This is a genomic window from Mycobacterium sp. 852002-30065_SCH5024008 (assembly GCF_001665645.1).
Classification (GTDB): domain Bacteria; phylum Actinomycetota; class Actinomycetes; order Mycobacteriales; family Mycobacteriaceae; genus Mycobacterium; species Mycobacterium paraffinicum.
The window spans coordinates 1-103,283 of the sequence record NZ_LZSZ01000140.1; the positions used below are offsets into that span (position 1 = coordinate 1).

Consider the following 103,283-nt stretch of genomic DNA (forward strand, 5'->3'; position numbering starts at 1 on the left):
GCCGCACCCGCTGGAAGAAGCCCCGGTGCCGGTACTGCGGCGAATCATGCAGGTCCGCGGCGCCGTTCACCGGCACCAGCGGCACACCCAGGCGCTGGGCTCGATCGGACGCTTCTTCCTTGGCAAGGTCCCGGATCCAACCGGCGAAGCCCCGCTGGAACACGGCCACCTTCTCCGGGGTGACGGAAAACTCCAGCCAGTCGTCGTCGAACGCATCCAGCCACTCCGGGTGGCCCATGAGTTCTTTCAGGCCGAGCCAGTGGGCGCGGCTGGTCATGTACAGGTAGACGAAACCGTCGGCGCATGCGAAAAACGCTGCCGGACCCGCCTGGTCGTAGTCGCTGCGGCGGCCTTCGGCGGTCACCTCACCGGTGATGAACCGGCCGATGATGCAGTCGGCGCGGGAGGCCAGCACGGCGTGTTCGGAGATGTCGATGGAATCGCCGTGGCCGCTGTGCAGACGCCCGAAGAGCGCCGACGCCACGCACAGCGCGGCATCCAGTCCCGCTTCGTAGTCGGCCAGGAACCGGCCGGGTCCCTGCAGTGGCGGCTTGGCGGGGTCGGGGTGGCTGGGCGTGTGGTATCCCCAACCGCTGGCGTGGAACACGTTGATGCTCTTGGCATTGCCGAACTCGGCGGGCGCGTTCTGGCCGAACGGTGTGATCGAACACAACACCACGTCCGGGTGCAGCCGCGCCCAGCCGGTGTCGCCGTCGTCGATGACCGCGTCCGCGGTGCCGATGAGCCGGTGGACGGCCTCGACGCCGTCATCCGAACCGAGATCCAGCACGACGGACTGCTTGTTGGTGTTGAGGTACGCGAACAGCCCGCTGCCGTCGGGGCCGTCGGCGACGATGGGAGCCATCGCCCGCGTCGGGCTGCCGGACTCCGGCGCCTCGACCTTGAGGATCTCGGCGCCGAAGTCGGCCAACAACTTTCCGCAGTACTCCCCCGCCACAGACCCGGCCAGCTCGACGACCCGGAAACCCGTCAGCGCCGACATGCGAGCTCTCCCAAAGCGGTCAGGGCTTCGCGCGTCCCGAGCGGCTCAGGCGCCACTCCGGCGGGAAGTTCAGGTCATTGTCCTTCACCACGTTGTTGAGGCCCTTCTCGAAGGTGCCCGCGGTCAGGTCCACTTCCTCCGCGTCGTTTTGAATCATCGGCAGCATCCCCTCGACCATGCCGGTGAGCAGGCTGCCGAAGTATTCACCCTTGTGCTGCTTGTAGAGCTCCAGGAAGGTCTTCTGCACCGCGACGGTGTCGGTCGGGCGGGAACGCGAGCAAGCCATCGCGTACTTCAGCGTCTCTTCTTCCAGCTTCTCGCGCGGCACCACGCTGTTGACGAAGCCGCACTCGTACATCTCCTTGGCGCTGAACGGCCTTCCGGTGAAGAGCATTTCGGAGAACTTGCGCAGGCCCATCGTCTCGGCCCACCACCACAGGCGCGGTCCCCAACCCACGTAGCGAAACGCCGGGTGGCCGAAGAGGGCGTCGTCGGAAGAGACCACCAGGTCGGCGTCGCCGGCCTGGTAGAAGTGCCAGCCGTAGCAGTAGCCCTTGGCCTCGATGATGCTGATCTTGCGCAGCTCCTGCAGCGGGCGGTTTCCCGCGCGGGCCTTGGCGTAGAAGTCGGTGACGGTCGACAGGTAGCGATACGATCCGCCGGGCGGGTACTTGACGTCGTCATCGTTGATGGCCAGCTCGTGCAGCAGCGGCATGCCGGGGTTCTCCAGCATTCCCCGCTGCTCGGGCAGGTCGCCACCACTTCCGAAATCATCTCCCTCGCCACGGATCACGACGACCTTGACGTCGTCGTCCACGTTGCACTTGTGGATCAGGTCGGCGTAGTTCTGCCGCATACCCAAGGTGGTGGAGTTGAGCTCCTCGGGGCGGTTGAAGGTGATGTAGGCGATCCGATTCTTCTTGTCCTTCTCGAACTTGATGTACTGCTCGGCTTCCTTTTTCATTTCTTCGTAGTCGTATTCAGGCATAATCTTCTCCAACTTCTCTTGAACTAGCGCCTATTTGAGCAAGCTGCCCGCGTCGACGGGAAGCGAAACGCCGGTGACATAACGAGATTCGTCAGAGGCGAGGAACAGGACCGCGTTGCTGATGTCCACGGCGTCCACCCAGGGCACCGGCAGGGTGTGCATCATCTGGGATATGGGGGCGAAGTCGTCGGGGCCCGGATTTTCCAGGTCCGGGCGAAACAGCCGGAATGTGTTGTCGTTCATCACCATCGTGGTGCTCACCTGGGTGGGTAGCACGGCGTTGACGCGGATCATGTGCTGGCCCAGCTCGACGGCGAATGCACGCATCAGGCCGATGACGCCGTGCTTGGCGGCGATGTAGTGGCCGGTGTTCGGGTAGGCTTTGCGCCCGCCGACCGAGCTGGTGAGCACGATCGATCCGCCGCGACCACCCGCAAGTAGGTGTGGGACGCCCGCTTTGACCGTATGCCAGACGCCGCTCAGGTTGATGTCGATCATGTCCTGCCAGACGTTCTCCCGGATCTTGTGCAGCTTCCGGCCGTCGGTACCCACGCCCGCGTTCGCGACGATGATGTCGAGCCGCCCGAGTTGTTCCACACCGGCGTCCACGGCGGATTTCAGCGCGTCGTAGTCGCGGACGTCTACCTGCGCGGTGACGATGCGACGATCCTGAGCTTTGACCAAGTCGGCCGTCTCGGCGAGGTCCTCCGGCGTCGAGTGCGGATAAGCCAGGTTCTCGATCGGTCCGCAGACGTCGATCGCGACGATGTCGGCGCCCTCTTGCGCCAAGCGCACCGCGTGGCTGCGGCCCTGACCGCGGGCGGCGCCGCTGACGAACGCGACTTTTCCCTCTACCCGGCCCTCGACGCGGCCGGTCATTAGGGCACCACGGTGGGCAGGGTTTCCCAGCCCCGCACCGACGACGTCGGGCTGAGCGTGGCGTTGGCCAGATCAGGCTCCCACTCCGGGAACCGCTTGAGGATCTCCTCGAGGGCGACACGGCCTTCCAGCCGGGCCAGCGCCGAACCCAAGCAGAAGTGGGCGCCGACGCTGAACGTGAGGTGCGGCCGGGCGGCGCGATGAATGTTGAATTCGCCGGCGTCGGGCCCAAACTGTCGCTCGTCGCGGCAGGCCGCCCCAATCAGCATCAGCATCACGCTGCCTTCCGGCACCGTCTGGCCATAGAGGCTGACGTCGCGAGTCACATAGCGTGCCATGTGCGGCGCGGGAGGCTCGAAGCGCAGCAGCTCCTCGATTGCCTGCGGGATGAGTCCGGGGTTCTCGACGAGCTCGCGACGCTGGTCGGGGTGCTCCGCGAGAACTTTGCCCGCCCAACCGATAAGCCGCGTTGTCGTTTCGTTTCCCGCGCCGGCCACCACGTTGAGGTAGACCAGGATCTCCTCGCGCCTCAGTCGCCGCGTCGTGCCGGTCTCGTCGACGAACTCGGCGTTCAGCAGCTCGGTCATGATGTCGTCGGACGGATTGTCGGCACGCCAGTCGATATAGGCCTCGAACTGCTCGCCTACTGACAAGCCGTGCTCGGCGGCACTCATCGGCTTGCCGGGCTCGGTGCGTAGTTGGGCATTGCCGCGATCGCGGATGTACTCCTGATCTTCTTCGGGAATCCCGAGCAGTGCGCTGATGACCTTCATCGGCATGATCGCGCCCAGGTCGGAGACGAAGTCGAACCGCCCCGACCCCACCAGTGGGTCCAGCGATTGCGCGCAGAACTCGCGGATCATCGGCTCCAACGCCGCGATCTTGCGGGGGGTGAACATGCGCGACAGCAGCTTGCGGTGCACGTCGTGGATCGGCGGGTCTTCGAAGATCAACATGCCTGAGGGGATCTCGAGGTTGGCCTTGATCAGTTCCATGATCACGCCCCGAGCGGAGCTGTAAGTGCCGTAGTCGATGATTGCCTTGTTTACATCGGCGAATCGGCTCAGCGCGTAGAAGTCGTATTCGGAGTTGTAGTAAAGCGGCGCCTCGTCACGAAGGCGCTTGAACATGGGATATGGGTCGGCAATCAGCTCGACGTCATATGGGTCGAAACGAACATGGCTATCCGTGCTCGCCGTCACGAAATCCCTCCTACTGCAGACATTTCCGGGTACCCATACCCCCTGCAACAGAGCCGGCGCGGCCGGTCTGTCAACGCCGGATCGGGCTCGGCCAATTTATACACTCCGCTTAATTGCATTGTTCGCAGTTGCTCACGGGTTTTGGCTGAAGCGACCCGCGAACGTGGCCCTACTCTATTCTCGTAGAGAACCATACAGCGGGTGCCCTGGCAAGAGCCAGAGCCACGCACGCCGTGTCCGGCCCCGCACGCTCACCCGGATCCGCCGCGGCGCGCTGGTGGCACGCCGTCGCTCCGTGTCAGGCGCCCCTTGTTCGGACTCTTGAGAATCCCCGCCGCAATCGCGGACAAGATCCCATCCAACTGCTCCGCGGTATCGATGAGCCGGTCGCCATGGGCGAGCCGCTGCAACAGGCCGTTGATGAACGTCAGAGTGACGTTGCTGAGATCCTCGACCACCGCCGGTTCCAGGTCTGCGCCGTGCGGCATCAGTTGCACGAGGATCTCCCGGTGCAGCTTGGTGAACTCGTCTGTGGCCTGCTGCAAGATCGCGGCGAGCGACGGGTCGCGAGTGGCTTGCATCGTCAGCTCGTATCGGGCTTTGGTCCGCGACAACTGCGGGTCGCTTGCGGCCTGAATGACCACCTGCGACAACCGTGAGGGTGAGGCATCGTTTTTCCGATCGGCCGAGCTGTCCGCCACCGATTGCAGCTCGGCGAGGTCGAGCTCGGCCAACCGCTCGGCCACGGCGCGCAGCAGCGCCGAGCGGGTGCGGAAGTAGAACGACGTGGTGCCGTCGGGCACGCCGGCTTTGCGGTCGACTTTGAGGTGGCTCAATCCCTTGGCCCCGTCGTCGGCCAACAACTGAATCGCCACATCGCACAAGTCGCGGCGGCGCTCCCCGGGATTAGGTTTTCGGCGTTTGTCCATGGCGATCCGTCTCGGACCGAGACCTTACTCTATATTCGTAGTGTCGGTAAAGGGCCGATGTGATCGCCCATGACGGCGGGCCGGTGGGCCACCAAGCGGGGTCTTTCCCCGCCCCGCACGAAAACGTCCGCGACGCAACGACTATCAGACAACGGCGTGACGGCGTGTGTTCGACTGGAACAATGGGTCGGATGATTGGACGTCGGAGTGATCAGACAGAGGGCGTGGTGAGGCATCGCTGCGCGCGCCGCCGCGGGCGCGTCATGGCCGCCTGGCTCGCGTGCGCCGGCCTGTTCGGGGCGCTGCTCTGCGGCTGCCACCCGACGCGGCATCAGGCCGCACCCACCACGTCGACCACCACTGCCCCGGCGCCCACCACAACCGCATTGCCCGCGCCGATTGTGAAGATTGCGCCGCTGCCCGTCCGGCCGGTGACGAAGTCTCAGCCGACCACCCCGGAGAAGTGCCCGGCCACCGATCACGTGGTGGCACCGACCGATGCGCTCACCACCTGTGATGTCGGGCGGACCACCTTGTACATGCTGGGTCCGGAGAGCATGCAGCTCGGATTGATACACGTCGACCCACCGAAGTCACTGGCCGCGGGTTTCTACGACGTGACCCTGACCCTGGACCCGCCGTCGGCAACCGCATGGGCGTCCTACACCGCCTCGCACCTGAAGGACCACGTGGCCTTCATCCGCGACAATCTCGTTCTGGAGGCCCCGATCATCGAGGACCAGGTCGGCTCCGGGCGGATCGCACTGACCACCCAAACGGCCGAGGGGGCAGCACAATTGGCCCAGCTGGCCAGCCGGTCCTCATGACATGAGCACGAGGCTGGACTGGTTCGGCATCGGCATGCTCAGCGTATTCGGGCTTCGCCAGTAGAACTCGTCGGAATCACGGCGACGCCGCGCGGCAAGCGTGCATCAAATTGTGCGCAGATCAGGTGCAGGGAACACCGTGCGGGCCACCAACCCAATGCCCGGGCGGCGCCTGCCAGGGACAAATCTGCTTGACCTGCCCAGGCGGCAGCGGATTCCAGTGACCATTGTCGACCACGTGCGGACCCGGCGGAACTGGCGGCGGCCACGGTCCGGGGTGGGCCTGTGCCATCCCGGTTCCGAGGCCCAGTGCCGCCGCGCTCAATGCACCGGTGACGATGGCCTTACCTGCGAGTTTCTTGAGATTCATGACTGGCCTCCTGTCGGTCCATGGCTCGCCAGAGGCGGCGTCCGCACTGCGGAGACAGAACCAATTTCACGACCTTCGAAAAATTTTCACAAGTAGGTTACCCTCGCCCGCGAAATATCAAACCGCCTCCCGCGGCGTACGGCGCGCGAATGCCGGCGCATGCTCGGGCCGCACGCCGACGCCGACAAAGTAGGCCGGCACGGCCGACAGCCACGGCAGCCGCTTCATCAGGCCGAGCAGCGCCGCGGGCGGCGTGGGGTCCGCGCCGCGCAACAACGGCCCGAGCAACATGTGGTGCAGCACCTGCTGCACGAGTTGGGTCACCACCGTCGGGAACACGCGGCGGCGGTGCACCGCGGCGAGCTCGCGGTCACCGACCCGGTGTTGTCGCAGCGGTTCGGCCAGTACGGTCGCGGCCGCGACCGCATCCTGGATCGCCAGGTTGATGCCGACCCCGCCCAGCGGCGACATCGCGTGCGCCGCATCCCCGATGCACAGCAGCCCGTCGGTATGCCAGCGCCGCAGCCGATTCACGTGCACGTCCAGATGTTTGACGTCGTCCATGGATTGCAGCGCCGCGACCGACTCGGGCATGTCCGGTAGCAACTCTTCCACGTCGCGCCGGAACGCCTCTATGCCGCGCGCCCGCAGCTGGGCGTCGGTGCCCTTCGGCCCGAGGTAGGCGATCTGGAAGTAACCCTCCCGCGGGATCACGGCGAGCCCCTTGCCCGGACCGAGGCGGGGCAAAAAGGAGTATTCGGTGTCTTCCTTGTGCGGCAACCGAAACCACCACACGTCAAACCTCACCGGGTATTCGCGCGCCTTCAGTCCGGCCTCGTGCCGAACGACCGACCAGCGGCCGTCGCAGGCAACGGTCAACTCGGCCCGCAATTCACCCGGACCCTCGGGCCCGCGGTAGCGCACACCGGCAACCCTGCTGCCCTCCCACAGGAGCCCGGTGACTTCGGTGTTCATCCGCAGCGAGAAGCTCGGCTCCTCCTGTGCCGCACCGGCGAGGAGCTTGAGCAAGTCCCACTGCGGCACCATCGCGACAAAGGGGTGGGGCTGGCGCAACCGCTCGAAGTCGACGTAGGTCACCGACTGCCCGTTAGATTCGAGTTTCGCGGTGCGGACCTCGGTAAAAGGCAAGGCCGCGAACGGTTCCCACAGGCCCAGTTCGTCGAGCAACCGCATGGTGGTCGGGTGGACCGTGTCGCCGCGGAAGTCCCGCAGGAAGTCACCGTGCTTCTCCATCAGGGTGACTTGGACACCCGCCCGCGCCAGGAGCAGCCCCAGGACCATTCCGGCCGGGCCGCCACCGACGATCGCACACGAGGTTGTCTCAGCCATCAGACTCAGCCTCAAACTCCACGTCGAACACCGAGACGGGATCGAGGATCACGCCGTTTTCCTCGACGTAGCGGTCCCACAACGTCAGCAGTTCGGCCAGCTTGTCTGGGTGCGAGCCGGCGAGGTCGTGAATCTCACCCGGATCGGTAGCGAGGTCGTAGAGCTGCCAGCTGCCCGGACCGTATGGTGCGGGCAGGTACAGCGCCTTCCAGTCCCCCTGGCGAATCGCGCGACGGCCGAACAACTCCCAGCCCGTGCCGGTCTCGGCGGCATGCACGGCCTCCGCGCCGCCCGACAGATACGGCACCATGGAGCGGCCGCGCATCGGTGCCACCTCACGCCCGCGATAGGCGGCGCCGGGATGCGCCGCCCCCGCCAGTTCCAGCACCGTCGGGGCGATGTCCATGACGGTGCTGAACGCGGTCCCGACCTCTCGTTGCCGGTGAAAACCGGGCCAGGTGACGAAGCCGACCACCCGGATGCCGCCCTCGGTGGTGAACGCCTTGTGCAGCCGCGACGGCGCGGTGGCCGCTTGCGCCCACCGCGGTCCGTACCAGATGAACGAGGAGGGCCGGCCGAGGTTGTCGACGCTATTGTCGCAATGCTTTTCGATCTGCGCGGCGATACGCGCACCGTGCAGCGGCATCGCTTCAACGATGGCACCTTCGGCACCGTTGTCGGACAGGAAGATAACGACGGTGTCGTCGAGTTCCCCGCTGTCCGAAAGGTATTCGATCACCCTGCCGATATTCCAGTCCATCCGGTCAACCATCCCGGCGTAGACCTCCATGCTGCGGGCAGACACCGCACGCTGTTCGTCGGTCATGTCGGCCCACTCCGGGGCGTCGTCGGCGACGACCGGATGCGCCTCGACGTCCGGCGGGCACAAGCCCAGCCGCTTGAGGGCCGCCAGTCGCTCCTCGCGGAGCGCGTCCGGACCGCCGTCGTAGCGGCCACGGTATTTCGCGATGGATTCGTCCGGCGCCTGCAGCGGCCAGTGCGGTGCCTGGAAGGGCAGATACGCGAAGAAGGGCCGGTCCTCGCCGGGTGCCCGTTCGCGCAGGTACTGCAACAGCTTGTCGGTGTAGAAGTCCGACGAGTAGAAGTCGTCCCCGACCGTGACGAACTGGTCATCCTCGGTGTAAAGCGTTGGAATGGGCGAGAAGCCGCCGGCCGCTCGACCCCCGTAATGGCTGGCCCCCGCCGGCAGCAAGGCAAACGAGCGCTCGAACCCGCGCGCCCACGGCGATGTCTCGATGGTCGCGCCCAGGTGCCACTTGCCCGACATGAGCGTCAGGTATCCGGCGTCGCGCAGCAGCTCGGGCAACGCCACGACCCGATCGTTCAGATAACCCTCATAGCCGGGTGCGCCGCGGAACGCCGGCCCGGCGACCTCCAGCATGGTGCCGATTCCGGCGACGTGGTGGTCCGTTCCCGTCAGCAGCATCGCCCGGGTGGGCGAGCAGGCGGGCGCGGAGTGGAAATCGGTGAACCGGATCCCCGCGTGGGCGAGCCGATCGATATTGGGTGTCTCGATTTCGCCGCCGAACGCGCCGATATCGGAAAACCCGAGGTCGTCCGCCACGATCACGAGGAAGTTGGGCCTGTTCACGCTGAAGCATCCTGCCAGGTCCCGCTCCAGGGCGGAATGCCGCCGCGACGGCAGTCGTTATTGTCGAGGCGGCGATCTCCGCGCCTGCGACACTGCGACACCGGAAGGGCTTTGAGATGCTGCCACAGTTCGGAATGTCCATTCCGCTGGTCGCCGCCCCGATGGCGGGCGGCCCGACCACCCCCGCGATGGTGTCGGCCGCGACTCGCGCGGGCGGCCTGGGCATCCTCGCCGCCGGCTACAAGACCGTGGAGGCCGTCGAGGCCGAGCTCAAACAGGTCCGCTCCGAGGGAATCCCGTTCGGTATCAACGTATTTGCGCCCAATCCCCTACCGGTTGACCCCGAGGCCTACCGGGCCTATGCCGCTATCGTTCAGCGCGACGCCGACCAGTTCGGAGTGACGCTGCCCCCGGAGCCCGTCGAGGACACCGACAAGTTCGACGAGAAGATCGCGCTGCTGCTCGACGACCCGGTTCCGATGGTGTCGTTCACCTTCGGCATCCCGTCGGACAGCGTGATCGCGGCGCTGCGCAAGGCGGGCAGCGTCGTGGTGCAGACGGTGACCACGCCCGAGGAGGCGGCGCAGGCGCGCGACGCCGGGGTGGACATGCTCGCCGTTCAGGGGGTGGCCGCCGGCGGTCACTCGGGCACGCTCTCGCCGCGGAAGCCACTGATGCCGGTGCCGATCGCCGAGCTGGTCGAACTGATCGTCGCGACGGTGCCGCTGCCGGTGATCGCCGCCGGCGGGCTCGCCACCCCAGGCGCGGTTGCCGAGGTGATCCACGCGGGGGCCGCCGCGGCCGCGGTCGGGACGGTCCTGCTGCGCGCCGACGAAAGCGGCGCCTCGGCCACGCACACGGCCGCCCTGACCGATCCCGCCTACAGCGAAACGGTGCTCACACACGCCTTCACCGGCCGCCCCGCCCGCGGGCTGCGCAACTCGTTCATCGATGCCCACGAGGCCCAGGCGCCGCTGGGCTATCCCGCCATCCACTACCTCACCAGCCCGCTGCGCAAAGCCGCAGCCGCGGCGGGCAAGCCCGACTACGTCCACCTGTGGGCGGGCACCGGATACCGCAGCGCCACCGCCGAACCGACATCCGACATCTTGCGGCGGCTGTCTTCCGACCTGTGACGCCATTAGAACTCGAAGCGGCTCAGCACGTCATAATTGCCACCGGGCGATGCGCAGGTCAGCTTGTACATCCACCGCACCGCCGTCGATTCGATTTCCCGGTAGCCCGCCAGCGCGGGCGCCTGCTCGACCAACCGCAGCCTCGGGTTCCACGTCTGTAGCACCCGCGCGTCGCGGATGCCCCACTTGATGATCCCCCTGGTGAAAAGCTTCGACAGCAGCGGCGCCAGAGCGGAGAGCGTGTCGAATTGCATTTCGCCGCAATCGAATCGATCGGTGAGCCGCTGCAGCAACACGCGGACCTGCTGCTCGGTCAGATACATCAGCAGGCCCTCGGCGACCACCAACGTGGGCCGCCCGGTCGGGATCTGCTCCAGCCACTTCGCATCGGTCACCGACGAGCCGATCATCCGGTAGGACTCCGTGTCGTCGTAGAGTCGCCGCCGCAGCTCGATGACACCGGGTTGGTCGATGTCGAACCACGAAACCGAATGCGGCACGGCGAGCCGGAAGGCGCGCCCATCGAGGCCGCAACCCAGGTGCAGGACCACCGCGTCGGGGTGACGCCGCAAGAAGTCCGCGCACCAGTCATCGAGCGCTTTTGCCCGCAACGCGACCAGGTATTGGTTCGACACCGGCAGCGAGCTGCGATGGATCCTCTTGAAGTCGTAGTCGATCCGGTCCACCGCCTCCGCGGCCGCCTTGTCACCCAAAATTGGTCGGCGGGAACGGCTTTCGTAGGCGCGCAGGTACAGCGTGACGAGGTTCGTCCACTCCACCGAGCCCCAGCGGACAGAGCTGAAGTCGGCTTTGGCCGTAGTCATGGCTCAGAACGCCTCGGGATCGCGCTGCACTTCTTCCGGAACCGGGTGGCGGTACAGGCGGGATGCGTTCTCCCAACTGAACTTGCGGATCACATCCTGAGGCAGGTCGCCGATTTGCTCGTGGATGGTCTGCTGGGTGTGGGGCCAGGTGGAGTCGCAATGCGGGTAGTCGGCTTCCAGCATGATGTTGTCCACGCCGATCCGGTCGCGCTGCACGAACGACGATTTGTCCTCCACCGCGCAGAACCAGAAATTTCGCGTAAAAACCTCGGCGGGAGTCAGGCTTTCGCCCAGCGCCTGCCACGTGCCGTACATCGCGTGATAGCTGAGCATGTGGTCGAGGCGGTCCAGCAGGCCGGCGACCCAGCCTATTCCGCCTTCCGACAAACAGATCTTCAGGTTGGGGAATCTGCTGGGCAGCCCGGAATACAGCCAGTCGACCGCCGCCGAGATGGCGTAGGCGAAAAACAACACGCCCTGCACGTCCGGCGGCGCGTCCTCGGTGGTGGACGGCGAAGACCCCGACGAGCCGATGTGCAGGTTCACCACGGTCTCCGTCTCGGCGCACGCCGCCATCATCGGGTCCCAATGCCCGGAGTGAATGCTCGGCAATCCCAGCATCGCCGGGTTCTCGCTGAACGTGACGGCGTGGAACCCACGCTCGGCGTTCTCGTAGATCATCCGCGCGCCGAGCTCGGGGTCCAGCAACCACGGCAACTGGCACGCAATGATGCGCTCGGGATACGAGCCCGCCCACACCTCGAGGTGCCAATCGTTCCATGCGCGCACCGAGGCCAGCGCCAGGTCGCGGTCGTTGGTCACCTGCTGCAACCGCTGGCCGGCGAACCCCGGCAAGAAGGACGGGAAATTGAGCGAGGCGTAGATGCCGTTGAGGTCCATGTCCTTGACGCGCTCGTGGATATCCCAGGCGCCCCTGCGCATTTCGTCGAATCGGACCGGCTCGAAGCCGTACTCCGCCACCGGTCGGCCGACCACCGCGTTGAACCCGACGTTGGGCAGTTCCCGGCCGTCGTAAACCCAGGACTGTCCCCCGCTCCCGGTCTCCACGACCCTGGGTGCGCGGTCGGCAAATTTGCGTGGCAGCCGTCCGGTGAAGGTGTCCGGCGGCTCGACGATGTGGTCGTCGACCGAGATCACCGTGTAGCGCCGGGGCGCCCGCGGTGGGTCCGGCAGGAAGGTGACCGAGCGTTGCTCGCCCGTTTTCGCGGTGGTGAAGCTCAGGTCCCCGGCCAGCTCGTCGATCGATTTCACTCGTAATCTCCTTGCGGGACGGCGCGGTTGAGTGTGCGGTGGCGGCTTTCAGTGTGCGGTGGCGGCGGTGGCTGTCGGCGTGTCGCCGCCATGGGTGCACACTCGCCGGTGCGGTTCACGTGAGCACATCGGCATCGGCCTTGATGGTCATCCTGGCCGCTCCCGCCCAGTACACGTCGGCCGCGCGCTCGACGAGCGACCGCTGCATGCCCGCCATGTCCGCCCAGTTCATGGCCACCGGCTGGATGCCGGTGAGCAGCACGTCGTAGGCCAGCTTGCATACCCGCTCGATCGACGCCGCTCGGTAGACGGCCTCGGGCAGGTTGCGGCCGGTGGCGATGACGCCGTGGTTGGCCAGGATGGTCAGGTTCGCGGGCCCGATGCGGGCCGCCAGTTCGGCCGCGCGGGCGGGGCTGTCGATCTCGCCGTCGTAGGTGTCCACCAGGCACATGTCATCGAGGAACAGCGAACCGGTCTGGTGCACCAATTCGGGCAGCCTGCCCAGCGCGGCGAGCACGCACACGTAGTAGGGGTGATTGTGGATGACCACCCGGGCGTCGTCGCGAACGCGGTGCAGCTCGGTGTGGATGTGGATGGCGGGAGTGACATCCCAACGGCCGCGCAACACTTGCGCGTCGGCGTCGACCACGCAGATGTCGGACGCGGTGATCTCCTGCCACCACAGGCCCCACGGATTGACGAGCATCTCGGTCTGTCCGTCCGGCTGCCAGGTGATGTGTCCCGCCATGTTCTCGGCGAATCCGATGCCGGCCAGGTGGCGGAAGGCCACGGCGAGCGCCTGCTCGTCGGACAGCTCGACCCCGATCGGGGGAACCACCGACGGCGCCCAGACCTCGAGGCCGCCCCGACGCGCGTTAGGAGCATTCATCATCAAGTCTCCGTTCTGGCTCGAATATCCTCGCGGAGCCGGCCTTTGGCAACCTTCCCGCCGGACGATCGTGGCAGCTCGTCGACCACGATGAGCCGTTCGGGCAGTAGCTCCTTGGATACCCCCAGCGCCAACAGGTGTTCGACGAGCTCGGGCAGGTCCAGGGTGGCGGCGTCGACGAGTTCGGCGTAGAGGCAGACCTTTTCGCCGAAGACCGGATCGGGCATCGCGACGGCCGCCGCCACCCCGATGGCGGGGTGGGTCGTGACGGCGTCCTCGACCTGGGTCGCGCTGATATTCTTGCCGCCGCGCAGGATGAAGTCGGAGGTTCGCCCGGTGACGGTCAGATAGCCGTCCGCGTCGATTTCGCAGATGTCGCCCATGCGCATCCAGCCGTCGCGGGTGAACAGTTTGTCGTGGTCGGTCCCGCCGAGGTAGCCGAGGCTGGTCGCCGGGCCGCGGCATGCGGGCTGGCCCCGTCCCGTCGCGGTGACGTCCCGTTCCCCGTCGAAGAGCCGGACGGCCATCTCGGGGACGATCCGGCCTCCGGTGCGCAGCCGGCGTTCGCGTGAGTCGTCCATCGTGGTCGCGCTGAGCATCCCGGTTTCGTTCGAGCCGTAGAACTGCAGAATCGTGGCGCCGGTGAGCTCCTCGAACTCGACGGCCGGCCGGTATGGCAGCGCCTCGCCGCCGGTGAACACGACGCGCAGCGAACTCAGGTCGTAGCCGCGGGTGGCGGGATCCGCCATCAGCATGGTCAATTGCGTGCTGACACAACACAACACGCTGACCTTGTGCCGGGATATCGCCTCGCAGGTCGCCCTCGCACCGAACCGTTCCAGGATCACCGCGGTGGCGCCGAGATAGATCGGCGTGGTGTGGCTGGTCCATAGCCCGAAGCCGAACGGCGTCGGTATGACGGGCAGGATCGTGTCCTCCGGCGTCAACCGCCCGTTGGCGACGGCCTTCTGGTGGAAGTAGTACCAACGATTCTGGGTGTGCACCACGCACTTGGGCAGGCCGGTGGTCCCTGAGGTGGAGTTGATGAGGAAGACATCGTCGGGGCCGAGTCGGGACTCGCCGGTCAGCACCTTGGGCGGTACCGGAACGTTCAGTCGAGGCCTGCCGGCGTCAACGGTCAAGACCAGGGTGGGCAGCGAAAGCTCGTCGGCGACAGTCGCGGATTCCCTGCCGCGCTGCTGATCGCTGATCAGGATCTGCGGCTGCGAGCTGCGCAGGATCGCCGTGACCTCACGGCTGCCGGCGCGCGCGCCGACGCCGACGACGACGGCCCCGCACCGCTCGATCGCCACGAACAGCACGTGGAGGGCGGCGGAGTCGCCGTGCCACACCGCCACCCGATCGCCGGGTGCCACTCCCGCACCGGCCAGCTGTTCGGCAACATCGGTTGCGGCACTGTCGAATTGGCTCCAGGTCAGCGACGTCCCCGGATGATCGACGTAGGCGAGACGATCCGGCGACTGTTCGGCGTTGCGGCGCACCGCGTCCGACAGTGTCGTGTCAGACCAGAAGCCGGCGGCACGAAACCGGGCCGAGTCCTCGTCGGTGAACGCCGGCGAGGACTCGGACTCCATGGCCAGATCATAGGAAAGCCGCGAACGGCGCTGTCAGCAAGTCGGGTCGTTGCCTTCGCGGCCCCGGCTGCTAGGGATTCTGTGGGCCCAGACCTGGAGCGGGGCGCTGTGGATCGACGGCGATGGCGGGAGGGCGGGGACGCGGCGGCGGGTGGCAGTGCTGAACACATCCGCAGTTCAAGCCGATGATGCAGCCACCCCCGCCAACAGGCTGAACGGGCAAGGCGCCCCCACCCGGCGCCGGCGCCGGCGTCGCGCTGGAAGAAGGAGGGCTCGCAGCCTTAGCGTTCGTGTCCCCGGGCGACCACGCGAACGCCACGACGAGTGCCGCAACGACACCACACAACCCCGCCACGGGCCGGGCTTGTCGCTTGTTCACAATTCCGCAGTGTAGTTACTCGCCGCGGGCCACGCATTTGCGCGGCCGGACTGGGGATTCGACGGCGCCGAGGCGGGAGGTGCGTGCTGGGGATCGCCGGCGCCGTCCGGAGGACGTGGGTGCGGCGGCGATTGGCAGTGTTGAACACATCCGCAGTTGAGTCCGATGAAGCAGGGAGAGCTGGGCGGTCCGCCCCGGAAGGCACTGTCGTGGGTCGATGAGGATGGGGACGGCGCAACGGTTTTGGTCATTGCAGTCGTTGCGGTGACGTCGAACGGCGTGAAAACCAGTGCGGCCAGGCAGGCGCTCACCGCCGCCGTCCGGGCTTGTCCATTCCCCACGCCTCCCCATCGTAGTTATTCGCTGCGCGATGCGCAGGACACGCGCGGACTTGAAAGAACAATCCAAGAAGTCGCCAAGAATCCTCCAAGGACGGCCACCGACGGTGAAGTCGCCCGGCGCGCTTTGGGATCGGTAGCGCCACGGGTGATTTGCACTTGCCCCACCACCGCTGCGACCCGCAGCGACCTATACGGAGGTTATAGCGGATGAAAAGCAAGGTCGTCGTGCTACTGGCCGGCGGGATGCTCGCGCTAGTGCTGCTGACGCGCTACTTCGCGCTGAGCCGGGCCGGCGTGCCGTTGGGGTGGATGCTCTACCTCGGCCTGCCGATCACCGGCGCCGGCGTGCTGTTCGCCCTGCGGCTCATCGGCCTGGGCGAGGGGTGGAGCACCAAGGGCGCCACACTGCAGCACAACGGCGGCATCCACGCTCACCCGGCCGCGCTCCCGCTCTCCGAACCGCCGCTTTCCGAGCGCCTCAAGCAGCTGGAGGACCTGCACGCCAGGGGCGCGATCTCCGACACCGAGTACAGCGCCCGGCGCCTACACATCATCGCCAGCATGTAGGTCGGCCGCGTCGGTCCGCCGGCGCGCCGTTGCCGCGCGGACCGCGTAGATCGCGGCGCTGACCCCGAACATCGCCGCCGTCAGCAACAGCCAGCGCCCCAGAAAGGGGTCCTGCGTCTGACCGGTCGCGGCCGAATAGGTGGCGCCGCCCTGCTTGATGATGCCCGGAAGGAACACCAGCAGCGCCAGGCCCGCGCCCAGCGCTGGCACCCGGATGTAATTGATCACCCGCACGGGCGGTGCTGCGAGCCGGCCGACGGTCCCCGACAGCAGCCGGTCGAGAAACGCATAGATGGGGAACAACACCAGGTCGTGGGCGACGATGGCCGCGGCGAACCACACGATGATCGACTGCCACCACACCTGTGGGTTCCACAGCGTGACCGGTTTGATCATGACCACCACGTAGCCCAGGAGCGCAAACCCGGCGATCAGGGTCAGCAGATGCCACGGGTAGGACCCGTAGACCCTTGCGAAACCCCTTCGGGCACTACGCATTTGCGGCCGCCTGGAAGGCTATCGACTCCACCCATTTGGTGTTGTGCACCCCGGGCATCGCCGGCACGATGATGCGCGCCGGGAAGCCATGGTCCGGCGACAGGTCGGCGCCGTTGACGCGCAACGCCAGCAGCGCATCGGGGTGCAGCACCTGGCTCCCTTGCAGTGTCGCGCGGCCGAATGCGCCGGAGCGCTCCAGCGACGCGACATGCGCCGAGGCCGGCGCGGGAACGCCGGCGAGCCGGGCCAGGTCCGCCAACCGCACCCCGGCCCAGGTTTGGGTGGTCGACCAGCCTTCCACGCAGGCGATCGGCAGGACGGCGGTGCGCTGCGGCATGGCCAGCAGCGCGGTGCGGTCCAGTACCACGGGGCGAGGACCGCCGGTCACGGTGAGCCGCCAGCGCTCGCCGGTGTTCTCGGCGGAAATTCCGGCGACTACCGCGGTTCGGTTGATCTCGAAGTCGTTGGGCCCATCGCCACGGGTGCGCCCCCGCGGCAGCAGCAGCGCGGCGGGCCGCGTGTAGCCGCCCAGCGTCTGGCCCGCGGTGATGACCGCCAGGAACAGCGCGCCGCCGCCCACCAGCGCCAGGGCGCCGCGGCGGCTCACCGTCGCGGGGTGCGGGTCCGCGGCGACCAGCCCGTCCGGCTCCCACGCCTGGGCGGTGGTGTCCGCAGGCCCGGTGCGCAGGACGTCGCGCGGTGAGATCGAGCGCAGGCCGGACCACATGGCCGGGATCTTGATCGTGATATGCACGACGAACCCGGCGATGAACACCCACGCGCCGAAGTAATGCGCGGTGTAGAAACTGAACCCGAAGATATAGTCGTACTGGATGTTCAGCACGCCCGTCACGATCTCGAACAGGACGCCCCCGACCAGCATCAGCAGCGAAACCCGTTCCAGCAGTTGAGCTATCGATCGGGCCGGCGGCCATGCGAACAGCCTCGGTATCACCGACCACAGCTTGGCCAGCACCACCGGGATCAGGATCAGCCCGAGCCCGACGTGCAGTCCTTGGGTCAGCCGATACAGCCATGAGGGGTTGGTAGGCCAATCGAACGTCGGCAGCTTCAGCCACCCGACGTCCCCCGGGATGGCTTGGCCGAACCGCGGCCCATAGGCGACATACGACAGCAGGCCGGTGATGATGACGATGGGCAGCGTGACCAGCAGCACCGAACCGAACACGGACGTCAGCCAAGGACCCCGGAGCGGGCTGCGCCACCGTTGTGCCTGCCTGACACCCGGCGGCGGGTGCTCGTCCAGCAGGCGCCACAACCGCGCGGGAAACCCGTAACCTCCGGCATCGGCCGTCGGCCCGGTGTCATCGATATCGGATCTGCGGATGCGGGGCATCATCGATGATCATCCACGACCGGCGGACGGAAATGGTTCAGATTCGGAGTCTGTTCACACTCGGCGGCCGGGTCAGTCCTTGCCCCGCGGCGGTGGCTCAACCTCGACGCCCGTGGAGTCGTGTTCGGGTCCCGCGGCCGGGTGTTCGGCCGGGACGCGATCGCGGAACCGGGCGCTTTCGCTGGGCCGCTCGGGATCGGGCCGATGCACGTTGCCGTGGTAGGGCCCCGGCTTCGGTCGGGGCTTTCCACCCGGGAAAGCCAGGCGGAATATGCTGCGGTGCACCGTCCCCCACTGCTTCGAGAAACGGCCGGAGTTGTACGGCAGCTCGTAGCGCTCGCAGATGTCTTTGACCTGCGGCGCGATCTCCGAGTATCGACTACTCGGCATGTCCGGGTAGAGGTGGTGCTCGACCTGGTAACCGAGATTGCCGCTGATGAGGTGGAACAGCGGGCCGCCATCGATGTTCGCGGCGCCGAGCAATTGGCGTACATACCAACCACCGCGGGTTTCGTTCTCGACTTCTTCCTGCGTGAACGTGTACGTCTGGTCCGGGAAGTGGCCGCAGAAGATGATGGCGTGCGCCCAGACGTTGCGGATGACGTTGGCCAGCGCGTCGGCGGTCAGGGTGCGCAGGTAGGTGCTTTCGACGCCGGGCGCGACTTTGTCGAGGAAGTTCGCCGCCTTGGCGGCCCTGCCCTTGTTGGAAACCCGACGGATCCTCCTGCCGATGCGGGACTGCGCCGGCTGTTCGAGCCGGCCGCGCAACGCCAGTTGGGTGAGGGCGAACGCCCCGGCACTGATGGCCGGCCACCCGAGGTAGTCCTTATAGATCTGCGCGCGCGCCTTCACGCCGATGCCCCGCAGGTCCTTGCGCACCTCCGACCACGGCTTCTCGCGTTTGCGTATCGCGTCTATGTCCAGGTCGTGGACGGCCACACCCCACTCGAACAGCAGCGTCAGCAGCAGGTTGTAGATCGGTTGGCCCAGGTAGCGCGGAGCCCACTTCTGGTTGGGGTCGATTCGCATGATCTCGTAGCCGAGATCCTTGTCCTTGCCGAGAATGTTCGTGAACGTGTGGTGGATGTAGTTGTGGGAGTGCTTCCACGACTCGGCGGTCGACGCCGTGTCCCAGTCCCAGACCGAGGAGTGGATGTCGGGATCGTTCATCCAATCCCATTGACCGTGCATCACGTTGTGGCCGATCTCCATGTTCTCCAGAATCTTGGCCATGGAGAGACAGGCGGTGCCCAGCAGCCACGCGGTCTTCGATCGCGAAGCCAGCAACAGCACCCGGCCGGCCACGACGATCTGACGTTGTGCCGAGATGACGTTCTTGATGTAGCGCCGGTCGCGGTCGCCGAGATCGGCGAACACGTCGTCGTGGATCGCGTCGAATTCCTTCGCGAGTTTTTCGAGTTCTTGTTCCCCAAGTCGGGACAGCGGGCTCTCCCCGGCCCTCTTCACGGCAGTTGTCACAAGCCGCTCCTTTCGATCAGAGTTCGAGTTCGACGTCGCCCTCGGCGGTATTGATGCAGATTCGGACGTCCTGTCCGGTCGGTTCGATCACGTCGCCCGAGCGCAGGTCGCGGAGCTTGCCTGACTTCAACGTGCCGACACAGGTGTGGCAGATGCCGATCCGGCAGCCGAATGCGAGGTTGAGACCGGCCTTCTCACCCGCCTCGAGAATCGATGTGCCGCCGTCACATTCGACTTCCTTGTCGCTGTCGAGGAAGCACACCGTGCCGCCCTCGCCGGCGTTCGCGTCGCCGCCTATCTTCGGTTGGAACCGCTCGAAGTGCAGGCGTTCGCGATCCCCGTTTTCTTCCCAGTGCTCGATCAGGGCGTCGAGCATTTCGCCGGGACCCGAACAGAACGCCTCGCGCTCTCGCCAGTCGGGGCACAGGTCATTGAGGTCCTCGGGTGTCAGCCGCCCCTGCTCGGAGGTGAGGCGCAGATCCAGCCGCATCCCGTCGTGGCGGCCGGCGAGCTCGTCGAGCGCGTCGGCGAACATGGTCTGCTCGCGGGTGCGCGCGGAGTGAATGACCACCACGTCGCCCAACTCGTTGCTGCTATCGAGGCTGCGCAGCATGCTGATGATCGGCGTGATGCCGCTGCCGGCGCTGATGAACAGCATCTTGTCCGGCACGGGCTCGGGCAGCGTGAAGACCCCCTCGATCTCGCCGAGCCGCACCAGATCGCCGGGCTGAATTTTGTGCACGAGATACGGCGACACCGCGCCGCCGTCGACCCTCTTGGGCGTGACGCTGATGAGTCCGTCTTTGGGCGAGGGATCCGACGTCAGCGAGTACGCGCGCCAGTGGTAGACGCCGTCGATGACGACGCCGAGGCGCACATACTGACCGGGCTTGTGGCCCGGCCACTCGTATCCCGGGCGGATCAGAATGCTGGCCGCTTCCGAGCCCTGCTGCTCGATGGCTTCGACCTTCCCGCGCAGCTCTTTGGTGGTCCACAGCGGATTGATCATCTCGAGGTAGTCGTCCGGCTGGAGCGGGCTGAACAAGCGCCGCACCGCCCGCAGGAACAATCGTCGTCCCCGTGGGACCTGGGGCTCGGCGCCTCGTTCAGCCATGCCGATAGAGTACACAGTTGTACACTCACTTTAAACGTCCGTATTGAATTGCCTTGTAGCGCATTGTTCAACAGGCACTCAATGGCAATAGAAAGAACGCATAGCTGTTCACTGCTCGTGATCGCGGCCCGGCCGGGGCTGACGCCATGCGTAAGTGTGACGTGCCCGGACTGCGCCCTGCCCAAACATTTGTTCAGAGAATTCTCAGCCGGCCGCCCGCCCCGCACAGCTCGGTGCTGACGCCTATTGTTCGAGGTGTGCTGATCGGCTTCCTTCTCGCGTTGGGCTGCTCGGTTTGTTACGGCACCGCGTCGGTGTTGCAGGCGGCGGCGACGCGATCGGTGGAAGCCGGCAGCGGCTCGGGCGTCGATACCGTGCTGTTGATGCGCGCCGCCCGGCAGTGGCGGTACCTCGTCGGCGTCGGCCTGGACGGCGTCGGATTCCTCCTGCAAGTGGCGGCGCTGCGCCTGGTGCCGATCTATGTGGTCGCCGCGGCGTTGGCCGCCTCGATCGCCGTCACCGGCATCGCATCCGCCTGGCTGCTGTCGGCGCGATTGTCTCCCTCCGAATGGACCGCGGTGGGCGTGGTCTGCGCGAGTCTGGTCGTCCTCGCACTCGCGGCCGGGCCCGGGCACTTCCGGCACGCCCCGGCCGGTCTCGGGTGGGCTCTGCTGGGCGTGGTGGCCGCGATCTTCATTGCCGGTGCGGTGACGGGCCGACTCCCGGACCGGCCGCGCGCGCTGGCGCTGGGGCTGGCGGCCGGGACCGGTTTCGGGGTAATCGAGGTCGGCGTGCGGCTGATCGAGGTGATCGATCCGACCAAACGCGCCTTCTACACCAATCCGGCGCTGTACGCGGCGGCCGCGGGCGGGGCCGCCGGCTTCCTGCTGCTGACCTCCGCCCTGCACCGTGGGTCCGTGACCACGGCCGTCGCCGGGATGGTCATCGGTGAAACCATCGCGCCCGCGTTCGTCGGCGCGGTATGGCTGGGCGACAGCGCGCGTGACGGGCTCGGCTGGCTGGTCATCGCGGGCTTCGTGGTGGCGGTCTCGGCGACACTCGTGCTGGCGCGGTTCGGGGAAGCGCCGCAGGAGGTTCCCGAATCGGCTCAGGCCGACGAAGCCGTCAGCTGACGGTAGGCCGTCCCGCGCGCCGGGCGCGTCCACAACACGCCGCCCTCGGCGCTGACGCCCGCGGCCGTCAGCGCGCGCTTGAGGATCTTGTTGGTCGCCGTCGTCGGCAGCTCGGCGTTGATGCGCACATACCGCGGCCAGGCCTTGGGCGACAGGTCCGGTTGTGCGGCGAGGAAGCTCGCGAAGCCTTCTGGCCCCAACCGCGCCCCGTCTCGCAACACCAGCGCGGCCATCACCTGGTCGCCGACCCGCTCGTCGGGCACCGCGTAGACCGCGACCTGGCTCACCTCCGGCAGGCGTTCCAGAATCCGCTCGATCGGCCCCGCCGCCAGGTTCTCGCCGTCCACCCGCATCCAATCCGCGGTGCGGCCGGCCAGGTAGATCCAGCCGTCGGCGTCGCGGTAGGCCAGATCGCCCGACCAGTACATGCCGTGCCGCATCCGCTGCGCGGTCGCGGCCGGGTCGTTGTAGTAGCCCACGAACGGGCCCGCGCCCTGGGTGTTGACGAGCTCGCCGACCGCGTCGTCGAAGTTCGTCAGCGCCCCGTGTTCGTCGAATTCCGCGACCGCGCACTCGGTGAGCGTCAACGGGTTGTAGATGCTGACTCCCGCATATGGTTTCCCGATCGATCCGGGCGGGGTGCCGTCCTCGCGGACGACGATCACCGCGAACTCGCTGGAACCGAAGCTGTCCACCACGCGGCAACCGAAACGCCTTGCAAATTCGGCGATGTCGCGGTCGGTCGCCTCGTTGCCGAACGCCACCCGCAGCGTGTTGTCGGCGTCGTCCGGCCGCTCGGGGGTGGACAGGATCAACGCGAGGGGCTTGCCGACGTAGTTGAGGTACGTCACGCGGTGACGGCGCACGTCGTCGAGGAAACGTGACGGCGAGAACCGGGCCGGGACCATGGTGGCGCCGGCACCGATCGCGACCGCCCATCCGGCGGCGATGCCGTTGGAGTGAAAGAGCGGCATCGACAGGTAGCAGACGTCCTCGGCGGTGACGTCGTACTGGAAGATCAGGCTGGCACCGCACATGACCGCCATCGCGTGCGCGAGCCGGACGACCTTCGGGTCACCACTGGTCCCGGAGGTGAAGATCATCATCAGCGTGTCCCCGCCGGTGACCTCGCGGTGCGGAACCAGGGGCGGCGCGGCGGCCACCAGTTCGGCGTAGCGCCGATCCGTCACGTCCAGCACCTGAATCCCGTTGAGGTCCAAGCCATCCAACAGTTCGCGGTGTTCCGGGTCGACGAGTAGCAGCTGGCAGTCGGACCGCCGGATGTCGGCCAGCAGCCCGGCCCCGCGCCGCGTGGTGTTGATCCCGCACAGCACGTAGCCGCCCAGCGCGGCGGCGGCCATGGCGCGCAGCATCGCCGGGGAGTTGGGCAGCAGGGCCCCGACGTGCAGCGGATGCGCCGGGTCGGCAATCCCGATCAGCGCGGCGGCCTCCGCCTCGGCCTCGGCGAGGTGTTCGCGCCACGTCCAGGTGTGCTCGCCGGAGGAGAGGGCCGGGGTGTTGTCGCCACGACGTTGCCGCAGCAGCTGCTGGACCGTCTCGATCATCGGGTGGTCAGCACCAGCCCGGCGTAGTGGCGACGCGCCACATCATCGCAGTGGCGCCGATACGTGCCGAACCCACCGGCGTACGGCATGAAAATCCGTTTCTTGCCTTCGATATTGGCGCCCAGGTACCACGACGAGGCCGCTTTCGGGAAGAGCGTCCGCTCGGCCGCCTGCCCGACGTGGTCGGTCCAGGCCTCGGCGGCGTCGCGGCGCGGCTCCACCTCCGTCACCCCAAGGCGGCGGGCGGTCAACACCAGCTCGACGACCCAGTCGACCTGCACCTCGGCGTGCAGCACCATGTTGGCGAGCACCGACGGGCTGCCGGGGCCGCTGATGGTGAACAGATTCGGCAGGCCCGGCACCATCAGGCCGAGGAACGTCAGGGGTCCGTCGGCCCACAAGTCGCGCAGTCGCACTCCCCCGGGCCCCTCCGGGTCGATGCGGGTCAGCGCGCCGGTCAGCGCGTCGAAGCCGGTGGCGAAGATCAGCACATCGCAGGGATAGGTCGCGGCGCTGGTTCGCACGCCGTCGGCGGTGATCGCCTCGATTGGCTCGCGGCGCAGGTTCACCAGCGCGACGTTTTCGCGGTTGAACGCGGCGTAGTAACCGCCGTCGGTGCAGATCCGCTTCGTCCCTATCGGGTGGTCGACGGGTATGAGGTCGGTGGCCACGCCCGGATCCGCGACGATTTCGCGGATCCGCTCCTCGGCGAACTCCCGGGCGATGTGGTTGGCGGCGAGGTCGGAGTTCTGATCGGGAAACGTCTTTGCGAACAGCACCCCACCCTCGCGCCAGCGGCGCCACAGTGCCTCGGCGCGTTCCTGTGGGTCGGTGTCGACCGCGTTCTTGTGGTACGTGCCGTGCGGGGTGCCCGCAGCCGCGTAGGCCGCGGCGCGGCGGCGCTCGGGATACTGCTCCCGGATCTGTTGCTGCTCCTCCGGCGTCCAGGGGCGGTTGGGCATCGGAATGCTGTAGTTCGCGGACCGCTGGAATATCACCAGTCGATCCGCCTGCGCGGCGACGATCGGAACCGCTTGGATGCCAGAGGATCCCGTGCCGATCAGGCCCACCCGCTTACCGTGCAGGTCGGGGTCTTCGCGTGGCCACGCGGCGGTGAAGTACACCTCGCCCGCGAAATCGTCGACGCCGGGGATGTCGGGGCGGTTGACCGCCGACAGGCAGCCCGTCGCGCAGATCAGGAACTGCGCGGCGTAGGCCTGACCGTCGCGGGCGCGGACCCGCCATTGGCCATGCTCGAAGGCCGCGCCGACGACGTCGACGCCGAAACGGTAGTGGCGGCGCAGATCGAACCGGTCGGCGACGTGGCGCAGGTAGGCCAGGATCTCCGATTGGGCGGCGAAGCGTTCGGTCCACGTCCAGCTCTGCTGCAGTTCCTCGTCGAATGAGTAGGAATAGTCGACACTTTCTACGTCACACCGGGCGCCCGGGTACCGGTTCCAATACCACGTGCCACCCACGTCGGGCGCCGCCTCGAGGCCGATCACCGACAGGCCCGCCGACGCGGCCCGGTGCACGGCGTAGAGCCCGGCGAACCCCGCGCCGATCACGATCACGTCGGCTTGCGTCATGCCGACTCGCAGAGGGTGGGCTGGAGTAGCTCCCGCAGGTCGGAACAGATCAGGTCACGCGCCGAGGCCGCCGGTGGAAACGACGGAATGGTCAGAAAGCCGTGGAACAGGTCCGGAAAGTCGCGGTGCACCACGCGCACCCCCGCCTCGCGCAACCGGCGCGCATAGCCGCAACCCTCGCTGTGCAACGGATCGAGGCCGGCGGTGACGATCACCGCGGGCGGCAGGTCGGCGTGCGACCCCGCGCGCGCCGGTGCCACCAGGTGGTCCTGGCCCAAAAGCGTTTGGGCGCCCAGATATTGGCGCCAATACCACTGCATGGCGGCGCTGGTGAGGAAGTGGCCGGTGGCGCAGCGTTGATAGCTGTCGGTATCGAAAGACGGATCGATGACCGGATAGATCAGGAGCTGCGCGGCCGGCGCGGCGACGGCACGTTCGCGGCACAGGATGGCGGTGACCGCGGCGAGGTTGCCGCCGGCGCTGTCACCGGCGATGGCGGTCCGCGTCGGGTCGGTGCCGAGTTCGGACGCGTGGTCGACGACCCAGCAGAACGCCGCAAAGGCGTCCATGGCGGCCGCGGGGGCCGGGTGTTCGGGCGCGAGGCGGTAGCCGACCGACACGACGACGGCCTGGGTCCCGCGGGCCAGGGCGCGGCAGAAGCCATCGTGGGACTCGATGTCGCACAACACGAATCCGCCGCCATGGCAGAACACGACCGCGGCGCGGTCTTCCTGCGGCCCGCCGTGCGGGTAGTAGACCCGCGCGGGGATGGCGCCGGCGGGGCCCGGGATCGAGCGGTCCTCGGTGCGGTGCACGTCGTCGATGTTGTCGACGGGCTGGCGCCGCTGGGCGACGGCGGCTCGGGCCTGCGCGGCGGTCATGGTCTCGACGCGCGGGAATCCCGCGTCCAAATCGCGCAGCATCGCCTGGACGCCGTCAAAGGGATCGTCCATGTACACCTCCCGAACTCCTCGTTGAGTCGGTCACGCCGGCCGGTATTTCAATAGGGTGATTCCGTCTTCGGGCAGATCGTAGAACACCGGCTCGACCCGCATGCCGATATGGACCTCGCCAGGGTCGACGTCCACCAGCTCGGTGCTGAATTTCGGTCCCGCGTCCCACTGAACCACGGCCGGCAGCTGCGGTAGCGAACCGGCCCAGGGTGGACCGGTGGGCCTCCGGGCGATCGTGAACGTGTACAGCGTTCCCGCGCCGTCGATTTCGCGCCATTCCAGATCATCGGCCAATGTTCCCGGGGCAAGAGTGCGCGGGTAGAACACGTAGCGCCCCAGCGAGGGTGAGTACTGCACCAGGATGCGGTGCTGGGCCAGGGCGTCCCAGAAGGGCCGCGACACCGGCGTCGGCTCGGGAACGGGGATGCTCATCGCTAGTCCCCCCGCATCAGCAGGGCGACCTGCTCGCTCATGATGCCGCCGTTGCCGGTGACGAAAGCGGTGTGGCAGTCGCGCACCTGCGCATCGCCGGCCCGGCCCATCACCTGCCGGGCACCGTCGACGACGTGGTGCATGCCGCCGGCCATGCCGGCCTGCCCAAACGACAGTTGGCCGCCCGCGGTGTTGAGTGGAAAGTCGCCGCGGTAGGTCAGGTCGTGGTCGGCGATCCACGACATCCCTTCGCCCTTCGCGCAGAAGCCGGCGTCCTCGAGGCTCATCAGGACGGTGATGGTGTAGCAGTCGTAGATCGACGCCATGTCTACCTCGGGCCGGGTCAGGCCGGCCATCGCGAACGCCCGGTCGGCGGCGCGGGCGATCGGGGTGCGCAGCAAGTCCTCGGCGTAGGTCGGGGTCTTGAAGGCGATGTGTTCGCCAAAGCCCTTGATCCACGCCGGGCGGTGGCGGCCGCGCCGGGCGATGTCGGCGTTGGCGATCAGCACGCCCGCTCCCCCGTGCACCCGCATCACGGTCTCCAGCATGTGGATGGGGTCGGCGATCATCGGGCTGGCAAGAACGTCGTCGACAGTGATCGGGTTTCCGTGGAAGACCGCGCCCGGGTGGGCGCACGCGTTGGTGCGCTGGTCGACGGCGATCTTGGCCACCGCCGCAGGGTCGTAGCCGAACTCGGCCGCATAGCGCTGGGCGATCTGCGCGTAGGGCGCGTTCTGGCCGACGTTGCCGTACGGGATCTCGAATTCCGCTTGCGGCGACCCATAGTTGTTCGACGACGCCCCATACCAATTTCCGGCCGGCGGTGGCCGCTTCTCGGACTGCGGCTGGGAAGCCGATCCGGGAACCACGGCAAGGGCCGCGTCGCAGATGCCAAGCTCCACGGCGGCCGCGGCCCGCCAGATCATGCCCGCCGCCGTTGCGCCGCCCAGGTCGACGCGTTCACCGAAATCGAGTGACAGGCCGAGGTATTCGCACAGGGTGGCAGGTGCGAACATCGCCGACTCGGCGATGCCGTGGGTCAGCAGGCCGTTGACGCACGCGGCATCCACGCCGGCGTCCTCGATCACCATCCGCGCGAGCATCGCGTACTGGTCGAGGGTGAACAGCGGCGGGCTGGTGGGACGCCGTTCCCCCGGCAGCTCGGCGATGCCGACGATCGCGGCCTCGCCCCGCAGCCCGGTCACTGATCGGCTCCCCGAGGCGTTCCGCGGCGGGGCAGTTCGACCGTCGCCGTGCCGGGCATCAGCACCGTCGCCTCGCGGCGGCCGGCGATGTCGAGGTCCACCAGCCCGGCGCCCCGGTCGGAGAGGCGTTTGCCGGTGACCGTGCCACCGAAGCTCAGTGGCTGGCCGGGGTGGGCGACCGCGCGGTTCTGGACGGAGAATGACACCAGCCGGCCATGCCCGCCGATCCAGTCCCCGATGGCCCTGCCGAGCAGCGCGGCCTGCAGCGGGCCGTGGACCAGCACGTCGTCGTAGCCCTCGACCGTGCGCGCCCAGTCCTTGTCGTAATGGATGCGGTGGCCGTTGTAGGTGGCGGCGCTGAAGAAGAACAACTGCGTCTCGTCGACGGTGGCGGTGAGTTCGGGCATCGCGTCACCCACCTCGACGTCCTCATAAAAGACTTGGTCGGCCATGACGCTCCTAGGGACGGGCGATCATCGAAGTCGATGCTTCGGCGAGCAGCTCTCGGTGCTGGTTGCGGTATACCGTGTGCCAGGTGACTAACACGAATCTGCCGGAGCGGCCCTGCTTTTCGACGATCGATTCGATGCTGCGCACCATTTCGATGTCGTCGCGGTGATAGGCCGGCAGGTGGAAGGTGAAGCTCTCGCCGCCGGCCATCCGCTTGGGAGCGCGCGGAAAGGCGAGGCTGCCCGAGATCGCGCCGGAGGAACCGTCGGGCCGCAGTGCCTCCAGGTGCGTAACACCGAGCACCGCGTACTGCAGAAACAGCGGAGGGCAGATGATGTCACGAAAGCCGTTGGCCCTGGCGTAGTCCGGGTCGAACCATAACGGATTGTGGTCACCGATCGCCGCCGCCCAGCGTTGCCAGTCACGCCGGTTCATTTCGCCCGTCGCCGTGGCGGCGACGGTGCCGACGCGCGACGCGGATTCGGCATCGATCAAGCTGTCGTGTTCATTCGAGCTCATCCAGGCTCCTCCGAGTGCAAGGTCTCCTCCAGCCACGATGCGGCGACGTCCGCCCCGCCGCCCCACGTCGAGCCCCGCCGTGCCCGCTCGGTCCACAGATGCAGGTCGGTTTCGGTGACATATCCCATGCCGCCGTGCAATTGGTGGGCGTCCAATGTGATCAGCCTGGCCGCGCCGGCCGCGTGCATGCGCGCGATGGCGGTCTCCCGGGTCGCCGTGCGACCGCGTGCGATCCAGAAGACCGCCGCGTGCGCGGCCAGCCGCGCCGCCGCCACGGCGATGTGCATGTCCGCGACCAGGTGCTGGGCGGCCTGGAACGACGCGATGGGCCGGCCGAACTGGTGACGCAGCGTGGTGTATTCGACGGTGCGGTCGATGACCGCCTGCCCGACTCCCACCAGGTCCAGCGATCCCAGTGCCACCGCCGCATTGGCCAACCGCCGCAGTTTCACGGCGGAGACGTCGCCGAGCAGCGCGTCGGCGGGGACCATGACGTCGTCGAAGCGCACGGTGAACGCCCGGTTCCCGCCGGCCATGGCGAGCGGTTTCGTGACCACCCCGGTTGCGTTGGTGTCGACGATGAAAGCGAACGTATGTTCTTGCGCCGCAGCCGAAATCACGATGATGTCGGCGACGTCGGCGTCGGCGACGTAGTCCGCGGTGCCGTTCAGCCGCCATTGCCCCGACACGGGGTCGGCGCGGAGGGCAGCCGACACCACGGCCGCGTCGCGGGCGCTCCACAGCGCCGTGGTGCCGCGAACGGTGCCGCGGGCCAGGGGCGGCAGCCAGGTGCCCTTGGCATTCGGGGAGCCGAGCTGGTCGACCGCGAGCGCCGCTTGAATGCTGCTGTGGATCGTCGTCGGGCACAGCGCGCGTCCGGCCTCGGTGTAGAAGACGGCGAGATCGTCGAGCGAGCCGCCGGAGCCGCCGTATTCCTCGGCGATGGCCAGCCCGAGGACGCCCGCGTCGTTCAGCGCCTTCCACAGCGCCGGGGTGCGACGGTCCGCGCCCGGTTCGTTCAGCGCGCGCACCAACGGCACTGGGCTCTCGGCCGCCAGCAGGGCGCGCAACGCCGAGGCGAACTCGCGCTGCTCAGCGGTGGGTATCGCCTTCATCTGATTACTGTGCGTTCCCGTCAGCGCCCATAGCTGGGCATCTTGTGCCCGCGCTGGGCGACGATGTCGCGGAGCACCTCGTTGGTGCCGCCGCCGAAACGCATCAAGGGCGCGGCCCGATAGAGCCGCTCGAACTTGCCGCCCAGCGGCGCCTCTTGGCTGCGGTGCGCCAACAAACCGTCCGGGCCGAGCAGGTCGAGCGCGAGCACCGCGATGCGCTGGCGCAGTTCACTGGTGAAGATCTTCTCGACGCTGACCTCCACCGAAGGGATGACGCCGCTGTCGAGGATCGACGCGGCCTCGTAGCCCATCAGGGTGGCCACCGCCACGTCGGCTTCCGTCTGCGCGAGCCGGCGCCGCAGCGACGGGCTGTCGGAGGGCACCGTCCCATCTCGGCGCGGCACCCGCGCCAGCTCACGCAGCTCCTCAACGGCGCGATTCAGGTCGCCCGCGTTGGTCAGCGCGCCGCGTTCCAGGTCGAGCGCGCCGGTGATGTACGTCCAGCCGCGGTTGACCTCGCCGACCAGGTTGGTGACCGGCACCCGCACGTCACGGAAGTGCACCTCGTTGGTGCGATAGCCCGACCACGCGTACAGCGGCCTGATCGTCACGCCGGGACTGTCGATCGGCACGATGATGACGGAGATGCCCCGATGGCGACCGGCATTCGGATCGGTACGCACGCAGAGCCACTCGTGGGTGGCGCGCTGGGCGCCGCTGTTCCAGATCTTGGTGCCGTTGATCACCCATTCGTCGCCGTCGCGGACGGCGCTGGTGCGCAAATTGGCCAGGTCGGTTCCGGCCTCGGGCTCGGAATATCCGACGGCACAGACCATTTCGCCCCTGGCGATGAGCGGCAGCCATTCGGTTTTGTTCCGTTCGGTGCCGTGGCGCATGATCATCGGCGCGACGGAGGTGACAGTCAGGTCGGGCCCGGGGACGCCCCAGTACTCGAATTCGCTCATCAACAGGTGCAGGTGGATGGCGCCCAGCCCCAGCCCGCCGTACTCGCGGGGCCAGTTCAGCCCGAACCAGCCCTTCCCCCCGATCTTGCGACGAAACCGCGCCACCTCGCCGCCGGGGAACTCCAGGTCGTGCTCGGCGAGCTCGGCTCGCAACTCCGGGGTGACGTTGTCGTGCAGGAACTCGCGGACCTCGGCCAGCCAGGCGCGCTGCCCGGCGTCGAGTTCGAAATCCATTCCGGCGCCACTGCCTTTCTGCAGCCTTTCTGAAAGGCTTTCCACCAAGCAGCGCCAGCGTAACGCCAAGGCGAGATCGCGCCAGGGATTTCGTCGTGACGTCGCCCTCGGCGCGCGGAGGAGATCGTCTGCGCGTCCCGACTGTAAATACGCTGTCAAACTCCCGTTAATTCGTATCGGCGCTCTCGCAGATCCGCGGCATCGCTGCCAAGCTTTTTACATCGGCCGGTCGATGCTGACCAGGCACTCTGCCCAGCCGCAGCCTGAGGGAGAAGTCATGCCCACTGTTGAGACCCGCCTCCGCGAAGACATGCGCAACTATGCCGTCGAATTGCGCCAACTGGCGTACACCCTGCCGCTGGGCGTCGGCGAGCATGCACTCCTGGAATTGTCCGACCGCATGCGGACGGCCGCGGAGCAGGCAATCCGCAAGGGAGCCTGACCGAGCGCCGCCTCAGCCGCCCTTGAGCCGGATCTTCCAGCGGACGAAGCTCAGGTAGAACACGCTGATAACCACCAGCATCGCGATGTCGAACCACCAAGCGCCCGGCGTGTGATGCCAGTGGGCGTCCTTCGGGCTGAGCGGGCCGGGCACCAATTTGGTCAGGTCGGCGGTCGAGGCCGACGCCGCGAACCCCCAGCGCGCCGGGGTCGCCCAGGACATCTGGTCCAGCCCGAGCCGCCCGGTTACCGGGATCATGCCGCCGGAGAACACCAGCTGCGACATGACCGCCACCACCAGGAGCGGCATGATCTGTTCGTTCGACTTGGCGATGGCCGACAGTGCCAGCCCGAGCATCGCCGAGGCCACGCACGTCAACGCGACGTCGGCGAACAGTTCGAGACCCGGCCGGCCGAGCGCCACGGCACCCTGGGTCGGACCGCCCTTGCCGAGCAGCACGATGATGGTCACGATCGCCGATTGGATGACCGCGAAAATCGTGTAGACGCAGACCTTCGCCATCAGGTACGCGCTGGTCGACAGGCCGACCGCCTGTTCGCGCAGGAAGATCGGGCGTTCGCCGATCAGGTCGCGGATGGTCAGCGCGGTCCCCATGAACACCGCGCCGACGTTGAGCAACACCAGGATCTGCCCGGGCTCGTTGGGTGCAGCGCCCATGGGATTGGGGATGCCGAATCCGACGTTGCCGGGCACCGACATGGACAGCGAACCCATGATGAACGGCAGCACCGCCAGGAAGACGAAGTAGCCGCGGTCGGAGAAGATCAACCGGACCTGGCGCCTGGCGATCGTGGAGAACTGCCGGAAGAGGCTCGTGTGCGACGGGTCGCCCAGGTCGGCGGGCTGCTGGGCGGGGGGCGGCGGCGGCTGCGGCCCCGTGCGCGCCAGGTACCGCGCCTTGGACCCGTCAGGGTCGCCCGCGACCGTGCTGAAGATGTCGGCCCAGTTCGTCGTGCCCATGGCCGGCCCGATCTGGCTGGGCGGCCCGCAGAAGGCGGTCTTGCCGCCGGGCGCCAGCAGTAGGACCTGATCGCAGACGTCGAGGTACGTCAGCGAGTGGGTGACCACGAGCACCACACGTCCGGCGTCCGCCAGCTGCCGCAGCATGGTCATCACCTGGCGGTCCAGCGCCGGGTCCAGCCCCGAGGTCGGCTCGTCGAGGATCAGCAGCGACGGCCCGGTCAGCAGCTCCAGGGCGACCGAGGCGCGCTTGCGCTGGCCACCGGAGAGCTTGTCGACCCGGGTGTGCAGGTGCTGGGTCATCTCGAGTTCCTCGAGGACCCGGGCCACCACCTGAGCCCGGTCGTCCTTCGTAGTGTCCGGGGGCAGCCGCAGCTCGGCGGCGTACATCAACGCCTGCTGCACCGTCAGCTGTCCGTGCACCACGTCGTCCTGGGGGACCATGCCGATTCTGCTGCGCAGCGAGGCGTACTCGGCGTGCACGTTGTGGCCCTCGAACGCGACCGTGCCCCTGGTCGGGTGCGTGTATCCCGCGACCAACCGGGCGAACGTCGACTTGCCCGCACCCGAGGGGCCGATGACGGCCGTCAGCGTTCCGGGCTGCGCGCCCAGCGAGATGTCGTCGAGCAGCGTCTTGTTGTTCTCGATCGTCCAGGTCACCCCGCGCACGTCCAGGCCGCCCGTGGGGGTGGCGGTCGCGCTCTCGTCGCGGCGGGCCAGCGTGCCGCCGGCGAAGACGAGGTCGATGTTGCCGATCGTGACGACGTCGCCGTCGTGGAGCACCGCCGTGTCGACCCGCGCGCCGTTGACGAAAGTGCCGTTGATGCTGCGGTTGTCGTGGATCTCGGTGCCGTGCGGCGTCGGGACCAGGGTGGCGTGGTGGCGGGACGCCAGCACTTCGGGAATGACGATGTCGTTGTCGTTGGCCCGGCCGATTTTGATCGCGCCCGGTGCGGACTCCAGCCCGGCTTTGCCGGGCCGCAGGATCTTCAGCATCGATGTCGCGAGGTTCGCCGCATCACCACCGACGCGCCCGGTCTCCGGCCCGGCCGGCTGCTGCGGCTGGGCCGGGGGGACATTCATCGGCGACGAGCGGTAAATGTGCGGGGCGTGTTGCGGTCCGCTCGGCGGGGTCGCCGGTTGGCCACCGGTCGGGTATCGGGGCTGGGGAGCGGACGGGTGGCTCGGCATCGATCCGCTCGGCGGGTGGACGGGCTGCGGTCCGCTGGGCTGATGCGTGGGCTGCCGGAAAGCGGCCGACGGCGAATGCTGGGGCTGGCCGGGCCAGGGCGCGCTGGGCGGCTGGGTCTGCGACACCTGGGGGTTCGCCGCGCTGGCTGGGTTGACGATCGGTATCGACGTCGTCAGCGGGGGCCGCCCGGCCGAGCCTTGGTGGCGGCCGACCTCGAAGGTCAGCGCCGGACCGTCCGGATTGCCGATGTTGACGCGCGTGCCGTCCTGGATGTCGACCATGGGCACGCGATGATGGTTGACGAACAGCCCGTTCATGCTGCCGTTGTCGACGGCGATCCATCGGCCCTGGTCGAATCGGACGATGAGGTGGGTGCGGGAGATCAGGGGATGTGCCACGCGTACGTCGGCCCGAAGGTCACGCCCGATCGCAACATCGTTGCCTGCGGCGAACGTGCGCTCGGATCCCTCGTACCGCACGGTCAACACGGGCGGGGCTGGTCGGCTCATCAGGACCAACTGTATCGGCAGCCGCAAGAATCAGGACGCCGAATTCGCCGGGGCCTCGCCACCAGCTACGACGCGACGCATTGGCCCCCGTGTTCGACGGGTGGGCGGCGGATAACCCACCGTTCATGCGAGAGAGCGACGATAATTTTCTCACGACGACCCCGTCGCCGATGCCGTGGAGCGGCAGCGCGCCACAGCGGACGTTCCGCCCGGCGACGAGAGAGTGGGGTGCCGCTCGAGACGCCCCCGCCCGACTGGCAGGGGCAGCGTGAAATCATGTTGATGGAGCCCGAATCCGAGGGCTTCAGAAGTGGATGCGCCTCGTCGTCGCTGAATTAGCATGCGCCGCAGGCGCGTCCGAGGCTTCTGCTACCCCGCCGCCGCGGTGGCGTGCAAACTATAGCGCCACGACTCGCGCGCTGCGGTGACGTCCTTGATGAAATCCCCGATGTAGCGAATGGCCCGTCTGCCCTCGGGCAGGATGTCCGCCGCCAGCGGGAAGTCGTGGATCTGTCCGTCCCATAGGTGCAGATCGCACGGGATTCCGCTGGCTTCCAGGCGCTTTGCCATGAACTCGGCATCCGGAAGCAGCAACTCATCCGAGCTGGCGTGGATGGTCACCGGCGGCAACGACGAGAGATCGGCCTCGACAGGTGAGGCGACGGTGGAGTCGCCGCGCCCCTCCAAGAGCTGCGCCTGGCTGAGGTATTGGGCGAACATCGATAAAGCCCCGCGGGTGAACATCGAGCATTTGCGCGCGTTGCGGTGCTTCAGCTTTCGTGCCGGGTCGGCGTCGGTGAACGGTGAGATCGTCGCAATCCCCGCGGGTCTCATCAGCTCATTGCTGATGGCCAGCAGCGTGGTCATGAACGCGAGATATCCCCCGGCGGAATCGCCGGCTACCACTACCTGGTCACCGTCGAAGCCGCGATCCTGCAGCCAGCGAAGACCGCTCATTCCATCGTCGATCGCGTCGGTTAACTGATGCGTGGGCAGCTCTCGGTATCCGACCGTGAGCACGGCGGCGTCCGCGGCTTTCGAAAGGCGCGTCACCACGGAGCGATGCGTGTTGAGGCCGCAGGTCAGGAACGCACCGCCATGCAGATAGAGGATGGCTCGATCCGTCGACGCGCCGGGGGCGCAAACCCACTCGGCGGCACAGTTTTCCAGCCGCACCGGTTCAATATCAGCCGCGATGCCCAGGCGCGGCGCCAAGCCCGCGAGTCCGTCGACGTATTCGAATGGCCAGTGCAGGTTCGGGGTGATTGCCCACGCGCGCACGGTGTTTTTCACGATCAGGCGGCTGGCCAACGAGACCGCGACCGCTTGCGGACTGTGGCGATGGTGGATTCGCCGCTTCATTGCGCGACTTGGCAATACGCGACGTGGATCGGCGGTGCTAACCATGCAATCCCTCCTACGTGGGCAGGGAGTACCCCTCCATGGCCCGGAAAAACTGCGGGTGAAGGTCGCACGAATGTTGGCTACATCACGGTTTATCGACGCGGGTGGCTGGGTATAAGGAACGTTTCCGGCGGCTTGCCGCCTCTGGGCCTGGCCGATTTCCGGCCGATCTCCGCCTGGTGGGCCAAGATATGAGCGATGAGCGACGAAACGCGCGCTGAGCCGCTGCTCGGTGGCCGGGTGGCGGTGGTGACGGGCGGTGGCGGCGGCATCGGCGCGGCCACCGCGCAGGTGTTCGCTCAGCATGGCGCACACGTGGTCATCGTCGATATCGACGGCGGACTTGCCGCGGGCACCGTCGATGACATCGCGGCCTCGGGTGGATCGGCCGTGGCGGTGGTCACCGACGTCCGTGATGCGGATGCGGTCGACGACCTGGCGCGATCGGTGTTGGACCGCTACGGCCGGGTGGACGTTCTGGTCAACAACGTGGGCCACTGGCTGCGCCATCCGGGAGATTTCGTCGGCACCGACCCCCAGTTCTGGGACGAGCTGTACCGGATCAACCTGCACCACGTCTTCCTGGTCACCCACGCGTTCCTGCCGGCGATGGTGGCCCGGCGGGCCGGCGCGATCGTCAACGTTTCCTCCGTCGAGGGCCTGCGCGGCTACCCGGAGGACCCGGTCTATGCCGCTTTCAAGGCCGCCGTCATCCAGTTCACCCGCAGCCTTGCGGTGCAGGTGGGCGTGCATGGGGTGCGGGTCAACGCGATCGCCCCCGACGTCACCGAATCCCTCCAGGTGCCCTACTCGCAGTGGCTGTCGGCCGACGAGCAGACGCAGTGGCCGCAGTGGGTGCCGGTCGGCCGGATGGGCGTGCCCGAGGATCAGGCCCACGCCATCCTGTTTCTGGCCTCCGACTTGGCGGCCTTCGTCACCGGCCACACCATCCCGACCGACGGCGGTACCGGCGCGGCGGGCGGTTGGTTCCGCTCGTCGCGCCGGCCCGACCGCGAGTGGACGAATCGCCCCATCGCGCCCTGATCGCGCGGGCAGTCCTCAGACCAGGCCCAACGCGGCGTTCTCCGCCCGGATGCGCACCCTGAGCACGAGCGCGTTTGCGATGGTGAACACGGTTGCCGTCAGCCACGCCGAGTGAACCAGCGGCAGCGCCGCCACCTCCGCCGCGACCGCCGTGTAATTGGGGTGGCGCACCCACCGATAGAGCCCGTCGCGAACCAGCGGAGCATCCGGGATCACGATTAGCCTTGGGTTCCAACGTCTGCCGAGGACGCTCACGCAGCGCCATCGCACCACCGTGCTAAGCACCACGATCGCGAGCATGGGCCAGCCCAGCCACGGAATGAACGGCCGGCGGAGCGCCCAGGTTTCCACGACGCACGAAACCAGCAGCAGCGCATGCATGCTGACCATCGCCGGGTAGTGGTCCAGGCCGAACTCCTTGCCCCCGTGCGCGAGTGACCATTTGGTGTTTCGCTGCGCGACCGCCAGCTCGATCAGGCGTTCGCCGCCGATCGCCAGAATCAACAGGTAGTAGTACACGGCCTCGCCCCTCACCACTGCAGCAGCAGCAGCTCGAAGCTGAAGCCCGGACCCATCGCCAGCATGACCCCGAAGGTTCCTTCGGCCGGCGGCTCCGCGACGGTCCGGCGCAGCACGTCGAGCACGGATGCCGAGGAGATATTGCCGTTGTCGCGCATGGAGTTTCGGCTGTGGATCAACGCCTCCGGCGATAACGACAGTGTGTCCTCGATCGAGTCGAGGACTTTCGGGCCGCCGGGATGACACACCCAGGCAGAGACGTCCGCGAGCGACAAGCCGTGGTCGGAAAGGAAACCGTCGACCTCTTCCCGTAAGTAGGTGTCGGCCATCTTCGGCACGTCGCGCGACATCACCAGTTGAAACCCGCTCGATCCTACGTTCCAGCCCATGACGTCGACCGTCTCCGGAACCACGGCACTGCGGGTCCCGAGGATGCGCGGGGCTCGGTGGCCGTTGCGGCCCGGGGGAATTCGGTCGGCGCCCGTGGCGACCACGGCCGCGGCGCCGTCCCCGAACAACGACACACCGATGAGGGCGGGAATTGAGGTGTCGTCACGCTGCAGCGTGAGGGAACACAGCTCCACCGACAGGAGCACGGCCACGTGACCGGGGTAGCCATGCAGATAGTCGTGCACACGCGCCATCCCGGCGGCCCCGGCAACACAACCCAGGCCGAACAGCGGGACCCGTTTGACATTGGGCCGCAGCCCGATTCGGGTCATCAGCCGCGCGTCGATGGTGGGCACCGCGATGCCGGTGCTGGACACCATCACGATGGTGTCCACCTCGTGTGGTTCGATGTCCGCCTCGGCCAACGCCGAACGAATGGCCCGTTCGCCGAGGTCGACGGCGACCTCGAGATAGGCATCATTCGCTTCGGTGAACCCACTCAGCCGTGGGTAACGCGAGAGCGGCAGCGCGAGGCTGCGATGATCGACCCCCGTCGTCTGCGCGAAGCGCATAAACCGCGGGTCGGCGAATTCGGTTAGCTCGCGGGCGACTTCGTCCTGGTCGTAGCGGTGCGAGGTGAAGGCCACCGCGGCGCCGGCGATGTGCGGCGCGCCGACGCCACGCTGGACGGCCCGCGATGGGGATGTGAGATGCGATGTTGCAGTCATGCCTAAGCCGACGACGGGCTCCGCTCAACGGTTCATCGGAGTGTCATCCGGGTGAGATGAACCACAGTCCTGCACTTAGGGTTAACCAAGCGAGAGGGAAGCCGGGGCAGCGGACCCACGCGCCTAGATTGTTTGCGCGGACCGGAATCGCGCTTGATCGTCGATGATCGTCACCGGGATGCCGTTGAGCGCGCCGTTGCCGGACGGCTCGTCGATAAACGTCGGCAGGGAAAGCACATTCGTGTTGGCGCCCGGGGAGCTGTTGGCCACCGCCATGCGGGTCCCCGGCTTGCCATGGCCCCAGCCATGCGGGATCGACACCACCCCGGGTTTGATCGCGTCGGTGACCTCGACCGGCACTTTGATTTCCCCGGCGGCCGATTTCACGGTGACGACATCGCCGTCCTCGATGCCGCAGCAAGCCGCGTCATCGGGGTGAATCAGCAACGTGCACCGGTCCTTTCCCTTCATCAGCGCCGGCACGTTGTGCAGCCAGGTGTTGTTCGAGCGCAGGTGTCGGCGGCTCACCAGAACGAGCGACTCGGCCGGTCGTTCCATCCGGGCGGCCAGCCTGGGCAGGTCGTCGAGCAGGTATTGCGGGGCGAGCCGGATCTTCTTGTCGGGGGTGCCCAGGATGTCCGGCAGCTGCGGGACCATCGGGCCGAAGTCGATGCCGTTCGGATTGGCCTTCAGTAGGTCCAGCGTGAGCCCGCCCGGGATTTTCCCGTACTGGTCCCCGAAGGGTCCGGTTCGCAGCGTGAGGTCCAGCATGCGCTCGGGGCCGCCCCGGTCGTAGAGCTTGCGGATCTCCGCCCCGTCGACGCCGCGGGTGAAAGCCAGGTAATCGAAGAAGCCGTCGTCGATGGCCGTGACATCGACATCTTCGGCCGGCGTGCCAGTGCACAGGCCGGTCAGCCGGATCAGGATCTCCCATTCGTGTGGGCGATCCCCCGGATCGAACACCGGCGCCGAGTAATTCGCGATGCTGTGGATCGCAAAAAGCAGGATCAGGTCGTCGTGGTGGGGTTGTTCGAGCGGGGATAGGCCCGGCAAGATCACATCGGCGTGCCGCGTCGTCTCGTTGAGCCAAAGGTCAACGGAGATCATCGCTTCCAGCATCGGCAGGACTTCGTCGAGCTTGTCGCCGCCGGGGGTGGACAACACCGGGTTGCCGGCGACGGTGATGAGGGCCTTGAGCTGTCCTTCGCCCGGGGTGGCGATCTCTTCGGCCATGCAGGACACCGGCGCCTGGCCGAGCACTTCCTTTGCCCCACGCACGCGGGTGTGCCAGCGGCCGAATTCCGGGAGGCCACCTTCCAGGCCGGGCAGCGGTTGCGTGGTGATCGACCAGGCCGCCGGCTTGGGGAACATCGCTCCCCCGGCAACGTCGAAATGGCCGGTCAAGATGTTGATGACGTCGACCAGCCAGCTGGCGAGGCTGCCAAACTCCTGATTGCACAGACCGATTCGGCCGTACACCACCGCCTTTTCGGTGCTGGCGAGCTCGCGGGCCAAGAGCCGGATGCGGTCCTCGTCGATGCCGGTGACGGCGCTGACCCGGTCCGGCGGCCACTCCGCGGCGACCCGGCGCATCGTGTCGACACCGTCGACGTGTGGCGCGGGATCGATCAGGCCCTCGTCAAACAGCGTGTGCGCCACGGCCAGCAGCAGCGCGGCATCGGTTCCGGGCACGATGGGAAGCCACTCGTCGGCGCGCGCCGCGGTCTGCGTGCGCACCGGGTCGATCACGATCACCTTGCCGCGCTTGCGGATCCGGTCGATCAGACCCATCACATCGGGCGCAGCCAGCAAGGAACCTTGCGACGCGGCGGGGTTGGCGCCCATGATCACCATCAGGTCGGTGCGTTCGATGTCGGGCACCGGGAAGTTCCACCAAAGGCCGTACATCAGGTGCGACGACAGGTTTTTGGGCCACTGGTCGACCGTCCCCGGTGAATACGTGATCGGCATGCCGGACATGCCCATCAGCACACCCGCGTACCGGGCCAGTGAAAACGAGTGAGCCAGCGGGTTGCCGGTGTAGGCGGTGACCGCCCCGATTCCATACTTCTCGATCACCGGCGTCAGCAATTCGGTGCAGCGGCGGAACGCGGCGTCCCAGCTGACCTCCTGCCACTGGCCGTCGACCTTGATCATGGGCCGGCGGATGCGGTCCGGGTCGTCGTGGAGCGCCGCAAGTGAGACGCCCTTGGGGCAGATGTGTCCGCGGCTCCACACGTCGTCGCGGTTTCCCCGGATGCTGGTGACCCTGCCACCGTCGACCTGAATCTCCAAGCCGCACATGGCTTCACACAGGGGGCAGGTGCGCAGATGCCTGCCGTCTTCGCCCGTCGTCACCCACCCACTGTATTCCGCTACCGACCGTCGCGGAAGTGGCAATCCGGGTCAGGACGCCCAGGGGCCGATGCCGCCGGCCTTTTCGATGCGGATGCGGGTCAGGAACCCGGGCGGCGCGCCGTCCGGCGGGAATTTCATGTTCGGGTCCCCGAGGATCGGGTTGAGCTCCTCGAGGAGCTCGGGCGCGCCGCCCTCGACGATTCGTGCCGTGCCGGTGATCGAGAGGTACGGCCGCATCCCCGCGCTCGGCTCGTCGAGCGAAACGATGGTGACGGCCACCCGCGGGTCGTTACGGACATTGCGAACCTTCTTGTGGGCGGCGAGGTGCGCGGTGACGAGTTCGTCTCCGTCGGGCGTCGACTGCAGAGCGACCCAGACCAGGCTGACCTGGGGGCTGCCGTCGGGGTTGAGGGTGACCAGGGTGGCGTCGGCACCCTGCCGATCAGATCGCGGGCGGCGTCGTTCAGTTTCATGCGTGATGTGACGGCCCCGGGCCGGGATTCATTCCCGTGTGCGGAATAAGCATGAACGGATGGCGGGTTGGTGGTGCGTGGGGCGTCCCTTGAAACACATTTGAGTTTGACCAGTCAGCTGTACAAGCGCGACGCCCCGGCCCTAGCGTCGACGCAGTAGATCTTCGGGAAGGGAGCTGGCGCGTTGAGCGACCAACGCCACCCGTCGGGCATCGATTATCTGCGAGATGAAGTCCTCAGCCGACTGGACGCGCAACCGTTCGAGGACTGGTCCCCCGCCCTGCTGCGGGCCCTGATCGCCGTCTTCGATCTCAATGGCGTGACACCGGCCGCCCCACAAGGCTTCCGGCCCCACATCGTGAGGTGACTTCTCAGAGCCGCTACCAAAGGGTCACCAGTTGATCGACCGAATCCTTGGGTAGCTCTCCGTCCACCACCGCGGTGACCGTCGCGTAGTTCAACGTGATGGCACCCTTGTGGTTGTCCAGGAACGCCGTGTCGGCGGCATCACGACCGGTGGCGATCCGCACCATCGACTGCCGCGGCGACAGGCACGTCGCGTCGACCACACGCCAGGCGCCGTCGACGAATGCCTCGGCCACCGCGTGGAAATCCATCGGCTGACATCCCGGCGCGTAGACCGCCACCAGCCGGGCGGGGACGTTCAGCGCGCGCAGCAATGCGATCACCAGGTGGGCGTAGTCACGGCACACCCCGGCGCCCGCCAGCAACGTGTCGGTGGCCCCGTCGATCGGATCACTGGAGCCGGGAACGTAATTCAGGCGCGTACCCACCCACGACGAGACCCTTTCGAGCAGCATCTCCGAGGTCGCATACTGCTGGAATTCTGTGGCGGCGAAGCCGAAGAATTTGTCGGCCTCCGCGTACCGGCTCGGGCGCAGATAGGTGATCAAGTCGATGTCGCGCACCGGCGGGGGCTCAGCTTGTCCGACCACCGTTGCTGAGTACGAAAGCGTGACGGTCCCGGTTTCGACCTCGATGGAATGGATCCTGGTGCCGTGCTCACCGACGATCTCGCGCGGCTGAATTGGCTTGCCGTCCAAGGTGATCGCCAGCGACTCGCTGACGTCGATACCCCGCTGCTGGGCCACCGTGACCTGGAATTCCAGGGTCGTCGGCGCCGTCACCTCGACTTCGATGTCGGCGCCGACGACACGTGTGAGATCGCTTGTTGTAATGACCGCCCCCTGCTTGCTCGCCACCTGCCTACGCTAGTCATCCAACACAAAGACCCGGCGATACGCAGCGCGAGAGCGCTCCTGGCGAGGAGTCACGACGGTGGAGACGTGGGAACTGGTCGCCCGTGAGCGAATCCGCGAGACGTTGGCGCGATACAACTGGTCCGGTGACGCGGGCCGCCTCGAGGATCTTGCGGAGACCTTCTGCCCAGACGGCGTCCTCGAGATACGCGGATTCGAGCCGTTGCGCGGCCGATCCGCGATCGTCACCTTCCTCGGCGGCATCACCGGGAACGTCGCCGCCGGCGCCCGCGTCAAGCCCGTCGTCCGGCACAACCTCACCAACGTGCTGTTCACCGCGCTCGATGCCGATCAGGCGCAGGTCTCGTCGTACTTCACCGTGCTCACCAACATCGGCCTCGACCATTTCGGTCGTTATCGCGACACCCTGGTGCCCCACGGTGACGCCTGGCTGATCAAGCATCGCAAGGTGTCGACCGACTGGGCGGCGCCCGGGTCGACCCTGGCAGGGCAGTCTCGCGGCGACTGAGTCCTGCGCCGAGATGAACGTCGGTGGCAATTTCGTTGAATGTCTTGCTCAAATGTTTGCCGCAGACCGCTCAACGGCTACAGATAGGAATCACACCTAGAGATTGCAGTCAACCGTGATTGCGTTCCCCGGTGGGGCCCGGGTTGAGCGCACGTCACGTGACCAGCGGTCATGGCTGCACAATCGAGACGAGCGAAAATGCAACGACTGAGTGGATTAGACGCGTTCTTTCTGTACCTGGAATCCCCGAAGCAGCCGTTGAATGTTTGCTGCGTGTTGGAGCTGGACCCCGGTGACTTGCCCGGGGGCTACACCTTCGGCCGATTTCGCGAGGCGCTGTCGGCGCGGGTGGACGCGGTGCCGGAATTCCGCCTCAAGCTGGCCGACAACCAGCTGAACTTCGACCACCCGGTCTGGGTGGACGACGACGGTTTCGACCTGGCGCGGCATCTCCACCGGGTGGCCCTGCCGGCGCCCGGGGGATCCCGGGAGTTAGCGGAGATCTGCGGGCACGTCGCCGGGCTGGCGCTGGACCGTGATCGCCCGCTGTGGGAGATGTGGGTGATCGAGGGCCTGCACGGCGACGCGCTGTCGGTCGTCCTCAAGGCCCACCACGCCGTGATCGACGGGATCGGCGGGGCCAACCTGATGGCCCAGTTGTGCAGCACCGCGCCTGACGCCCCGGCGCCCGAACCCGCCGCCCGCGCGGGCGCGGCGCATCCCCTTCAGATCGCGGCGTCCGGCCTCATCGGGGCCGCGTTGCGGCCGTGGCGCCTTGCCAAAGTGGTGCCGGCAACCGCCCTGACGCTGGCGCAAACGATGCTCCGCGCCAGCGGCGGCGGGCACACGATGGCAGCCCCCTTCGCAGCGCCGCCCACGGCGTTCAACGGTCCGTTCACCCGGCGCCGAAACGTCGCCTTGACGACGCTTGACCTCGAGGACGTCAAGAAGGTCAAGAACAGGTTCGGAGTCACGATCAACGATGTGGTGACGGCGCTGTGCGCGGGGGCGCTTCGACAGTTCTTCTTGGACCGCAACGAACTATCGGACAGCCCGATGGTGGCCAGCGTGCCGGTCTCGGTGCGGGGCAAATCCGACCGGCCGGGCCGCAACCAGACCACCTGGATGCTCTGCCGGCTCGAAACCCGCATCGACGATCCGGCCGAACGGCTGAGCAGCATCGCGCAGAGCAATGCCGCGGCCAAGGACCATGCCGCCGCCATGGGTTCCAGCCTGCTGCAGGACTGGACGCAGGTGGCCGGCCAGACCATGTTCGGCGCCGCGATGAAGCTGCTGCCCCGTATCCCGCTGCCCGACAAGCCGCCGCACAACCTGGTGCTGTCCAACGTGCCCGGGCCGCAGGAACAGCTCTACTTCATGGGCTGCCGGGTCGACGCCATGTATCCGCTCGGCCCGATCATCGCCGGTGCCGGACTCAACATCACCGTCATGTCGCTCAACGGCCGACTCGGCGTCGGCCTCATCTCCTGCCCCGACCTGGTTGCCGACCTCTGGGACCTCGCCGATGCGTTTCCCGCGGCGCTCAAAGAGCTGCTCAATTGCAGCGAGCCCAGGCACGGCCAGGCCTGAGCCGCCAACCCTGTAGGGCCACGCCGCCGTGGCATGGCAAGGTGACACCCGTGGCAGACACCGTTACGCAGCAGGACCTGCGCGAAATCAGCACTCCCAAGGGCGCTTTGCGCTACTACGACAGCGGCCCGGAATCCGCTCCGGTGTTGCTGTTCCTGCACGGCTCGGGACCGGGCGTCACGGGGTGGCGCAACTTCCGCGGCATACTGCCCGCGTTCGCCGAGCGGTTCCGCTGCGTGATCCTGGAGTTCCCCGGTTTCGGCGTCAGCGACGATTTCGGCGGCCACCCGATGGTCACCGCCTTCGGCACCGTGTCACCGTTCCTGGACGCGCTCGGTGTCCAGCGGGTGCACATTGTCGGGAACTCGATGGGTGGCGGCGTCGGCATCAACTTCGCCACCCACAACGCGGACCGCGTCCACCGGTTGGTGACCATCGGCGGCATCGGGACCAACATCTTCAGCCCGAGCCCCAGCGAGGGCATCCGGCTGCTGCAGGAGTTCGTCGAGGACCCAACCCGCCAGCGGCTGGTGGACTGGCTCAAGTCGATGGTCTACGACCAGGCGCTCATCACCGAGGAACTCGTCGAGGAACGCTGGGAGTTGGCCACCGACCCGGCCACGCTGGCCGCCGCGCGCCGCATGTACGGGAAGGCGGCCTTCGCCGCCATGAACGCCGCGATGGCCGCCTCCGACCGCCCGCTGCCGTGGGCCGTCATGCACAAGTTGACCGCTCCCACCCTGCTGACATGGGGACGCGACGATCGGGTAAGCCCGCCGGACATGGCGCTCATCCCGATGCGCACCATCCCCAACGCGGAGCTGCACATCTTCCCCAACTCCGGCCACTGGGCGATGATCGAAGCCCGGGAGGCGTTCGAGAGCACCGTGCTGGCGTTTCTCTCGCGCTAGTGGCGATCGCGAGGGCGGCTTAGCCGGGCGAAGCGGGTCGCCACCATCAGGGCTCGTGGCGATCGCGAGCGCGGCTTAGCCGGGCGAAGCGGGTCGCCATCATCAGGACTAGACCGACCCGGCCAGGCCTCTGCTCAACAGGTCGTGCGCGTCGGGATTACCGTCCAGGACACGGGTGGTACGGACGTCGATCCGCCACTGACCGTCGATCCGCCGCAGCGTGAAGTGGTTTGCGGCGCAACGCCATACGCGATAACCCTCTCCGTCGCGAACCAGGACCAAGGACTCGCACACCGCTACCGCCGAGTCGCCGGTGACCGTGACGACGCAGGGCCCGAGGAAGTGGCCGCATCCCTTGGCCACCAGGTTCTGGTGGGCCGACGAGCTCACCATGGCGTGCACCTGCGCCCGGCCCTCCATGCGCCAGCCGTCGACGTCGTAGATTCCGTCGTGCGCCCACAACCGCGCGGCCGCATCGGGATCCCCTGCGTCGACCGCCGGACCGTACGAGGCGATCAGCCGCGCGATATCGCGTTCGTCCTCGAGCCGGCGCAGTCGAGCCGCCAACTCGTCGAGGTCGGTCATGGTTGCTCCTCATCGTCGGGATCGCGGCAGCGGACACTACCAGCCCCCACACGCTAGGGCGGACGGCTTGAGCATCAAGGGCTGACGGGCTTCAATCCGTAGCGGGGTAACCGCAACGGCCCATGGGGGTTTGCTCAATCTATGAATCAGGCGACCCGAACATTTTGATCGAAACCCCCTAACAGCCGCGATCACTATTTACATGTTCTTTACGCGGATCCATCTCAAGTTGCTGGCCTCTTGACCGCGGGTTAGGTTGGTCGGGTTTGCAGTCGCGGCCAGCGTCGGTCGGCGGCCTTCCTCGCGGAAAACCGCGAAGCATCCATTCGTCACGTGCGTGAAAGGGGTTGCGCGTGCGACAGCTTTCACCTCTGCGGGTGGTGTCGACGGGACTCGGGGCCGCCGCGGGACTAGGCGACGCGGTCGGCAGGCTGGCGACCGCCGGCCTCGACGTTGTCGCGCTGCCGGTCCGGGTGGGCGCACGGGTGCTCTCGGGTGAGCTCTCCCGCTCCACGCTGACCCGGCGGTGCGGCCGCGGCGACGGTCGGGTGTGGATCGAGGTGCGCGGCCTCGACGGCACGGACGGTGCGGCACGTGGCCGCGCCGCCGTTGATGCGCTGCGGGCACAGCCCGGCGTCACGCAGGTCAGCCTGAACCGTCCGCTGTCGCGGGTGGTCGTCGAGATCGACGACGGCGTGTCGCTCGACGCGCTCTGCTCCGCGCTCGACGACACCGAAAGTGCCGGCGGTGTAAGCGATTCCACCCGTGCCGAGAGCTTGCCCGGTGACGGGCTGCTGTTGGCCACCCGCGGCGCGATGGTGGCCGTCAACGCGGCCGGGTTCGCGGTCGCGGTCGCGGGCCGGGCGTTGCGGATGCCGGCGGCCCCGATCGCCGTCGAGGCCGTGTCGGCGATCGCGAATCATCAACCGTGGCTGCGTCGCCTGGTCGAGGGCGGGATCGGCCCCGGTGCAACGGACACCGCGTTGTCGGTGTTCAGCACCGCCGCGCATGTTGTCACGCTGTCGCCGGCGAAGCTCTCAGTCGACCTGGCGATGCAGGCGTTCAAGGCCGCCGAGTGCCGGGCCGCGGCGCGGGCGTGGGCCCGTTATGAGCCGGAGTTGGCCCGGCATGCCGACGAGTCGGAGCTGCACCGTTCGCTGCGCCCGGTTCCCGCACCGGCCGGTCCTATCGAACGCCATGGGAAGCGCGTGGCGTGGGTGCAGATGATCGGCGTCAGCCTGACCGGGGGCATCACCCGCAACGTCACCATGGCGTCGAACGCGGCGCTGGCGGCCTCGCCGAAGGCGATGCGCACCACGCATGAGGCGTTCGCGGCCACGCTCGGGCGAGGCTTGGCAGACCGGCACGCGGTGCTTCCGCTGCGGCCGGAAAGTCTGCGCCGGCTCGACAAGGTCGATGCACTGCTGATCGATCCGCGAGTGCTCTGTGGCGCTCAGATGCGCGTGGTTCGCGTCCGCGGCGCGCGCGACGACGACTTGCCGACGGCTTGGGCCGCTGCGCAGGAGCTGCTCGACGACGGCCCGGCCCCGGGCTGGCACCGAATTTCCGCGACCTCCAACGACGAAGTCGATGGCGGCGGGGCGGTAGAGGCGCTCATCGCTCCGGCCCCACACCCTCTCGCGTCGGCGTTGATCACCCGCGCGCGCGACTCCGGTGCGCGCCTGGTGTCCGTTGACACCGACCTGCTCGGTGACCTGCGTCCCGCCTTCGATGACGTCCACGCGGTTGGCGGCGGCGACATCGACGGCGCACTCGCCGATGCGGTGTCCGCGCTGCAACGGGACGGGCACACCGTTGCTGTTCTGTCTTCATTTGGCGCGCAAGCCCTTTCGGGCGCCGACGTGGCGCTGGGGATAAGGCCGGACGCGGATGCTCCGCCGCCCTGGACTGCCGACCTGATGCTCGACGACCTGGCCGGCGCGTGGCGGGTGCTGCATGCGTTACCGGCGGCCAGGAGGGCGAGCCAGCAGGGCATCGCGATCTCAGTGGGTGCATCGGCGCTGGGCGCGTTGTTCATGGTGCCCGGGGTGCGCCGGTTGCGCGGGCCCGGCCCGGTGACCGTCGGCGCCGTCGGGGGGCTGCTGTCGGGATACTTGTTGGCGCTCGGCACGATTCGCACGCCCGTGCCCCGGCCCGCGCCCGAGTTCGAGTGGCACGCGATGTCGCCAGAGCGGGTCCGCGAAGTGCTGGCGGCGCTACACGATCCCGACAACCTCTCTGCCGCAACGGATTCCGCGCAAGACGGCGCACGGTTCCCCGCCGCGGCGTGGGAGTTCGCCAGGGCCGCCGTCGCCGAGCTGACCGGTGACCCGTTGACGCCAATCCTCGGATTGTGTTCGGCGGCCACCGCGGTGCTGGGGTCACCGACCGACGCGGTGCTGGTCGGCACCGTGCTGACCGGGAACGCGCTGCTGTCGACCGCCCAACAGCTTCGGGCCGAGAACCGGCTGAACCGCCTGCTCGCTCAGCAGACCCCACCGGCCCGCGTGGTCACCCAGGGGCCCGACGCCGCGCGCGGCTACCGCGAAGTTGTCATCGAGCAGCTGCGGCCCGGCGACGTGATCGAGGTACGCAGCGACGAGGTGGTGCCCGCCGACGCTCGGGTGATCGACGCACACGACCTCGAGGTCGACGAATCGTCGCTGACCGGTGAATCCCTGTCGGTCCAGAAGCAGGTCGAGGCCACGCCCGGGGCCGAACTGGCCGAGCGACGCTGCATGATCTACGCCGGTACCACCGTGGTGGCCGGCACCGCGGTCGCGCTGGTCACCGCCGTCGGGGCCGACACCCAGAGCCGCCGCGCGGCCGAACTGGCGTCCGGTGAACTGCCGACCGTCGGCCTGCACCATCAACTCAGCCACCTGATGAGCCGCGCGTTCCCATTCAGCGCGGGCGGCGGCATCCTGGTCGGCGCGCTCGGCCTGCTGCGCGCCGGCGGTCTGCGCCAAGCCCTCAGCAGCGCCATCGCGGTCGCCGTGGCGGCCGTCCCCGAGGGCATGCCCCTGATGGCCACGCTCGCCCAATCCGCGTCGGCGCAGCGGCTGGGCGAATGCGGGGCGCTGGTGCGGGTGCCGCGCGCGGCCGAGGCGCTTGGTCGTGTCGAGGTGGTCTGCTTCGACAAGACCGGGACGCTGAGCGAGAACCGTCTTCGCGTCGCCGAGGTGCACGCGTTCGCGGGCCATTCCCGCGATGATGTCCTTAGGGGCGCCGCCCAGGCCGCACCGGCGGACGACGGCAATCCCCACGTCCACGCCACCGACGAGGCCATCATCAAGGCGGCGGACGCGGTGGCGGGGTCCGGTTCACGACCCGAGCCCGACGCGCACCTGCCGTTCCGGTCCGGCAGGGCGTTTTCGGCCTCGGTGACGGGCACGCAGTTGACCGTGAAGGGCGCACCGGAAGTGGTCTTGGCGGCGTGCCGGGAAGCCGGCGCGGAGGTGGAGGACGCGGTAGCGGCCCTGACGACGGCCGGGCTGCGGACGATTGCGGTGGCCCAACGACGCCTGACCGCGGCACAGGCGCGGTCGTTGCGGAAAGACCCCGACAGCATCACCGGATTGTGCGAGACGGGATTGACGCTCACAGGATTCCTGGGCCTTTCGGACACCCCGCGCCCCCAGGCGCCACAGTTGCTGGCGGATCTGGCCGCCCGGGGCGTGGCCATCCGGCTGATCACCGGCGACCATCCCGTCACCGCCACCGCCATAGCACGCGAACTGGGGGTCGCGGTGAGCGCCGACCAGGTGATCACCGGGTCCGAATGGAACGCGCTGTCACGCCACGATCAGCAGCGCGCGGTCTCCGAGCGGGTGATCTTCGCCCGGATGTCACCGGAAAACAAGGTGCAGGTCGTCCAGACGCTCGAGCGCGGCGGGCGGGTGTGCGCCATGGTCGGCGACGGCGCCAACGACGCCGCCGCGATCCGGGCCGCAAGCGTCGGCGTCGGTGTGGTCGCCCGCGGCAGCGACTCCGCCCACACGACCGCCGACCTCGTCCTCACCGACGGCCGCATCGAGATGCTGACGGCCGCCATCGACGAGGGACGCCGACTGTGGCGCGGCGTCCAGGCGGCCGTGGCCGGCCTGCTCGGCGGCAACGCCGGCGAGGTCATCTTCTCGGTCATCGGGACGGCCCTCACCGGCACGTCGCCGCTGAACACCCGGCAGTTGCTTCTGATCAACATGCTCACCGACGCGTTGCCCGCGACCGCGGTCGCCGTCAGCACGCCCGCCGGGCCGGTGCAACGCGTCGGCCGCGGCATCGACGAACTCGCGCTACGGCGAACCGTTGCCGCGCGGGGGGCGCTCACCGCCACCGCCGCCACGACGGCCTGGGTGATGGCCTCGGTCACCGGGCTACCGCCGCGGGCCTCCACCGTCGCGCTGATCTCATTGGTCGCCGTCGAGCTCGGCCAGACCGTGGTCGACTCCCACGCGCCCCTGGTGCTACTCACCGCCGCCGGCTCCTTCGCAGCATTCACCGCGATGATCAGCACCCCGGGAATCAGCCAACTCCTGGGCTGCACACCGGTCGGCCCCTTGGGCTGGACGCAGGGACTGGGCACCGCCGCGGCCGCCGTCCTCGCCGTCGCCGCCACCAACCGGTTGCGGTTGGGCCGCCGGGGCGAAGAGTCACCACTTGCCGATGACCCGCAACTCGACGAGCCCGCCGAGGCTGCCCCACCACCACCGCAGCACAGCGGATCCCGGGCGCCGCATACCGCGGTCCTGACGGCTCCCGCGAAGACCGCGCGTGCGCTGAAATTGGTGGACCAACACCAGCATCGGATTTCGGCAGACGCCGTCACCGATCGCCCGTGAATTCCTCAGTCACGGTCACCGCGCGGCGTTATGAACACGCCTTCTGCGGCGACCGTGATTCCTTGGGTACCGGTGATCTGCCCCTTCGCAAAGGTTTTCACGCCCTCGACGCGGTCGACCCACGCTTCTATCCGCACCAGACCTAACGGAGTCCCCCGGACATAGCGCAGCGTGAGCGTGCCGGTGTAGGCCGGTCGGCCGGGTTGGTGCGCGGTCGCGCCCAGGACATGGTCGAGGGCCAACGCGCACACTCCGCCATGGACATGTCCCGGAGGCCCTTCGTAAGCGGCGCCCAGTGTGATTTCCGTCCATACGGCACCACCGGCGTCGCGGTGAAGTACCAGCGGAGGTGCGACCGGGTTGCGTGCGCCAATCATGACGTTGCCGGAGGTCACGGGTTGGCCGTCGAACGGATGGCGAACACCGAATGAGCCCGGCATAAGGCTTTCGCTCAATTGCTCTACCGCGCAATCAATGTGCGTCTTCGCCGCCGCAATGGTACCGGCGCCGGCCTCGGTGCGAATGGTCGCCTCAATCAGTCGGCGAACGGACCGGGCGAGCGGTTCATACGCCGGTGCGCCGCTGCCCTCGTCTCCCATCATCCCCACCATCCCTTGCTGCGCGAAGTGCGCGGCCCGCGCGAGCACGGTTGATCGCGCCACCCCCACGAGCATGGTGACCGTTTATCCGGTCGCCTGCTCATGTTGCCTTCTGCGAGAGGCCGGCGTCTACGACGAGCTGGGTGCCCGTGATGTAGCGGGCCTCCTCGGAGGCCAGGAACACCACCGCATTGGCGACGTCGACGGGCTCTACCCACGGCACCGGCAGCAGGTTGCGCGCCCGCAGCACTTCCGCGGCATCCGCGGCGGACGGGTTCTCGAGATCCGGGCGTAAGCGCCGAAACGTCGTGTCGTTGAAGACCATCGGGGTCGCGACCGGCCCGGGATGAACAGTGTTGACCCGGATGCCGGAAGGCCCGAGCTCGTTCGCCAGGGTGCGCGCCAGCCCCACCACCGCGTGCTTGCTCGCGGTGTAATGCGCGGTATTGGGCGTCCCGCGAAGGCCATTGGTCGAACTGACGATCACGATGGCGCCACCCTCGGCCATGCGCGGGACGCCGGCCTTGACCGTGTGCCATACGCCGGTCAGGTTGATGTCGAGCGTGCGATGCCAGTCCTGGGGGTCAAGTTCCCATGTCCGCCCGCCGGCAAGATGAATTCCGGCATTCGCGACGACGATGTCGAGTCGCCCCAGTGCCGCGACGCCGTTGGCTACGGCGCTCGATACAGCCTCCAAGTCGCTCACGTCGGCAACGCCCATCACGCAGCGTCGACCGCGGCTTTCGACATCCCTTGCAGTGTCGAGCAACTCGTCGCTCGTCGCGGCGGCATCGAGCGCGATCACATTTGCGCCCTCGTCGGCGAAGCGCTGACAATGCACCCGTCCCGTGCCCTTGGCGGCGCCGGTGACCAACACTACCTTGCCAAGCAGTCTTTTCATCGCGGCATCTTAACCAGATCGAAGCCCGGGTAACCGGCCCTGGACACCTCGTCGCAGATGTCGTTATAGGTCGCGAAGCCGCCGACGAATAACATGAATCCCCTTGGCTTTCCAGGCACGTTGGCGCCCATGTACCAGGACTCCGCCTTGGTGAACAGCGTGGCCCCGGCGAGTCGGGCGCATTCGGCTCCCCAGCCGTCGACGGCATCGCGGGTCGCTTCGATCGCGGCCAACCCGTGGTCATCGAGGTAAGCAATTGTTGCGGCGATCCAATTGACCTGCGCCTCGGCATGTAGCACCATGTTCGCCAGCACGGCGGGCGCCCCGGGACCGGAGATCAGGAACAGGTTGGGAAATCCGTCGACGCCCAGCCCCAGGTAGGTGCGCGGTCCCTGCGCCCAGTCGTCCCGCAAGCGATGACCGCCGCGTCCGATGATGTCGATCTTGGCCAACGCACCGGTGAGGGCGTCGAAACCCGTTGCCAGCACGATCATGTCGACGTCGTAGCGCGCGCGAGCGGCTCTGATCCCGGTGGTGTCGACGGATTCGATCGGTGTGTCGCGCACGCTGATGAGCGACACGTTCGGCCGGTTGAAGGTGCTGAAGTAGTTGCTGTCGGTGCAGATCCGCTTCGTACCGATCGGGTGATCATTGGGAATAAGCAGGTCCGCCAGCGCGGGGTCGTCGATGACCGCGCGCACCTTCTCCACGTAGAACTGTCGGGCCTCGTCGTTGGCCGCCAAGTCTGTCATCTGGTCGGGGAACGTCTTTGAGAACAGCACACCGCCCAGCTGCCAACGCTTATTGAACGCCGCGCGACGTTCGTCCGGTGTGAACTCCATCGTCGGCTTCGGCGCCGTAATGTGTGGTGACCCGCCGCTGCTGCGCCACGAGAGCCGCCGCCGTTCTGCGTAGTTCGCCTTGATGTCGTCGAGTTCCCGTTGGCTCAGCGGCTTGTTGCCGGCCGGGACACTGTAGTTGGGCGTGCGCTGGAAGACAAAGAGATGCTTGGCGTGTTCGGCGATGATCGGAATCGATTGAATGCCAGACGAACCGGTGCCGATAACGGCGACCCGCTTTCCCGTAAAATTGACGGGCTGCTGTGGCCACGCGGCGGTGTGGTAGATCTCGCCCGCGAACGAATCGAGGCCGTGGAAGTTCGGCGTCAGAGCGGCTGACAGCGGGCCCGTCGCCATCAGGCAGAACCGGGCGGACAGCACGTCATCGCCGTCGGTGGTAACCACCCAGCGCAGCGTGGTTTCGTCGAGCGCCGAGGCGACGACGCGGCTGCGGAATGTGATGTCGCGGCGCAGGTCGAGTTTGTCGGCCACCCAGTTCAGGTACGCGAGGATCTCCGGCTGGGCGGCGTACTTCTCGGTCCAGTTCCACTCTTGCTGCAGTTCATCTGAGAACGAATAGCAGTAATCGACGCTTTCGACGTCACAGCGCGCCCCCGGGTATCGGTTGTAGTACCAGGTGCCTCCCAGCTCGGGCGCCGCCTCCAGGACCCGCACGGACAGTCCCTGACTGCGGAGCTTGTGCAGGGCGTAGAGGCCGGCGAACCCGGCGCCGACCACGACAACGTCGACCAGCTCCGCGCTACCCACAGGCAGGGACGGTATGTCCTGCCAGCTCGACCGCCGGGGCCGGTTCCCGGTCACCGGACACTGCCGTGACGTTGTCCCGGCCATCGGGCGCGCACGTTGGCGGGCACGTTTTCGGAGGCAGACGATCCCCCGCATGGCGGAGGTTGCGCGGCTGGAGGTCGACGTGCGTGGTCGGCGTCACCGGCTTCGTTGGCCACCCGATCAGACGCTCGTCGACGTGTTGCTCGGTGCGGGCATTGATGTGCCCCACTCGTGCCGGGAGGGCCGCTGCGGGTCCTGTGTGGCGACGGTCGTCGAGGGCGAGGTCGACACGATCGTGAACGACATCCTCGAGCCAGGCGACAGGCTGGACGGACTGATCCTGGCGTGCCAGGCCCGGCCCGTGAGCGCCGCATTGTGCATTGAATTCTGAGCGCTTTTGCTTCCACTCATCGGGAAGGGCTTCGGCTGAGGCACCAACTGCGGTAGACCATTACTAAGCCCCAGACGTAAAGGACACCAACATGAGCGAACGGGTACTCGACCGGGTCGTGGCGATGGCGGACCAGTTGCGCGACCAGGCCCCCGAGGCCGAGCGGATCGGCCGGCTCACCGATGACACGGTCAAGCAGATGAAGGGCGCCGGCCTGATCCGGCTGCTGCAAACCAAGCAATATCAGGGATTCGAGGTCCATCCCCGCGAGTTCGCCGAGACGACGATGGCGACCGCGGCGCTGGACCCGGCGGCCGGCTGGATTGTCGGCGTGGTCGGCGTGCACCCCTACCAGTTGGCCTACGCGGACCCGAGGGTCGCCGCCGAAATCTGGGCCGACGACGTCGACACGTGGATGGCCTCGCCGTACGCCCCGCAGGGGGTGGCCAAACCTGTCGACGGCGGCTACCTCTTCAACGGCCGCTGGCAGTTCAGCTCGGGCACCGACCACTGCGACTGGATCATCCTGGGCGCGATGCTGGGCGACGACAAGGGCATTCCGATCATGCCGCCGCAGATGCTGCATATGATCCTGCCGCGCAAGGACTACGAGATCGTCGAGGACTCGTGGAACGTGGTGGGGCTGCGTGGAACCGGCTCCAAGGACGTCATCGTCAAGGATGCGTTCGTCCCGTCCTACCGGACGATGGACGCGACGAAGGTGATGGACGGCACCGCCCAGCGCGAGGCCGGCATGACCGAGCCGCTGTATCTGATGCCGTGGTCGACGATGTTCCCGCTGGGCATCTCGGCGGCGACGATCGGCATCGCCGAGGGGGCCCTGGCCGCGCACCTGGACTACCAGCGCGAGCGCGTCGGCGCCACCGGCACCGCGATCAAGGACGACCCCTACGTCATGTTCGCCGTCGGCGAGGCGGCCGCCGACATCAACGCCGCACGCCAGGAACTGCTGGCCAACGCCGACCGCATTTACGACATGGTCGCCGCAGGCAAGGAGGTGTCGTTCGCCGACCGCGCGGCCGGTCGACGCACCCAGATCCGTGCGGTGTGGCGCGCGGTGGCGGCGGTCGACGAGATCTTCGCCCGCTCGGGCGGCAACGCGGCCCGGATGGACAAGCCGCTGCAACGGTATTGGCGCGATGTCCATGTCGGCCAGCTGCACGCCATCCACATGCCGGGCACGACCTATCACGCGTCGGCGCTGAGTTCGCTGGGTATCGATCCGCCCGAGGGCCCACTGCGGGCTTTGATCTAGGAGAGCACGTTGACCGACCTGAAAAGCCTGGGCTACATCACCATTTCGACGAACGACATCGACCGCTGGCGACAATTCGCCTTCGGTGTCCTGGGTTTCGCCGAGGGCAAGGGTTCCGACCCCGAGGCGCTGTACCTGCGGATGGACGAGCGCGCCGCCCGGCTCATCGTGGTGCCCGGTGAGACCGACCGGGTGCTGACCGTCGGCTGGGAGGTCCGTGACCGCCCGGCGCTGCAACGGGTCAAGGCGACCCTGGACGCCGCGGGGACCCCGTTCAAGCAACTGTCCGCCGACGAGGCCGAGGCCCGCCGCGTGGAAGAGGTGATCACGTTCGAGGACCCGGCCGGCACCACGCTCGAGGTCTTCCATGGCGCGGTGCTCGACCACAGCCCCGTCGTCACCCCGTTCGGCGCGAAATTCGTCACCGGCGATCAGGGCATGGGCCATGTGGTGGTGCCGGCGATGGACCCGGGCGGGCTGTTCGACTTCTACACCGAGGTGCTGGGTTTCCGCGCCCGCGGCGCGTTCCGGGTGCCGCTGCCGAAAGAGTTTGGGCCCGTGCGGGTTCGCTTCCTGGGCATCAACGAACGCCACCACAGCCTGGCGATCGTGCCTGCCGCACATCAGCGCGACCCGCGCCTGGTGCACATCATGGTGGAGGTCGACAGCCTGGACGCCGTCGGCCAGGCTCTGGACCGCGTGAACGCCGAGGGCTTCCAGCTGTCCTCCACGCTGGGCCGGCACACCAATGACAAGATGGTGTCGTTCTACGTCCGCGCGCCCGGCGACTGGGACATCGAGTTCGGCACCGACGGCATGCGCGTCGACGAAACCTATTACACCGCAGAGGAAATCACCGCCGACAGCTACTGGGGCCACCAGTGGATCGGCGAAATGCCCGCGGCCATGCGGCTATGACGCCGGATACCGAGGTCACGCCGGTCCCGGCCGCATCAATCACGTCGTGGGATGACGAGGCCGACGTGGTCATCGCCGGCTACGGGGTGGCCGGCGCCGCCGCGGCGGTGGAGGCGGCACGCTCCGGCGCCGACGTGCTGGTGTTGGAACGCACCGGGTCCTGGGGCGGGGCGGCGGCGATGGCCGGCGGGTTCATCTACCTCGGCGGGGGCACGCCCTTGCAAAAGGCTTGTGGCTTCGACGATTCCGTCGATAACATGGCGGCTTTTCTCAACGTCGCGATGGGGCCCGGCGCCGACGAGAAGCGGATCGCCGACTACTGCGCCGGCAGCGTCGCCCACTTCGACTGGCTGGTCGGCTGCGGCGTTCCGTTCAAAGCGGAGTTCTTTTCCGAGCCCGGCTGGGAACCGATGGGTGACCAGGGCCTGATGTACAGCGGCGGCGAAAACGCGTACCCCTTCAACACGATCGCCTCCCCCGCCCCGCGGGGGCACGTCCCGCAGATGTCGAACAAGAAGCAGGGCGAAGCCAGCGCGGGTTACATGCTGATGAAGCCGCTCGTCGAGACGGCCACCGCCGCCGGCGCACGCGCGCTCTACGACGTGCGGGTCCAACGCCTCATCGTGGAAGCCGACGGCAGGGTGGTCGGGATCCGCGCGCGCCAGTACGGCAACGACATCGCGGTCCGTGCCCGCACGGGCGTGGTGCTTGCGACCGGCAGCTTCGCCTACAACGACGCGATGGTGGCCCGTTACGCCCCGCGAATCGCGGGCCGCCCGGCCGCATCCATCGAGCAGCACGACGGACAGGCGATCCGCATGGCCCAGGCGTTGGGCGCCGATTTGGCGCACATGGACGCCACCGAGGTCGCGATCTTCATCGACCCCCAGCAACTGGTGCGCGGCATCCTGGTCAACGGCCGCGGCCAGCGCTACGTCGCCGAGGACACCTACCCGGGCCGCATCGGCCAGCTCACGCTCTACCAGCAGGACAACATCGCGTTCCTGATCATCGACGACGACGCCCAGCAAGAGGCGATGGCGTCGTGGTCCCCGAAATTCATGCTGCGCCCGGCGACCTGGGTGGCCGACAGCGTCGCCGACCTGGAACGCGACATGGGCCTGGCGCCGGGATCCCTGCAGGCGACCGTCGCGGCCTACAACGAGGGCGCCGCCCGGGGCGAGGACCCGCTGCTGCACAAGAAGCCGGAGTGGTTGAAGCCCATCGGTTCTCCGGTCGGCGCCATCGACTTGCGGGAGAACACCGGCGGTTTCACCCTGGGCGGCCTGGCCACCACGCTGGACGCCGAGGTGCTCCACGTCAGCGGAGAACCCATCCCCGGTCTCTTCGCCGCCGGGCGCTGCACCGCCGGACTGGCCGCGTGGGGCTACGCCAGCGGTATCTCGCTCGGTGACGGCAGCTTCTACGGCCGCCGCGCGGGCCGGTCCGCGGCCAAGGGCTGAGCCCAGCCGCATACCTCACCGCCGCCGCCACACAGCCCTACGCCCCCGACGCCCCGGGCCGCTATGCGTGACAAGCGCCGTACCGGTGTGCTAGGAATATATTCCTAATAGGAATATATCGGTCAGGCACATTGGAGGATCGATGTCAGGTATCGCCGAACCCGCCACCCCCACGGCCGTCATCGACCGCATATCGCTGGTTCTCGACGCCTTCGAGGGTCCGGGGCGGCTCACCCTGGCGCAGATCGTCAGGCGCACCGGCCTGCCGCGCTCGTCGGCGCATCGGATGCTCGAACGCCTGGTGCAGCTGCGCTGGCTGCGCCGCAGCGGTCGCGACTACGAGTTGGGCATGCGACTCGTCGAACTCGGATCGCTCGCCGTGCATCAGGACCGGCTGGTGCGGGCGGCCGGCCCGTTGCTGGGTGAATTGCACCGCGCCACCGGCCTTGTCGTGCACCTGGCCGTGCTCGACGGCCCCGACGTTGTGTACCTGGACAAGATCGGTGACCAGAGAATCCCCACCCGGGTGGGTGGTCGCCAACCCGCCCACTGCACCGCAGTCGGCAAGGCGATCCTCGCCTATCGCGACGAGGATGCCGAAATCGATCTGCGGGTTCGGAAGACGAGATACTCGATCTCCAGCGGCACCCAGCTTGCCATCGAGCTAGCCAAGGTGCGGGCCCACGGCGTCGCGTTCGAGCGCGAGGAGTCACTGCTCGGCTTCGGCTGTGTGGCGGCACCGATCGGCGGGCCGGGTGAGGCGGTGGCCGCGGTGTCGGTGTGCGGTCCAATGAACCGCATGATGTTCGACCAGCGACTGACGGCCCCGGTGCGCATGACCGCGATGGGCATCTGGCGCAACGTCGAAGACGGCCCGCAACGCGTCGCTCCAACCCTGCAGCCGCTGCGCCCGCTGCGTCCCGCAGGTCCGGCGACGCGGCCCGCCCTTCAGTACGCGTGAACGCGTGCACATGTCGGGCGGCCACGTCTTCGTGATCGACCGGGTGGTTACCCGGCCCGGCTGCGCTCGACGGTTCGTCGACGCCTACCTCGCCGAGTACGCCCCCGGCGCACGGCAGCGCGGAATGACGTTGCGCGATATTCTGGTCAGCCCGCCGATCTGGTTCGATGACGAAACCAACATCGTGACGATCACCTGGACGCTGCCCGACGTGCGCGCGTGGTGGGAGATGACGTGGAAGGGCAGGCCGGACCCGGCCCTCGGCGAATGGTGGTGCAACATAGCCGAACTCGTGCAGGAGCGGTCCCGATCGTTCGCCGCGGCCCCCGAGGACGTGGACCGACTTTGCGATGTTTAGCGTCACCAGGTTGTTAGACGTCATCGAGGACGAACGCGACCGGATGCTCACCGCGTTGCGGGCGGCCGCCCGCGACGCCCGAGCGTTGCGCTGGGTGGTGCAGCCGACTTTGCCGGGGGCGCGTAACGGCGGAGACATCTTGCTGCACCTGAGGTTCGATGCCGAAGACCGGGCCGGTCTAGCCCTGAGGCGATTGACCCCTCTCCTCACCGACTTCGCAGTCACCCGGGTCAACGGTGCCAACTATCGGGGCAGACCCGTTCGCCGCAGCGAAACCCCGGGCACGGTGTATCGCGCACTGTTGCTTCGGGTGTCCTCCGACACGCCGGGCGCGATCGTCGCCCGCTTCGAGCACGAACTGTCATCGATGGCGCGTTATGTCTCGTCCATCCGCGCATGGCAGCTGAGCCGGGTGTCCGAGGGCGTCGGAACCTCCGCCTGGACCCACGTGTTCGAGCAAGAGTTCTCCGACGTCGACGGGCTGTTGGGGCCGTATTTGATGCATCCGATCCACTGGGCCGTCGTGGACCGTTGGTTCGACCCCGAGTGTCCCGACGTCATCATCCACGACCGCGTCTGCCACAGCTTCTGCCTCTGCGGCGACCGGGTTCTCACCTGACGGACGAGCGGCGTGGAGGCGGCGAGCTAGAGCCCCGCCGCCCGGATATTCGGGTTGGCCGTCTGCGGTGGCGGCAGCGGCGGCAGCACCGCGGTTCCATCCAGGCTGTGCACGGGCAGTTGCTGCGACCACGGAAAGTGCAGGCTGAACGCGACTAGCCCGGTGCGCTCGGCGGCGGGCAGGTGACACATCGCCAGCACGGTCTCGGCCAGGTATTCCACCGGCTCGGTCGGGAACCCATTCGGAATGAGCTGGGCCGCACCGGGAGTGCGGACGGCAGTCGATGGGCCGACGCAATTCACCGCGATGTTGGCATCGAGCAATTCGGCGGCGACGCCCTGGGTGAAGCGATGCAGCGCGGCCTTGCATGACGCGTAGATCACGTCGCCCGAGGTCTTGTTGTAGTCGCGATACGGTCGCACTGGGGCGACGCCGGTCACCGAGCCGATGTTGACGATCCAGCCTGCGCCCTGCTTGCGCATCTGCGGCACAGTCGCTTTCGTCAAGACGAACGGCGTGCGCAGGTAGTGCTCTACCGTACGGTCGAACATTTCCAGACTCATGTCCTCCGCGAGGGAGTAATCCGCGAAACCGGCGTTGTTGACCAGGATGTCGATGCGGCCGGCGCGGTCGAGCACCGCGTCGATCAGCCCGTCGCGCTGCGCGGCATCCTCGAGATTGGCCGCGACGGCGAATGCCTTCCCGCCGGCGGCTTCGATCAACTCGACCGTCTCGCCGACGGTGCCTGGAAGCGTGGTGGCCGCCCCACCGCGGATGGACGACGACACGGCGTGTGAACGGGCCGTGACTGCCACGGTGGCGCCTTCGGCAGCCAAGCGCTGGGCGATCGCCCGGCCGATCCCGCGGCTACTGCCGGTGACCAAAGCCGTCCTGCCGGAGAGCAACTCGCTCATCGCAACTCGAAATCGTCCTCAACCGGTGCACGGTGATCACGCCATACGTCGAGCAGCCGATATGGGAAGGCCGTCACGATCCGCCCGCCGCCAGAACGGTAGTACGTGTGCGCGGACGGGGTGTGACACCACACCGTGCCCTGCATCGTCGCGTCGATGTCGGCGACGTAGTCATCGTAAGCGCGCTGCCTCACTTCGATCGTCGACGCCGCTCGCAGCGCCATGAGCTGCAGGCATTCCATGACGTAGTGCACCATCACCTCGACGCCGAAATTGTGGCCCGCGCCGTGTCCGGGGCTGTAGTTGGGTGCCGACGAGATGAACAAGTTGGGGAACCCGGGGACGGTTCCACCGCGGTAAGCCCGCGGTCGATTGCCCCACTCGTCGGCCAGCTTCTTGCCGTCTCGCCCCTGAATGTCGATGGTGGACAGGAAATCCAGATGGTAGCCGGTCGCGTAGACGATGACGTCCAAGTCGATCTGCCGGCCGTCGGACGTCACGATGCCCGCCTCGTTGACTCGGGCCGGCTCGCTCGCTTCGACGTCGACGTGCTCGCGGGCCAGCGCCGCATAATATCCGCCGGGATCGCGGATGATCCGCTTGCCATACGGCGCGAAGTCCGGCGTGACCTTGCGCGCGAGTTCGCTACCGGCGCCGAAGACGTCGTCGATGTACTTTAGGCACATCTGCAGCAGCGCGTCGTTGGCCGGTGAAACGGACAGATGGCCGCGCGCCCAGTCGGCGTCGTACAAGATCACGGGGTAGTTGTTGTCCGCGGTTCCCCAATAGGATTTGAGCCGAATCCAATTGGCGTAGAACGGCAACCGGGTACCCAGCCATCGCTGATAGTCGGGCACCTCATCGGTCAGCCGCCGCCGCGGCGCCACCCAGTGCGGCTGGCGCTGGAACACCGTCAGGTGCGACACCTGGTCGACGCACGCGTCGACGATCTGCACCGCGGTGCATCCCGCACCGATAATGGCAACCCGCTTGCCGGTCAGATCTAGACCGGGATCCCATTGCGCTGAATGGACTTCGACTCCGGCGAAAGTCCCCCTTCCACTCAGTTGCGGCCAGCGTGGCCGGTTGAGGTAGCCGGCGGCGGGGATCACCACATTGGCGTAGCTGATCTCACGGGCACCGCCGGGACCCAGCGCACTGATCTGCCACTGATGACGCTCGTCGTCCCACCGAAGGGCTTCGATTTCGGTACCGAAGCGGGTGCGTTGCCGCAGTTCGTACTTGTCGGCCACCGACACCAGATAGGACTGATACTCCGGCCCCATCGGGTAATAGCTGGACCAGTCGCCGTTGATGTCGCGCGACAACGAGTAGTACGCCGAGGGCGTGTCCACGCCGATTCCGGGATAGGTGGTCGTGTACCAGGTTCCGCCTACCTCGTCATGACGGTCGAAAATCTGGTAGTTCACGCCGGCGTCGGCCAACTCCAACGCGGCGGTCAATCCCGCAATACCGGCGCCGATGATAGCCACCCGGAAGTCGTCGGGGAGCTTCGCGGTGCGGGGCAGCACCGGCTGCGGCGGCTGGAATCCGCCCTGCTCCAACAGCAGCGGGATGTACTCGGGGTCGATCGTTCCGCCGAGTGCGACCGGCGCGATCCGCGCGAACAGGTCGGGGTCGTCGGCACCGGCAGCGTGAAAAGACCGGGGCATCTGCAGCGCGCTGACCACTGCCTCGACGATGGCCGCCCTCGTCTCCGGGTCGGTAGTCCCCGCCTGCTCTGGCGGGTCGGGCACGTGGGTGATCTTCGGCGCGAAGCGGTCGACCACCCCTGCGTCACCGGTGAGTTGCGTCAGTACCGCGACGAGCACGCCGGGGTCGGCCCGAGCCAGGTTGTCCCGCAGTTCGTCGCGATCCACGCCCTCGCGCCCGGTGCGGTCGGCTCTCGCGGTTGCGCCAGTGCTCATGACGCCGAGTATCGCCGCCGCCCACCGTTATCGGGCAGCCCTTGTCTACTCAGCGGGACACCGGCAACAAATCGTCGATTGTCGGCGCCTACGGTGGCCCGCATGCAGTTGGGCGACCTTGACGTCACCGTCGTGCGCGCACGCAGTCATGCGCTCGGCGATATCCCCCGCCGGCCTGCGCGCAGGCACCCGGACAAGATCGCGATTGTCGACGGTGATGTCGTGCTGAGTTTCGCCGAGCTCGAGAACCTGGTGGACCGCGCGGCGGCGGCGTTGGGCGACAACGGTTTTAGAGCCGGCGAGCGACTGGCGCTCTTGTCGCACAACTGCTGGCAATACGCCGTACTGGTATTCGCTGCTGCCCGGGCTGGGGTCGTCCTCGTCCCGGTCAACTTCATGCTCACCGCCGAGGAGGTCTCCTACATCCTCGGCCATAGTGGCGCACGAGGATTCATCGTCGAAGCGGCGTTGACACCCACCGCCGACCAAGCCATGCGATTGGGCGGATCGGTAACGACGAAGGCGGCGCTGCTGCCACCCGGGCAGTCCGCCCCGGCTGGCTGGCCCGACTTCGCCGAGTGGCTGAGCACTACATCGACGGCCCCACGCCCCCATATCCACGACGACCAACTACTGCGCCTGATGTACACCAGCGGCACCGAATCGCGACCCAAGGGCGCCATGCACACCAGCCGAAGCCTGATGTGGAACTACATCAGCACGATCCTGGCCGGCGACATGTCCGCCGACGATGTCGAGATCCATTCCCTGCCGCTCTACCACTGCGCACAACTCGACAATTTCCTGGCCACCGATGTCTATCTCGGCGCTACCAGCATCATCCTGCCGCGGCCGGATCCCGAACTCGTCCTGCGCACTGTCGAGCGCTACGCCGTCACCAACTATTTCGCCCCACCGACGGTCTGGATCTCGTTGCTGCGATCACCCGTCTTCGACACCGTCGACCTGTCCAGCCTGCGCAAAGGGTATTACGGCGCCTCGGCGATGCCGGTCGAGATCCTCAGCGAGATTCGGGAGCGCCTGCCGCGCCTGAGGTTGTGGAACTTCTACGGCCAGACCGAAATGGCGCCGCTGGCCTCCGCGCTCGGCCCCGACGAACAGGACGCGCACGCAGGTTCGGCGGGGCGTCCGGTCGCGAACGTGGAGACCGCGATCCTGGATGACGATGGCGCCCCCCTTGCCCCGGGCGTCGTCGGTGAAATCGCCCATCGCAGCCCGCATTTGATGCTGGGCTACCTGGACGATTCACAGAAGACAGCCGAGGCCTTCCGGGGCGGATGGTTCCATTCCGGCGACCTCGGCTACTACGACGAGCGCGGGCTGCTTCATGTCGTGGACCGCAAGAAGGACATGATCAAGACCGGCGGGGAAAACGTCGCAAGCCGGGAAGTCGAAGAAGTCATTTACCGACACAGCGGCGTAGAAGAAGTCGCGGTGTTCGGCCTGACCCACCCGGTTTGGGTCGAGGCCGTCGTCGCGGCGGTGGTGCTGCGCGACGGCGTCGACCTCGCCGAGGGCGACATACTCGCGCACTGTCGCGCGCACCTGGCCGGGTTCAAGACACCCAAGCGAATCTTCTTCGTCGATTCCCTACCGAAGAACCCCAGCGGCAAGCTGCTGAAACGCATGCTGCGCGAGCGATTCAGCCCGGGATCAGCTGATCGGTGAAACGCGCAGGGTGGAAGATACGGTGATGGCGTTCTCCCGGTTGGTGCCCCCTACCTCAATCGACCCGTTGTCGACGCAGGGCCTTCGCGACGAGGTGCGGCAGTTCCTCGACGACCAACGGGCGGCCGGGGCGTTCACCCCGTCGGTGGACGCCTGGCTGTCGGGATGGGATGAAAACTTCACCGCCGCGCTCGCGGCGCGCGGCTGGTTGGGAATGACGGTGCCCGTCGAATATGGCGGCCACGGACGTTCGTTCCTGGAGCGGTTCGCCGTCACCGAGGAGCTGCTCGCCGCAGGCGCCCCCGTCGCTGCGCACTGGATCGCCGACCGGCAGATCGTGCCGTCATTGCTGAAATACGGAACAGAGTCACAGAAGTTGGCTTTCCTGCCGCGGATCGTGCGCGGCGAGTGCTTCTTCGCCATCGGCATGAGCGAGCCGGAGTCCGGTTCCGACCTGGCCAGCGTGCGCACCAGGGCGCTGCGCATCGACGGAGGCTGGTCGCTGACCGGCACCAAGGTTTGGACGTCGGGCGCACACCTCGCGCACGCGTTCATCGTGCTCGCCCGAACAGCGCCACTGGATCCAGAGCACCGGCACGCCGGACTGAGCCAGTTCATCGTCGACCTGCGCGGGCCCGGGGTCGACGTGCGCCCGATCGTCTCGATGAACGGCGCCCACCACTTCAACGAGGTGGTACTCGACGAGGCGTTCGTCCCCGACGACATGGTGTTCGGCGCAATCGGTGACGGCTGGCGGCAGGTGACTTCCGAGCTGAGCTTCGAGCGGAGCGGACCCGAGCGTTACCTGTCGACCTTCGTGCTGCTGGCCGCCTGCGCCGACCGGATGGCGGCGAATGCCATTCCCCGCAACGCGGAGCTGGGGAGGCTCGTTGCGCGGGTCACCGGTCTGCACCACATGTCCACCGCGGTTGCCGGCGCGTTGGAACGGCGCGAGCCGGCCGACATCCCCGCCGCCTTGGTCAAGGTGCTCGGCACCACCACCGAAGGCGACATCGCCGAGTTCGCCGACCTGCAGGACTTCCCCGATCGGATCTTCGCGGAGTTGGTGCGTGCCGCCGTGGACCAGCGCCCGGGGTTTACTCTGCGCGGCGGCACCAATGAGGTGCTTCGCGGAGTCGTCGCCCGCGGATTGGGGCTGCGGTGAGCGCCTGGCCGTCCGTCGACGAAGCCCTGGCCGACATGATGGGTGCCGTCTTTGCCGGTCGCCGCGAAAAGCTCGTGGGCGAAAAGCTCGTCGAGCGGGGCTCTGACCTGTGGCACCAGCTCGCTGAGCTCGGTCTGCTGCGCCTCACCGGTGCGGTCGAGCACGGCGGCAGCGGGGCTGGGTGGTACGAGGCGGCCGAACTCCTGAAGGCGGCGGTGCGCAGCGGTATTCGGATCCCGCTGGCGGAGCACGACTTGTTGGCATGCTGGCTCTTGGAGGCCTGCGGGTCGGCCGCCGACGGCGCGGCGCGGACGGTCTGCGTGGTCGACACGCATGGCGTCGCGACGCACGTGCCGTGGGCGAGCGCGGCCGAACGGGTGGTGGTCGTATGGCGCGCCGACGGGCAATATCGCGTCGCCGACGTTGCAGCCGAGACGCTCACCATCACCCCCGGCGCCAATTTGATCGGTGAACCACGCGACACCGTGGCTGCCGAGCTCTCCGGCTTGCAGGGAACGCCCATCGGCCCGGCCCTGGTCAGCCAGCTGCGGCTGAAGTCGGGGTTGGTGCGGGCGATCCAGGTGTGTGCCGCCCTGGACGAAATACTGCAACTCTGCATCGAGCACGTCACCTCACGAACCCAGTTCGGACGCCCGTTGTCGAAATTTCAAGGCGTTCAGCACCTGGTCTCCGACGTTGCCGCCGAGGCCGCGCTCGCCAGGGCCGCAACCGAGGCGGCGTTGACGGCCGGCGTCACGGCAGAGTGGGCGAGCCCGACCCTGGAATTCCTTGTGGCCGCGGCGCGTTCGTGTGCGGGCCACGCGACATCCGTCGTGGTGAGAAACGCCCACCAAGTGCACGGCGCCATCGGCACCACCCGTGAGCACCGCCTGCATGAATTCACCAGGGCCGCGCTCGCGTGGCGATCGGAGTTCGGTTCGATGCGCTACTGGGACGACGTCATCACCGACGCTGCAATGCACGCGAGCGCCGGGGGCTTGTGGAGCCTCATTACCGAGTGACGGACGGTGTTCCACTCATCGGGCAGTCGCCGTGCCGCCGAGGCCACAGTGGAGTTTCATTCGATGCCATGAGCAACGACATCCCGCTGTCGGAACTGCAGGAGTTCATCGGCGAGTTCTGGTACCACTACGACGAGGCCCACTACGACGAGCTGGCGGTTAGATACGCCCATGACGTGCGCTACGTGACGAGAAGCGACTCGGGCGCAAGTCCTTTCGAGGACCTCATGTCGCCCGAGCTCAACGGCCGAGACGCGGTGATCGAGTGGTTGTCCCAGCATCGCAAGCAAAGCCCGTACCCATTGCGTCACCACGCCACCAACGTCCACCGCACCGGCGCCGACGGTGACGTCACCCGCGCGCGGTTCTACATCCTGGTGAACCAAATCGCTAATTTCGTGCCGTTCGCGGTCTCCAGCGGGGTTGTCAACGTCGCCGTCCGACGCGGCGAGAATCGGCTGCAATTCACCGAGATGAACGTCGTCCTCGATGCGACCAACTCGGTCCTGCTGGCGGACCTGCACGCCGACAGCACCGCCCCGTCATGACCGCCCGCGGCGTATTCTCCGGTGGCGTCGCCGTCATCACCGGGGCTGGATCCGGGATCGGTGCCGGTTTGGCGCGGCACGCCCACCGGTTGGGCATGACCGTGGTGCTCGCCGACATCGACGCCGACGGCATCGCCGCGCTGCGCGACGAACTGTGCGCGGCCAGCGGCACGGCCGTCGACATCACCTGCAACGTGCGTGATCCCGAGGCGGTGCAGGGCCTCGCGGACCGGGTTTACCGCGACTTCGGCGCGGTGCGACTGTTGGTGAACAACGCGGGCATCGAACAGTTCGGCTATCTGTGGGATACGCCGGTGACCAACTGGCAGCGCGTCGTCGACGTCAACATCAGCGGAGTCTTCTACGGCGTGCGGGCATTTCTGCCGAAAATGATGGCCGTCGACGAGCAAGCGTGGGTGTGGAACGTTGCGTCAGTCGGCGCCGTGGTCACAATGCCGTTGCAGACGCCCTACATCGTGAGCAAGCACGCTGTGCTCGCCATGACCGAATGCCTGTGCGCTGAGGTGCAATTGGCGGGACACGACCACCACATACATGTGCAGGCGGTGTTGCCCGGGCCGGTGGTGTCCAACATCTTCGAATCCGCGGGGGGTGTCGATGCCACGGAGACGGCTGACGTCGGCGCCGCCGAGACGCACCGCGAGGCCATGCTGGACATCAAAGCGGTGGCTATGGACCCATTGACGGCCGCCGAAACACTATTCGAACAGGCCGCCGAGGGCCGCTTCTACCTGCTCACCCATCCTGAAGTCGGGTCGGCGATGGCGGATCGCGCGGAAGTGCTTGCCACGCAACGACGGCCGGTACTGCGCACGGAACGCCGGTTCATTGCCGAACAGCTCTGACATGGGGACCTCCGAGCTGGACCCCGATGCCGACGCCCGCATCGCTTCGTTCGGTGACGTCCCACCGATGCGCCAGCGCGGGCTCGCGGCCGTGCGCGCCGCGCTCGAATCCGCGCCACCGCCCGAGTCAATGGCCGAGATGGCCGCCGTCACGGAGGTAGCCATCCCCGGTCCCGCGGGCGACATGCCGGCACGGGTCTACCGCCCCGACACCGAGGGTGGCGGACCCGTGCTGGTGTATTTGCACGGTGGCGGGCTCGTGATGGGGTCGAACCGCTCGTTCGAGCCCCTGGCGCGTGAGCTGGCTGCGGCGTCGGCAGCCACCGTCGTAGCGGTCGACTACCGCCTGGCCCCGGAGTGGCCGCCGCCCGCGCAGTTCGACGATGCGTACGCCGCGACGGAATGGGTGTCACGCAATGCCCGTCAGCTACGGCTCGACCCCGAACGACTCGGGGTGATCGGCGACAGTGCTGGTGGCGCGCTCGCGGCCAGCGTTGCGCTCGCCGCGCGTGATCGCGGCGGTCCGCCGATCTGCGCGCAGGTGTTGCTGTATCCGGGCCTGGACCGCGACATGGCGGCTCCTTCCCTCACCTCCTTGGCCGATGCCCCGATGCTCACCCGCGATGACATCAACTTCATGCACTCCCTGGTCGACGGCGATGCAGGTGCGCCCAGCAGCCCATACCTGGTTCCCGCCTACGCATCCGAGCTTGGCGGCCTCCCTGCGGCCATCGTCGTCACCGCGGAGTGCGACCCGATCCGGGATTGGGGTGAGCGGTATGCGACACGGCTGCGGGACGCCGGCGTGCAGACCACCCTGACCCGTTATCCCGGGATGTGCCACGGATTTCTGATGCGTTCCGATGCCACGGCGCGGGGCCGGCTGGCCATGGCCGAGATCGGCGCGCTACTGCGGGCGAAGTTCGGCCATCCGGTCCGGTTTTGACGTCCCGGTGACCGGGCTGCCGCCCCGCTTATCGCAACCGCGCTGCCCACAATCAGACCACGAACTGCAAAAGGAGACAGCTGATGCTCACCGACGACCGGCGGATGGAGCTTTCCGACGTGTTGCGGCCGGCCGCGCTGCCGCGCGAGGTCGACAACGTCTATACCGACGATCAGCGCGAACGCCTGCTCGACGTGGTACGCACGGAGGGGCCGTGGCGGTTGATCATTGCGCAACACTTCGCGTCCCCCGACGAGCTGATCGCCACCATGAGCGGCCTCTTCCCAGAGGGCTTCACCCCATCGCTCGACCTGTTCCTGACCCCGACCTTCCGCGGCTACCTCGCCAATTACGGCGCGGTGCTCTACCCACAGCTGCACGACTGCTTTTACAACGCGCAGTTCCTCGAGATGGCCAAAAGCTATTGGAACGCCCCGTACGCCAAACCACAGCTGATGCTGTTCAATATCAACGGGCCCTGCGCCAACCGCGACCCGGGACATTTGGACTCGCCGAGCTTTCGCGGCGTGCGTCACGAGAACGCGCCGACCTGGCTCACCAGCGTGATGGGTAAGTCCGGCCTTTTCGGCGACTACCTGATCAAAATGGCGCAGGTGATCACTTGGTTCTCGCTCGACCCCGGGAGCGGATTCACCTACTGGCCCGACGGGCCGCTCAAGGCCCCCAAACGCGTTTTGCCGCCGATCAATAACCGTGGCGTGGTGGTGCAGAACGAAATGATGGTGCATCGCGGCGAAGCGAATGGACCACTCGAGCAACAAGTTCCGGCCGGATTATCCTTCGACACCGTCTTTTCCGGTGACCCCGGTGACCGGGATCAGTGGTTGCTCAAGAACGGCGACGAGGTGATCGCCCGCCACCACACCGACCAACTGCGGTTCCTGGTGCACTGGTCCGCCGAGGTGTTCACCGACCACGACGAGCTGAAGAAGAACATGGAGGGCTCGCACGACCTGACCATCGAGAAGGCCATTGACATCATGGTCGACGACCTCAACGGCAGGGGCATCAAGCTTGACATTCCCAGTGAACCATTGCACGACCCGGCGTTCATCAGCGCGCTTAACGCCGGCTACGACCTGGGCGGCCCCGCCGTCTACCCCGAAGAGGCGCCCATCAGCGCATTCCAGCTCGCCTGATGGGATCACCTCACCGCCGAGCGTCGACTCGTCTGCACGGAAACGCCTTCAAAGCCAACATAGTTCGGCAGTCGGCGGAATAAGGGTCAAGCAGTTTCGTCGACGACGGCCAAACCGCCACGCCGCACGGCTTCGAGCATCGACTCCTGCAACGCCGAACACGCCAGGAACACGCCACGACCGCCGGGCGTGGCGATACTCTGCGCTTCGGCACGCTCGACGCACCGGGCCGTCGCATCGGCGTTCCACTGCACGCTGGTCTGATTCCAGCTACTTTTGCGAGCAAGTACCTGCGCCCCGCACCTGCGGCACCCCACGGGGCGCATCGGCATCTCGTCGAGGCGATTGTCTTGCCGCACAGACGAATCGAGCGACATCACGCTAGCCAGCGCCCTGCGCGGCCATGTTGGCCTCGACCTCTTTCATCCACGCCTCGTGGGGCCGGGTGGTGTCGAGCTCGAACTCGAAGCGGTCCACCATATCCGGTTGGACATCGGTGGCGTCGACGTAGAACTGCTGGTACCAGCGACGTAACTGGTAGACCGGCCCGTCCTCCTCGACGAGAAGCGGGTTGTCGATGCGCGCCTTGTGCCGCCAGATCTGCACGTCCTGCTCAAAGCCGATCTTGACGAAGTCACCCAGGCTGATCGCGGTCTTCAGCGCCTCATCGCCGGGCAACTTGTCCGACTTCTTGACGATGATGCCGTACTGCAGCACAAAGGAATTCGAGTCGATCGGGTAATGGCAGTTGATCAGGATCGTCTTGGCGTCGCCGTCCGTGTAGTGGTAGGTCAGGTCGTCGATCATGAAGGACGGCCCGTAGTAGGACGCCACCGACGTGGTCCCCAGCATCGTGGTCCCCTCGGGGCTACCGATGTCGGGACGACTCCCACCGTTCATGTACTGCGTGGCCACGTGCCCCTCGAAGATGTTCTTGAAATACGTGGGTAACGAGCCGTGTATGTAGAAGAAGTGGGCCATGTCCACCACGTTGTCGATGATCTCGCGACAGTTGCTGTGCACGACCGTGGTGTACCAGTGCCAGTCGGTCCACTCGTCGCTGGTGGCACCCTCGATGCGCGGGATCATGACCTCCGCGGGCGGCGGTTTGCGCTCCGGGTCGTTCCACACGAACAACATCCCGTCCTGCTGCAGCGTGGTCCACGCCGCAGTGCGCGCCAGCTTCGGCGTGCGCCGGCTGTAGGGCACCTGCTTGCACCGCCCGTCACCGCCCCAGCGCCAGTCGTGGAACGGGCAGGCGATCTCGTCGCCCTTGACTTCGCCCTGCGAGAGATCACCGCCCATGTGCCGGCAGAAGGCGTCAAGGACGTTGATGGTGCCGTTCGCGCTGCGGAAGACAACGAGCTTTTGTCCGAAGGCGTTGATCGCGTGCGGCTTGCCATCACCGAAATCCCGAATCAGGCCCAGGCAGTGCCAGCCGCGCGCGAACCGCGTCGGCACGGCCTGCGCTTCAATCTGCCGAACTTCGTCGACCTCGGACTGCGTCGTCATAGGGAAGATTAAACTCCCGTCGCCCCGTTTGCGGGGCCGCTTGTTCCCACTGATCAGGACGGCTCTTCCGTTGTCGGGCGGCCTGGGCATACGGTTTTGCGCGTGAACCCCCAGAGCGCGACGATCCCCGCCGGGCTTCCCGTGGCCGATGTGACGGTCGACCTGCTGGTGGTCGGGTCCGGGACCGGCATGGCCGCGGCACTGGCCGCCCGCGAACTCGGGCTGTCGGTGCTGATCGTGGAGAAGTCGTCGTACGTGGGCGGGTCGACAGCCCGGTCGGGCGGCGCGTTGTGGCTACCCGTCAGTCCCGTGCTGCGAGATGCCGGCGCCGGAGACTCCCCCGAGCGCGCCGCCGCGTATTTGGACTCGGTGGTGGCGGGTTCGGCCCCGGCGCAGCGATCGGCCGAATTCGTGGCTCATGTCGCGGCGACGGTCGACATGCTGCGCCGCACTACCCCGCTGCGGCTGTTCTGGGCCCGTGACTACTCCGACTACCACCCCGAGGAGCCGGGTGGCAGCGCGGCGGGCCGGACGTGCGAATGCCACCCGTTCGACACATCGATCCTCGGCCGGTACCGCACGCGGTTGCGGCCCGGCGTGCTCGAGGCCGGCGTCTCGATACCGACGACGGGCGCCGACTACCGGTGGATGAACCTCGTGGCCCGAGTGCCGCGCAAGGGCATTCCCACGTTCGGCAAGCGGGTGGCGCAGGGCTTCGGTGGGAGGATTATCGGTCGGCGCTACGCCGCGGGCGGCCAGGGTCTGATGGCCGGGCTGTTTGCGGGGGTGCTGCGCGCCGGTATCCCGGTGTGGACCGGTTGCCCGCTCGTGCGCCTGGACGGCGACGGGGAGCGGGTGACTGGCGCGGTCGTCGACTATGACGGGCTGGAGGTGACGATCACCGCCCGGCGAGGAGTGGTGCTGGCAACCGGCGGTTTCGACCACAGCATGGACATGAGGTGGAAGTTTCAGTCCGAGTCGCTGGGCGCCAATCTGAGCCTGGGTGCCCAATCCAATACGGGCGACGGCATTCGTGCGGGGCAGGAATTCGGCGCCGACACTGCTTTGATGGATCAAGCCTGGTGGTTTCCCGCCATCGCGCCCCTGCTGGGCAAGGCGCCGGCGGTAATGCTGGCGGAACGTTCACTGCCTGGAAGTCTCATCGTCGACCAAAACGGCCACCGATTCGCGAACGAGTCCGCGGATTACATGTCGTTCGGCCAGCGATTGCTCGAGCTGGAGCGGTCGGGCAGCCCCGTGGACGCGATGTGGATCGTCTTCGACCAGCAGTACCGCAACAGCTATGTCTTTGGCGCCGAACTGTTCCCGCGCATGCGCATCCCGCAAGCCTGGTACGACGCGGGAATCGCGGTGCGGGCGGACAACCTCGGCGAGCTGGGTGCCCGGATGAACGTTCCGGTGCCAGAATTCTGCGAGACGATGACTTACTTCAACCAAAACGCCGCTGTCGGTGAGGATCCCGACTTCGGCCGAGGGCGCAGCGCCTACGACCGCTATTACGGCGACCCGACGATCAAGCCGAACCCGAATCTGCGCCCGTTGGCCAAGGGCCCGTTCTACGCCGTGAAGATGGTGCTCAGCGACCTCGGCACGTGCGGCGGGCTCAATGCCGACGAGCGCGCACGGGTGCTCCGCGAGGATGGAAGCGTGATCGCCGGCCTGTATGCAATCGGCAACACCGCCGCCAACGCGTTCGGCACGACGTACCCGGGCGCGGGCGCGACGATCGCGCAGGGCCTGGTGTACGGCTACATCGCGGCCCGCGACGCGGCGCGGGACGCGACGGGCTAGTCCGCTTTGCGTTTGGCCTCGACCTGCTTCTCGACCTCACGCCAGTAGCCGGGCATCGGGCGCGGCTGCCCGAAGCCCCCCTTGGTCGCCTTCTTCAGGATGGCGTCCGCCTCGTCGATGTCCTTCATCAATTCGAGCGCGAACTCGCGCTCGGCCGCGTAGTACTTGGCCGCCCAGCGCAGCGCGATCACCGAATACGCCCATGCAGGTTGGGCCTCGGCGCCGTCGGCGTCCTCAACCGCTTTGCGGTGCCTGGCTTCGGCGTAGGCGACGTGTTCCTGCAGCAGCTCCTTGAGCCGCGCCGGGTTGCTGAGGTGACCAAACGTCACCCGCAACAGGACGCTGTGCTTGAGCACCGGGGGGTCCACCGGGGCGTTGTTGGTCCAGTCGGTGACAGCGGCCATCCCGGCTGGCGTGATCTTATAGAGTCGGCGGCTGCGCGTACCCTCGTCGTGCTCAACGCGTGAGGTCACCAAGCCCAGCCCCTCGAGCTTCTTCAGCTCGGTGTAGATCTGGCTGTAAGACGGACTCCAGTAGTAGAGATCGACGCTCCAGTCGATCCACTTTTTCAGGTCGTAGCCGGAGACCTCCTCCTCGTAGGACATCATGCCCAGCAGCGCCCAACTCGTGGCGGCAAGCGCCGCCTTCGACTTGTTTTCGCCGGTAGGGTCCGGTTCGGAGTCCACGACGCAAGGTTAACAACCCGGGACGAGGATCTGTTTGACGCGGACCGCTAGGCGGGATGCATGTGCTGGGCGATGGTCTCAGGGAGACAGCCGGTCCCCGGAGATGCGTGATGGCTTTGGAGGAAACACCATGAAGTTCGCGTTCCCCCTTCCGCACATGTTGCGGCTGCCGGCGATGACGCAACCCTGGGAAGCGGCCGTCACGGGGCCGGACCAAACCCGCATGATCAAATGCGCCGACCGTTGTGGCTACGACATGATCGCCGTCCCCGAGCATCTCGTCATCCCCACCGAGCACGTCGAGCTTTCCGGGCCGCACTACCTGCACCCGACGGCCGCCCAGGCCTACATCGCCGGTGCGACCGAGCGGGTCGCGATCAACTCCTGCGTCACCATCCTGCCGTTGCACCAGCCGATCGCCCTGGCCAAGGCGCTGGCCACGGCGGACTGGATGAGCGGGGGCCGGATGATGGTCACCTTCGGGGTTGGCTGGCTGGCAAGGGAATTCGAGCTCCTCGGAGTGCCCTTCGGCGAGCGGGGCCGCATCGCCGACGAATACCTCGCGGCCATCGTGGAGCTGTGGACCAGTGACACCCCGCGATTCGACGGCCGCTACGTGGCGTTCGACGGCATCGCGTTCGAACCGAAACCGGTTCAAAAGCCCCACCTTCCGGTCTGGATCGGCGGCGACGCCGATGCGGCGCTGCGCAGGGCGGCCAAGTACGCGTCCGGCTGGTGGCCGTTCCTGACGCCGCCCGAGCGGATCGCCGAAAGGCTCGACTACCTCAAATCCCAGCCGTCTTATGACGGCCGGCCGTTCGAGGTGATGCACGGGCTGAGCACCAACCGGGTCGGCGAAGGACACGTCGCCCGCGACGACCCGGCCGAACGGCCCGGCATGAGCGCCGACGAGATCGTCGACCGGTTGGCCTGGCTCGCCGAGCAGGGCGTGACGGTCAGCGCCGTGCCCATCCCCGCCGTCGGCGGCGTCGACGAATACCTCGACTACGCGCAGTGGGTGATCGAGGAAATCAAGCCCAAGGTGCCGGGACCGATCACCTGATCGTCAACCCGCGCTTGCGAACCCACAACACCGCGGCGACGGTGCCTGCGATCCAGACGGCCACGGCAACAGCCAGGTGCACGAAGCTCTTGGTGTCCCGACCGAACACCGGCCAGATCATCGCGGGCAGCTTGGTCCAGAGCACCTTGTGCTCGACCCCGTTCATCGGGTCGGCGACGTAGTACAGCGCGTACGGCAGGGTCAGCACCGTCAGCCAGCTGCCGGTGCGGCGCCGATCGCCGCGCTGCCGCCATCGCCGAATCAGCGGCTCGACGCTGACCGGATGCAGCACCGAGATCACGTTGCCCACCCCCAGCCAGGACACGATGGGCACGGCGACGGTCGGGATCGTGATCCCCAGCCGCCCAGGCGTTTCCAGGCACAGCGTCAACACCATGGCCGCCAGCAAGGTGGGCAGTCCGACGATCGCAAGCAGGGCAAGGTTTTTGATCAGCAGGATTCGCCAGAACGGCACGCCGTCGGACAGGCCGGCCAGGACGCGATAGTGATCGGCGCCGAACAGGTTGGTGGTGGTGACGTCGGCCAGCACCCACGATGAAAAATAGGTGCCAATTAAAATCACCCAGTCGGTGTGGTGGCGGCCGATGGTCAGCGGCTGCACCAGCAGCCACGCCGCGGCGAAGATGATGTTGGCGACCACGCCCATCAGCCACGTGCGGGGCGCGGTGAACGCCCACCGGATCTCCGCGAGCACCGCCGCCCCCATGGCCGGATTCGCGAAGTCCTTGGCGGCCCGCCGGGCGGCGGCCGGGCGCGGGGCCGACGCGCGCACGGCGGCGTGCAACGCGGCACGCGCGCGCGGGTGCATCGGCCGCTGCAACTCGGTGGCGATCAACTGACGTGCTCCTGGCAATCGGTCGATCAGTGCGTGGTCGGAAACGTCATGCCAGGCAGGATAGCGACATGAACCGCAAGCGTGTCGTCATTGCCGGGCTTGGAGACGCGGGTGTCCTGGCTGCGATCCGGCTGTCCGGGCACGCCGACGTCGTCGGCATCTCCGTCAAGCCCGCGCTGGTCAGCGGTCAGGAACTCGGCGTTCGGCTCTCGCGCCCGGACGATTGGGCCCGTGACTACTGGATTCCGTTCGACCGGTTCCGGCGCCTGGACCGGGTGCGGACGATGCAGGCCCGGCTGACCGGCCTGGACCTGGCCGCCCGCACCGTCGTGGGCAAACACGCCAACGGGGCTGACCTCGCGGAGGGGTACGACGCGCTGATCATCGCGACCGGGGTGAGCAACGGCTTCTGGCGCCGGCCGACGCTGCAATCGACGGCCGAGGTCGGCGCGGAGCTGCGTGCCGCGCACGACCGGCTGGCGGCCGCCGGCTCGGTCGCCGTCGTGGGCGGCGGCGCGGCGGCGGTGAGCAGCGCGCTCAACATGGCCACCACGTGGCCGGACAAGCGGATCGACCTGTACTTCCCCGGAGAATCGGCGCTGGGCGGACACCATCCGCGGATCTGGGGGCGGATTCACGCCCGACTAACGGCGCTGGGCGTGGGCATCCACCCGGGCCACCGCGCCGTGCTGCCCGACGCGTTCGCGGGCGACGAAATCACCGGTTCCCCGGTGTCCTGGAGCACCGGACAACCCCCGGCGTCCGCCGACGCCGTGCTGTGGGCGATCGGGCGGGTGCGACCCAACACCGATTGGCTGCCGCGCGAGCTGCTCGACGAGGACGGGTTCGTACGCGTGACCCCGGAGCTGCGGGTCCCGGGGCACCCGGGTGTCTTCGCGGTCGGCGACGTCGCGGCGACCGATCCGCTGCGGAGCTCGGCCCGCAACCGCGGAGATGCGTTGGTGGCCCGCAACGTCCTGGCCGAACTCAGCGGCGGGCGGCTCGAGACCTATCGTGCGCCGACGCGGCGGTGGGGTTCGCTGGTCGGTATTCAACCCAACGGGCTGGAGGTGTTTCTGCCCAGCGGGCACGCGTTCAGGTTTCCGGCGTGGTCGGTCGAGCGGGTGGTGATGCCGTGGATCGTGCGCTGGGGCATGTATCGCGGTGTGCGGGAGAATAATCCGCTTGATTGAGATCAGGCGCAGTTGAGCAGCAGCATGAGACCGTAATCCATGTGGATCTGCTGGTGGCAATGCAGCAGCGACAGGCCGGGCTGGTCGGCGACGAAGTCGACGTCCATGCTCTGGTAGCCGCCCAGCATCGCGACGTCCTTGCGCACGCCGGCCGTCGGCGTGCCGGCGAAGTGGGTGATTTCGAATGTGTGCCGGTGCAAATGCATCGGGTGCAGGTCGTCACTGGCATTGCGGAAGCGCAGCCGGTAGCGCTTGTCGCGCTGCACGTCGAGCACCGGATGGTTGGTGTCCATGGAAAACGGTGTGCCGTTGAAGGTCCACACGTTGAACCCGTTCTCTGCGGCATTGCGCTTCTCGATCAGCAGCTCGATCGCGCGGTCGGGCGGGGGGACGGGCGCGGGCCGCGCGAACAGCCGGTAATCCCACTTGAACGGCGGCGGCGCCGCCCACTGCGGATCCCCGCCGCGCCCGGCATATTCGACGACCACCCCCATGCCGCGGCCCCGGTCGTCGTCGGAGACGTCGCCCAGCACCCACACGCCCGGATTGGTCATGGTTACCAGCGCCGAGATGCGTTCGCCGGCGCCGAGCCACAGCACCGGCACCGGTGCCGGGTTGGGAACCGGATTACCGTCCAGCGCAATCACATTGAAGGCATGCCCGGGCAGCGCCACGCTGCGGGTCTCGGTGGCGCTACCGTTCAGCACGTGCAGCAGCACCCGCTGGCCGGTCCGCACGCGGATGGGGTCGCCGTGGCCCAGCATGCGGCCGTTGACGGCGAACGCGCCGTAGCCGACCTCGAAGCCGCGCGGTTCGCCGCGAGCCAGCGAGGCCGCCATCGCTGATTCGCCCTTGGCTTTGAGCTCCGGGTCTTCGTCGCCGGCCAGGAATTCACTGGCCATGTCGCCGCCGCGGCTGAACGTGGGCTCGAATTCCTTGAGCGTCAGGAAGATCTCTTGGTCATAGGCCCCGGAGTTCTGCCTGGGCTCGATGTAGACGGGGCCGACAAGTCCGGTGTACTGACCGCGCGACAGGTCGGATCGCGGCACCACATGGGTGTGGTAGAAGCGGAAGCCCGCCGGGCCGGGGACGAAGGAGATCCGCCGCATGCCGTGCGGGGGGATGTAGGGCGTGCCCTCTTCGGCGGAGCCGTCGACGTCGACGCCGACGTGCTGGCCGTGCCAGTGCAGCTGCTCGGGGGAATCGGTGTCGTTGAAGACATCCACCGTCGTCCGCCGGCCCTCCGTGAACCGCAGCAGCGGGCCGGGGAATTGTCCGTTGTAGGTCAGGGTCGACACGACGTGGCCCGGCGCCAATTCGACTGCGCCGGTGCCGATCCGCAGCGTGTAGTCGGCCTTACCGCCGGTCGGTTCGGGCCGCCCACACGCGGCCAGGGCGGCCACGCTGCCCCACTTGAGAAACTCACGACGATCGAGTGACACCGGTCATCGCCTCCGCGGGTATGCGTCCAGGACGGGCAACAGGAAGTCGATGCGGTCGTCCAATTCGCTTGCCACCCGCTCGAATTCGGGGTAGCGGCCCGCTGACGGATCGGGCAGGCTCCAGTGCATCGTCGTGACCAGGTCGTGGTCGCGCGCGTACTCACGGACCTTGTCGCACAGCGTGATCACACAATCGAAGCGACGCCGGGCCACGGCGGTCAACGGTTGGGGCCGCCGCCCACCGAGGTCGATGCCGTACCTGTCGCGCATGATGCGTATCGCGTTGGGGTGCAGGTGCGGTTTGGGATGACTGCCGGCGCTCGCGGCCCGAATGCGCCCCTGGCCCCTGTGCTCCAGCAGCGCCTCGGCCATGGGTGATCGTGCGCTGTTGCCGGTACACAGGAACAGCACCGACCGCGCCGCCGGCTTGGCGACCGGCGTCGGCGCGAGTGCGGGATGCAGCGCCGCGGCGGCCTCGCGAAACGCACCGGCGCAGCCCGTCAGGTTCAGGCGGTAATAGGTGTCGCGACCGTCGAAACTGCTGCGCCGCGCGTCGACGAGCCGAGCCGCGCGCAGCTGGCGCAAGTGATACGAAACCAGGTTTTGCGGTTCGTCAACGGCGGCAGCCAATTCCCGCACCCGGTGGTCGCTGCCCGCGAGTTCGGTCAGCAGCGCCCAGCGCACCGGGTGCGACGCCATCTGCATCAGCGACGGAACCGCCGTCTTGCTTGCCACCATCCCAGCAGACATTACATCAAACTAGTTTGATAGGTTAGCCACTGCGTGCGCGGTGAGGAGACCGATTGGCCGACAACGACACCGGCGAGCTTCGCCGAAGCCTGGGTTTGTTCGACGCGGTGACAATCGGGCTGGGCTCGATGATGGGCGCCGGGATTTTCGCCGCGCTCGGGCCGGCGGCGCGCGCGGCGGGCTCGGGCCTGCTGCTGGGCCTGGGGGTGGCCGCGGTGGTGGCCTATTGCAACGCCACCTCGTCCGCGCGCCTCGCCGCCCGCTACCCCGCCTCCGGCGGCACCTACGTGTACGGCCGCGAGCGACTGGGCGATTTCTGGGGATACCTGGCGGGGTGGGGCTTCGTCGCCGGCAAGACCGCCTCGTGCGCCGCGATGGCCCTGACCATCGGCTCCTATGCGTGGCCCTCGCACGCGCACCCGGTCGCCGTCGCCGCCGTGGTGGCGCTGACCGCGGTCAACTACGCCGGGGTGCGGAAGTCGGCCTGGCTGACCCGCGTCATCGTCGCGCTCGTCTTCGCCGTGCTCGCCGCGGTGGTCGTCGCCGCGTTCACGTCCGGAGCGGGTGACGCGGTACCACTCCGCCCGGTGGGCACGACCGTCGGCGGGGTGATACAGGCCGCGGGGCTGTTGTTCTTCGCCTTCGCCGGCTACGCCCGCATCGCCACCCTGGGCGAAGAGGTGCGTGACCCGGCGCGCACCATCCCCCGCGCGATACCGCTCGCCCTCGCCATCACCCTGGCCGTCTACGCCCTGGTGGCCGTCGCGGCGCTAGCGGTGCTGGGACCCCGGCGCCTCGGCCAGGCCACGGCGCCGCTGGTGGACACGGTGCGGGCCGCCGGGACGGCCTGGCTCGTTCCCGTCGTGCAGGTGGGAGCCGCGGTCGCGGCGCTCGGCTCCCTGCTGGCGCTGATCCTGGGCGTCTCGCGCACCACGTTGGCCATGGCCCGTGACCGCCATCTGCCCCACGTGCTCACCGCCGTGCACCCGCGGTTCGGGGTCCCCCACCGAGCGGAACTGCTGATCGGCCTCGTGGTGGCGGTCTTGGCCGCGACCGCCGACCTGCGCGGAGCCATCGGGTTCTCCTCTTTCGCCGTGCTCATTTACTACGCGGTGGCCAACGCCTCCGCGTTCACCCTCAGGCCCGACGAGGGCCGCCCGCTTCCGGTGATTCCGTTGACCGGCCTGGTCGGATGTGTGCTCCTCGCGTTCGCGATGCCGCTGTCGTCGGTGCTGTCGGGCGTGACGGTGCTGGGCATGGGCATCGCCGGCTACGCGATTCGGGTCGTCCGCGCGAAGTGAGGGTGGCGCATTGATTCGATAAGTGTTTATATAGAAGGATGTCGAATCAACAGGTGGCGTGCTGCCCGACCCTGGGGGCGGCCGCGATGGCCGAGTCCCAGGCCACCGAGCTGGCGACGATGTTCAAAGCGCTGGGCGACCCCGTGCGCCTGAGGTTGTTGAGCCTGATCGCCAGCCACCCCGGCGGCGAGGCGTGCGTCTGCGAGATATCGGCCACCTTCGACCTCTCCCAGCCGACGATTTCCCACCACCTCAAGCTGCTGCGCTCGGCCGGGCTGCTGGACTGCGAGCGACGCGGCACCTGGGTGTACTACTGGGTGATTCCCGCGGCACTGCAACAACTTTCGGCGGTCTTGAAGCCATGAACACACCAACGGCCACCCCAGCCGCGGCGTCGGCCCGGCTCCCCGTCATGGACCGGTTCCTGCCGATATGGATCGGCGCAGCGATGGCTGCTGGCCTGTTGCTGGGACGCATCGTTCCCGGGCTCGGAACGGCGCTGAGCGCCGTTGCCGTGCAAGGGGTTTCGCTGCCGATCGCGGTCGGCCTGTTGGTCATGATGTATCCGGTACTGGCCAAGGTCCGCTACGACCGGCTCGACGAGGTCACCGCCGACCGCAAGCTGATGGTGTCCTCCGTGTTGCTCAATTGGGTGGTCGGTCCCGCGGTGATGTTCACGCTGGCCTGGTCGCTGCTGCCCGACCTGCCCGAGTACCGCACCGGCCTGATCATCGTCGGGCTCGCCCGCTGCATCGCGATGGTCATCATCTGGAACGACCTGGCCTGTGGGGACCGCGAGGCCGCGGCCGTGCTGGTCGCGCTGAATTCGCTGTTTCAGGTGGTCATGTTCGCCGCGCTGGGCTGGTTCTACCTGTCGGTGCTGCCCGGGTGGTTGGGCCTGCCCCAAACCGGTATCCACGTCTCCCCCTGGCAGATCGCCAAGGCGGTGCTGATCTTCCTCGGCATCCCGCTGCTCGCCGGATACTCGTCTCGCCGGCTCGGCGAACGGATTCGGGGCCGCGACTGGTATGAGACGCGGTTCCTCCCCCGCATCGGGCCGTGGGCCCTGTACGGGTTGTTGTTCACCATCGTGATTCTGTTTGCCCTGCAGGGCCATGCGATCACATCACGGCCATGGGACGTGGCCCGCATCGCCATCCCGCTGCTGGCCTACTTCGCGATCATGTGGGCGGGCGGGTACGGCCTCGGACTGCTACTGCGGCTTGGCTACGCCCGCACCGCCACCCTGGCGTTCACCGCCGCCGGGAACAACTTCGAACTGGCCATCGCGGTGGCCATCGCGACCTACGGCGCCACGTCGGGGCAAGCCCTCGCCGGGGTTGTCGGACCACTGATCGAAGTGCCCGTGCTCGTTGGGCTGGTCTACGTTTCGCTTGCGCTGCGCGCCCGGAGGTTCCCGGCCGAGTCGACCCGAGGGGCCCGCGCCGATGTCCGGTAAACCAAGCGTCCTGTTCGTCTGCGTGCACAACGCCGGACGTTCGCAGATGGCCGCCGCCCTGCTGAGCACGATGGCCGAAGGCCGCATCGAAGTCCGCTCGGCCGGAACGCAACCCGCCGACGAGGTCAACCCCGTTGCGATTGCCGCCATGGCCGAACGAGGAATCGACATCACCGCCGCCAACCCGAAAATCCTCACCGGCGACGACGTGCGAACCAGCGACGTCGTCATCACCATGGGCTGCGGCGACGCCTGCCCTTACTTTCCGGGAGTGTCCTACCGCGACTGGAAGGTGCCCGACCCCGCCGGCCAACCGCTGACAACGGTGCGTGCCATCCGCGACGACATCGCCCGACGTGTCGAGGCGTTGATCGCCGAACTCCTCTCCACCACAACCCCGTAGCCCCGCACCCGAAGGAAGGACACCTCATGTCTCGTGTGCAACTCGCCCTCAACGTCGACGACCTCGGCGAGGCGATCGCGTTCTACTCCAAGCTGTTCGACACCGAACCGGCCAAGGTCAAACCCGGGTACGCGAACTTCGCGATCGCCGAGCCCCCGCTGAAGCTGGTGCTGCTGGAGAACCCCGGTCACGGGGGCAGCCTCAACCACCTCGGCGTGGAAGTCGCCACCAGTGACACCGTGCACGCCGAAATCGCCCGCCTCACCGAACGAGGGCTGGTCACCGAGGAGGAGCTCAACACCACCTGCTGCTTCGCCAGCCAGGACAAGGTCTGGGTCACCGGCCCCGGCGGGGAACGCTGGGAGGTCTACACCGTGATCGCGGACTCCGACACCTTCGGAGAAACCACCGACGAACCCTGCTGCCAGGCCTAGCGGCACCGCCCGATTCCCCCGCGGGCCGAACGGGAACACTGAGCGGATGGCCGACCCGGGAGAAGACGCGTTCGAAAAGCTGGTCGCGCTGCTGAACTACCCGATGTACGTCGTGACCACGCGGGCCGGCGGCGTCGCGGCGGGCTGCCTGGTCGGGTTCGCCAGCCAGACCAGCATTCACCCACCCCGATTTCTGGTCGGTCTGTCCCGGAAGAACCACACATTCCGGGTCGCCACCGAGGCGACTCACCTGGCGGTGCACGTGTTCGACCACGAGCACCTCGACATCGTGGAGCTCTTCGGCAGCCAGACCGGCGACACGATCAACAAGTTCGACCGCTGCTCGTGGCACAGCGGTCCGGAGCAGATGCCCATCCTCGACGACGCGGCCGCGTGGTTCGTCGGTGAAATCCTCGAGCGTTTCACGCTGGGCGACCACGTCGGGCATCTGCTCGCGCCGGTGGACGGCCGGCCGCCGCGGGAACTGGAAAGCTGGGTGTCGTTCAGCGACGTTCAGCATCTGGAACCCGGCCACGAGGCGTAGCAGTGATCCTCCGGGTGGGCACCGTCGCCGGCATCACCGAACTCGCATCGTTCTACGCCGATCCCCCGCCGGGCGTGCGCGCCAACATGATCTTCAGCGCCGACGGCGCGGCCGCGTTCGGCGGTCGGGCCGGTCCGCTGTCGTGTCCCATCGACCAACAGCTGCTGAAAACCCTGCGCGGCTTCGCCGACGTCGTCCTGGTGGGCGCCGGCACCGCGCGCGCCGAGAACTACGGCCCGGTGCGGCTCATCGACGCGACCCGGACCGCACCGCCCCCGATCGCGGTGATCAGCCGCAGCGGCCGGCTGCCGTCGAGGCTGTTCGACGACCCCGACCAGCCACCGATCGTGGTGACGTGCGCGCACGCCGCGGCGGCGCGAGACGACTTCGGCGACGGTGGGCGGCAGGTATTGGTGGCGGGCGAAGAATCCGTCGATGTGGCGCGGGCCGTCGCGCTGCTGCGCGCACGGGGGCTGCACCACATCCTGTGCGAGGGCGGACCGACCGTGCTCGACGAGCTGGTGGAAGCCGACGCCGTCGATGAGATCTGCGTGACTTTGGCCCCCAAACTCGCCGCCAGCCAGCCGGTGGGCCACCGCCTCACCCCGTCGTCGCTGCCCGCACCGGTGACGATGCGCCTCGAACACGCCCTGGTTTGCGACGGCTACGTGTTCTTGAAATATCGCCGCTGATTCCGCTCGACATGCAGCCGACGGACCCGCTTCCTATGATGGAAATGCCCGGTTGCGCACTCGTATCGAATCGCCTGCGCGGCATCATTTTCAGTTCCTCGCCGTCCACTTTCTCGAGCCACACAGAGGAGGACTATCGGCCAGGTGAGCAGCTCAAAAGACGACCATGACTACCGCAATCTGGCGGTCAACCGGCTGCGGCCCAGCGAACTTCAATGGGCGCTGAACCACGACGCCGTACACGGGATCGCGTACGCCTTCAAGAATCCCGTCGCCGTCGCCGAATCCATCGACGATCCGGACGACGACAGAATGACCTATCTGATCCGCGTCAAGCGCGACGACCTGGCCAACGCGTTCGGGAAGATCAACGACTGGATCACCGAAAACCCCGGCCCCGCCGGGATGCAGGCGTTCGGATTCGTGCGGGCCCTGTCCCGCGAAGGGCTGACCGAACGCACCAGCGGTGACGACGAACTCCGTTAATCCGCGTTGCCCTATTAGCTGGCTTTCGCTATTCGCCGTGCCCAGCGACCTGTGAAACCTTAGCCTTATGCCTGCGCACGGTCGGTGACTGAGGAGTCGGGATGGGTGACACGACCGCGGATTCGCGGGAGGGTTCGCAGTTCGGGCCATATCTGCTGCGGCGGCTGATCGGTCGCGGCGGCATGGGCGACGTCTATGAGGCCGAGGACACGGTCCGGGAACGCACCGTCGCGCTGAAGCTGATGTCGCAGACGCTGTCCACCGACCCCGTCTTCCGCTCCCGCATGCAGCGCGAGGCCCGCACCGCGGGTCGGCTGCAAGAACCGCACGTCGTCCCGATTCACGACTTCGGCGAGATCGACGGCCAGCTGTATGTCGACATGCGCCTGATCGACGGCAAAGACCTGGCCACCATGCTGAGCCGGTTCGGGCCGCTCTCCCCGCCCCGGGCGGTGGCCATCGTGCGCCAGATCGGCTCGGCGCTCGACGCCGCGCACGCCGCCGGCGTCCTGCATCGCGACGTCAAGCCGGAAAACATCCTGGTGAGCGGCGACGACTTCGCCTACCTCGTGGACTTCGGAATCGCCAGCGCCACCGCCGACGAAAAGCTGACGCAGATCGGCACCACCGTGGGCACCGTCAAATACATGGCCCCGGAGCGCTTCAGCGACTCCGAGGTCACTCATCGGGCCGACATCTACGCCTTGGCCTGCGTGCTGTACGAGTGCCTGACCGGGTCCCCGCCGTACACCGGCGACCAGATCAGCGTGATGGGTGCCCACCTGCACCAGCCGATCCCGCGGCCCAGTGCCGCGCGGCCCGGCATCCCGGTCGCCTTCGACGCGGTGATCGCCCGCGGCATGGCCAAGGATCCCGCGGACCGCTACGCCAGCTGCGGTGACCTGTCCGCGGCCGCCTACGCGGCACTGGCCGAACCAGACCAGGACCGGGCCACCGACATCCTGGCCCGCAGCCAGGTGGCGCGGATGCCGGCGGCATTCGCCGGCCAGCAGCCCGGCGGAATCGCCCAGGCCCCTCCCGCGCACGCCCCTTCGTCCGGCCCGATGTGGGCGGCGGTGCCGCCACCGCCCGGGGGTCCGGTGCCCCAGCCGACGGGCTGGGCCGGTGCCCCCACGTGGGGTCCTAGCACCGCCGGGGCGCCGCCATGGGGCCAGCCGCCGCGGCGGAGTAGAAAGCCTTGGCTGTGGGTGGGCGTCACCGCCACCGCCCTGGTGGCCATCGTGGGCGTGGCGCTCGCCGTCGTTCGGCCATGGGAGTCGTCGCCCCCGGCGACGCCGACCAAGCAGCCGCCACCACCGGACGCCGTCGCGCTCCGAGTCCTCGATGACGGTGTGTTCGTCGGCAGCTCGGCGGCGTCGATGACCATCGACATCTTCAACGAACCCATCTGCCCGCCCTGCGGCAGTTTCATCAGGTCGAATGCGGGTGACATCGACACCGCGGTGAACAACAAGAAGCTCGCGGTGCGCTACCACCTGCTCGACTTCCTCGACGACAAGTCGCACAGCAAGAACTACTCGACCCGGGCGGTGGCGGCGTCGTACTGCGTCGCCGGCCAGAATGAGGCCAAGCTCTACACCGACTTCTATTCCGCCTTGTTCGCCAGCAACTTCCAGCCGGCGGAGGACGCCGCGGAGGACCGCACCGACGGCGAACTGGCCCAATTGGCCAAGAACGTCGGCGCCGACGCCGACGTCATCACCTGCATCAAGTCCGGAGACGACGTCGGCACGGGCAAGGCGAAGTCCGCCAGCGGTTACGCGACGCTGTCCGGGCTGAACGCCAACTCCACCCCGTTCGTGTGGGATGGGACCGCGTCGGTGAACTATCAGGACCCGGCCTGGTTGACGAAGCTACTCGGATAGCCGGCCGATGCGCGATGACACCAGGGCGAGCGATGACGACCGCAACGACATCTGCCAGGTGCTCGACGCCGCGCTCGGTGACGGCCAGCTGTCGACGGAAGAGCACCGCGAGCGGGTAGCCGCCGCAACCAGGGCGACCACGCTGCGCGAGCTGCGGTCGCTGGTGACGGACTTGCAAATCCGCCCGGCCTCGGAGCAACCGCCGGCGTCGCGGTCACGAATCGGCCGACGCGGGGCCTGGGTCGCCGTCGCCTGCGCGCTGGTGCTGCTCGGCGCCGGCCTCGCCTGGGGACTGCAGGGCGACACCACGTCCGCCCCGCCGGCGTCGACCACCCCCACCGCGGCCCCTACCAGCTCCGCGGCCCTGACCACGAGCACGCCACCGCCGCAGCTGCTGACCCTGAGCGGGGTGAGCGGAGTGCTGGCCCAGATGCGGACGCAGTTCGGCGACACATTGGGCTACCAGCTGAACATCTACCAGGATCAGGCGGTCGTCGAACGCCCGGATACCGCGAACGCCCAAAAGTTGGTGACCTGGCTGTACCGCGACGGGAATTGGGCGAGCGTCGGGCCCAAAATGGCCCTGGCGTCCCGCCTGGCGGTCGGTGATCTGAGCAAGTTCGACGTGCAAGCCGTCGTCGGCGTCGTCCAGCAGGCACCCCAAACCCTGCACATCTACGACGCCAACCGGATCTTCCTGACGATCGAGTCGCGCAAGGACGGCGGCTTGCACTTGCAGATCAATGCCAGCGACGGCGCCCTCAGCGGCACCATCGTGCTGGCCGCCGACGGCACCGTCACGGAGATCGCTCCCCCGGCCCGATGATCCCGGCGGCCCGCCTCGCGCGGCCGACACGTGCCGGGGCGATGTGTTGTACGTTTCCTGCGGTGAGGCCAGTGGGCGCTCACCGCCATGGTCCTTCGATGGGAGTCAGCAGTGACCGGCGCGCAGGACCCGCGGGTGGGGACGATGTTCGGGCCCTACCGGCTCAAGCGGCTGCTCGGTCGCGGCGGGATGGGCGAGGTCTACGAAGCCGAGCACACCGTCAAACAGTGGACGGTTGCGCTGAAGCTGATGTCGCACACGTTCAGCCAGGATCCGGTGTTCCGCAAGCGAATGGAGCGCGAGGCTCTCATCACCGGCCGACTGTTGGAACCCCATGTGGTCCCGATACACGACTACGGCGAAATCGACGGGCAGCTGTATCTCGAGATGCGGCTCATCGAGGGCATCGACCTGGGCAGCATGCTCGAACGGGCCGGGCCACTGCCGGCACCTCGGGCGGTGGCCATCATCCGGCAGGTCGCGTCGGCCCTGGACGCCGCCCATGCGGCCGGGGTGACCCACCGTGACGTCAAACCGCAGAACATCCTGATCACCGGCGACGACTTCGCTTATCTCGTCGACTTCGGGATCGCCAGCGCGAAGACCGACGACAAGCTCACCCAACTGGGCACCGCGGTCGGCACGTTGAAATACATGGCCCCCGAACGGTTTTCGAGTGAAGAGGTGACGCAGCGCGCCGACGTCTACGCGCTGGCCTGCGTGCTCTACGAATGCCTGACCGCGACCCCGCCGTATCGCGCCGACAGCACCGGCATGCTGATCAGCGCCCACATGATGCAGCCCATCCCCAAACCCAGCGAGCAGGGAGCCGGGGTGAGCCCGGCCTTCGACGCCGTGATCGCGGGCGGCATGGCCAAGAACCCGATCGAGCGCTACCCTACCGCCGGTGCCCTGGCCGAGGCCGCGCACCGGGCGCTCAGCAGCCCCGAGCGCGAACGCGCCGACACGATCCTGCGCCAGAGCGAACTCCTCTCCCCCGCAACAGATTCCGAGCGCCCGCGCACACCGGCTAAGCGCAACCGCTGGCCGATCGTGGCCGCCGCCGCGGTGGTCGTCGTCGCCGTCTGCGCCGTCGGGCTCTGGCTCATGCTGAAACCCGCCGGCCAGCGGCACGCCAAGGCGACCGTCGCGAAGACCCCACCCCCGTCGACCGCCGCCCCCAACGACGACCAGGCCCGGCTGATCAGCCTGCTCCCACCCGGCTACCTGGCCGGCACATGCACGCCGGCGACCCCGGAGTCGGGCAGCATCTGGGTGCACGCGGTCGCCATGGTCACGTGCGGGCAGAACACCCAGCCCGGCGGTCCCAGCCACGCCACCTACGGGCTGTTCGCGACGCCCGACCGGCTGAAGCGGGCCTTCGAGAACGACATCGCCAACGTCAGCCTGGTGAACTGTCCCGGCGAGGGCCGCTCACCGGTCAGCTGGCATTACGACCAGACCCCGAACGACATGGCCGGGCTCATCGCGTGCGGCACCTACAACAACCACCCGAACGTGATCTGGACCAACGACGAGAAGCTGATGCTCAGCGACGTGTCCGGGGACCCGGCCACCGTTGAGGACCTGCACACCTGGTGGGACGCCTACGGCTGATCCCGCCGATCGGCGTCGGCGTCGGCGACCGTCAGGGGCAAGGCCAGCTCTTCGAGCGGGCGGCGTTCGGCCGCGATCCCGAGCCGCAATTCGACCAGGCCAGCGATCGCCATGACGGCGGCGCCCGTCAAAAACGACCACATCACCAGACCGCGTTCCCCGGAATTGATCAGCTGCCCGAACAGCAACGGGCCGCTGATGCCCCCGATCGCGGTTCCCACCGCGTAGAAGAACGCGATCGCCAGCGCCCTGGTCTCCATCGGGAAGATCTCGCTGACCGTCAGGTAGGCGGCGCTGGCGCCCGCGGAGGCGAGGAAGAACGCGACCGCGAGGACGCCGATGAACGCCCAGACCCCGCCGGTCTGGGTCACGAACAGGACCGCCAGGACGGCGGCGACGACCGCGGACCCGATGTAGGTCGCCGTGATCATCGGCTTGCGCCCAATTGTGTCGAAGAGGTGGCCGAGCGCGAGCGGCCCGACGAAATTGCTGAGCGCCCAGAGGATGAAGAACAGCGGCACCTTCCCGGAGGGCACCCCGTAGAACCCGCTCAACAGCGTGCCCAGATTGAACGTCACCCCGTTGTAGAGGAACGCCTGCCCGGTGAACAGCGCCAGCCCCAGGATGGCGCGCTGCGGATAGAGCTTGAACGCCACCCGGGCGATTTCGCGGAACGAAATCGTCTCGCGCTGGCGGATTTTGAGCTCACGCCCGTGCGGCTCGGGCAGCGGCTCGCCGGTTTCCTCCCGCACCGCTTCCTCGATCTCGCCGACGATCCGCTCGGCCTCCTCGTCGCGGCCATGGATGAACAACCACCTCGGACTCTCCGGGACGTTGCGCCGGACGAGGAGGACGAAGATGCCGAAGATGGCGCCGACGCCGAAGGCGAGCCGCCAGCCGATGTTGGGTGCGAAGTGCGAGGTGTCGAGCAGGACGAGCGCGCCGGCCGCTCCCGCGGCCGAGCCGAGCCAGTACGTGCCGTTGATGATCAGGTCGACGCGGCCGCGCAGGCGGGCGGGGATCAACTCGTCGATGGCCGAATTGATCGCGGCGTACTCGCCGCCGATGCCGGCACCGGTGAAGAAGCGCGCGGCGAAGAAATACCAAGGGGCGAAAGCGAATGCGGTCGCAACCGTGGCCACCAGGTAGACCGCCAGGGTCAGCATGAACAGATTGCGGCGCCCGAAGCGGTCCGTCAGGTGACCGAAGAACAGTGCGCCCAGGCAGGCGCCGGCGATGTAGAACGCGGCCGCCAGGCCGATCTGCGCCGCGTTCAGGTCGATGCCGCTGCCCTTTTCGGTGAGGCGAGCGGACACGTTGCCCACCATCGTGACCTCGAGCCCGTCGAGGATCCACACCCCGCCGAGACCGATGACGACGCGCCAGTGGAATCGAGACCACGGCAGCCTGTCCAGCCGCGCCGGCACGCGGGTCGTGATGGTTCCGGTTTGCGCGCTTCCGCTCATCTGGCTCCTATCTGAGGTGATTGGAGAATTACCCAAGCGAGGCGCGCGGCAAGCCTCAGCCGCGTTCGGCGCGCGACTCCTCTGGAGTCCAGGCCTGCGGCTGGCCCGGGTGGCCGGGGAACAGGAAGTCGATGAACGCCGCGGCCGTGGGCTGTGGTTCGTGGTTGGCTAGCCCCGGTCGTTCGTTGGCCTCGATGAAGGCGTACTCGGCGCCGGTGACGTCGGGCACCAGCAGGTCGATGCCCGTCACGGGGATGCCGATCGCCTCGGCCGCCGTCACCGCGACCCGGCACAGTTCCGGGTTCACCACCGCGGTGACGTCGTGGATCGTGCCGCCCTGATGCAGGTTGGCGGTGCGGCGGACGCGGAGGCGGGTGCCCTGGGGCAGCACGTCGTCGAGCGACCAGCCCGCCTCGGCGACCGTCGCCTCGGTGAGGTCGTCGAGCGGGATGCGGGACTCGCCACCGGTGGCCGCGGAGCGGCGCCGGCTTTCGGCGGCGATCAGGTCGCGAATGGTGTGCTCGCCGGTGCCGATGATCTCGGGCGGCATCCGCAGCGCGGCGGCCACCACCCGGCCGTCGATCACCACCAAGCGAAGGTCATCGCCGAGCACGCGCTGCTCGATCAGCACGTCCGGGTATTGCTGACGGGCGCGGGCCAGGGCGGCGGCGAGCTCCTCGGGGCCGTTGTCGGCGGTCACCCCGACCGTGATGCCCTTGCCCTGTTCGCCGCGGGTGGGCTTGACGACGACCTCTCCGACCTCGGTGAGGAAGTTGTAGTCGCCTTCGTCGAAGGTGGCCAGCCGGGCGCGGGGCACCGTGATGCCCGCCTCGGAGACGAGGCGGCGCGTCAGCCGTTTGTCGTCGCAGCGGCACATGGCGACCGCCGAGGTGTATTCGGACAGCGATTCCCGGGTGACCACGCTGCGGCCGCCGTGGGTGAGGCGCATCTCGCCGGTCTCGGCATCGAGCACCTCCACCCAGATGCCGCGGCGCAGCGCCTCGTCGGCGATGATCCGGGCGTAGGGATTGAGGTCGTCGACCGTCTCGGGCGGCGGGCTGAAAAGTGGCTCGTTGATGGCGTTTTTGCGCTTGATCGCCAGCACGGGGACGCGGCGGAAACCCAGCTTCTCGTACAGGCCGATGGCGGCGGCGTTGTCGTGCGCGACCGACAGGTCCATGTAGGCGCGGCCCGCGTTGCGGAAGCGCTCCGCCAGCGCCCGCGTGAGGGCGGCGCCGATCCCGGGGAGCCCGGCGGCCGGGTCGACGGCCAGCGTCCACAGGCTCGACCCCTGCTCGGGGTCGGAGAACAATAGCTCGTGGTCGACGCCGGTGACGGTGCCCACCACGGCGCCGTCTTCGTCGCGCACCGCCAGCAGGTAGGTCACCGCGGGCACGTTCAGGTGGTTGTTCCAGATGACGTCGACCCCGGCCGGGACCATTCCGCAGCGCACGTAGACGCGGTTCATGGCGTCGGCGTCGACCGGATCGTTCAGCGTGCGCACGGTGACGCCGAGCGGCGCGGGCGACAGGTCTTCGGGCTTGGCATCGGTGAAGCGCAGGCGATAGGTGTGGCTGGGGTCGATGAAGAGCTCGGTCGGCGCTTCGGCGACCACCACGTGGGATTCGCGGGCGTAGATGCAGATGTCGCGACGCCCGGGGCCCTCCCGGCGCAGCGCCTCGACCAGCTCGTGGGAGTCGGCGAAGGTCTGGCCGAAAATCAGCCGGCCCCAACCCAATTCGAGCTCGACGTCCTTGGCCATCGCCTCCACCAGCTCCGGCGGTGAGGCGTCGTGGAGGCCCATCGTGATCGCCTCGGTGGGATCGCCGGGGGGATCGGTCACGGTCATGCCACCGGGCCCGTGATGCCGTGCCGTTGCAGCCAGAGTTCGAGCAGGGCGAGCTGCCAGAGTTCGTTGCCGCGCAAGGGCGTCAGCTTGCTGTTGGGGTCGGCCAGCAGGGCGTCGACCGCTTCCGTGCGAAACAGACCGCGCTCCTTGGCAACTGGCGCGTAGAGCGCGTCGCGCACCATGTCGAGGTAGGGCCCTTCGAGGTGGGTCAGCGCGGGGACCGGGAAGTATCCCTTGGGCCGGTCGATGACCTCCGACGGAATCACCCGTCGCGCAGCCTGTTTGAGCACGCCCTTGCCGTCGTGGGCGATCTTCAGTTCCGGGGGGCAGGTCGCCGCCAGCTCGACGAGCTCGTGGTCGAGGAAGGGCACCCGGCCCTCCAGACCCCACGCCATGGTCATGTTGTCGACCCGTTTCACCGGGTCGTCCACCAGCATCACGGTGGTGTCGAGGCGCAGCGCGCGATCGACGCCCGTCTCGGCGCCGGCGCGCGCGAAGTGCTCGGTGACGAAGCGCTCACTGGGGTCACCCGGGGCCATGATGCCCGGCCCGAGCAGGCCCGTCATTTCCGCCGAATCGCGGTCGAAGAAGGCCCCGCGATACTCGGCGACCGAGCCCTCCAGTGAGGCGGCGGCCGGCGAGCCCATCGGCGGATACCAGTGGTAGCCGGCGAACACCTCGTCGGCGCCCTGGCCCGACTGCACGACCTTCACGTGGCGCGCCACTTCCTGGCTGAGCAGGTAGAAGGCCACACAGTCGTGGCTGACCATCGGCTCGCTCATCGCGCCGATCGCCCCGTCGAGCGCGGGCAGCATCCGGTCGGTTTCGATGCGGATCTGATGGTGGTCGGTTTCGAAGCGCCGGGCGATGATGTCCGACCACCGGAACTCGTCGCCCTCGACGCCACCGGCCGACTCGAAGCCGATGGAGAAGGTCATCAGGCCGTGCTGGCCCGCCTCCGCGAGCAGGCCGACGATCAGGCTCGAGTCGACGCCGCCGGACAACAGGCAGCCGACCGGCACGTCGGCGACCAACCGGCGTTTGACCGCGACGCGAAGCGCGTCCAGCACCGCGTCTTCCCAGTCGGTTTCCGACCAGCCGGCGCGGTCGTCGTGCCGGGTGAAGTCGGGGGTCCAGTACGTGGTGATGGTGCGCCGGCCGTCGGGCTCGATGGCAACAAGAGAAGCGGGCGGCACCTTGCGGACGCCGCGCAGGATGGTCAGGGGCGCGGGGACCACCGAATGAAACGTCATGTAGTGATGCAACGCGATCGGGTCGATGCGGGTGTCCACGCCGCCGCCGGCCAGCAGCGCGGGCAGGGCCGAGGCGAACCGGATCCGGTGGCTGTCCTCGGTCAGGTAGAGCGGCTTGATCCCCAGCCGGTCGCGGCCGAGCAGCACCCGGCCGCTGTCGCGTTCGACGATGGCGAAGGCGAACATGCCATGCAGGTGGCTGACGAAGTCGTCGCCCCAATGGTGGTAGCCCTTGATCAGGACTTCGGTGTCACTGTGCGAGAAGAACCGGTAGCCGTGTCCGGTGAGTTCGCGGCGCAGCTCTTTGTAGTTGTAGATGCAGCCGTTGAAGGCGATGGCCAGACCCAGTTCCGGGTCGACCATCGGCTGGGCTCCGGCCTCGCTCAGGTCGATGATCTTGAGGCGACGATGGCCGAGCGCGACACGGCCCTGTGACCAGGCCCCGGAAGCGTCGGGACCCCGTCGCGCCATCACGCCGGCCATTGCTGACACCGCTGCTACATCGGGGACCTGCCCGTCGAGCCGTACCTCCCCGGTGACTCCGCACACTCCTTGAACCATACCGAAGGGGGTTCCGGCGCACCCGTACGGCCACTGTGAAATGCGTCGGCGCGCAGGTCGCACCGGCTTCCGGGGGCCGACGCCGGCAATCTCGCAAATCGGGCGCGGATTACCGGTGGGAGGGCCGGAGTTTGCCCGCGGCGATGGCCGCGACGGTTAAATCTTGGTTGCGCTCTGCTCTCGCCGTTGGCCGCCCACCGGGCCCGCCGCGACGTCCGCCCTCGCCGCTCCCGCCAGTGCGCGGATTGCGCGGGCCGGTGCTGGCGAATGGAAATGCCTGCCACACAGGGCTTTTCGATGCCGGCACGGCGCCGGGCCGCCCGGCGCGCTGGGGCGCGAGCCGCCAATCGCCCTGGAAATCGGGGCCGATTTGTGTGAGGTGGCGCGGTTGAAGCCGGCGGGAAAAATGCGTCGATTCTGGCTAATGTTCAGCCACCGTTAAGGCGTAGAGCCCAGATGCCACATCGAGGAACATCGTGACCCGAACAATTGCGCGCCTTGGGAATTGGTCGACAATAGTCGCGCTCGCGGGAGCCGCGGTGTTTTTCGCGGCACCGGCGTCGGCCGATCAAAAAGACGATGCGTTCATTTCGGAGATTCAGCGCAACGGGATTGTCTTTACCGACCGCGGCGCCGCGATCGCCGCGGGACATAACATGTGCGCCGGACTCGATTCGGGGAAGACGCCAACCTCGTTGGTGCTGAACGTGGTACGGGCCACCGATCTGTCGGCGCACGAAGCCGGCTATCTTCTCGGCGCCTCAGTGGCGTCCTATTGCCCCCAACACAGAGGCGCTATCGGCACTTCGGTCTCCTGACCATTACCCGGCGCGCTCCCCGGGCAGCTTGTCGTCCCGCGACGCCGCCACTTGCTGACCGCCTTGGGCCAGCTCGAGCCGGCGTTCCGCGAGGACCAGCAGATGCCTGAGTCGTTGCCCGTACAGACCCACCGAATCGTGGGTCAGCATGTCGTCGTGCGCGCAGTCGATCGAGTACGTGAGAATCTCGCCTGAGACAAGCGGCCGCCACGACTGGGACAGGAACCCACTGCGGTCGCTCCCGCCCTCCGCGGCGGAGAAGATGGTGATGTCGCCGTGGAAAACGCCGGGCCGGTGGGTTCGGTACCGGTCGATGTTCTGGCGAAGGTTTTCCGAGAGCAGGTCGACAAGCCGCCTGGATCGCGAGACTTCTGGAAGCTGTAGTTCGCCCACCGCGTCCTCGGGCGGGGCGACACCGCCGTTCACGGTGGGTTGGGCGTCGAGCAGGATCAGGCGGGCGATTACGCATCCGCGCCGCTGCAGCTCCACCGCGAGTTCGTGCGCGATGACCCCGCCGAACGACCAGCCGAGCAGGTTATAGGGCCCGGAGGGATAGATCTCCTGCAGCCTGTCGGCATAGTTCTCCGCCATCTCGCGGATCGATCGCGGTTCGGTCTCCTCGCCCTGACGGGTCTGCTGGACACCGATGATCGGGCAGTCCAGGTAGCTGCCGAGCACCTGATACGGCCAGCTCACGCCGCCCGCGGGGTGAATGCAGAACAACGGGGTGCCAGTGCCCTGCTTCAGGGTCTGAATGGGTACGACGTCCTCAATGGCGGTCGTGTCCGTGCCCAGGCGCTGGCTCAGGGTGCGGACGGTGGGCGCGTCGAACAGGGTGCGCACCGCAAGGTCGACAGCCAGGTTGGTGTTGATCGTTGCGATCACGCGCATCGCGGAAATGCTGTCGCCACCCAGGTCGAAGAAGGAGTCGTCGACACCGACCCGCTCGACCCCGAGCACCTGAGCGAAGATGCCGGCGAGGATCTCCTCGGTTGCGCTCGACGGGGCCCGATATCCACCGCCGGTGTACTCGGGCGCCGGCAGGGCGCGGGTGTCCAACTTGCCGTTGGGCGTCAGCGGCAGCGCGTCGAGTCCCACCACGGCCGTGGGAACCATGTAGCCCGGCAGTCGCCCGGCCAGCGCGGTGCGCGCCTCGGCGGGATCGGCCGTTCCGGTGACGTATCCGACCAGGCGTTTGTCCCCGGGGCGGTCCTCTCGGGCGATCACCACCGCCTGCTGCACGCCGTCCAACCGGGCGAGCGCGGCCTGAACCTCGCCCAGTTCGATGCGGTAGCCGCGGATCTTGACCTGCTCGTCGGCGCGGCCCACATACACCAGCTGCCCGTCGGCACCCCAGAGCACCAGGTCCCCGGTGCGGTACATGCGCGCCCCGGGTTCACCGAACGGGCAGGCCACAAACCGCGAACCGGTCAATCCGGCGCGCCCGACATAACCGGCGGCCACTCCGGTCCCGGCCACGTACAACTCGCCCACCACGCCGGGGGGCGCCGGCCGCAGCCAGCCATCGAGCACGAACAACCCGGCGCCGGGCACCGGCGAGCCGATCGGCGGCGTTCCCGAGCCCGCCGCGAGCGGGGCGCTGATCGCCACGCACATCGTCGTCTCGGTCGGGCCGTAGGCGTTGACCATCACCCGACCCGGCGCCCAGCGATCGACCACCTCGGGCGGGCAGGCCTCACCGGCCATCACCAGCGCCACCGAATCCAGGCCCGCCGGGTCCAGCGTCGCCACGGCCGACGGCGTCTGGGTCAGCACGCTGACCTTTTCGTCGACCAGCAAGGCGCGGAATTCCTCGGGTGAGCGCACCACCGACTCGGGCACCACCACCACGCGCCCGCCGCGCAGCAGCGGGGCGAATATCTCCCACACCGACACGTCGAAGGCGTACGAGTGGCACTGCGTCCACACGCCCGGGGCCGGCAGGCCGGCGTCGAGCGAGCCGATGAGTTGCGTCACGTTACGATGCGTGACCGCAACACCTTTCGGCACACCGGTGGTCCCCGAGGTGTAAATGATGTAGGCGGTGCCGTCCGCCGCGGGTGCGGGCGGCGCGGTGCGCGGATAGCCGTCGATCTCCGGGTCCTCGATGTCGATGACCCGCACGCCGCTGCCGTCCAGCCGCGACAGCAGTCCCGCGGTGGTGACCGCGGCGATCGGCGCGGCATCATCGAGCATGAATCTGATCCGCGCGGCCGGGGCGGCCGGGTCGATCGGCAGGTACGCCGCCCCCGTCTTGAGCACCGCCAGGATCGCCACGATCGCCCGCGGCGAACGCGAAAACAGCAGCGCCACAGACTGTCCCGGGCCGGCGTCCTCGGCGATCAAAAGGTGCGCCAACCGGTTCGCCGCCTCGTCCAGCTCCCGGTACGTCATGGACTGCCGGCCCCAGCCGATCGCCACGGCGTCCGGCTGGTGGGCGACCTGCGCGGCGAACAGCTCCGCGATCGACACCGGCGTGGGCACCGGCCGGGTCAGCGCTGCCCGGTTGCCGATTTCATCCAGGCGGGCGTGCTCCGACCCGTCCAGCAGGTCGACCGAGGAGAGCCGCCGGGTCGGGTCGGCGCTCATCGCCACCAGCACCCGCTGCAGTCGCTCGGTGAGCGCCTCGATGGTGCGCGCGTCGAAGACGCCGGCGTCGTATTCCACTCGGAGGCCGAGTTGTTCGCCGGACAGGGCGGCCTGCATCGTCAGGGGGTAGTGGTTGCGCTCGAAGACGTTGAAGTCGGTGATGGACAGCTCGTTGTTGACCGCCATCGCGGACGTTTCCAGCGGATAGTTCTCGTAGGCGAACAGCGTGTCGAAGAGCTTCTCCTGCCCGGTCATCCGGTGGATTTCGCTGAGCGACAGGTGCTCGTGCTCGAGCGTGTCGTTGTGGGCGCTTTGCAGCTGGTCCAGCAGCTGCGTGGTGGTGGTCGCCGGGGTGATGCGGGCGCGCACCGGGATCGTGTTGATCATCAGGCCCACCATCGACTCGGCGCCGACGAACTCGGCGGACCGGCCCGACACCGTGGTGCCGAACGCGACGTCGTAGTTGCCGGTGAGCCACGTGAGCAGCTGCGCCCACGCAGCCTGCAGCACGGTGCTGACCGTGGTCTGGCAGGACCGGGCCAGCTCGGCGAGCGCCCCGGTGGTTTCGGCCGGCACCGCGAACGTCGTGAGGCCGCGGGCACCCAGCTCCGAGTCGTGCGGCGGCGCGACCAGCGTCGGGGTGTCGAAGCCGGCGAGCACCCGGCCCCACGCCGCCCGCGCGGCATCGACGTCGCGGTCGGCCAGCCAGCTGACGAACCGGCGGTACGGCGCCGGCGGAGCCAGCCGCTGCCCGGTGAGGCTGGCGAATGTCTCGTTCACCAGGATGGGAACCGACCAACCGTCGAGCACGATGTGGTGAATGGTCAGCACCAGCCGGTGCCGGTTCTGCGCGGTGCGGATCATGGCCACCCGGAAGGCCGGCTGATCGGCCAGGTCGTAGACCGCGGCGCGCTCGGCCGCGCAGATTTCCCCGATGCCCTCGTCGGCGCCTCGGCGGCCGTCGAGCTCGACGTACCGCCATGCCATCGCCGGGTTGGCGGGGATGATCTGCACCGGCTCGTCGGGCCGGTCCCAGAATCGGGCGACCATGTGCGGATGCCGGTCGACCACGGTTTGCACCGCGTCGCGCAGGCTGTCCGGGTCCAGCGGGCCGGTCACGTTCATGTCCAGCTGCACCACGTACAGGTCGTCGGCGCTGCCCCGCGTGGTGGCGGCGTGGAAGAGCAGCCCCTGCTGCAGCGGGGTCAACGGCAACACGTCGGCGATCCGGTGTTGCCGCTCGAGCTCGTCGATCTCCTGCTGGACCAAGCGGGCCGGGAGGATGTCCGACGGGCTCAGTCCGCCGCCACCGGAACGCACGTGGGCGCAGATCCCGGTCAGCGCCTCGAACCACAGCCCGCTCAGCCGGGCGAGCTGCTCGCGGTCCAGCGCCGAGGGCGCCCACGTCCAGTTGGCGTGCAGCTGCGGGCCGGCCTCGGTCTCGGCGGTGCCCGCGTTGAGGTCCACGGTGTGCATGAGCGGCATCGGCACCGCCGTGCTGGTGCCGGTCACCGACGAGCCGTCCCGCGAGATTCGCCACAACTCGTCCGACAACTCGGCGGCCGCGCCGCCCAGCCGGCCCAGATAGTTGAAGCCGATCGTCGGGTCGGAGCCGTGCAGGTCGACCTCTTCGTTCAGGTAGCGCAGCAGCCCGTAGGTCAGGGGGTCCGGCTGGGCGCGCAGCTGCTCCTTGGCTTGCTTGAGCACGGCCCCCAGCGCGGGGTCACCGGAAACCACGCGCTCCCAAGGTAATTGATCCATCGCCAAGGACACCGGGTACTTGGTGGTGAACCACCCGACCGTGCGCGACAGGTCCACTCCGGCGGCGAGCTCCTCGTGTCGGCCGTGGCCCTCAACGTCGATGCCGACCGGCCCGCCGCCAGGAAGGTCGCCGCCAAGGAACTCCGCCCAGGCCAGGGCGTAACCGATCAACAGGATGTCGTTGACGCCGGCGTGGAAGGCCGCCGGCGCCTCTCCGAGCAGCGTGCGGGTGGTCTCCACGTCCAGCGCCACCGACAGGTGCTCGGCGGTCTCGTACGTGTCCGTCTCGGGGCGCACCCCCGGTAGCGCGGGCGGCGTCGCCGCGATCCGCCGCCAGGCGCCGGCCAGCTCCACCACCGCCGGGTCATGCGCGTGCTCGCCCAGTAGGGCCGCCCAGCGGGCGAACGACGTCCCACCGGGCGGCAACGCCACCGGCTGCCCGCCGCGATGCTGTGCCCAAGCAATGTTCACGTCTTCCAACAGGATTCGCCAGGACACCCCGTCGACGGCGAGGTGGTGGACGATCAGCACCAGCTGTCGGGTGGAGGCCGCCCACAGCGCGCTCAGCATCACCCCGTCGGCAGGGTTCAGCCGCGAGCGCGCCGCGGTCACGGCGGCGTCGGACAACACGTCCACCACGTGCAGGTGGTCGGCGGCGCCGACCGATCCCGCCTCGGGCACGGTCAGCGACCAGCCGTCGTGCACGCGCAGCCGCAGCATGGCGTGCCGGTCCAGCAGGGCCTGCAGCACCGCCAGCACGTCGGTCTCGGTGACCCCGGCGGGAGCCTCGACCACCATCGTCTGGTTGAACTGGTCGACCGGACCGCCTGCCCTTTCTATGCCCTGCAGCCACCGGATGATCGGGGTCGCCGGTAGTTCCCCGATGCCCTCGTCGGTCGCGCCGGTGTCGCCGTCGGCCACGCTGACGACGCGGGCCAGCCGGGCCACGGTCTGTTCGACGAAGATGTCGCGCGTCCGGCACGTCAGGCCGGCGGCCCGCGCCCGCGTCACCACCTGCATCGACGAGATGCTGTCGCCGCCCAGATCGAAGAACGAGTCGTCGACGCCGACCCGCTCGACGCCGAGCACCTGGGCGTAGATGCCGGCCAAGGTCTCCTCGACGGGACCGCTCGGGGCCCGGTAGCGATCGACCTCCCGGTATTCGGGCGCCGGCAGGGCGCGAGCGTCGAGCTTGCCGTTGGGTGTCAGCGGCAGTGCGTCGAGCGTCACCACGGCCGCCGGAACCATGTACGCGGGGAGCCGGTCGGCCAGCCGGGCGCGTAGCTCGGCGGGGTCCGCCGAACCGGTGACGTAGCCGACCAGGCGCTTGTCGCCGGGCCGGTCCTCGCGGGCGATGACGGCGGCCTGCCGCACCCCGCGCAGCTCGGCCAGCGCCGCCTGGATCTCGCCGAGCTCGATGCGATAACCGCGAATCTTGACCTGCTCGTCGGCGCGGCCCAAGTACTGCAGCTGCCCATCGGCGCCCCAGCAGACCAGGTCGCCGGTGCGATACATGCGTGCCCCTGGCCCGCCGAACGGACAGGCCACAAACCGCGACGCCGTCAGCGCCGCCCGGCGCCAGTAACCGCAGGCCAGCCCGGCGCCGGCCACGTACAGCTCGCCGACCACGCCGGGCGGCACCGGCCGCAGGGATTCGTCGAGCACGAACAACGCCGCCCCGGCCACCGGGGAGCCGATCGGAACGGCGCCGGAGCCGGGGGCAATCGGCGCGCTGATCGCCGCGTACACCGTGGTTTCGGTGGGTCCATAGGCGTTGATCATCACGCGCCCGGACGCCCACCGGTCCACCAGCTCGGTCGGGCAGGCCTCGCCGGCCACCACCAGCGCCGCCGACTCCAGCCCCCGCGGGTCGAGCATCGCTGCGGCGGAAGGGGTTTGGCTCAGCACGCTGACCCGCTCGGCGACCAGCAACTCGTGCAGGTCCTCCGGGGACCGCACCACCGCGTCGGGGACCACCACCAGGCGCCCGCCGCGCAACAGCGCGCCGAAGATCTCCCACACCGACACGTCGAAGCCGTAGGAATGCCACTGCGACCACACGCCGGCGTCCGGGAGGCTGGCGTCCACCGTCGCCATCAGCTGGGTCACGTTGCGGTGGCTGACCGCCACACCCTTGGGCATACCGGTGGTTCCCGAGGTGTAGATGAGGTAGGCGACGTCCTCCGGGCTCGGCGCCGGCAACGCGGTGACGGGCTGGGCGTCGACGGCGGGATCGTCCACATCGATGACCGCCACGTCGTGCCCGTCGAGCCGGTCGGCCAGGGCGGCGGTGGTGACCACCGCGACGGGCGCGGCGTCGGCGAGCATGAAGCCGATCCGGGCGGCCGGATGCGCGGGATCGATGGGCAGATAGGCCGCCCCGGTCTTGAGCACCGCCACGATCGACACGATCGCCTCGGCCGAACGGTCGAACAGCAGCGCCACGCACTGCCCCGGGGCGGCGCCGCGGTGGGCCAGCAGGTGAGCCAACCTGTTGGCCGCCTCGTCGAGGTCGCGATACGTCCACGACCGGGTACCGCTGCGCAGCGCAGGCGCATCCGGCGTGCGCGCCGCCTGGGCGGCAAAGGATTCCGGAATCGACGTCGGCGCGTCCGCCGGCGCGGCCAGCACCGCCCGGTTGCCGATCTCGTCCAGCCGGGCACGTTCGTCCGCCTCGAGCAGGTCGACCGACGACACGGAGCGGGCTGGATCGGTGGTCATCGTCGACAGCACCCGCTGCAGGCGCCCGACCAGTGTCTCGATGCTGTCCGCGTCGAACACGTCGGTGCGGAACTCCACCCGTCCGCCGATTCCGGCGGGCTCATTCGTCTCGGTCCAGCGCTCGGTCAGTGAGAACGTCAGGTCCATGCGGGCGACCTGGGTGTCCAGCGGTATCGAGGTGACCCGGACGTCGCCCAGGGCCAGCCCGGTCGCGGCGTCGTTGTCCTGCCCACCGAAGTTCTGCCACGCCAGCATCACCTGAATCAGCGGGTGATGGGTGAGGCTTCGGGTCGGGTTGACCCGCTCTACCAGCACCTCGAAGGGCACGTCCTGATGCTCGAAGGCCTCCAGGCTGCGCGTTCGCACCCGGCCCAGCAGCTCGGTGAAGGTGGGGTTGCCGGACACGTCGACGCGCAGCACCAGGGTGTTGACGAAGAATCCGACCAGGTCGTCGAGCGCGGGGTCGCGTCGCCCGGCGATCGGGAAGCCCACCGCCACATCGCTACTCGCGCTCAGCTTGGCCAGCAGCACCGCCAGGGCGGCCTGTACCACCATGAAGCTGGTCGCATTGTGTTCGCGGGCCACCGCGGAAACCTGCTGCTGCAAGTCGGCCGGCCAGTCGATCGCTACCGTGGCCCCGCGTTGGTCGGCCACCTCTGGGTAGGGACGATCGGTGGGCAGCTGCAACCGCTCCGGCATGCCGGCCAGGGCCTCTTCCCAGTAGCCGAGCTGCGCGGCGATGCGGCTGTCACTGTCCTTCAGGTCGCCGAACTGGGCGCGCTGCCACAGCGTGTAATCCACGTACTGGACCGGCAATTCGGCGAGATCGGGGGCCTCCCCCGCGCACCGGCTGGCATAGGCGACACCGAGGTCGGCGGCCAACGGCCGCAGCGACCAGCCATCGGCGGCGATGTGGTGTACCACGGCCACCAGCACGTGTTCGTCGTCGGCGACACGGAACAGCCAGGCGCGCAACGGAATATCGGTCGCCAGGTCGAAGGTCTCGCGGGCGGCGGCCTTGACGGCCCCGTCCAGCCGGCTCGCCGACCAGCCGCTGGCGTCGACGACCTGCCAGCCGAAATCGGCCTGCTCCGCGGGGATGACCACCTGCTGCGGCGTGCCCTCGGGTGCCGCGAACACGGTTCGCAGGCTCTCGTGGCGGGCCACCACGTCGGCCAAGGCCGCACCGAGCGCGCCGGCGTCGAGCCGCCCACGCAGGCGCATGGCCGCCGCCATGTTGTAAACCGGTGACGGGCCCTGCAATTGGTCCAGGAACCACAACCGGCTCTGGGCGAACGACAGCGGGACCACCGCCGGCCGCGGACCGGCCACCAGGGGCTCGAGCCGTCCGGCGCCCTCACCGATCCGGGGTGCCAGCTGGGCGATGGTGGGCGCCTCGAACACGGCGCGCACCGACAGGTACTCGTCCAGGTCGGTGTTGACCGCGGCGATCAGGCGCATCGC

84 protein-coding genes and 3 pseudogenes are annotated in these 103,283 nt (G+C 67.9%); 39 read left to right on the forward strand and 48 right to left on the reverse strand.

Annotated elements, in window-relative coordinates; translation table 11 throughout:
* The 5 genes from A5781_RS17570 to A5781_RS17590 all read right to left on the reverse strand — a co-directional run.
* The coding region (locus A5781_RS17570; protein WP_197503888.1) for a CoA transferase at positions 1 to 1,003 on the reverse strand (1,003 nt) is incomplete at its 3' end.
* A 19-nt stretch (positions 1,004 to 1,022) separates the two neighbouring features.
* Complete coding sequence (locus tag A5781_RS17575) at positions 1,023 to 1,991, reverse strand: enoyl-CoA hydratase/isomerase family protein (protein WP_067208961.1); 969 nt, start codon at positions 1,989 to 1,991, stop codon at positions 1,023 to 1,025.
* 30 nt (positions 1,992 to 2,021) lie between these two features.
* Positions 2,022 to 2,870 (reverse strand): mycofactocin-coupled SDR family oxidoreductase, encoded by an 849-nt coding sequence (locus A5781_RS17580; RefSeq protein WP_067208964.1) that lies wholly within the window; start codon positions 2,868 to 2,870, stop codon positions 2,022 to 2,024.
* Positions 2,870 to 4,072, reverse strand: a complete 1,203-nt coding sequence (locus A5781_RS17585) for a cytochrome P450 (RefSeq protein ID WP_067208967.1) — start codon at positions 4,070 to 4,072, stop codon at positions 2,870 to 2,872. Before A5781_RS17585 ends, A5781_RS17580 begins: the two co-directional genes overlap by 1 nt.
* A gap of 251 nt (positions 4,073 to 4,323) precedes the next feature.
* On the reverse strand, positions 4,324 to 5,001 hold the full coding sequence (locus A5781_RS17590; RefSeq protein WP_067208971.1) for a TetR/AcrR family transcriptional regulator: 678 nt from the start codon (positions 4,999 to 5,001) through the stop codon (positions 4,324 to 4,326).
* 263 nt (positions 5,002 to 5,264) lie between these two features.
* Between A5781_RS17590 and A5781_RS17595 the strand changes: the two genes are divergently transcribed.
* The gene (locus A5781_RS17595; protein ID WP_067208975.1) at positions 5,265 to 5,828 is read left to right on the forward strand and encodes a preprotein translocase subunit SecD; all 564 of its coding nucleotides are present in this window, start codon (positions 5,265 to 5,267) and stop codon (positions 5,826 to 5,828) included.
* 121 nt (positions 5,829 to 5,949) lie between these two features.
* Here the strand turns inward: A5781_RS17595 and A5781_RS25155 are convergent, their stop codons facing one another.
* The 3 genes from A5781_RS25155 to A5781_RS17605 all read right to left on the reverse strand — a co-directional run bounded on the left by A5781_RS25155 (position 5,950) and on the right by A5781_RS17605 (position 9,160).
* The gene (locus A5781_RS25155) at positions 5,950 to 6,198 is read right to left on the reverse strand and encodes a hypothetical protein (RefSeq protein WP_082939407.1); all 249 of its coding nucleotides are present in this window, start codon (positions 6,196 to 6,198) and stop codon (positions 5,950 to 5,952) included.
* Positions 6,199 to 6,315: 117 nt separating this feature from the next.
* A complete protein-coding gene (locus tag A5781_RS17600) occupies positions 6,316 to 7,548 on the reverse strand; it encodes an FAD-dependent oxidoreductase (RefSeq protein WP_067208978.1) in 1,233 nt (410 codons plus the stop codon).
* A complete protein-coding gene (locus A5781_RS17605; RefSeq protein ID WP_067208982.1) occupies positions 7,541 to 9,160 on the reverse strand; it encodes an arylsulfatase in 1,620 nt (539 codons plus the stop codon). The genes A5781_RS17600 and A5781_RS17605 overlap by 8 nt, the downstream gene beginning before the upstream one ends.
* Before the next feature lie 116 nt (positions 9,161 to 9,276).
* On the opposite strand from A5781_RS17605, the gene A5781_RS17610 reads away from it, so the two are divergent.
* Complete coding sequence (locus A5781_RS17610) at positions 9,277 to 10,296, forward strand: nitronate monooxygenase family protein (RefSeq protein WP_067208985.1); 1,020 nt, start codon at positions 9,277 to 9,279, stop codon at positions 10,294 to 10,296.
* A gap of 5 nt (positions 10,297 to 10,301) precedes the next feature.
* Here A5781_RS17610 and A5781_RS17615 read toward each other — a convergent pair whose 3' ends face one another.
* The 4 genes from A5781_RS17615 to A5781_RS17630 form a co-directional block, all read right to left on the reverse strand.
* Complete coding sequence (locus A5781_RS17615) at positions 10,302 to 11,120, reverse strand: class I SAM-dependent methyltransferase (protein ID WP_067208989.1); 819 nt, start codon at positions 11,118 to 11,120, stop codon at positions 10,302 to 10,304.
* Positions 11,121 to 11,123: 3 nt separating this feature from the next.
* Positions 11,124 to 12,392: an amidohydrolase family protein gene (locus A5781_RS17620; RefSeq protein WP_067208992.1), complete on the reverse strand. Its 1,269-nt coding sequence runs from the start codon at positions 12,390 to 12,392 to the stop codon at positions 11,124 to 11,126.
* A gap of 115 nt (positions 12,393 to 12,507) precedes the next feature.
* The gene (locus tag A5781_RS17625) at positions 12,508 to 13,281 is read right to left on the reverse strand and encodes a class II aldolase/adducin family protein (RefSeq protein ID WP_067208995.1); all 774 of its coding nucleotides are present in this window, start codon (positions 13,279 to 13,281) and stop codon (positions 12,508 to 12,510) included.
* 2 nt (positions 13,282 to 13,283) lie between these two features.
* Positions 13,284 to 14,876, reverse strand: coding sequence for a class I adenylate-forming enzyme family protein (locus A5781_RS17630; RefSeq protein ID WP_067208998.1), 1,593 nt, complete (start codon positions 14,874 to 14,876; stop codon positions 13,284 to 13,286).
* A 927-nt stretch (positions 14,877 to 15,803) separates the two neighbouring features.
* On the opposite strand from A5781_RS17630, the gene A5781_RS17635 reads away from it, so the two are divergent.
* Positions 15,804 to 16,163, forward strand: a complete 360-nt coding sequence (locus tag A5781_RS17635; protein ID WP_067209001.1) for an SHOCT domain-containing protein — start codon at positions 15,804 to 15,806, stop codon at positions 16,161 to 16,163.
* On the opposite strand, the gene A5781_RS17640 is transcribed toward A5781_RS17635, so the two are convergent.
* From A5781_RS17640 to A5781_RS17655, 4 genes are all read right to left on the reverse strand, one after another.
* Positions 16,140 to 16,661 carry a hypothetical protein gene (locus A5781_RS17640; protein ID WP_067209004.1) on the reverse strand — a complete coding sequence of 174 codons (522 nt, stop codon included), beginning with the start codon at positions 16,659 to 16,661 and terminating at the stop codon, positions 16,140 to 16,142. The two genes, A5781_RS17635 and A5781_RS17640, sit on opposite strands and share 24 nt — an antisense overlap.
* Positions 16,654 to 18,018, reverse strand: a complete 1,365-nt coding sequence (locus A5781_RS17645; RefSeq protein ID WP_082939408.1) for a molybdopterin-dependent oxidoreductase — start codon at positions 18,016 to 18,018, stop codon at positions 16,654 to 16,656. The genes A5781_RS17640 and A5781_RS17645 overlap by 8 nt, the downstream gene beginning before the upstream one ends.
* A gap of 72 nt (positions 18,019 to 18,090) precedes the next feature.
* Positions 18,091 to 19,485 carry a fatty acid desaturase gene (locus A5781_RS17650; RefSeq protein ID WP_369817752.1) on the reverse strand — a complete coding sequence of 465 codons (1,395 nt, stop codon included), beginning with the start codon at positions 19,483 to 19,485 and terminating at the stop codon, positions 18,091 to 18,093.
* A 28-nt stretch (positions 19,486 to 19,513) separates the two neighbouring features.
* Complete coding sequence (locus A5781_RS17655; RefSeq protein ID WP_067209018.1) at positions 19,514 to 20,611, reverse strand: ferredoxin reductase; 1,098 nt, start codon at positions 20,609 to 20,611, stop codon at positions 19,514 to 19,516.
* A 257-nt stretch (positions 20,612 to 20,868) separates the two neighbouring features.
* On the opposite strand from A5781_RS17655, the gene A5781_RS17660 reads away from it, so the two are divergent.
* Positions 20,869 to 21,744 (forward strand): DMT family transporter, encoded by an 876-nt coding sequence (locus A5781_RS17660; protein WP_231987325.1) that lies wholly within the window; start codon positions 20,869 to 20,871, stop codon positions 21,742 to 21,744.
* Here A5781_RS17660 and fadD1 read toward each other — a convergent pair.
* From fadD1 to A5781_RS17705, 9 genes are read right to left on the reverse strand one after another with little or no spacing between them, the layout of a single operon-like run.
* Entirely contained in the window at positions 21,720 to 23,309 is a 1,590-nt protein-coding gene (fadD1, locus tag A5781_RS17665; protein WP_067209022.1) for a fatty-acid--CoA ligase FadD1, read from the reverse strand. The genes A5781_RS17660 and fadD1 overlap by 25 nt on opposite strands.
* Entirely contained in the window at positions 23,306 to 24,898 is a 1,593-nt protein-coding gene (locus A5781_RS17670) for an NAD(P)/FAD-dependent oxidoreductase (protein ID WP_067209026.1), read from the reverse strand. Before A5781_RS17670 ends, fadD1 begins: the two co-directional genes overlap by 4 nt.
* Positions 24,895 to 25,851, reverse strand: a complete 957-nt coding sequence (locus A5781_RS17675; protein WP_067209030.1) for an alpha/beta hydrolase — start codon at positions 25,849 to 25,851, stop codon at positions 24,895 to 24,897. Before A5781_RS17675 ends, A5781_RS17670 begins: the two co-directional genes overlap by 4 nt.
* A gap of 30 nt (positions 25,852 to 25,881) precedes the next feature.
* Positions 25,882 to 26,283, reverse strand: coding sequence for a Zn-ribbon domain-containing OB-fold protein (locus A5781_RS17680; protein ID WP_067209034.1), 402 nt, complete (start codon positions 26,281 to 26,283; stop codon positions 25,882 to 25,884).
* Between the two features lie 2 nt (positions 26,284 to 26,285).
* On the reverse strand, positions 26,286 to 27,488 hold the full coding sequence (locus A5781_RS17685; RefSeq protein ID WP_067209039.1) for a thiolase family protein: 1,203 nt from the start codon (positions 27,486 to 27,488) through the stop codon (positions 26,286 to 26,288).
* The gene (locus A5781_RS17690; protein ID WP_067209043.1) at positions 27,485 to 27,940 is read right to left on the reverse strand and encodes a MaoC/PaaZ C-terminal domain-containing protein; all 456 of its coding nucleotides are present in this window, start codon (positions 27,938 to 27,940) and stop codon (positions 27,485 to 27,487) included. Before A5781_RS17690 ends, A5781_RS17685 begins: the two co-directional genes overlap by 4 nt.
* 7 nt (positions 27,941 to 27,947) lie before the next feature.
* On the reverse strand, positions 27,948 to 28,457 hold the full coding sequence (locus tag A5781_RS17695; protein WP_067209048.1) for a MaoC family dehydratase N-terminal domain-containing protein: 510 nt from the start codon (positions 28,455 to 28,457) through the stop codon (positions 27,948 to 27,950).
* Positions 28,454 to 29,572, reverse strand: a complete 1,119-nt coding sequence (locus A5781_RS17700) for an acyl-CoA dehydrogenase family protein (RefSeq protein ID WP_067209052.1) — start codon at positions 29,570 to 29,572, stop codon at positions 28,454 to 28,456. The genes A5781_RS17695 and A5781_RS17700 overlap by 4 nt, the downstream gene beginning before the upstream one ends.
* 20 nt (positions 29,573 to 29,592) lie before the next feature.
* Entirely contained in the window at positions 29,593 to 30,771 is a 1,179-nt protein-coding gene (locus tag A5781_RS17705; protein WP_067209056.1) for an acyl-CoA dehydrogenase family protein, read from the reverse strand.
* Between the two features lie 277 nt (positions 30,772 to 31,048).
* On the opposite strand from A5781_RS17705, the gene A5781_RS25925 reads away from it, so the two are divergent.
* Positions 31,049 to 31,213, forward strand: coding sequence for a hypothetical protein (locus A5781_RS25925; RefSeq protein ID WP_197503889.1), 165 nt, complete (start codon positions 31,049 to 31,051; stop codon positions 31,211 to 31,213).
* 12 nt (positions 31,214 to 31,225) lie between these two features.
* Here A5781_RS25925 and A5781_RS17715 read toward each other — a convergent pair whose 3' ends face one another.
* On the reverse strand, positions 31,226 to 33,895 hold the full coding sequence (locus A5781_RS17715; protein ID WP_082939414.1) for an FHA domain-containing protein: 2,670 nt from the start codon (positions 33,893 to 33,895) through the stop codon (positions 31,226 to 31,228).
* 369 nt (positions 33,896 to 34,264) lie between these two features.
* Complete coding sequence (locus A5781_RS17720) at positions 34,265 to 35,302, reverse strand: alpha/beta hydrolase (protein ID WP_067209061.1); 1,038 nt, start codon at positions 35,300 to 35,302, stop codon at positions 34,265 to 34,267.
* Positions 35,303 to 35,497: 195 nt separating this feature from the next.
* Between A5781_RS17720 and A5781_RS17725 the strand changes: the two genes are divergently transcribed.
* Positions 35,498 to 36,343, forward strand: a complete 846-nt coding sequence (locus A5781_RS17725) for an SDR family NAD(P)-dependent oxidoreductase (protein WP_067209064.1) — start codon at positions 35,498 to 35,500, stop codon at positions 36,341 to 36,343.
* 15 nt (positions 36,344 to 36,358) lie between these two features.
* On the opposite strand, the gene A5781_RS17730 is transcribed toward A5781_RS17725, so the two are convergent.
* From A5781_RS17730 to A5781_RS17745, 4 genes and pseudogenes are all read right to left on the reverse strand, one after another.
* Positions 36,359 to 36,880 (reverse strand): isoprenylcysteine carboxyl methyltransferase family protein, encoded by a 522-nt coding sequence (locus A5781_RS17730; protein WP_231987324.1) that lies wholly within the window; start codon positions 36,878 to 36,880, stop codon positions 36,359 to 36,361.
* Positions 36,874 to 37,980: a type III polyketide synthase gene (locus A5781_RS17735; protein ID WP_082939409.1), complete on the reverse strand. Its 1,107-nt coding sequence runs from the start codon at positions 37,978 to 37,980 to the stop codon at positions 36,874 to 36,876. The genes A5781_RS17730 and A5781_RS17735 overlap by 7 nt, the downstream gene beginning before the upstream one ends.
* Positions 37,981 to 38,103: 123 nt before the next feature.
* Positions 38,104 to 40,338, reverse strand: a complete 2,235-nt coding sequence (locus A5781_RS17740) for a molybdopterin-dependent oxidoreductase (protein WP_082939410.1) — start codon at positions 40,336 to 40,338, stop codon at positions 38,104 to 38,106.
* Between the two features lie 48 nt (positions 40,339 to 40,386).
* A pseudogene (locus tag A5781_RS17745) lies at positions 40,387 to 40,811 on the reverse strand (PPOX class F420-dependent oxidoreductase).
* Positions 40,812 to 40,995: 184 nt separating this feature from the next.
* Between A5781_RS17745 and A5781_RS17750 the strand changes: the two are divergent.
* Positions 40,996 to 41,178 (forward strand): hypothetical protein, encoded by a 183-nt coding sequence (locus A5781_RS17750; protein WP_067209067.1) that lies wholly within the window; start codon positions 40,996 to 40,998, stop codon positions 41,176 to 41,178.
* 13 nt (positions 41,179 to 41,191) lie between these two features.
* On the opposite strand, the gene A5781_RS17755 is transcribed toward A5781_RS17750, so the two are convergent.
* Complete coding sequence (locus A5781_RS17755) at positions 41,192 to 42,034, reverse strand: transglutaminase family protein (RefSeq protein ID WP_067209071.1); 843 nt, start codon at positions 42,032 to 42,034, stop codon at positions 41,192 to 41,194.
* 76 nt (positions 42,035 to 42,110) lie between these two features.
* Here A5781_RS17755 and A5781_RS17760 point away from each other — a divergent pair, with 76 nt between their 5' ends.
* The 3 genes from A5781_RS17760 to A5781_RS17770 all read left to right on the forward strand — a co-directional run bounded on the left by A5781_RS17760 (position 42,111) and on the right by A5781_RS17770 (position 45,061).
* Entirely contained in the window at positions 42,111 to 42,560 is a 450-nt protein-coding gene (locus A5781_RS17760) for a nuclear transport factor 2 family protein (protein ID WP_067209074.1), read from the forward strand.
* 198 nt (positions 42,561 to 42,758) lie between these two features.
* On the forward strand, positions 42,759 to 44,150 hold the full coding sequence (locus A5781_RS17765) for a wax ester/triacylglycerol synthase family O-acyltransferase (protein ID WP_067209076.1): 1,392 nt from the start codon (positions 42,759 to 42,761) through the stop codon (positions 44,148 to 44,150).
* A gap of 41 nt (positions 44,151 to 44,191) precedes the next feature.
* Positions 44,192 to 45,061, forward strand: coding sequence for an alpha/beta fold hydrolase (locus A5781_RS17770; RefSeq protein ID WP_197503890.1), 870 nt, complete (start codon positions 44,192 to 44,194; stop codon positions 45,059 to 45,061).
* Between the two features lie 108 nt (positions 45,062 to 45,169).
* Here the strand turns inward: A5781_RS17770 and A5781_RS17775 are convergent, their stop codons facing one another.
* The gene (locus tag A5781_RS17775; RefSeq protein WP_067209083.1) at positions 45,170 to 45,646 is read right to left on the reverse strand and encodes a nuclear transport factor 2 family protein; all 477 of its coding nucleotides are present in this window, start codon (positions 45,644 to 45,646) and stop codon (positions 45,170 to 45,172) included.
* Positions 45,647 to 45,999: 353 nt separating this feature from the next.
* On the opposite strand from A5781_RS17775, the gene A5781_RS17780 reads away from it, so the two are divergent.
* Positions 46,000 to 50,487, forward strand: coding sequence for a cation-translocating P-type ATPase (locus tag A5781_RS17780; protein ID WP_067209086.1), 4,488 nt, complete (start codon positions 46,000 to 46,002; stop codon positions 50,485 to 50,487).
* Positions 50,488 to 50,492: 5 nt separating this feature from the next.
* On the opposite strand, the gene A5781_RS17785 is transcribed toward A5781_RS17780, so the two are convergent.
* The 3 genes from A5781_RS17785 to A5781_RS17795 all read right to left on the reverse strand — a co-directional run bounded on the left by A5781_RS17785 (position 50,493) and on the right by A5781_RS17795 (position 53,594).
* Complete coding sequence (locus A5781_RS17785; RefSeq protein ID WP_067209228.1) at positions 50,493 to 51,086, reverse strand: PaaI family thioesterase; 594 nt, start codon at positions 51,084 to 51,086, stop codon at positions 50,493 to 50,495.
* Between the two features lie 100 nt (positions 51,087 to 51,186).
* The gene (locus A5781_RS17790) at positions 51,187 to 51,987 is read right to left on the reverse strand and encodes a mycofactocin-coupled SDR family oxidoreductase (RefSeq protein ID WP_067209090.1); all 801 of its coding nucleotides are present in this window, start codon (positions 51,985 to 51,987) and stop codon (positions 51,187 to 51,189) included.
* Positions 51,984 to 53,594: a flavin-containing monooxygenase gene (locus tag A5781_RS17795; protein WP_369817750.1), complete on the reverse strand. Its 1,611-nt coding sequence runs from the start codon at positions 53,592 to 53,594 to the stop codon at positions 51,984 to 51,986. Before A5781_RS17795 ends, A5781_RS17790 begins: the two co-directional genes overlap by 4 nt.
* A 133-nt stretch (positions 53,595 to 53,727) precedes the next feature.
* On the opposite strand from A5781_RS17795, the gene A5781_RS17800 reads away from it, so the two are divergent.
* The 7 genes from A5781_RS17800 (at position 53,728) to A5781_RS17830 (ending at position 59,601) form a co-directional block, all read left to right on the forward strand.
* Entirely contained in the window at positions 53,728 to 54,006 is a 279-nt protein-coding gene (locus tag A5781_RS17800) for a 2Fe-2S iron-sulfur cluster binding domain-containing protein (RefSeq protein WP_067209094.1), read from the forward strand.
* 91 nt (positions 54,007 to 54,097) lie between these two features.
* Positions 54,098 to 55,282 carry an acyl-CoA dehydrogenase family protein gene (locus A5781_RS17805; protein WP_067209096.1) on the forward strand — a complete coding sequence of 395 codons (1,185 nt, stop codon included), beginning with the start codon at positions 54,098 to 54,100 and terminating at the stop codon, positions 55,280 to 55,282.
* Positions 55,283 to 55,291: 9 nt separating this feature from the next.
* Positions 55,292 to 56,200, forward strand: coding sequence for a biphenyl-2,3-diol 1,2-dioxygenase (gene bphC, locus A5781_RS17810; RefSeq protein ID WP_067209099.1), 909 nt, complete (start codon positions 55,292 to 55,294; stop codon positions 56,198 to 56,200).
* Complete coding sequence (locus tag A5781_RS17815; RefSeq protein ID WP_067209102.1) at positions 56,197 to 57,663, forward strand: FAD-dependent oxidoreductase; 1,467 nt, start codon at positions 56,197 to 56,199, stop codon at positions 57,661 to 57,663. The genes bphC and A5781_RS17815 overlap by 4 nt, the downstream gene beginning before the upstream one ends.
* Before the next feature lie 151 nt (positions 57,664 to 57,814).
* Positions 57,815 to 58,624 carry an IclR family transcriptional regulator gene (locus tag A5781_RS17820; protein WP_156624770.1) on the forward strand — a complete coding sequence of 270 codons (810 nt, stop codon included), beginning with the start codon at positions 57,815 to 57,817 and terminating at the stop codon, positions 58,622 to 58,624.
* A 10-nt stretch (positions 58,625 to 58,634) separates the two neighbouring features.
* The gene (locus A5781_RS17825) at positions 58,635 to 58,982 is read left to right on the forward strand and encodes a hypothetical protein (RefSeq protein ID WP_067209107.1); all 348 of its coding nucleotides are present in this window, start codon (positions 58,635 to 58,637) and stop codon (positions 58,980 to 58,982) included.
* A complete protein-coding gene (locus A5781_RS17830) occupies positions 58,975 to 59,601 on the forward strand; it encodes a Dabb family protein (RefSeq protein WP_067209110.1) in 627 nt (208 codons plus the stop codon). The genes A5781_RS17825 and A5781_RS17830 overlap by 8 nt, the downstream gene beginning before the upstream one ends.
* Positions 59,602 to 59,627: 26 nt before the next feature.
* On the opposite strand, the gene A5781_RS17835 is transcribed toward A5781_RS17830, so the two are convergent.
* Both A5781_RS17835 and A5781_RS17840 read right to left on the reverse strand, forming a co-directional pair.
* Positions 59,628 to 60,515 (reverse strand): SDR family NAD(P)-dependent oxidoreductase, encoded by an 888-nt coding sequence (locus A5781_RS17835; protein ID WP_067209113.1) that lies wholly within the window; start codon positions 60,513 to 60,515, stop codon positions 59,628 to 59,630.
* Entirely contained in the window at positions 60,512 to 62,443 is a 1,932-nt protein-coding gene (locus A5781_RS17840) for an NAD(P)/FAD-dependent oxidoreductase (protein WP_067209116.1), read from the reverse strand. Before A5781_RS17840 ends, A5781_RS17835 begins: the two co-directional genes overlap by 4 nt.
* 102 nt (positions 62,444 to 62,545) lie before the next feature.
* Between A5781_RS17840 and A5781_RS17845 the strand changes: the two genes are divergently transcribed.
* The 7 genes and pseudogenes from A5781_RS17845 (at position 62,546) to A5781_RS17875 (ending at position 69,839) form a co-directional block, all read left to right on the forward strand.
* The gene (locus tag A5781_RS17845) at positions 62,546 to 64,132 is read left to right on the forward strand and encodes an acyl-CoA synthetase (protein WP_067209119.1); all 1,587 of its coding nucleotides are present in this window, start codon (positions 62,546 to 62,548) and stop codon (positions 64,130 to 64,132) included.
* A gap of 25 nt (positions 64,133 to 64,157) precedes the next feature.
* Positions 64,158 to 65,297, forward strand: coding sequence for an acyl-CoA dehydrogenase family protein (locus tag A5781_RS17850; protein ID WP_067209122.1), 1,140 nt, complete (start codon positions 64,158 to 64,160; stop codon positions 65,295 to 65,297).
* Positions 65,294 to 66,319: an acyl-CoA dehydrogenase family protein gene (locus tag A5781_RS17855; RefSeq protein WP_067209126.1), complete on the forward strand. Its 1,026-nt coding sequence runs from the start codon at positions 65,294 to 65,296 to the stop codon at positions 66,317 to 66,319. The genes A5781_RS17850 and A5781_RS17855 overlap by 4 nt, the downstream gene beginning before the upstream one ends.
* Before the next feature lie 68 nt (positions 66,320 to 66,387).
* Positions 66,388 to 66,867 carry a nuclear transport factor 2 family protein gene (locus A5781_RS17860; protein WP_067209129.1) on the forward strand — a complete coding sequence of 160 codons (480 nt, stop codon included), beginning with the start codon at positions 66,388 to 66,390 and terminating at the stop codon, positions 66,865 to 66,867.
* Positions 66,864 to 67,733 carry an SDR family NAD(P)-dependent oxidoreductase gene (locus A5781_RS17865; RefSeq protein WP_067209133.1) on the forward strand — a complete coding sequence of 290 codons (870 nt, stop codon included), beginning with the start codon at positions 66,864 to 66,866 and terminating at the stop codon, positions 67,731 to 67,733. The genes A5781_RS17860 and A5781_RS17865 overlap by 4 nt, the downstream gene beginning before the upstream one ends.
* Position 67,734: 1 nt before the next feature.
* Positions 67,735 to 68,695 (forward strand): annotated as a pseudogene (locus tag A5781_RS17870) (alpha/beta hydrolase); the annotation flags it as partial.
* Positions 68,696 to 68,762: 67 nt separating this feature from the next.
* Complete coding sequence (locus tag A5781_RS17875) at positions 68,763 to 69,839, forward strand: hypothetical protein (RefSeq protein WP_067209142.1); 1,077 nt, start codon at positions 68,763 to 68,765, stop codon at positions 69,837 to 69,839.
* Between the two features lie 86 nt (positions 69,840 to 69,925).
* On the opposite strand, the gene A5781_RS17880 is transcribed toward A5781_RS17875, so the two are convergent.
* Positions 69,926 to 70,216 (reverse strand): ferredoxin, encoded by a 291-nt coding sequence (locus tag A5781_RS17880; RefSeq protein ID WP_067209233.1) that lies wholly within the window; start codon positions 70,214 to 70,216, stop codon positions 69,926 to 69,928.
* Positions 70,217 to 70,220: 4 nt separating this feature from the next.
* A complete protein-coding gene (locus A5781_RS17885) occupies positions 70,221 to 71,351 on the reverse strand; it encodes a Rieske 2Fe-2S domain-containing protein (protein WP_067209145.1) in 1,131 nt (376 codons plus the stop codon).
* Between the two features lie 102 nt (positions 71,352 to 71,453).
* On the opposite strand from A5781_RS17885, the gene A5781_RS17890 reads away from it, so the two are divergent.
* Positions 71,454 to 73,163, forward strand: a complete 1,710-nt coding sequence (locus A5781_RS17890; RefSeq protein WP_082939411.1) for a 3-ketosteroid-delta-1-dehydrogenase — start codon at positions 71,454 to 71,456, stop codon at positions 73,161 to 73,163.
* On the opposite strand, the gene A5781_RS17895 is transcribed toward A5781_RS17890, so the two are convergent.
* The gene (locus A5781_RS17895; protein WP_067209148.1) at positions 73,160 to 73,849 is read right to left on the reverse strand and encodes a PadR family transcriptional regulator; all 690 of its coding nucleotides are present in this window, start codon (positions 73,847 to 73,849) and stop codon (positions 73,160 to 73,162) included. The two genes, A5781_RS17890 and A5781_RS17895, sit on opposite strands and share 4 nt — an antisense overlap.
* A gap of 130 nt (positions 73,850 to 73,979) precedes the next feature.
* Between A5781_RS17895 and A5781_RS17900 the strand changes: the two genes are divergently transcribed.
* On the forward strand, positions 73,980 to 74,912 hold the full coding sequence (locus A5781_RS17900; protein ID WP_067209152.1) for a TIGR03619 family F420-dependent LLM class oxidoreductase: 933 nt from the start codon (positions 73,980 to 73,982) through the stop codon (positions 74,910 to 74,912).
* On the opposite strand, the gene A5781_RS17905 is transcribed toward A5781_RS17900, so the two are convergent.
* Entirely contained in the window at positions 74,905 to 75,741 is an 837-nt protein-coding gene (locus tag A5781_RS17905) for a hypothetical protein (protein WP_197503893.1), read from the reverse strand. The genes A5781_RS17900 and A5781_RS17905 overlap by 8 nt on opposite strands.
* A gap of 95 nt (positions 75,742 to 75,836) precedes the next feature.
* On the opposite strand from A5781_RS17905, the gene A5781_RS17910 reads away from it, so the two are divergent.
* Entirely contained in the window at positions 75,837 to 76,961 is a 1,125-nt protein-coding gene (locus A5781_RS17910) for an FAD-dependent oxidoreductase (protein WP_067209155.1), read from the forward strand.
* Positions 76,962 to 76,963: 2 nt separating this feature from the next.
* Here A5781_RS17910 and A5781_RS17915 read toward each other — a convergent pair whose 3' ends face one another.
* On the reverse strand, positions 76,964 to 78,403 hold the full coding sequence (locus tag A5781_RS17915; RefSeq protein WP_067209159.1) for a multicopper oxidase family protein: 1,440 nt from the start codon (positions 78,401 to 78,403) through the stop codon (positions 76,964 to 76,966).
* Between the two features lie 3 nt (positions 78,404 to 78,406).
* Positions 78,407 to 79,153 (reverse strand): ArsR family transcriptional regulator, encoded by a 747-nt coding sequence (locus A5781_RS17920; RefSeq protein WP_156622642.1) that lies wholly within the window; start codon positions 79,151 to 79,153, stop codon positions 78,407 to 78,409.
* 53 nt (positions 79,154 to 79,206) lie between these two features.
* Here A5781_RS17920 and A5781_RS17925 point away from each other — a divergent pair, with 53 nt between their 5' ends.
* The 10 genes and pseudogenes from A5781_RS17925 (at position 79,207) to A5781_RS17975 (ending at position 88,801) form a co-directional block, all read left to right on the forward strand.
* A complete protein-coding gene (locus A5781_RS17925) occupies positions 79,207 to 80,454 on the forward strand; it encodes an APC family permease (protein WP_067209162.1) in 1,248 nt (415 codons plus the stop codon).
* A gap of 38 nt (positions 80,455 to 80,492) precedes the next feature.
* Positions 80,493 to 80,819, forward strand: a complete 327-nt coding sequence (locus tag A5781_RS17930; RefSeq protein WP_067209165.1) for a helix-turn-helix transcriptional regulator — start codon at positions 80,493 to 80,495, stop codon at positions 80,817 to 80,819.
* Positions 80,816 to 82,316: pseudogene (arsB, locus tag A5781_RS17935) on the forward strand (ACR3 family arsenite efflux transporter). Before A5781_RS17930 ends, arsB begins: the two are co-directional and overlap by 4 nt.
* 26 nt (positions 82,317 to 82,342) lie before the next feature.
* Positions 82,343 to 82,750 carry an ArsI/CadI family heavy metal resistance metalloenzyme gene (locus A5781_RS17945; RefSeq protein WP_067209175.1) on the forward strand — a complete coding sequence of 136 codons (408 nt, stop codon included), beginning with the start codon at positions 82,343 to 82,345 and terminating at the stop codon, positions 82,748 to 82,750.
* A 46-nt stretch (positions 82,751 to 82,796) separates the two neighbouring features.
* Positions 82,797 to 83,294 carry a flavin reductase family protein gene (locus A5781_RS17950; protein WP_067209178.1) on the forward strand — a complete coding sequence of 166 codons (498 nt, stop codon included), beginning with the start codon at positions 82,797 to 82,799 and terminating at the stop codon, positions 83,292 to 83,294.
* A gap of 2 nt (positions 83,295 to 83,296) precedes the next feature.
* Positions 83,297 to 83,986, forward strand: coding sequence for a pyrimidine reductase family protein (locus A5781_RS17955; RefSeq protein ID WP_082939412.1), 690 nt, complete (start codon positions 83,297 to 83,299; stop codon positions 83,984 to 83,986).
* 144 nt (positions 83,987 to 84,130) lie between these two features.
* Positions 84,131 to 84,472: a hypothetical protein gene (locus A5781_RS17960; RefSeq protein WP_067209182.1), complete on the forward strand. Its 342-nt coding sequence runs from the start codon at positions 84,131 to 84,133 to the stop codon at positions 84,470 to 84,472.
* A gap of 101 nt (positions 84,473 to 84,573) precedes the next feature.
* Entirely contained in the window at positions 84,574 to 86,358 is a 1,785-nt protein-coding gene (locus A5781_RS17965) for a serine/threonine protein kinase PknE (protein ID WP_067209185.1), read from the forward strand.
* Between the two features lie 7 nt (positions 86,359 to 86,365).
* On the forward strand, positions 86,366 to 87,184 hold the full coding sequence (locus tag A5781_RS17970) for a DUF1707 domain-containing protein (protein ID WP_067209188.1): 819 nt from the start codon (positions 86,366 to 86,368) through the stop codon (positions 87,182 to 87,184).
* 111 nt (positions 87,185 to 87,295) lie between these two features.
* Positions 87,296 to 88,801, forward strand: a complete 1,506-nt coding sequence (locus A5781_RS17975; RefSeq protein WP_197503891.1) for a serine/threonine-protein kinase — start codon at positions 87,296 to 87,298, stop codon at positions 88,799 to 88,801.
* Here the strand turns inward: A5781_RS17975 and A5781_RS17980 are convergent.
* From A5781_RS17980 to A5781_RS17990, 3 genes are read right to left on the reverse strand one after another with little or no spacing between them, the layout of a single operon-like run.
* A complete protein-coding gene (locus A5781_RS17980; RefSeq protein WP_067209196.1) occupies positions 88,792 to 90,267 on the reverse strand; it encodes an MFS transporter in 1,476 nt (491 codons plus the stop codon). The two genes, A5781_RS17975 and A5781_RS17980, sit on opposite strands and share 10 nt — an antisense overlap.
* 55 nt (positions 90,268 to 90,322) lie before the next feature.
* A complete protein-coding gene (ngg, locus tag A5781_RS17985) occupies positions 90,323 to 92,116 on the reverse strand; it encodes an N-acetylglutaminylglutamine synthetase (RefSeq protein ID WP_067209201.1) in 1,794 nt (597 codons plus the stop codon).
* Positions 92,113 to 93,918: an N-acetylglutaminylglutamine amidotransferase gene (locus A5781_RS17990; RefSeq protein ID WP_067209205.1), complete on the reverse strand. Its 1,806-nt coding sequence runs from the start codon at positions 93,916 to 93,918 to the stop codon at positions 92,113 to 92,115. The genes ngg and A5781_RS17990 overlap by 4 nt, the downstream gene beginning before the upstream one ends.
* Before the next feature lie 551 nt (positions 93,919 to 94,469).
* On the opposite strand from A5781_RS17990, the gene A5781_RS17995 reads away from it, so the two are divergent.
* Entirely contained in the window at positions 94,470 to 94,748 is a 279-nt protein-coding gene (locus tag A5781_RS17995; RefSeq protein WP_231987321.1) for a DUF732 domain-containing protein, read from the forward strand.
* A 3-nt stretch (positions 94,749 to 94,751) separates the two neighbouring features.
* Here A5781_RS17995 and A5781_RS18000 read toward each other — a convergent pair.
* Positions 94,752 to 103,283, reverse strand: an 8,532-nt coding sequence (locus A5781_RS18000; RefSeq protein WP_156624765.1) for a non-ribosomal peptide synthetase, incomplete at its 5' end; no start/stop codon positions are given.

Bases quoted from the DNA above. Each gene is read 5' to 3' on its own strand.
- A5781_RS17575 (WP_067208961.1), bottom strand. From the start codon at position 1,991: ATGCCTGAATACGACTACGAAGAAATGAAAAAGGAAGCCGAGCAGTAC.
- A5781_RS17580 (WP_067208964.1), bottom strand. From the start codon at position 2,870: ATGACCGGCCGCGTCGAGGGCCGGGTAGAGGGAAAAGTCGCGTTCGTC.
- A5781_RS17590 (WP_067208971.1), bottom strand. From the start codon at position 5,001: ATGGACAAACGCCGAAAACCTAATCCCGGGGAGCGCCGCCGCGACTTG.
- A5781_RS17595 (WP_067208975.1), top strand. From the start codon at position 5,265: ATGGCCGCCTGGCTCGCGTGCGCCGGCCTGTTCGGGGCGCTGCTCTGC.
- A5781_RS25155 (WP_082939407.1), bottom strand. From the start codon at position 6,198: ATGAATCTCAAGAAACTCGCAGGTAAGGCCATCGTCACCGGTGCATTG.
- A5781_RS17600 (WP_067208978.1), bottom strand. From the start codon at position 7,548: ATGGCTGAGACAACCTCGTGTGCGATCGTCGGTGGCGGCCCGGCCGGA.
- A5781_RS17610 (WP_067208985.1), top strand. From the start codon at position 9,277: ATGCTGCCACAGTTCGGAATGTCCATTCCGCTGGTCGCCGCCCCGATG.
- A5781_RS17615 (WP_067208989.1), bottom strand. From the start codon at position 11,120: ATGACTACGGCCAAAGCCGACTTCAGCTCTGTCCGCTGGGGCTCGGTG.
- A5781_RS17625 (WP_067208995.1), bottom strand. From the start codon at position 13,281: ATGAATGCTCCTAACGCGCGTCGGGGCGGCCTCGAGGTCTGGGCGCCG.
- A5781_RS17630 (WP_067208998.1), bottom strand. From the start codon at position 14,876: ATGGAGTCCGAGTCCTCGCCGGCGTTCACCGACGAGGACTCGGCCCGG.
- A5781_RS17635 (WP_067209001.1), top strand. From the start codon at position 15,804: ATGAAAAGCAAGGTCGTCGTGCTACTGGCCGGCGGGATGCTCGCGCTA.
- A5781_RS17640 (WP_067209004.1), bottom strand. From the start codon at position 16,661: ATGCGTAGTGCCCGAAGGGGTTTCGCAAGGGTCTACGGGTCCTACCCG.
- A5781_RS17645 (WP_082939408.1), bottom strand. From the start codon at position 18,018: ATGCCCCGCATCCGCAGATCCGATATCGATGACACCGGGCCGACGGCC.
- A5781_RS17655 (WP_067209018.1), bottom strand. From the start codon at position 20,611: ATGGCTGAACGAGGCGCCGAGCCCCAGGTCCCACGGGGACGACGATTG.
- fadD1 (WP_067209022.1), bottom strand. From the start codon at position 23,309: ATGATCGAGACGGTCCAGCAGCTGCTGCGGCAACGTCGTGGCGACAAC.
- A5781_RS17670 (WP_067209026.1), bottom strand. From the start codon at position 24,898: ATGACGCAAGCCGACGTGATCGTGATCGGCGCGGGGTTCGCCGGGCTC.
- A5781_RS17675 (WP_067209030.1), bottom strand. From the start codon at position 25,851: ATGGACGATCCCTTTGACGGCGTCCAGGCGATGCTGCGCGATTTGGAC.
- A5781_RS17680 (WP_067209034.1), bottom strand. From the start codon at position 26,283: ATGAGCATCCCCGTTCCCGAGCCGACGCCGGTGTCGCGGCCCTTCTGG.
- A5781_RS17690 (WP_067209043.1), bottom strand. From the start codon at position 27,940: ATGGCCGACCAAGTCTTTTATGAGGACGTCGAGGTGGGTGACGCGATG.
- A5781_RS17695 (WP_067209048.1), bottom strand. From the start codon at position 28,457: ATGAGCTCGAATGAACACGACAGCTTGATCGATGCCGAATCCGCGTCG.
- A5781_RS17700 (WP_067209052.1), bottom strand. From the start codon at position 29,572: ATGAAGGCGATACCCACCGCTGAGCAGCGCGAGTTCGCCTCGGCGTTG.
- A5781_RS17705 (WP_067209056.1), bottom strand. From the start codon at position 30,771: ATGGATTTCGAACTCGACGCCGGGCAGCGCGCCTGGCTGGCCGAGGTC.
- A5781_RS25925 (WP_197503889.1), top strand. From the start codon at position 31,049: ATGCCCACTGTTGAGACCCGCCTCCGCGAAGACATGCGCAACTATGCC.
- A5781_RS17715 (WP_082939414.1), bottom strand. From the start codon at position 33,895: ATGAGCCGACCAGCCCCGCCCGTGTTGACCGTGCGGTACGAGGGATCC.
- A5781_RS17720 (WP_067209061.1), bottom strand. From the start codon at position 35,302: ATGGTTAGCACCGCCGATCCACGTCGCGTATTGCCAAGTCGCGCAATG.
- A5781_RS17725 (WP_067209064.1), top strand. From the start codon at position 35,498: ATGAGCGACGAAACGCGCGCTGAGCCGCTGCTCGGTGGCCGGGTGGCG.
- A5781_RS17735 (WP_082939409.1), bottom strand. From the start codon at position 37,980: ATGACTGCAACATCGCATCTCACATCCCCATCGCGGGCCGTCCAGCGT.
- A5781_RS17765 (WP_067209076.1), top strand. From the start codon at position 42,759: ATGCAACGACTGAGTGGATTAGACGCGTTCTTTCTGTACCTGGAATCC.
- A5781_RS17775 (WP_067209083.1), bottom strand. From the start codon at position 45,646: ATGACCGACCTCGACGAGTTGGCGGCTCGACTGCGCCGGCTCGAGGAC.
- A5781_RS17785 (WP_067209228.1), bottom strand. From the start codon at position 51,086: ATGGGAGACGAGGGCAGCGGCGCACCGGCGTATGAACCGCTCGCCCGG.
- A5781_RS17790 (WP_067209090.1), bottom strand. From the start codon at position 51,987: ATGAAAAGACTGCTTGGCAAGGTAGTGTTGGTCACCGGCGCCGCCAAG.
- A5781_RS17800 (WP_067209094.1), top strand. From the start codon at position 53,728: ATGGCGGAGGTTGCGCGGCTGGAGGTCGACGTGCGTGGTCGGCGTCAC.
- A5781_RS17805 (WP_067209096.1), top strand. From the start codon at position 54,098: ATGAGCGAACGGGTACTCGACCGGGTCGTGGCGATGGCGGACCAGTTG.
- A5781_RS17815 (WP_067209102.1), top strand. From the start codon at position 56,197: ATGACGCCGGATACCGAGGTCACGCCGGTCCCGGCCGCATCAATCACG.
- A5781_RS17825 (WP_067209107.1), top strand. From the start codon at position 58,635: ATGTCGGGCGGCCACGTCTTCGTGATCGACCGGGTGGTTACCCGGCCC.
- A5781_RS17830 (WP_067209110.1), top strand. From the start codon at position 58,975: ATGTTTAGCGTCACCAGGTTGTTAGACGTCATCGAGGACGAACGCGAC.
- A5781_RS17835 (WP_067209113.1), bottom strand. From the start codon at position 60,515: ATGAGCGAGTTGCTCTCCGGCAGGACGGCTTTGGTCACCGGCAGTAGC.
- A5781_RS17840 (WP_067209116.1), bottom strand. From the start codon at position 62,443: ATGAGCACTGGCGCAACCGCGAGAGCCGACCGCACCGGGCGCGAGGGC.
- A5781_RS17845 (WP_067209119.1), top strand. From the start codon at position 62,546: ATGCAGTTGGGCGACCTTGACGTCACCGTCGTGCGCGCACGCAGTCAT.
- A5781_RS17850 (WP_067209122.1), top strand. From the start codon at position 64,158: ATGGCGTTCTCCCGGTTGGTGCCCCCTACCTCAATCGACCCGTTGTCG.
- A5781_RS17860 (WP_067209129.1), top strand. From the start codon at position 66,388: ATGAGCAACGACATCCCGCTGTCGGAACTGCAGGAGTTCATCGGCGAG.
- A5781_RS17865 (WP_067209133.1), top strand. From the start codon at position 66,864: ATGACCGCCCGCGGCGTATTCTCCGGTGGCGTCGCCGTCATCACCGGG.
- A5781_RS17875 (WP_067209142.1), top strand. From the start codon at position 68,763: ATGCTCACCGACGACCGGCGGATGGAGCTTTCCGACGTGTTGCGGCCG.
- A5781_RS17880 (WP_067209233.1), bottom strand. From the start codon at position 70,216: ATGTCGCTCGATTCGTCTGTGCGGCAAGACAATCGCCTCGACGAGATG.
- A5781_RS17885 (WP_067209145.1), bottom strand. From the start codon at position 71,351: ATGACGACGCAGTCCGAGGTCGACGAAGTTCGGCAGATTGAAGCGCAG.
- A5781_RS17900 (WP_067209152.1), top strand. From the start codon at position 73,980: ATGAAGTTCGCGTTCCCCCTTCCGCACATGTTGCGGCTGCCGGCGATG.
- A5781_RS17905 (WP_197503893.1), bottom strand. From the start codon at position 75,741: ATGCACCCGCGCGCGCGTGCCGCGTTGCACGCCGCCGTGCGCGCGTCG.
- A5781_RS17910 (WP_067209155.1), top strand. From the start codon at position 75,837: ATGAACCGCAAGCGTGTCGTCATTGCCGGGCTTGGAGACGCGGGTGTC.
- A5781_RS17920 (WP_156622642.1), bottom strand. From the start codon at position 79,153: ATGTCTGCTGGGATGGTGGCAAGCAAGACGGCGGTTCCGTCGCTGATG.
- A5781_RS17930 (WP_067209165.1), top strand. From the start codon at position 80,493: ATGTCGAATCAACAGGTGGCGTGCTGCCCGACCCTGGGGGCGGCCGCG.
- A5781_RS17945 (WP_067209175.1), top strand. From the start codon at position 82,343: ATGTCTCGTGTGCAACTCGCCCTCAACGTCGACGACCTCGGCGAGGCG.
- A5781_RS17950 (WP_067209178.1), top strand. From the start codon at position 82,797: ATGGCCGACCCGGGAGAAGACGCGTTCGAAAAGCTGGTCGCGCTGCTG.
- A5781_RS17965 (WP_067209185.1), top strand. From the start codon at position 84,574: ATGGGTGACACGACCGCGGATTCGCGGGAGGGTTCGCAGTTCGGGCCA.
- A5781_RS17970 (WP_067209188.1), top strand. From the start codon at position 86,366: ATGCGCGATGACACCAGGGCGAGCGATGACGACCGCAACGACATCTGC.
- A5781_RS17980 (WP_067209196.1), bottom strand. From the start codon at position 90,267: ATGAGCGGAAGCGCGCAAACCGGAACCATCACGACCCGCGTGCCGGCG.
- ngg (WP_067209201.1), bottom strand. From the start codon at position 92,116: ATGACCGTGACCGATCCCCCCGGCGATCCCACCGAGGCGATCACGATG.